Raw genomic sequence first — 115,343 nt, forward strand, 5'->3', positions numbered from 1 at the left:
GGTCGCACACTGGAAACGAGCCATTGCCGCCGCAAACGGCTTCCGAACCTACCGACTGTCCGCATGATCACGCAAACCGCAAGGTGCGCTCCCCGTAAGTGATGGTGGTCCGTTGGAGGACGTCCCCATCGATCACGATGCTTTCAGTCCACGTGTAGGTGAGCAGCATTGGCAAAAGAAACAATGCTAGTCTGAAACGACCCCAGATCCGGTGTTCGCTGGGCACCACGGCACCGCGTGAGAGTAGTTGGCGATAAAGGCTCCAGATCCGTCTCAGGCAGATGGCAGATATGATGCCGCCAATCAAGGCACCGGTTCCACGAAGGTCAATCGCAGAGAGCTGCAGACCAACATCGCGATCCCAGGTCGTTTCGTGTCTCCAGTTCGTGAAGCACAACACAATTGCGTAAAGCTGAGTGATCAACGCAACCTTTTGCTCTCTCGTGAGGTGCATTGCTCTTAATGGATCAGTGGAGGTGCGGGCGGCACGGAGCGGGGCACTCGCACTCGATTGAGATGCGAAGCATGACAGGTGGGGGCACGGTGGATCAGAAAAGCGGTGGCATACCGGCAGACCGCCTGCAACTGGATAGTTGAGACAGGTGGAAAGCAAAATGGTTCGTCAACAGCAATGCGATCGTGTCTGCCACCGTGACGATTGGCGTGTCCGTCAGCGAAGGCATCCCATGAGGTCGATCGAGGGCCGCTTGGTCGGTCGTCGAAGCAGCGAGGTTACAAAGTTCGCGGTAACCGTCTCGCAAAGCGTTCGTCACCAACGCCAGAGTTAGAGAATCATCGCGGGCGATGTCGTCCACTGAGCGAGGGCCGAAACGTTCAATCCAATCCGGATGCGAAATGGAGCCACCAAGTAGTTTCTGGCCGAGTTCACCGCAGATCGCAAGGTGTCCAAGGATCCAAACGGGAGTGTGACCATGTCCGGGAGCGGGACTGAACATCGATGACTCCGCGATATCGGGGATCACTTTGTCAAAGTATTCGAGCTGGAATTGGTTGATGGGAATTTCGCGCTCAAACATCGGGTTGGGTTGTCTCACATGGGTTGCGGTTGTTGGTCCATCGCTTTCAGTCGTCCACAGGCCATCGACATACTTTACACCGATAGTCGGCATCAATTTCGACATCGCTATTGCATACGGAACAGAATGCCAAGCTTGGTTGTTCAGATCTGCTCTGATGCGTTCCATCAACAAAGGTTTGCAACGAACCGGCCGGGTCCTGCAACCTTTCAACGCTCCAATGGTCGTTATCCGATATTAGAGATTCATGCCTTGGCGGTGCGTACGGATTCCCGTCATCTGAATGCATGGTCGAGGGAGGCGATTCGGCTGGTGAGCCGAGAATTCGATTCATGCACCGAGGACAGATTTTGGTGGTTGATGCCAGTGACCGATTGCAATTTGGACACAGACGGACCGATCCACCTGAAGATCGTGGATCGACAAGCAATTCTTGCGAGTTATCTGCGAATGGTAGCCAATTCGCAATTAAAATCGGGGCGAGTATTCGGACCAGAAATGTCAGGTAGATCAAACCCATGAGTTCGGGCACGAACGCTGCTGCAACGCCGACGAGGAATGTCGCTAATACGCCGCCAAATACTTGTCCGAAAAAGCCAAGGGCAATGCCCGCCCAAACCGGATAGTTCTTTCTGGTGCAAATCCTTGTCGTGCCAACAATGACCATGCAAAAGATTAGTGTCGATACGAATAGCGAAATCAAACTGGTGTTTCCGTGAAAACCTGCGGCGATTTAGATGCGGGTGAAGGGGAGTTGGAATCCATTTCGACTCAAGGGACGCCAGTTCCATCGGTCGAATGCGGCTGGAGCAAGTTTAACATCTGCGTCACTCAATATCGCATCGAATGTCTGTTGTGCGATCCTAGTGAGCAAGAACCCAGTTTGTCGATCGCCGTCGATGTACCAATTCGCCTGGTTGCACTCGAAACATATTACCACATCGTAGGTCTTTCCATCGTGTCTTGCTCGCAATCCATGCCTTGGATCGAAGCAGGCTCGGGCGGTGTGGTGGCGGGACTCTATTCTCTTGACCAGCGTGCCAGGATGGACCGGAGGAAACGGTAAAACCAAACTTCGCCCCAAATCACTGGCCCGGCTAGCAAGAGAATGAACAATGCATCACGCGATGATGCCTCAAATAGTTCAATGATCGCTGAAAGCACGAACATGCAACTGAAAAAAGCTGCACTGGGAACCAAAGTGGAAGCTGGCAGCCACATCGCGAAAACGCCGAGTGTCGCACCGAATCCGGCGATGCCTTGCCGTGCCACCAGTCGTCGTCCCAACCACCAATAGCAGATCGAGAATCCAACGAAAGACAGGTCAGTCCGAAGCCCGAGGGATCCGTAATAGCTGGGCAGATCGTGCAGATAACAGGCCACCGCTGCGAAAGAAAGATAGAGAACGAGGCCAACGCACTCAGCTGGCGACGGAGGCCAAGGGCATCGGCGGTGTGGGCGCAAAATTGACTTGGCGACAAACCAATGACCCCACAGCGGCGTGAAGAGCCATAGCGAGCCAGTGAATAGTGAAACAGCCGCGATGCTGAGGGCCTCAGCGACGACAAGTGCAGCTTCTTGGACTAAGTGCATCTTGGGAAAATATAATATGCCTGTGGTCTTCGACTAAAAGGGGACATCATTCTTCGACGCTAGCTGGTGACGTGGCCCATGGTCATTGCCGCATGGTCAGGGCAGTGTGGGACTGACCAGCGTCCGATTCAAAAGCGGACGCGATGTCGACTCGGTGTGGGTCGTGGTGTCATTCGCGGGGGACGTTCGATAAATAAGTGGCATAGGCTTCCAGCCTGTGAAGGATACAACACAGGCTGGAAGCCTATGCCACGGATAAGATCCGCAAGTAGTAAATCGATCATCCCGAGCGAAAGATCGGCGAGGTAGTTGCGGTCTCAATCGAAGTCGTTCGCTCGCAGTTATTCAGCATCGATCCAGAAACCGGACAGCTTGGACGCTTTGGAACTCGTTGGCTGTGAAAAGGTTAGAACCAACATTTCGTTGCTTTTGACAAGCGGAAGCCGATATTCGATCCGTTTGTGTCGCGAATCGCCAACAAGATGGATTGTTCCGAGCTTTTCGTTCCGTGGGAACGACGATTCAATTTCGCATCGAGTCAGAGTCAGCGAATCACGACCGTGCTCGAAGAGAAAGTCCTTCAAATCAGCCACCTCAACGAATTCGGTGATCGTGAGTTTTCGCGCGTCGCCCTCATTCGATGCGTTGGAGGCAGTCGAACCGCCAAGCAAAATTGCAACGAAGAGCGTAAGAAATGCAGTTGCTTTCATGTGTCGACTCATTGGTTTCTCCAAAGATGGACGGATGCGTAAGCGGTAGGCTAGCACAAGGGGTCCGAAATGCTGTGCACTCGGCTCCGGTTAAAACGCTCGCCCGCTCGCTGGCAAAATCATGGCACTCCAGCGCGATGTCGAAACAAAATCGTCAGAAGTGCTCGCTACCGTATGATTTCGCAATTTGGATTGGCGTCTTGAATTTGCTGGATCGCAGATTCAGAAACGTTTGTGTTGGTCAACTTCAACACTTTGATTCTCAATGGGAACGAGCCCTCCTCCTGCAACGCGATGAAGCGGAGGGCGTCGTCTGTGATGCGTGTATCGGATAGATCCAGTGTGTGGATATGCTGGTATCCGTCTGGGCCGTTTGAACGCAGGCCGCTGATGGAATAGATGTCACCGTCCTTCATTTTGGTGCCGGACATATCGACGTCGATCATCTTTTCGCCGCGCGGGATGACTTTACCGTGAAGTTGGGACACTCGGAGTGCTGGCGTGGGTAAGCATCCGGAAATGAATGCAGATAGAAGACCGATTATGGTTCCGAACCAAATGTGCTTGCAGCATCTCGAACGCGCATTCGCAATGAGCTCTGTCTTGTGCATGAAATGCTCTGTTTTGCAATTTGAGAAACGTTGTCCGTCAGCTGCGGGCAAGCAACGATCGTTCGATTCGTAGGCTGAGAAGTGGGGGGCGGTTGCGACCCTGCCTCAGTCACCGAACTGATTGGATGCGGCGTGGCAGATCAACCGATGACGGAGGCGGCGATGATGATGGAGACGCCGAGCACGATTGCGGCGACGACAATCGAAACTGCCAAGTTGTGTTCTTCACCGATCTCGTGCAGGATCGAGAAAGGGGTGAGCTTTTCCATCAGCACCAGACAGCCCATGAAGACAACGATTCCAACAACAGAGAACACGCAAGCAGCGATCAGATGCTGCAACAGCAAATCCAAGCTTGTACCCGTCGCGGGTGTCGGATCCACCACGACGGTGTCGGTTTGGGCTAGGCCGCGAATTTGATCGATCATGGTCTCTACCTTTTCGTTTGGTTTGGATTCGTTGGAGTGTTGTGTGTTGATTCGATGAGTGCCGCGTTTTGCCGCGATTCAGCTGGGGTCCGTTGGCTACTTTCCGCCGCCCCACGAACCGCCGTAGGCGCGACCGCCGCCTCCGCTGCTGCCCATGTTGTCGACGATGCCAAAGTTGATCGCTTGCCAGCCACGGAACGCGGCGACGGAGTACCAACAGCAGACGAGCACGCCGACGATCAAATAGATGCGTAGTAACTTCATCAATCATCACTGCTAGCGTAGGGGCTGAAGTCGCTGTCTTTCCAACGCGAGACTTCGAAATTGTGTTTGTAGACCAGGCAACCGATCGGAATCGCTGAGATGAGCAGCAGGGCGTAGAACAGCATCCAACCATCGGCGCTGGGTGTTGCCGAAGAGGCGGGGCGGTGGTTGCCCAAGTGGATGATGAAGGCGTAGAAGCAGAAGCCAGCCCAAGCGACCCAGACTCCAAAGGAAATGACCGGTGCAGGCTGGATCACACCCACGCCCCAAGGACGCGTCAAGTTTTCGACATCAAACGCGGCTTCGATTTCGGCGGGCTTCATGTAGGTGCCGAGCGACACGACGCGTTCATGCGTTTGGCCGGCGAAACTATCTTCGATTGAGAGCATGCGTGGCGGTGCGATGAAGTCCGCCGTCTCAACGCAATTTCCTTGCTGGACTTTCCAGTAGAACTCTCCGATCACATGACGCACGATCGCGGTCGCTCGATCGTAAATTCGGAAGGCACTGCCGTCGTGATAGATCCGGTTTGTCAAAGGGTCCATGGCGTGACCGGTGACGGGTTGGACAAAGGACCAATGCCGATCATTTTCAACCAGCCAACGGAAACCGACTTCTGGTGCGTAGAGCAAGTATTCCGTCCACGGGTAGGTCGTTCCCGCGTAGCGAACGAACCGTGCCATGATGCCGATGATGATGTACTCGGTGCCTTCGATCGTTCCGCGAATTCCCAGTGGCAGCGAGGTGTGCATCTCGCGTTGTTCGAGCATCGTCAGCAATTTCAGTCGTCCGTCGTCGTTGGACAACAACGCACCGCAGTGTTGGCAACCGACGCGCAGAGATTCTTTGGGAGCATGCAGGTCCAATGAGCCGCCACACTTGGGGCAGTTCAAATGCAGCGAGGGCACCGCGATGGTTCCGGACCCCGGGTCGGGCTGCCAATCCGGAGTCGACAGGTTCAGCTTTTCCTTCGTGACCGTTCGGCCGATGTACGTGTGTTGTTCGCCACGCGAGTAGTCGAACGTTGCGAACCACGCGCCTCCGTCGGGTTCGGGAGCCCCATGCAGATCGACGTAACGATGGTCGGCGTTGGGTCGAAACGCCCAGGGAATTTCGCCTTGAGCCGTTCTGGCTTTCGCGACGCCCAGTTCCGCGACGGTCAGGTCTTGCCCGCCGTAGTGAACCAATTGCCCCAGCGACAGCGAATCAAACGGAGGCAATGGTGACTTGGCTCGCACCGGTCTTTCAAACGTCAGATGCAGTTGGCCTTGAGCCTCGGCCAACCAAGCCATCTTGTCGCCGGGAAATCGCAGGTACCACTCGTCCCAGACTCCGCCGGCGGCGTGGTCGTATTGGACACGGCCGATGACTTCAAACGGTTTTCCGCGGAACGAACCGCTGGACCCCAGTTGAACGACGGAATCTGTTTCAACGAGGTCGCTGACTTTGCCGTAGTCCTCGATGTCTTTGTCGCCGCGAGCGACGGCGGTGTGGCAGAACTCGCACACGCTGACCATCGAATTGCCGAATCGGAATTCAACCGGTGCCCCACACCCGGGACAGGAAGCGCGACGAACCTTCATTCGGCGACCTCACGGTTTGCTTCTGCCCAGGCTCCTCGACGCAGACGTCGAATCCGAACGTCGCCAGCGTTCAATCGAGATCGCAATTGCGATTTCCAATCCCAGACCGCTGTTTCCCGGCAGCAAACCAAATTGAATGTGGCCACGCCGTGTTCCGGGTAGGTGTGCACCGCCAAATGCGATTCGGACAGCAGGTACAACGCGGTGACGCCGTGCGGCGGACCAAAAACGTGAGACTGAGGCACACCGACGACCTGCAATCCAAGCGATTCAACCACGTCTTGGCAGATGGCCAAGATCGTCGTCAACGACTGCAGCGACTCGGCATCGCATCCCGACGCATCGACGATCCATTGACCGCCGACGCTGATGGAAGGCGCAGCCACGGACGATTCGCTGCTTGCGTTCATCGTCTCATTGAGGGGCGTTGCGGGCACTCCGTTCACTCCGTTGTCGTTGTTCAACCGTGGTGGCCGCGTGAATCAGTTCGCTGGTGGCGGTGGCGGAGGGCTGCCCGCGGACAACATCGACGCCAAAGCAGGAACATCCTTGGCCATTAGCCAGCCAGCCATTCCGTTCGACCAAACCATCGATTCAGCCCCCATTTCTCCGCTTCCGAGACCGCTGCGGATTTGCTCGGGACTGAACGGACCGTGAGTCACACCTTCTTTGGCCACGTACCAAGCCGTTGCGGCGGGCGGTGGCGGAGGCCCTGCGGGACCGCCGGCTGGTGCGGCACCGGGGTTCATTGCGCCAGGATTCATGGCTCCGGGCATCATTCGTCCAGCCATCGCGACACCGAGGCCGAGTCCCAAACCTTCGGCTGCTCCTCCGCCGCCACCGTTTTCGGCGGCGGACGTCATCGCTTGGCCCATCTGGAATTGCTGGAACCGATTCATGTCGCCGATCACACCCATGCTTGTTCGGGTGTCGAGAGCCTTTTCAACCGACTCGGGCAGCGAAATGTTGACGATGAACAATTGAGGGCAATCCAGCCCATACTCATCGTCGATTTTTTCAACCACTCGGTCGCGAAGCTGGGCGGCAAGTTGTTCGTAGTTGCTTGCCAAATCCAAGGCTGCGATCTGGGACGACCCAATTAAATCGGCGAACGAGGATTGAATGATCGAACGCAGCAAAACGTTGACGTCATCGGCGCCGAACTCGCCATCGGTTCCGACGACTTCCAGCAGCAAAGCTTTCGGGTCGACGGCACGCAGAGCGTAGGTGCCGAACGCACGAATTCGGATGGGGCCGAACTCGGGATCTCGCAACATGATCGGGTTGGGCGTGCCCCATTTCAAATCGGTGAGCTGCCGAGTGCTGACGAAGTAAACTTCCGCCTTGAACGGGCTGTCGAAGCCGTACTTCCAACCTTGCAACGTCGTCATGACGGGCATGTTGTCCGTTGTCAGCTGGTAGTGACCGGGCGGGTAGATATCGGCGATTTCGCCTTTGTAAACGAAGACGGCCGTCTGGCCCGGACGCACAATCAATTGTGCTCCGTTCTTGATTTCGTTGTCGTGCCGAGGGAATCGCCACATCAATGTGTGTTGTGTGTCATCGATCCATTCGATGATGTCAATCAACTCGGAACGAATCAGGTCAAACAGTCCCACGTCGCATCTCCTGTGTGCGGTCTCGAAATCGTTGCAAAGCCTAGGGCGGTTGGGGGGCAGGGTCAAACGGTGACCAACCCAAAACTCCGAACTGAATCTCGGAAGCGGAATTCTAGCGTGTGGAGTCCGTCCGGTGGCGTTCCGGAACATCTACGATCCCAAACCAACCGCAGTCTCAACCAGGCCATTGTTGACAGGCCGAACAGACTCGGTTTCGGGGCGCAAGCGGTCGCGATTTCAAAGCTTCAGCGTGCCGCCATGCCGTTTTTGCGTTCGAAGATGGATCGACCGACGGTTTCGTCATCCGCCGTCTGAGATCGCGGTCCTCGGGCAACCTTTCGTAACAAATTCGGTCGCAATGAACCGACTTGGCATGTTGAAGCGATTGCGAAGGTGAAAAGACGCAAAAAGGACGTGTTTTTGTGGCCCAAACGGCTTTTTTCGCACAACTTCTTTTCTGGATCGAATTCGCGAAAGGTATTCGGTCAGTCTATGCAGTCTGCTACAATGGAATTCGCTGCGATGCGATTTGATCACCCCACGCTGGGCAATCTTGTACCATCCGTCGTAGTCCTGCCTCACACCATCCCACCTGCCGCAACGATTGAGTCAGACAGCTCCGCGATTGGATTGAATCCAAAACGGTTGTCGACTGCTCAGCCTGCCTATGAAATTCGATTGCATCCTGCCGGGAACTCGCTGGACTCGTACGCTGTGTTTGCTGACGAGCACGCTGACTTTGTTGGCTGTTCCGACGATCAACGCGGACGAGCCTGATACTGACGCTCCCGCTGTCGCCAAAAAAACGATCGAGCCCAGTCTGGATGATCTGACCGCTTGGGAGAACTCCGGTTTTCTGAAGCTGGAAGAGTTCTGCATTGATTGTCACAACGCGGACTATCAAGAAGCCGAAGTCGATCTGACATTGCTCAGCACTTCCGACAAGATTCGCGAAAACAGCGAGTTGGCGATGCATTCGATCAGCATGATTCGTTTCGGTGCCATGCCGCCGGAAGATTCGTCGCTGCCGACGGTCGAGGAACGTCGTGAATTGGCCGATCAACTGGACGATTTGGTCTACCACGCGACATGTGATTTGCGGCCCAAGCCCGGTCGGATCACAGCTCGCCGTTTGAACCGCGCCGAATACAACAACGCGATTCGCGATTTGTTCGGGATGGACCTGCGACCTGCCGATCAATTTCCCTCCGATGAAGTCGGCGGTGGCTTTGACAACAACGCCGACGTGTTGTCGCTGTCGACAATGCTGATGGAGAAGTACTTGAAGGCCGGCGAGACCGTTGCTTCGACGGTGATCGTTGATCCCGCCACACTGCCATCGATCAGCAAAACGTTTGCTGACCAAACTCTGCACACCATCGGCGACGCCAAGTTGGCTTCGTTCGGCGAGTGGTTCATCCGCAGCGACGGAATGGTTTGGGTCGAAGTCGAAGTTCCCATCGAAGGTGAGTACTACTTTGACATCCGCGGTGGCACGAACCTGCGTCGATCAGAACTTGAGCAGCTGAACGAAGAGCCCGAAGAAGAGACCTCCGAGCAGAAAGTTGCGGAAGACAAAGATTCAGAAAACAAGGCCAAAGATTCGGACGACAAAGAATCCAAAGACGAAGACAAGAAGCGAGACCGACGCAGGGACAGAGAAAAGTACGAACCGAAGGAGAGCGACAAGGTCAATCGTTGCGTCATGGTGCACGACGAAAACGGACGCTTGCTCGACATTCTGGATTTCAGCTACCAGGAAAAGAGTGGACCGACCGACGGTGAATCGTTCCGGGCCACGTTGAAGCCTGGCAAGCATCGGTTCTTCTTTTCGCCCACGGACACTTGGATCGACGAACTTCCAAAGTCCGAAGATCGCAAGGATCCGTGGCGGGTTGGCGAATCGATCTCGAAACGCGTGCAATCGCTGACTGACGAAGAGCTCGCCAAGACCGTTTTGCCTGCCGGCGAGAAAGTCGAAATCTCGCGTCGGATCTCGGATGACGAGTTCAGCTTCAAATTCAAAACCGTTTCAATCAAAGGCCCTTCGCCACAAAGTCGCAAGGATCTTCCGAAGACTCAATCGAAGTTGATCACACGTTTGGCTCGCGAGCGAGGCGATCGGTGGGAAGACGTTTACAAGTCGGCCAAGATCAACCTGGAACCGCTGATGCGTCGTGCGTTCCGTCGTGAAGTCAGCGAGGAAGAGGTCAAGCGATACGCGGACTTGGTGGAAGACGCCACTGAGCGACGGGAGTCGTTCTACGTTGGGATGCAGCAAGCCATCACCGCGATTCTGTGCTCGCCGAGTTTTCTGTTTCGCATCGAGTTGCCCGAATCAGACGAAGCCCGCGAATTGGCGGCGACGGGAGAAGCGATTCCGTTGTCATCCACCCAGTTGGCCAGTCGGATGTCGTTTTTCTTGTGGAGCAGCCTTCCTGACGATGCTCTGTTGAAAGCAGCGAAGCAGGATGAGTTGGTGGAGGGATCAAAGCGTCGCCAACAAATCCGCCGCATGCTGGACGATCCAAAATCAAATTCACTCGGGGAACAATTCGCAACGCAGTGGTTTGGATTGGGCAACTTGAACGCTCGCGACATGTCGGCGTTTGGCGGCAACGAAGAAGGCCCCGATGTCACGGTGGATGACTTGGCCGCAGAGACTCACGCGTTGTTCGATCACGTGCTGAAAAACAATTTGCCCGTCACCGAATTGCTGACCGCCGACTACACGTTCGTGAACCGTTCGTTGGCCAATTGGTACGGCGTGGAGCTTCCGAACCAAGACGACAAATCGAAGCTGCAAAAGGTGTCCCTCGCCGATGCCGGGCGTCGTGGGATTCTGGGGCACGCCGGTGTGCTGACGTTGACCAGTTATCCGACCCGAAATTCACCGGTCCAGCGTGGCAAGTGGATTCTCGAGAACATTCTTGGGACGCCGCCACCAGAAGCCCCACCGAACGTTCCTGAATTGGAAGAGACCCGTGCGGCGTCAGCCGACGCGACCCTTCGTGAACAATTGGAATTGCACCGCGCCGATCCCGGTTGTGCTTCGTGCCACCGTGTGATGGATGCTTTGGGATTTGGATTGGAAACGATGGATCACCTCGGTCGTCTTCGTCCGCCCAGTGATCCATCAGTTGCCGATGCCAATGGTGAACTGCCCGGCGGCCGTGCTTTCCGCGGTGCGATGGAGTTGAGCGAAATGTTGGCGAGCACCGAAACCCGCCGTTTTGCTGACACGACCGTCCGCCGACTGTTATCCTTTGCCATTGGCCGCGAATTGCGTCCTGCTGATCGATGTTTTGTCGAAGCCATTTTGAATGACACCGAAGCCGACGGTTTCCGTTTGCGAGACTTGGTGGAAGGTGTCATCAGCAGCCCTCCGTTTTTGACCACCAGCGTCCCTACCTCTTGATCGTTCTTCTTGCCCGCCCACGGCTCCCCGCCTGTACTAAGGAAAGTCACATGAAAGACTCGATGAACGTCCCCAACGCTCCCAATCAGCCCAACGCGATCGCACAAATCGGCTCGTCCCGATTGAGTCGCCGTACGATGCTGCGTGCATCGGGATTGGCTCTCGGATTGCCGTTGCTCGAGGCGATGACACCAGCGGGCCGGAGTGCTTACGCGGCCAAGGAAGCATTGCAGCTGACTGACGTTTCACGTCCGGTCCGAATGGCGTGCGTGTTCTTTCCCAACGGTGTGATCCAACCTTCTTGGCGTCCAAAGGTGGACGGCGACAACTGGGAAATGGGCGAGACGTTGAAGCCGTTGCAGGCTTACAAAGACAAGCTGAACGTGATCTCCAACCTGACCCTCGACAACGGGCGTGCGGGCAAGGACGGCGCCGGCGACCACGCTCGCGGTGGTTCAACGTTCTTGACGGCAGCACGTCCTGTCAAAACCAGCAGCAACATCCGGCTGGGCATCTCACTCGATCAAGTCGCCGCGACCGCGCTCGCCGGACAGACACGTTTGCCTTCGATCGAGCTCGGTTTGACCGGCAGTCGAAACGCGGGCAGTTGCGACTCTGGATACAGCTGTGCTTATTCGTCGAACATTTCATGGAAGAACGAAACGCAACCGATGCCAAAGGAAACGATTCCTCGGCTCGCGTTTGAACGCATGTTTGGTTCCGGCGATGCGGCTTTGGAACGCAAGCAACGTTTGGCTCGCAAAAGCATTCTCGACGTTGTTCGTGGCGATGCGGAGCGTTTAATGAAACAAGTTGGCAAGACCGACAAACGCAAGCTGGATGAATACTTCACCAGCGTTCGTGAAATCGAAACTCGAATTGAGCAAACCGAAGCAGAAGATCGCAAGTCACTGCCTGATTTGGATGTTCCGATGGGACGCGTCACCGCATTCCGCGAGCACGCTCGGCTGATGTATGATTTGATGGTCGTCGGTTTCCAAACGGACACGACCCGAGTTGCGACTTTCATGTTGGACAATGCAGGCGGCAACCGTTCGTATCCTGAAGTGGGAGTCAAAGAAGCTCACCACGGATTGAGTCACCACCGGGACAAGACCGAGACGGTCGAGAGGATCCAAAAGGTGGATCATTATCTCGTCGAGCAATTCGCGTACTTCCTGGAACGACTGGAGTCAGTCGAGGAGAGCGGCAGCACGTTGCTGGACAACTCGATGGTGCTGTACGGCAGCGGATTGGGCGACGGCAACCGGCACACTCACCACGATCTTCCGATCGTGTTGGCAGGTGGCGGCGGTGGTCAAATCAAGACCGGCCGATACGTTCAAGCCGAGGAAGAAACGCCGATGGCGAACTTGTTCCTCAGCATGCTCGACATCGTCGGCACACCCGCTGAGCAGATCGGCGACAGCACCGGTCGCTTGCAGCTCTCGTAAGCGACAAACGGTCTTGTCTGCCGACTGGTTATGAAGGCGTCAGTACGTCGGGCTTCCAAGCCCGACGAATCACCATTGCGTCAATCAACAAATCGCCGTCGAAGCAAATTTCCTCTCCAACCGCACCAATTGGCCGACGGCCGTTAGGCCCGGTTGCGTCGTCAAAACCGGGACGAACGTGCGTCGGTTGATGAGTCTGGCTTCATCGCAACCCGCCGACTCGCATGTCGAGCGTGTAAGCGGAATCCTGGGCCGTGATGAAAAGCTGGCGATGTCCTTCGCCTCCGAACGTCACGTTCGCGGTCCAGCCCTTTGGAACTGCGATTGTTTCGAGCTTGTTGCCGGCTGCATCGAACACCGTCACGCCGACACTGCCGGTCAAATACAGATTGCGTTCTTGGTCGAGCGTCATCCCGTCGCTGCCCATCTCGCAGAATAATTCGCGGTTGGTGAGCGAGCCGTCTTCGGCGATGTCGTAGCGGTAAGTCTTCTTGTCGCCAATGTCAGCGATCCACAACTGGCGGTTCGAGGCGTCTCCGATGATCCCGTTGGGTTGGACCAAGTCATCCACGAGTTGGGTCAGCTTTCCGTCCTTGGTCAGGCGGTAAACGCCGCGCGGATTGTCCGCGGGGATGGTGTGCTTCCAATACGGACGTTTGTACAACGGATCGGTGAAGTAAATCGTTCCATCCGCGTCGACCCAGCAATCATTGGGGCCACCAAAGCGGCGTCCGTCGACTGAGTCGATCAAGACCTCGTGCGATTGATCTTTCAAGTCAATCGACCACATCTCGTTGTTCGCGTCGGCACAAGCGATCAGCCGATCGGGAGCGACGAAGTACAGGCCGTTGCTACGACCGCAGGGCGACATCCAATCGGACAGCTTTCCCGACTTCGCGTCATAGCGGACGATCCGGTCATTCGGTTGGTCGGTGAAGTAGACGTTGCCGTCACCGTCGGCTGTGGGGCCTTCCGTGAACTTGTAACTGTCACCAACCAGTTGCAGCTTCGCACCGGATTGGACAACGGATGCGGGTTTGGTCTCGCTGCTTTTCGATCCCGCGTTATCCGCGAAAAGTTGAGAGCCGAGAAGTGATGAGGAGGTGATTGCGACCCATGCCAAGAGCCGCCGACGCATTGGATTCATCTGAGGATTCACTTTCGGGGACTGGAGGGACAATGTCCAATCGCGGCATCCAGTCCATTCCCGCGACGGTCAAAGAAACCAATGTAATCACAACCGCCGCAACCAAGTTGAGGAACAAACCGTTGCGGGCCATCTCGTCGGTCCGAATGCCTCCCGCGCCGAAGACGATCACGTTGGGAGCGGTCGCGACGGGCAACATGAACGCACAGGAACAGCTGATCGTTCCGGGCAACATCAGCAGCTCAGGAGGCAGGCCGACTTCCACGGACAACGCGGCCAAGATGGGAAGCAGCAACATCGCGGTGGCGGTGCTGCTGGTGATTTCAGTCAAGAACGTGACCAGCAAACAGATTGAAAGGACGATGACCCAAGGCGGTGCGTCTTTCAAGAACGCCAGCTGTTGTCCGATCGCGATACTCAATCCCGATTGGTCAAAACCTTTCGCGAGAGCCATCCCACCACCGAACATGATCAGGATGCCCCACGGATTCTTCTTGGCGGTGTCCCAATCCATCAGGCGCTCGTCATCGCCGAGTCCACTGGGGCAGATGAACAAAAACAACGAAGCGGCGAGAGCGATCGTGGCATCACCAATCATGCCTCCATCCCAAGGCAACAGACCGGTCCAGCCACCGAACGGGCTCATTCGAAACACCCACAGCAGCGCGGTCGTGGCGAACACGCCCAGCAAATAGATTTCGTTGCGAGCGATCGGAGCCATTTCTGGCATCGATACTGGACGAACGTCATCAATATTCCGAGTCAGCCACCACCAAATGATCGGCAGCATGATGATCGTGACGGGCAACCCGAACATCATCCAGGTGCCAAAGGGGACTTCGACGCCGAACTTGGTTTCCATTTCACCCATGAAGACGACGTTGGGCGGCGTTCCGATCGGTGTCGCCATCCCACCGACGCTGGCCGAGTACGCGATGCCCAGCAACAAGGGAACTCTTAGTTTGGGATCATCGGCTTGCGATATCACCGCCAAGGCGATCGGCAGCATCATCAGTGCGGTGGCCGAGTTGCTGATCCACATCGACAGCGAAGCGGTGGCCAACATGAACCCCAACACCAATCGCTTTCCCCCGCGACCGCCAACCAGACGCACCATGTTGATCGCGATTCGGCGGTGAGCCCCGCTGCGTTCCATCGCGGCGGAAAGAAGGAATCCGCCCAGCAACAGCAGGATCATCGTGTGCCCATAGGCTTCCGCCACCTCCTTGTGGCTGACCACTCCAAGGGTCGGCAAAGCTACGAATGGCAGCAGCCCCACGACGGCGATGTGCAGGCACTCGAAGATCCACCACAAAGCGCAGGTGATCGCGACTCCGGCGCACATGGCGGCGGGAACCGGCAGTCCATTTCGATTCGCAAAGTAGGCGATGCCAAACGCCACCAGGGGCGCTAGGGGCAGCATCCAACGCGAGATTTTATCGAAGCTCATCCATCCATCCGCACACCGAGGGTGAGCAGAAGGTTGGCGTAGCGTTGTTGGTCGCCCGTTTGAATCGTCAGCACATGATCGTCGGTGATGACGTGGTCATAGAACGACCACTTTTCAAGAGGCTGCAGTTCGACGCTGCTGCCAGCATCTTTGAAGGATTGGCGGTACTCTTCCCAAACCGGTGGATCGCCGTCGAGAGCGTAGGGCCCGTCGGTTTCGGTTTGCATGGTCATCGCGGCTTCCACGGGAATCGCTGACAGCAAAGCTTTCAGGACTTGATCGCAGGAAACCAAACCGGGGCTGAGGTTCAGACTGACCAGTTTTGCATTGGGCCCGCGTTTGTTCAGTGCCGGGTAGTTCCCGTCGGCGATCAAAATCGTGCTGTGGTGGCCGGCGGCGGCACAGATGGCCGAGATTTCCGGATGGATCAGATTGGACAAAAGCATGGGGAAAGCCTCGGTCAGGTTGGTTAAAAAAAGGTGGAATGATGTGTTTGCGGTCGGCAGGGCGTTGGTTCACTCAGCAGCCGGAACGATCGAGTTAGGCGATGCTGCTTTTCAGATTGGCGATGCTGTCGCGAACCAAAGTTTCGACACCCGGTGAGTAATCGAACACTTCGACGCTGACCCATCCATCGTATTTAACGTCGGTCAACGCTTTCATGATGGGCTCGAAAGGCACTTCGCCCATGCCGGGGCCGAGCAGGTTGGGATCGTTGGCGTGAAAGTGAATCATTGAATCAGCGTGTTCGCGAATCACGGTCTCGATCGGTTTGGATTCGCTGCTCATTGCTTTGACATCCAGGTGCAACCCGATGTGATCGTCGTCGAGCATTCGAGCCAACTGAACGCCTTCGTCGGCCGTGTTGAGGAAGTCGCCTTCGCCCGGTCCGAGCGGTTCCAAGGCGATTCGAACGCCGTGGGAATGCAACGCGGGGATCACTCCGTGCAGCACTTCGGCGGCGTTTTCCATCGCTTCGTCGATCGTTTGGCCTTCGGTGCGATTTCGTTGCTGGGGCGATCCCAGCACCATGACCTTGCCGCCCAAGTCCGCACACAGTTCGGCCAAATCGCAAAGATAGGCCGTCGTGCTGGCTCGAGTGATCGCGTCGCGTGTCGTCAGGTGGTAACCCTCGGTCTTGGCCAGCAACCAGTGCAGGCCAACGCACTGCATTTCGGCCTCGGCCATCAGGTCACGGTAGGTGCGACGATCCGATTTCGAGTAAGTCGAAATGTTATCGGACAACATGAAGGGGGCCACTTCCCATCCGGTGTATCCTGCGTCTTTCGTCAAACGCAGGGCGTCTTCCACGGGCATGTCACCAAACGTTTCGTTGCAGATTGCGTAACGGAAAGGCATGATTCAGGGCTGTCTTCGATTTGAGGGGTCTGGGTCGGGATCTGGTCCAGTCATGGTCTGACAATGTAGGCTGTCACGCCGCAAGATGGCAGACGTGCAAAGAAAATCGCTTGCCGAAGTAAGGTAAGGTTCCACACCGAGCTGCGTCCCATTTGCTGCTACCGATTTGTTGCTCTGTTCACTAACCAAAATCAAACGATGATTTCTCGAACCCCAATCGCCAAGACATCGCTAGCGTTCGTGTTGGCAATCATGATGCTGCCAATCGGATGCTCTCGCACGACGCGGTCCAGCTCTCCTGGTCCCGAAGATCCGGACGCACCGACTGAATTCACAACGACGGACACGGGCCTGAAGTACCGCATCCTGCGAGTCGGCTCGGGTGACAAACCGGGACGCGAAAGCTTTGTGACGGTGGATTATGTCGGATGGCTGGATAGCGGACGGGAATTTGACAGTTCCTACAACCGTCGAGAACCGGCCGATTTCAATCTGTCGAGTGTCATCCCAGCGTGGACCGAGGGCGTTCAATTGGTCGGCGAGGGTGGCATGATCGAACTAGAAGTTCCATCCGATCTCGGATACGGGCCAGCCGGCAATCCACCCGAGATCCCACCGAACGCGACGCTGCACTTCAAAGTCGAACTTCACGACGTCCGCTGAGTAGGACCGATTGATGTCATCCGAAAAGCAGTTTCGGCGTCAACCAACGTTGCAGGTGAATAGAGTGCTCACCCTATCGCCGACTTTGTCAGCCGCACAGCTTTAGCAGCTTGTTGGTTTTGTCGTAGGTTGGCCACTCTTGGCCGACACCCACAACTCTGACGGGCAAGAGTGCCCGTCCTACCTGCGTTGAAACGTCATTGACGACGAAATCAACAGTCCGTTGGCCGCGGTTCGCAACGCCACATACCGCTCCCGAACCAACAGTGAACGATTCCTAATTCGCGGTCGGCTTTTCGATGTCGACCCAGACCATTCGGTGATCGGTCGCACGAATTCGTTTTCCAAGCTCCGTTTGCAAGTCGGGCCAGACGACCCCGGAACGAACAGCGTGCAGGTTGCTTGATGGCAGCACGTAGTCGACTCGGATTTCGTTGCGGCCAAATTTGGCTGTGTTGATACCGTGCTGCGAACTCGTTGGTTGCGGGTCCTGCACACGAGGATTGCTGATCAAGTTTGCGATGCCGCTGCGCAAGCTATCGCCTTGTTTGGGATCAGAGTTCAAATCTCCCGCGATCACAAAGCTCGGTTGTTTGGTATCAGGATCGCTCAAGCCACCGACGGCTCCGGTGTCATCGACGATCCAGTCGGCTTCTGGCTGCGAAATGTACTCGTTCCAGAATCGGATCTCGTCGTGGTTGCGTTTGCCGTTGCGATCTTCGGCACCATCAAACACCGGCGGCGTCGGATGGCTGGCGAGCAGATGCAACACATGTGACCGATTCGATTCATTGCTCTCCGCCGATTCATCGCCTGGCGTCGGTGCACTACCTGACGTTGGAATCAAGATCGGAACGTCCGCGTGATTCTTGCTGGACAGTCGCAGTGAATTCCAAACGTTGTCGCTGTAGTAGGGCTCTCCCGTCGTCGGGTGAGCCGGCCGAAGTGCGCCCGGCATCGTTGACCAACGGAATGTTTGAAAGGTTCGGATGGCTTCGCGATCGATTGGAAATCGGCTGAGGACCGCCATCGCGTATTGACCGGGATACTGTCCAAACCCATGGGCATCGGTTGGCAATTCGACGTCGCCGTCGGCGTCCAGGTCGAGTAGTCCGAGCAAGCCTGTGTTGGTTGGAATTGACCAGCGGTGCGGGTAGTCCAGGGGATCGTTGCCTTTCGCGAGGTAGCCGTCCGCAAAGGCATCGAGCGTTCGTCCATCGAGTTCGTGATCGATCTCGCACAGCAACAGAATGTCTGGCCGCACGGATTGGATCACGCTCGCCAAGTCATTGGACTGCGAGTCATCGCCGGCGAGCAGGCGTTCGGCGACGTCATTAGATGCTTTGCCGTAGAGCGAAACATTGAAAGAAGCAACGCGAACGGAATTGGATGACTTCTCCACGGTCGATTCTGTCGTCAAATTGTTGGGGCCAGTTGTGATGTCTTGGCCAATCGCCGCGGTTTGAAACATGGCGATGTAGATGAAAGAAACCGTCAAAGCCAGACGCGAATTCATAAACCACCTACTCGGGGGAACGCTACAATGCGGGAGAATCAAGGGACGCTCCGTTTTCGCAGGCCAACGCATGGATGGCAATGAGTGCGTTGTTGAATCGCATGAACCTGCTGGTTGGATTGGCGAGTTGTTTGCACTATCCCAGACCGTGTTTGGCTAGAGTACCCAGGGACCCAGTGAATACAGAATCTCACATTCGTGCAGCGGGACGAACCGACGTCGGCCAACGTCGGAAGGACAATCAAGATCAGTTCCTGATCGCCGAGCTGCGGAAGTCCATGCAGATTCATTCGACCAGCTTGGCTTTGGATGAAGAATGCATGTTGTTCGGTGGAAGAAGCGGGCAGTTGCTGGTGGTCGCCGACGGAATGGGCGGTCACGCGGCCGGGCGTCGAGCCAGCAATTTGGCGGTCGATCATTTGATCTCGCAGTTGCTCAACAACATCCACTGGTTCCTACATCTCGATCAGGAAAACGATGACGGCTTCATCGAATCGTTGAAAGCATTGTTGCAACAAACCCACACGAAGTTGTTGGCGGAATCACAGGACGACAGCGAGCATCGAGGGATGGGGACCACTCTGACATTGGCCTACATCGTCTGGCCTCGAATGTATGTGGTGCACGCGGGCGACAGTCGCTGCTACTTGATCCGTGAGGGCAAGTGCGAACAACTCACGACCGATCACACGCTGGCAAAGCAGTTGGTGGACGCGGGCGGAATGAAACCGGAAGACGAAGCCGGCAGCCGATGGTCCAACGTGCTTTGGAATGTCTTGGGCGGCAACGGAAACAACGATTTGATCGCGGAGGTCCGTCGAGTCGAATTGCAAAAGAACGACACGGTGGTTCTTTGCAGCGATGGACTGACGCGATACATCGACGACGCGACGCTGGCGTCCACCGTTGAGCAATACGGTGACGTCGTGGAGGGAATGGCGGACCATCTGGTTGCGATGGCCAACGGTTCGGGCGGGATCGACAACATCACCGTCGTTGTGAGTCGTCCGGACGGAAACGGCACATCGGGGAACGATGGCGATCTGCCGCGGTCCGTGCCTTTGGTCCAGCTGGATGACGAGAGCGACTTGCAGCCCGATTCGGCTGAATCGATGAGTCTGGAAGAACTGCAGATCTTCGCAAACGAAGACACATTGCCCGATGAACGAACGAAACCGAAGAGCTGATTTGGCGAAAGCCAGGCTGATCGCGATTCCGATGCATTTGTCCACCGAGCGTGCCACAGATTGCCGGGCAAGTCGCTCTTTCAAACAGCACTCATTTGGCCGATGGCCGTTGGGCTCCGCTGCGTCGTGGAGTCCGTTGCGAACGCATTCCGGCTGATCTTTCCAAACTGTGCAAATGAGTCGTTCTCTGACTCGGATTGCTGAGTGGGCGTTTATCCGAGTGGGCAGATGTGCATCAGGGCATCCCCGCGCCAGCCAAATCGAGCTGCGTTCAGCCGTAGTTCGGATAGTTGTTGTGGATGGATTGTGCTGGTCCGGTTAAGGGATGCGTCGTTTGAAGCACTGAACATCGGTGGGGCATAATTGCCCGGTTGTATCGATTCGTCTGATTGCACCGCTCAGGCCAACTTCTTGTCTTCAATTTGATTAAAGACGGCCCCATTCCCCCCGGAAAAGGCTGCCATGTTTGTAGCGTGCCCCTAAATGCGATTCGACTCCCTCGGTGCTTCTGTGCCTTGCGGAGTCGGGTCGCATTTCCTTCTGCCCCGACTGACTCTCTTCATGTCTTCGCCCGATCGAATCGATGCCTCAACGGCGCCCCAGGACGCCATCGGTATCTACCGACTGAGTGAGACTGGAAGGTTGATCGATGCCAGCGATCGACTGCTGCAAATCTTCGTCGTCGAATCGATCAACGGTTTTCAGGCATCGCACCAGGATTCAAAATCAGCCGGGACTCAGATCGTCCCTTGGCATTCGCCCCAAAGCAAAACAGGGCAGATGCTCACCGATTACTTCTCGCGAAATTTGCCGGTCAGTCAGTGTCGCACCGACGTCGAGATTGATGGGCAAACCCGAACGCTGATCGAAACGTTGGTGCCGATCCGCAACGCGAATGGACATCTAGAGCAGTGGTTGGGAACGGTCCAAGATGTCACCGCGATCCAAGCACGAAACGCGGCCATGGTGCAAACGGCAACGACGCTCGCGAAAGCAAAGGAAACGCAGCTCGGTGAATTGTGTGACCAAGTTCGCTGGGCGCTCGATCGAGTTCGCGATTCCATCCGGTCCGGCGACTCCGCCTGCATGACGAACGCTTTGTGCGACACGATTGAGCACCTCGTGGATCTGGAATCCGAAACCAATGCGGAAATTGATGTTGTTTCCGAACCCGAATTGCAAGCGTTGAAAGACAGGCGTCAAGGTTTCCGGCTGTGCGAATTGGTGGAAGACCTTGCCGAGTCGGCCGCCTCTGAAATTCATCGTGCCGGGCGTCGGATCACAGTCCAAATCGATCATGCGTTGCCCGCCGTGGTTCGCGGCAACTTGCAAGCCATCCATTGCGTTCTGGCTAACCTGCTTCACCATGCCGCTTCGCATTCCGATTGGGGCGACGTCAAGCTGAACGTTTCCAAGAACGGGAGCCGAACCAAGTTTGCGATCCGCGTGACGGGGCATTCTCTTTCCGATCAGTCCGCCGAGGGAAAACGCTTCGAACCAGATCAGTATCCGTCGGAATGGAAGATCGCGTCTCGTTATGCCCAACGTTTGCACAGTTCACTGACACCTCGCATTTTATCATCGGGTTGTTTAGAAGTCGCGTTTAACACGGCGCTCGTCGAAGACACTGATTTGCAGTCCAGCCAGCATCCAGAATTGGTCTTGGGCGAACACACCCGTGTGTTGATCGTGACCGCTCACACCGCAACGCGAGACGCGCTGACCGAGATCCTGGCGGGTTGGAAAATCGCTTCTTCCAGCTGCGATGAATTGGATGTTGCTCTGCAGCGAATGCGAATCAACCAAAAGATGGGCCGGAGCTTCGATGCCATTCTGATCGACGAAGCCATCTTTGCAACACGGCAAACGTTGTCGAAAGAAACGCTGGAGTGCCTCGCGACGTCCGCGAACATTCGAATTCAGTCGAGGGGCACGACTTGCCAGTCCAACTTTCATCATCGTTTGCGTGCTCCCGATTGGGTTTGGACGGTTTCGGAGCCCATTCGCCAAGGCTGTCTTCGCAACGCTTTGATTGGAGCGACCCGGTCGGGCGACCCAGACGATTCGAGTTCGTGCCACCAGTGTCATGCGGGCGCGTTGCACGCTCAGCCCGAAGAAGCTCCAGTCATGGTGTCGCAAATCGAACCGCCCAGGGACGCGTCCTTCGGAGAGGTCAATGATCGCGGGAGCGTTGACAATTCGCAATTGATCGAATCCTCGAAGCTGCTGAGCAAAGAAGCGTTGCTGGAGGAATGCGGCGGCGACCAAGACCTATTCGCGGTCGTGATGGAAGTCATGTCGTCGTCCATGCCAGTGCGTTTGAATGAGATGCAAACCGCTGCCAAACGAGGCGACATGGAATCAGTCCGCAGGCTTGCGCACCAAATGTCGGGAGCCGCGAAAGATCATTCGTTGACGGCGGTCGCCGAATTGACAACGGAGTTGACTGCCCATGCGACATCGAAGGATTCGGATCGTGTGCAGACCTGTGTCTCGGCGTTGTCAGTGCGAGTCGAACAGACGATCGAAGTGATGCAGGCGATGTTGGAGGAGACGTCGTGAGTACGTTCAATTCCGACCCGATGAATGTTTTGCATCAATTGCAATCCACGGAGAATCTTGCTTTTGCCGCGATCACGGGTGCTGGCGATTCGGTGCATTCAACCGAAGCCGAATATGGCAGCGTTGAAACGCCAGCGAAGTCGCGTGTCAGTGATCGACAATCGATTTTGGTCGTGGAAGGTTGCGACGAGACTCGAGAAACCTTGACTCAGATGTTGCAGTACCGCGACTACAAAGTCTTGCCGGCCGCGAGTGGCCGAGAAGCCATTGTGATGGTCCGGCAACAACACGTGGATCTCGTGCTGTTGGACGTGGACTTGCCCGATCTGGACGGGTTCCGGACGGCTCGGTTGCTCCGCCAAATGATGGACTTGAGTCGATTGCCAATCGTGATGGCTACATCCGGCAGCGATCCAAACGAAATCGTCCGTGCGTTCGACGCTGGGGCAAACGATCATGTCTGCAAACCATTGGATCCGGCGGTCACGGTGGCTCGCATCGCCACGCAGTTGCAGCTGAAGTCCGCCTTGCAGCGTTTGCGACAAAGCGAAGAACGCTATGCACTGACGGCTCGCGGAACCAATGACGGGATGTGGGATTGGAATCTCGTGACCGGAGAGTTGTACCTGTCACCACGCTGGCGAAGCATGGTCGGGTTGGACGGAGTCGACTGGACGCCGCATGGGTCTGAGTGGATGGATTTGATTCATCACGAAGACCGTCGGCGAGTGCAGTTGGACCTGGAGGCTCACCTGTGCGGCGAAACAGATCACTTCGAAACCGAACTGCGAATGCAAGACGGCCATCAGACCTATCGATGGATGCTTTGTCGCGGCTTGGCGGTCAAAGATGCTCATGGAACGGCCTACCGAATCGCGGGTTCTCTGACTGACATCACCGAAGGCAAAGTGGCGGATGCTTTGACCGGGCTTCCCAACCGAATGCTGTTCAACGACCGAGTCCAGCGGTGCGTCGATCACCAGGCTCGCAACCCGCAGAACCGATTTGCCGTCATCTTCATGGACGTGGATGATTTCAAGTTGGTCAACGATCACTTCGGTCACGATGCGGGAGACGATTTCCTGGTCAGTATCGCATCGCGGTTGGACACGTCGCTGCGAAAGTCCGATGCCATCATTGCTCGGATGGGCGGCGACGAATTCGCGGTGTTGTTAGAAAACATCCGGCACGTCGACGAAGCCGTGGCCGTCGCGATGCGTTTGCACGACAAAATGAGGGCTCCGTTTCCGGTTGGCGACCGTGAAATTTTGACTCGGGCCAGCATGGGCATTGTGGTCTCCGAGTTTGATCCGGATTCCGACACACCCCAGGCCACCGGGGAAGAATTGCTGGTCCGGGCCGACACGGCGATGTACTTTGCGAAGAACCAGTCCGAACTGCCCTACGCAATCTTCAACGACGACATGTTGGCCGAAAACATGTTGCGTTTGGAACTGGGGTCGCAACTTCGTCATTCGCTCGAACGAGATGAGCTGACACTGCTGTACCAGCCCATGATTCAGATGTGCGATGGCACGACGGCCGGTTTTGAAGCTTTGCTGCGTTGGGAACATCCCGAGCACGGGACGGTTTCTCCCAACACCTTCATTCCGATCGCCGAATCCAATGGTTTGATCATCGAGATCGGGCGATGGGTGCTTCGCAAAGCGTGTCAACAAGCGATCCAGTGGCAGGCCGAGTATGGTCGTCCGATCATGATCAGCGTCAACGTGTCGGTGCGGCAACTTTCCTCGTCCGGATTTGTGGAAGCGGTGACGGAGACGCTGCGGGAGACCCAGTTGCAACCCGAATGCTTGAAACTGGAGGTGACCGAAAGCTTTCTGATGCAGGATCCTGAGAGCACGATCGAACTGCTGCATCAACTACGTCGCATCGGTCTGACCATCGGCATCGACGACTTTGGGACAGGATATTCCTCGCTGTCGTACCTGCACCGGATGCCGCTGGATATTTTGAAGGTCGACCGTTCGTTCGTGGAATCGATGTTCGATTCAGAAAAGAACGCGTCGCTCATTCGTTCCATTTTGGCTCTCGCGAAGAGCCTTGAACTGAACGTTGTCGCCGAAGGGGTGGAGACCCAGGCTCAGCTACAACGCTTGCAAGATCTCGGCTGCCACTTTGTGCAAGGCTTCTACTTCTCGCACCCTGTGAAGCCGGAAGCCGCAAGCGATTTGATCAATCACCGGTGGTTGTGATTGTCTTTAGAGCGGTGCCGGCAAATCGCGACGGGTGAACACGACCAACGCGATCAAATAACAAGCCAGCCCCATTCCAATCAGCAACATTGGATACCCGAGTGGTGGCAACCAACCGTCTTCAATGGGCAAGGTGATACTCCAAGGCGACCAGAGATCGCCGTCGCGGACCAATGATGTCATTCGCTGTGGTTTGTAGCAGTTGAAGAACGACATGCTCTGCAGGAACGACAACGACTCAGCTGCCTTGCCCAGTCCATACATGATCAACTGAATGACATAGACGGTCATCACCGCGCCGATGGTTCGCCAACGATACCGGTCCACGCTGCTGAAGAATGCACTCAGCCCTAGTAGGAAGAACCCGAACGCGAACAAGTGAAAGATGGACGAGGAATAGGTTCGCAGGTCCACCCGGTCGCTCATCGGGAAGGTTTGTTCGACCGGGGCATCGTTGGTCAGCGGCAATTCGAAACCCAGGAAGGGGACTCGCACCGAAGGAGGCGGAATAACTTCCGTCAACGTCGTCACGTGCACACCGATTCCCATTCCCGCCCACAAGGCCAAGCACAATGCGATCAGTCCGCCGATGCTGACGACGGCGTGAGAAAGCATGAACCGAGCGCGGCTGACTGGTTGGCTGAGCAACATCTCCAGGGTTCCGCGTCCAAGTTCACCACTGACGACGTCGCTGCCTCGAGCGATGCACCAAACCACGGTGCAAAGAATCACGATCGGTTCGTCAAACGTCATCCCCACGCGACCTGAATACGTGAACAAGGCATCGAACTCGATCGGTGCAAACTTTTCGTAGTCGCGAAACTGTTCCAGAATGGTTTGGAACTGTCCCATGTCCAGCAGCTTCACGACCCAAACACGCACCCACCCAAAACCGAACAAAGCCACCGCCAATGCCGAAAACAGCAAGCTGGATTGTCCGATGAATTTTCGGATCAGCATCCGATCCACTCCCATGTCACGCCAATGCATCATCGGGCTCCTTCGGAAATCGTTGCTTCGGAATCCTCGGAAGCTTGAGGCTGCAACGAAGGCATTTCCTCGCCCAGGTGAACCGATTGATAAATCGCGTGCAGCCCAAGTGGTTCGATTCGAACTTGTTCGATCGGTAGGTTGGCCAACCACGGAAGAACCGGGCCCAGATCGCCAGCGGTGCTGATCTGAATTCGATCGTCCGTTTGAGTGATCCCGCTGACCCAATCGGCCAGTTCGCTCGGGATCGGTAGTGGATCGGAGGACTGATCGGTGCGGCGGGCGGTCACCCGATGTCGTTGAAACAAATCCTCGAGTGCCAGCTCGTGAGCCAGTTGCCCCTTTCGAAGGAATGCCACTCGGTCGCAGGTTTGTTCGATCTCGCTGAGCACGTGCGATGAAAACATCACCGTGCGACCGGATGCTCTTTCAGAAGTGACCAAATCCAACACCGTCGCTCGGACGGTCGGATCCAAATTCGCGGTCGGTTCGTCGAGGATCAGCAACGGTGTGCGAGGTCCCAAGACGACCGCCAAAGCGAGCTTTTGACGCATGCCGGTGGACATGAACGCAACCCGGCGGGTGAGGTCCAGCTCAAGTTGGTCCGCGACCACGAATGATCGGTCTCGATCGCCGGACGGATGCATCTCAGCGAAGAATTCCAGCAAACCCTTCCCACGCATGTGTCTGGGCAATCGAGCGTCACCGGGCAAATACGAAACTTCACGACGAACCGCCACCGAATTTTCCGCCGGGTCCAATCCGGCGATGGAGCAACGTCCCGATGTCGGATACAGATAACCCAGCAATGTCCGAATCAGCGTGGTTTTTCCGGCACCGTTGGGACCCAGCAACCCGAAAACCTCGCCCCGCCGCACCTGCAACGTGCAATCCGACAGCGCCGTGAATTCGCCGTATCGCTTGGTCAGATTTTCACATCGAACCAAATCGCCTGACTCGCGGTCAGAGTTGAGTGCGTTGGACGGTTTCAAAACGGCGTTCACTGGCGACTTGTGGAAACGGTTTGGGACAACGAAACTTGGACGCTGAACGATCGAGGCATGGAATCTCAAAGGATTCTGGCAACGCATTGTCGATCACTGTCAAACAACGCTTTCCCACTCCCCGCTCGCCAACCCAACTGACTCGATAGCATGACGGATACCGCACCGCAGAACGACCCGACGACTCCGAACGCTCTTCCAAAAGGGATTCGCTTTGCCGGAGTGGCAGGCGGGATCAAAGCCAGCGGGAAACCGGACGTTTCGCTGATTGTCACGGATCGTCCAGCCGTCATGGCAGGAGTCTATACCACGAACCAAATTGTTGCGGCGCCGGTCATTTTGACTCGATCTAAAACGCCCACCGCGACCGGACGTGTCGTCGTGACCAACAGCGGCAATGCCAACGCTTGCACGGGAGACGAGGGCATGCAAAACGCGAAAGCGATGTGTGCCCTGGCGGCCGAATTGACCGGATGCGATGCCGCGGACGTGATGGTGATGAGCACGGGGGTGATCGGGCAACCGCTGCCCATGCAGAAAGTTCGAGCGGGCATTGAATCCGCCGCCGGAAAACTGGGTGATGCGGAGGCTGATTTTCTGGCCTCGGCGGATGCGATCTGTACGACGGATCAATTCCGAAAAACGGTCAGCCAAGCGGTTTCGATCCGAGGCCATGAATACTGCATCGCAGCGATGTGCAAAGGAGCGGGGATGATCGCTCCCAACATGGCGACCATGTTGGGCGTGGTGATGACAGACGCTCCAATCGGCCCGAAGGCTGCCCAGACATCGCTGAAGGAAATCGCAAATCAAACGTTCAACCGAGTCAGCGTGGACGGGCACATGAGCACCAACGACACGGTGATGTTGGTTTGCACCGGAATGTCGGAATCGGAGAACGTGCAAGAGCTGACCGTGGAGGAGTTGGCCGTTTGGCAAGAAGCCGCCACGCAGGTCGCACTGAAACTGGCGAAGATGCTGGTCGCTGATGGAGAAGGGGCGGCTCGCTTCTTCGAGGTTCGCGTATCGGGGGCGGCGAATGACGACGACGCGTTTGTGATCGCGAAAACTGTGGCGGCCAGTCCTCTGGTGAAAACCGCGATCACCGGAGGAGACCCGAACTGGGGCCGAATCGTTTCAGCCGCGGGATACGCTGGCCCCAAGATTGAACCCGAACGTACCTGCCTCGTGATCGACGGCGTGATGGTGTTCGAAAATGGAACGCCTCTTTCGATCGACGCCGCCAAGCTGAGCTCCGCGATGAAGTCGAACTCCGAAGTGCTGGCGGATTTGAAAGTGGGCGACGGTCCCGGCACGGCATCGTTCTGGGCCAGCGACTTGACCGAAGCCTACGTTCGTTTCAATTCGCTGTACACCACCTGAGTCAAACCATCAGAGTGTCGTCGGAAAGCACACTACTTTCCAAACGCCACCAATCAGCCGACGGCCGTTAGGCCCGGTTACCCCTGAAGCATTCACTACATAGCGGAATGGCGCAAGCCATCCGGTAACCCGCTCACCGGGCGGCTCGCGCCGCTCCGCTAAAAAACTACCAATCGCGAAATCCCATTCGCTTTGGGTTTCACCCGGTACCTCGCGGCATTCGTTGTTCCGAAAAGTGGCTTCAATGCGAGACCTTCGCGTTGTGTGGGCGGGGCAACTCGAAGACCTTCACGGCATGCGTTTGCAAACTTTTGTGCTGGAGCAACCCATGTCACGTTCTGTTGTCGCCGATTCCCCGCGTCTTTATAGCAATGGTCAACTTTGGCGAAACGCTCGTGGTCGCAACGCCCCGCGTCAGGCCCACCAATCAGCTGACGGCCGTTAGGCCCGGTTACCCCTGAAGCATTCACTACATAGCGGAATGGCGCAAGCCATCCGGTAACCCACTCACCGGGCGGCTCGCGCCGCTCCGCTAACAATTCACCAATCGCGAAATCCCATTTGCTCTGGGTTTCACCCGGTACCTCGCGGCATTCGTTGACCCGAAAATTGGAACCAATGCGAGACCTTCGCGTTTCTCGAACGGGGTGATTCGATAGGCGTCATCATCGGAAGTCAGCGTCACGTTGTCAGCTTTGCGAACCGGCCTGGACAAGTTCTGTTTGTTGCGTTGCACGGTAGGTCTGGTGTCGCCGCGAAAGTCGAAGCGATTGCCAGTCGTGCTGTCCAAGAAAGAGATTCAGCGAATGATGGAAGCTGCTCGCACGTTGCGTGACAAGCTGCTGCTCAGTGTGTTGTATGCAACCGGTTTGCGAGTCGCGGAGGTCGCCCGCTTGCAGTGGTCGGATTTTGATTTCGATCGCCAACAAATCCGAGTTCAACTTGGCAAAGGCAGAAAGGATCGCTACGTCATGTTGGCCGCCGATTTGTTGCCGCTGATGAGGCAGTTGTGGCGACACACCAAAGGAGTTGGCTACCTCTTTCCTTCCGAGGACGGGCGTGTCGGTCGGCATCTTTCTCCGCGGACGATCCAACGTGCAGTCAAGCAGGCTCGGATTCTGGCGGGAATTGACAAACATGCCACGCCGCACAGTTTTCGGCACAGTTTTGCAACGCACCTCATCGAATCTGGCACCGACATTCGCTTCATCCAAAAGCTGCTCGGGCACACCAATCTGGAGACCACGTCGCTGTACACGAAAGTCGCGCAAATGAAAGCGACCGCGGTCGCCAGCCCACTGGATCAATTGGCCAACGAACCGGGATCGTCGGGCGAATCTCCAGTTCGGCAACCGACGTCCCGGCCTTCGGTCGGACGAATGCGTCTCGAAGTGGATCCGCATCCCCATTCAAACGGCGGGTATGCGGTGAGGTTGGGCGTTTGGCGGGATGATCAATTGCTTCCACTGCCGGGAATGCGAGCGACGATGCCGCGCCGAGATTGGGTTTCCTTGCAAATCCCACTGCAAGACATCTGGGAGTCGACGCTGCGTTGCCTTCCCGCGGCGCAACGCGAGCGATTGGAGTCGCCCGAGTTCTTCTCGCAGGTGCAGCGAGAGGTTGCCAAGCGAATCCTGCGAATCAGAGACGCGGAACATTCTCAGACGATCAAAACCTAAGCCATTCGCGATTTTGAGTTAGGTTCTCCCCCGCAGGACGTTCGTCTTGTCTGCCACCGGGCACGTCGTGTTTGCCGCCAAATTTCAGGGGCAAAAACACGATCTTTGGCATCCGCGGACTAGGCCTGCAAGAATGAAGCCCCGCCTCCACCTCCCCGCTCGGTCGCTCGATGGTGCATACCGAGCCCCCTTCAGCTAAAATCCACACCCGTTCTCCCAATTTCCAAGCATGGACGACACCCTGTCGTCCAGAAACCCGTTGGGCGTCACAGGCTTAACAAATGGCGACCCCAATTGAGTCTCGAATCCGACTGTTTCTCGGTGACATCACGTCGCTCGACTGTGATGCGATCGTAACCGCTGCCAATGACGCGCTTTGCGGTGGTGGTGGCGTCGATGGTGCGGCACACGATGCTGCTGGGTCTGAACTCGTTCGTGCCTCGATGGCGCTCGCGCCTTGTCCCGCTGGCGAAGCCAGAATAACGGGTGGCTTCAATCTCGCTGCCAGATTTGTGATTCACGCTGTCGGGCCAATCTTTCGTGACATCGACACTGACCGCGAAACACTTGCAAACGCATACGCCTCGTCGCTTTCATTGGCTGCCGAGAACAACGCTGCCTCGATTGCGTTTCCCTGCATCTCGACTGGTGCTTTTGGATTCCCTCCTAATTCGGCCTGTGAAATTGCCATTGATACCGTAATCCAATGGCTGCGTTCCAATGATCAACCAAATTTGGTGACATTCTGCTGCTTCGAGCCGGATGACCATGGCAGATACAAGGAGCGTCTTACCGAATTGGGACTTCTCTCATAATTCATGTGACGCCCAACATGGTTTTTACGCTAGGCCTTCGGCACACCTTCGATGTTTGGCAACGATCGCTGGCCTTGGTATAATCTCTAGTAGTTCAAGCATCGTTCGCTTCGTTTTGGGCGGTGTCGTAAAAACCTTCCGTTGGGCGACACAGTGCAGACACCAGCCTACGTTTCGCTGATCCACTCAGACTTCGTGCAACTTGGCGGCGACATCGAATCCAAGCGAGAGGCGCTCGATGATCTTGGGTTGCTTCGCACTGGTTCGTGCTGGCGAATTCCATTTGCACAATCCAACTCCAATGCGTTTGAAGACCAAACTCTGATTGACTTGGTCTCGCACCTCCGCTTGCAGGGCATCGCGTTTGGTGAGGATTTCAAACAACTGTGCGCACCTGCCACCTACATGCAGGAACTACAATCGCGTGGCACATTCAACGGTGACTTCGATTCGATCGCATTCCGTGGCCCAAACGATTGGATCATCACCACTGTGTCGTAAGTGTCGCCCAACATGGTTTTTACGCTGAGGCCTTCGGCACGCCTTCCCCGTTTGGCGACACGGGCTGGCGTTGGTACAATTTCTCGTAGTTCAGGCATCGCTCGCTTCGTTTAGGGCGGTGTCGTAAAAACCTTCCGTTGTCCGCTCGATCAAAAATGAAATCGCACGCCGTATTCACACTGATATTGCTCGCAATTGTTGGTTGCTCGATCTCTGATCCACCGGCGACGTCATCTTCCGCCGCTACAGACGCGACGCCAACGTCTCCAACGGTCACTCGTGTTCTCGCCATCGCCGCGGAACAGATGGGCGTAGACCAATCCAAACTTGAGGCCAGCACGTCTTTGGCCGACTTGGGCGCCGACGAACTCGACCTCGTTGAGCTCGTAATGACGCTCGAAGAAGAGTTCGACCAGACTATCTCAGACGCGGAAATTGAACGAATGTCGGGCGGGACGGACTTAACCAAAGGGTTTGGCAAACTCACTATGGCCGACCTGGCGGCGCTTGTCGAGGATTGAGGCTCAACTGGCAGTTCATCGGCGGACAACATGGTTTTTACGCTACGCCTACGGCACACCGCTGTCGTTTGTTCAAGCTTCCCTCTGGTGGTAGAATCCTTCGTAGTTCAGGCAGCGTTCGCTTCGTTCAGGGCGGTGTCGTAAAAACCTTCCGTTATGTGCCACCGATCATGCCTGATGCTGACCCGTTCCCCAAAGTGAAGCGTGCGGTCATTCGCAGGCTCCTCGATGGTGTCGGGCCTCATGGCTTCACGCAATTGCGCACCACGACGTACTTCGTTCGTGATCGCGAAGCGATTCGCGACGTTTTCTTCTTCCAAAAAATGCGATCCAACACAATCACCATCTGCTACGGCGTGATGGCGGTTCCGGACGACGACTGGACGCCCTGTGTGCCCAATGCCCGTTGGCTGCGTGACCAAGAATCGTACCGGTGCAAATACGTGGATCACGTTGACGGGTCAATCGGTCGCGCGATTGCTGACCTCGAATCTGAGGCTTTACCGTGGTGGGACGGTTTCGTGACCGCCGACGATCTACCTCCAGCGCGTGGTGGCACATAACATGGGTTTTACGCTAGGCCTTCGGCGCACCTTGACTCGTTGGCAACGGGCCATGGCCTTGGTACAATTACTCGCAATTTAGACATCGTTCGCTTCGTTCAGGGCGGTGTCGTAAAAACCTTCCGTTGTACGACCTAGATGTTCCGCATGTCCCGGTTGCCATAAATGCCGCGGGACACCTCGATTCCGCCGTCGATCTTGCGGAAGAATATCACGTAGTTGCCTACGCTCAATGACCGACATCCTGAAACGCCAAATCCAGGCCTAGCTTCACCCGTTTCGGGTTGCGTCGCGATCGTTTCACATGTGTCACGAATCTTCCGCATCTAATTCCGAGCGGCCATTGGTTTGTCGCGAGCAATGTAATCGACGATGCCGGAAATGTCGTCGTCCGCCTCCGGTGCGTAAATGACGTTCGCCATTAAACGTTGCCGTTTTCAATTTCCTGAATTCGCTCTTCCGCTCGACGGTAAACGTCAGCAGCGGGTATGCCTTGACCAGCATCTAGTTGATCGAACCCTTTCTTGACTTCTGATCGCAACGTCTCCTTTGCTTGAAGCAAACGCAAACCCTCAGCCAGAACGTCAGATTCATTTAGAAACCGTTTCTCTGACACCATCCGCTGAACAAATGGCACTAAATCGCTCGGAATCTCTGTGGTCATATCAATCTCGACTTTCGACCGTTACGACGGGTTCGTCGGTCGTACGACATGGTTTTTACGCAAAGGCCTTCGGCACACCTTCGATGTGGTGCAGGCCACGCTCTCATTATACAATCAAATCCGATTCAAGCCACCTTCGCTTCGTTCAGGGCGGTGTCGTAAAAACCTTCCGTTGTCCGCCTCAGGTTCGATCTTTGACGCTCGCCGACGATAGTGCTCGACTGTTCCGCAACTTTCAACGCGGGTTGATGACCGAATCGGAGCTTCGCCACTCGCTCATCCAGAGCGTCATACACTACAACGATGTCGATGCTTCAATCGCTCTTGCCGACTCACTGCCCGACTGGTTTCGCGACGGTTTCCAACTTCGGCTGCGCGAACTCGCCGATGATAACTACCTCTACAATCTTCCGTGGTGCCTCGAAGACCGCAGAACCCAACCCGAACTTGACGATCGGGCTCAACTGCATCGGCCGATCCTTCGTTTGATTGTTCCGCGGATGCTGGCTCGGCTCTAGTTCGTTGCGTGGACGGCGTACAACAGGGTTTTTACGCTAGGCCTTCGGCACACCTTCGCTTGTTTGGCAACGGGCGCTCGCATTGGTACAATCTCTCGAAGTTCAGACATCGCTCGCTTCGTTTAGGGCGGTGTCGTAAAAACCTTCCGTTGTGCGACCTAGCGTATCGTGGACCCAACGCAGCTCACATTCTCTGATCGCTTCGCAATCGTAGATGCCAACTACGGACGGGAATTCGGTTGGCACGTACTATCTGACAGCGACGAGCCAATCGCCACATTAACGGACCCCCAGTTTGCAGATATGTTCTGGACTGCGTACACGTTGACTCCGGTGGACGGCCACGCGGTTACGCAATCGGAAGGTTTCTGGCATCCAGACTGTCATCGGATACGCAACCTCGGCTTCCCGAACTTTATTGTGGATACGTTTGGCCATTACGACCCCGAAACGAACCGTGTAACTATCCGCTTTGACTACATCAACGTGGATTTCACTTGGCCTGACCGTTTTCTCGCTCCCCTGTGGTTCTTGCGGCGTTGGTTCAAATAGAACACTGAACACAGCTCGACCGGTCGCAAAACATGGTTTTTACGTTAGGCCCTCGGCACACCGCTGTCGTTTGTTCATGCCTCCCGCTGGTGGTAGAATCAAGCGTAGCTCAGACATCGTTCGCTTCGTTCAGGGCGGTGTCGTAAGAACCTCCCGTTGTAGGGCACTAGCGTTTACAAATGGCGCACTACGCTGACCTCACGCCCTGTGACTATTTCACGCCCGACCACGATGGCAAGCTGATCGCGGTCGGTTGGCTCGCTCGTGGACACGACTACTCGAAGGGTGTCGTTTCCAACGATCTGTTCGCCCGCCTTCACCAGTTGCTCGTCAATCCATGGCAACCCTGTGTGGCAATGGGCGCTCACGCTTGCGACTTCCATCGTTTTACCGACGGACCCAGTCAACTCACACTCAACAACGTCACGGTGCAACTGGGCGTTTCCAATCTATTTATCCCGTCTGACAATCGACTGTTCGTCGCGCCGTCGTTAATTCTTCACTACATCGACGCCTACGAATACGCACCACCCGCAGAATTCTGCGATGCCGTGATGGCTTGCCCCGAAATGCGATCCATGGATTACCTCAAACTGATCCGCAAGACCGCTCCAACTGGACTTTTCTCTGCCAACGAGACCGTAATGTAGTGCCCCGTGCCCTCCAACATGGTTTCTACGCAAGTCCTTCGGCACACCGCTGTCGTTTGTTCAAGCCGCCAACCATTGGTACAATTTCTCTTAGTCCAGGCATCGTTCGCTTCGTTTAGGGCGGTGTCGCAAGTACCTTCCGTTGGCTGATGCAGCTCAACCGTGACCGAATCTGAGACGAAAGTAGTTCTCACTCGAAGGCGGTGGGACGCGTACATGCTTCCACTCTTTGTCGCCTCTGTGTGCATTGCAGCTTTTCTCTTTTGGCAGACGGGCAAGCTACGACTTTTTGTAGCCCCGTGCGGTGTCATCGCGCTCTGGCTGATGCTCCGTTTCAAGACGCCACCCGACGGTATGACCGTGACTACAATTCGGTCGACACCCGGGGCGGTTGTCCTACTCTGGTTCATGGCTGCAACTTTGGTCGTCGGTGCAATCGTGATCGGGATCGACGTCTACATCATTGGGCATCCGTTTCGCGCGCCGCTCGAGCCGTATCATGCTTTCTTTTACTCGCCGCCGTTTGTCATCATGTTTGCCGGGGTTTACTTTGCGGACCGACTGCAAAGATCATCGCGTTGACGTGGGAGATGGTGTTTGCCGGTGCGGGTTTCTCGTGGCGGAAAAGCTCAGGGTTCAGGCGTTGTTCACTGCGTTCAGGGGGCGTCGTAGAACGCGTTCGCTGTGCGTGTCAGGCTGTTCGTGTTCACGGAGGTGCGTGGTTGCCATTGATCTGTTGCCATTGGTGTGCCGTTGGACGCGTGCAATCTCTTGGCTCGATGATGGTTTGGTTCTTTTGGCTTGCATGCGATGAACGTGTTGAAGCGATTGAGGGGAGTCGGATGTTTGCGGCTTGCCAGTTCGGCCACGGATTCACACCGATGTTGCGCGGTGGGCGTCTGATCGTTTACAAGATCTGTGTTCATCCGTGTCTATCTGTGGCTGCAAACTAACTGCGATAGCTCAGGACTGGCGGACGCCTGATTGCCAGGCATGTCGATCTTTGAAAAGCGCGGGCTGCGAGATGGTCTCGTTTCTTCTCGCTCCTCATGCGATGGGGGACTAGATCGGCTCGAGTCCTGCTTTGCCGTCAAATGGGCTTTTGTTGGTTTTTACGGTGCAACCGGGCCTAACGGCCGTCGGCTAATTGGTGAGCACGGAGGTGCGCGGTTTCCAGCCATCCGTTGCCAATGGAGTGCCTTTAGATGCGTGAAATCTTTTGGCTTGACAATGGTTTAGTTCCTTTGGCTTGCACGCGATGAACGTGTTGGAGCGATTGAGGGCAGTCGGATGCTTGTGGCTTGACAGTTCGGCCACGGATTCACACTGATGAACAAGGATGTTGCGCGGTCGTCATCTAATCATTCACGATATCCGTGTTCATCAGTGTCTATCTGTGGCTGCAAACTGCGATCGCCCAGAACTGGCGGACATCTGATTGCAAGTGATATCGATCTCCGGAAAACGCGTCAGTGAGATGGACTCGCGTCCCCGCGGTTAGGGATGAGAGCGGCTCGAGTCCTGCTTTGACGTCAATTGGGCTTTTGTTTGTTTTGACGATGTAACCGGGCCTAACGGCCGTCGGCTAATTGGGGCGGGGTTGCAGATGGGGCGATGGCGGCTGAGTCGTGGCTGGCCATGTGAGTTTGTTTGCTGGGCTTGGATGCCGTGCTATTTCTGTTTGGGGCTTTTCAGCATCAGCTGTTGGTCCTTGATTGGCAAGTCGGATTGTCTGTTGACGGTCGTGTCTGCTGTTCGAGATCGCATGGCGAATCTATTCTCTCCGAGATGAAATCTCCAACGATTCGAACAATGCGATTGGCTGACTGTGCCGCGGTGGTTGAGCTGAATGAAGCCGTGGTGAGTGTGACGAGTTCGATGGACTCGGTTCGCTTTGCCGAGCTCTTCGAACTCAGTGAGATCGAGCTGATTGTGGAGCTGGAAGGAAGCGTCGTTGGTTTTTTGCTGGCGATGGTGGAAGGCTGTGGGTACGACAACGGAAACTACGCATGGTTTGAAGAACGCTTGCGGAATTTTCTGTACATCGATCGAGTGGTGGTTTCGGGCGAATGCCGTGGGTTGGGCGTCGGACGTTCACTCTATTCGCATCTTTTTGAGGAGGCTGATCGGCTCGGCTCGCTGCATGTGTGCGCGGAAATGGATCTCGAACCACCAAACGAAGCCTCACTTCGATTCCACTTGGGCATGGGTTTCGTGCCCATCGGGACACGAGTTTTAGAGAGCGGAAAAACGGTCTCGATGCAGCTTCGTTCAGTTGCCCAATGACGGCCAGAACATCCCACCGCTTAGCGATCAATGAGAGGAAGGGTTCGCTGTTCGGCGGCACTTTGGATGGCGGTCTCGATGATCTGCTGGCCGATTCGTGCGATGGCGGGCGAAAGCGGACCTTCGATTGGGAGTTCTTGGTTCAGCCGCGAAAGCGTGTACTCAATTCCGTTGCTCTCGCCCTCCGGTAGGTCGCTGACCGGGTGGTCGTAACCTTCCGGGCGATCGTCCGTTTGGACTCGAAGTGTTTCCGCGTAGTCGTAGCTGGCGATTGTCCCGCGAGTGCCTCGGACGACGTAGCCACATTTAGGCTGTGGTTGATGAACCCACGGATCGGTGAAGGTTCCCCATCGCGTTTCGAACTTCGACATTCCTTCGGCGTAGCGAGCAATCGTGATGCTGTGCTCGTCAACTTCCAGGCCGTTGGTTCCGGTGGTCACGCAGGTCACATCGATTGGTTTCTTGCCCCCATTGAACCAAGTCCCCATTGTGACGCCGTAGCCGAGGTAATCCCGCAGCGATCCGCCGCCGGAGTCCAGTTTGTACCACCAGCTATTTCGTTTTTCTTCGGCTGTGGGTTCGAATTCGACTTTGCCAGCCCCGTGATAGAGAGGCCCGCGGTTGCCACCGTAGTGATGCACTTCGATGACGTCACCGATCGTCCCTTCGTTGATCAAACACCATGTTGAATAGTGAGCGCGGTCCCAGCGTGCGGGCCAGTTGATGATCAACTGTTTTCCGGTCGGCCGCATGGCCTGGATCATTCGGTCGGCGTCAACCAGAGACGCAGCGAAAGGTTTTTCGACCAGCAGGTGAACACCATGGGGTGCGAGCCGTTCGACCCATTCCGCGTGCTCGCCCGTTGGAGGGCACAGCACCACCAAATCCGGCCGAGAGGTTTGGACGCATTCGACTGAGTCGGTGAAGACATTTTCGGAAGGGATGTTCAACGCTTCGATTGTCGGCTGCATCGACTGGCGATCGGAATCACAAATGCCGACCACTTCCGCGTCGGTGTGTTCCGCGACTTGCCGCAGCAAGTCGCCCATGTGCATGTGAGAGAAATTGATCCCTGCGATTCGCCAAGGTTTCATCATCGTTCGCTGCGTCCACGAGCTCCGGCGACGAACTTTTCCATCGCACTGGGTAAGGGGGTGTCGAAGTTGATGGGTTCGCCAGAAACCGGATGGAAGAACCCGAGGGTACTGGCGTGCAAAGCCATGCGTTTGCGATGCCAGCGTGCGTGCGTGGCTTCTTTGGTTTTGTAGCGTGGGTCACCGAGAACCGGATGTCCGGCGTTGGCGAATTGCACCCGGACCTGGTTGCGTTTGCTGGTTTCCAGTTGGGCTTCGATCAGCGTTGTGTCCTCGCCGTGGCTGGATTCGCGTTCCGCCAATCGGCGGACGACTTTGTAGTGTGTGATGGCTTGATCGGTGTCTTTGCCCGGACGGGTTTCGTAGCGGTCCAGGTTGCTGCCGGTGGCCATGTGCGATTCGAAGGTGCCTTCATCCTCGACAACGTTTCCCGCCACAATCGCATGGAACAAACGTGTCGGACGCCGGTCTTTGAATTGTTCGGTCAGCAGATCCGCGATGGGTTCATGTTTGCCAAACACCAGCAAGCCGGACGTTTCCCGATCGAGCCGATGAACGACAAACGCCTCTTTGTTCGCTTTCGAGTAGCTCAAGTAAATCGAGACTCGATCGACCAAGCTATTGGGTGCACCGCGGTCGGTCGGAACGGTCAAGGTTCCGGCGGATTTATTGACGACGATGATGTGGTCGTCTTCAAACACGATTTCGAACGTGCGGTCATCCCACTGACGCTTTTTTTCACGATAGCGTTGATGTTTGTCGAAACGAATCGCGACCAGGTCACCGGGTTTGACCGTCGTGCCGACGCTTTTGCAAGGCGAACCATTGATCATGACGCAGCCTTGATCAATCATCCCACGAGCTTGGCTGCGGGAGGTTTCGGAGAGTTCTCGGACGATGATGTCCACACGTCCTTCGTTGGTTTCATCAACGGTGGTCGAAACGCTGGTCAGCGGCATGAAAGGATTTCAAAGAAAGGTCGATCGGTGAACGAGCAGGCGGTTCGGTGCGAGTGATTCGCGTCCGCCGCAGTCTGCTCGCCGCACAGTCTATTTCAGATCCGCGAAAAATTGGATGGCCTGATTGGGCAAGATTGCATTGCTTTCAATTTTGATGTCGTTCTCAGTGACCGCGCCAGCGACGTTTTCGATCCGGAATGACCTTGTTTCGCCGGGCAAAAGTCCTCGCAGGGATTGTTGAGACCGGGTGCCTCGGACGGCAAAAAAGGCATCGCGATAGAGGGGGGCGACGCCTTCGTTGGTGACTTCCAGCTCGATCGTCGATCCGAGATCGGTTTTTGCGGTCGTCGCTCGGGTCACTCGGAATCGGTAGCCCATCGCCATTCCGACCTCCCGAATGCGGGGCGTCGGCTGATATTTGGGTTGGTCATTGCCGATCATGAACGAGATGTGAAAGTCACGACTGGATTCTTCGACCGAGACCCCGTTGGGTCCCGACTTCGACAATGCCAGCTTCTGATCGCGGCGGTTGTAGTAACTGAATTCGCCTCCGCCGGCGGTTCGTTGCCAACGGTCATCTCCCATCGCGGCCCAATTTTTCGCGTTCCATTTGGAGTGCGATTTGGAGAGGAAAGAATCGTCGAACAATCCGAAGTCGAGAGCCAGCAGGGAAGCGTCACCGGCGATGGGAGTGAACTCGTCGTCCGCCGCATCGATGCTGATCATCCAAGGCAGTGAATCAAACTGCTGATCGAGGTGTCGAAGGAACCTGGCTTGATACTTCGCCGACGGGAACGTTTTGCCGAGTTCCATCGGGCCGTCGTAGATGTGGTATTCCGACCAGAGTCCAAAACCCGTTTGCAGGAAGGCGATCCGCGGATCGGAATCGTATCGTTTGGCGAATTCGGTGTAAAAGTCCAGCGTGAATTGCTGCAGGTCCGAATTGGACCAATCGCAAAAATGAGTTCGCTTGCCTTCGCTCTTGGCGACCGTTTCGTTGTAGTCCGCTGCATCGCGAATGAAGGCAGGGACGGTGGTGGTTTTACCCGGGTAGACGAACCGGAAACGCAAGATTGCCTGGTGAGAACGTGAGGCGGTTTCGTTGAGGATCTGCTCGACCTTGGAAAAGTCCCATTGCCCGGGACCGACGGCGACTTCGTCGTAACCGCAGTACCGGAACTCCATCGAGATCGCCTCGGTGGCGACGGATTCGTGATCGTGCCAAAGGACGACCCCGGTCATCGGCTGGACATGATCCACTGTGGATTGGATCGTCAAACGAACCTTTGATGTTTGTGCTCGTGCGGATTGGTCAAAGCTGAAGAGGCAATGGATCAGGCAGGTGAAGACAAGGCAGTGGATCAATTGTCGTTGGAGCATTGAGGCCGTTGGGTTGGTGTTCGGAAGCATCTTGGTGGAAGGAGCTGGGGCATTCGTGTTGCGGGTTGTGGGAACCGTGGCTAACGCCAGGCGGCTAATGGGGTGAACCGTGGGTGACGCAGACGCTTGATGAGAGTGGCCGTGGCTGACGCCGGGCGGCTGATGGGTGCTGGGTGCTGGGTGTCTGTAGTTGCTCAGGATCCATGGCAAAATAGAAATCCCTGGCAGCTTAGAAGTCGAGTGGTTCAGCTTTGATCTGGGCGATGATCTCACGTGCTTTGTCGGCGTCACGCTCGAACGTTTTGACTTGCACCCATCCGGGCGCTTCCGCAGCAAAGCCGGCGGTGAATCCACCGACTGCAACGGCTCGGATCCCAGCGTCGGAGAGGATGCTGACCAGAACCGTCGCAGCGGGCTCGGTCGGACGTTCCGCGACCGTGACCAATGTCGCATCGTCGTCAGGGGAAGGCATTGTTCCGCTCGGTTGATCGGGACCTTCCGGAGGGATGGACTGGGTCATGGGCTTGGTTCAAAAGCGAGGATGAGCGGAGAAAGGAACGGCGTGAGCATCGTCAAATGACATCGACAATTGTTGATTGAGGATACTCGATCTGAATTGCCCAGGTTCGCATTGTTGCACGTTGAATCTTGAGCCACTCGATTGGTTCAGCCGATGCCTGTTCGGCCCTGTAGCGTATTGATTACCGGTGCCAATGAACTTCGGCAAATATTCGCAATCACGGCGAACGATTTGCATCTTGACGACTCGATGTCTGGTGGTCGGCGCTGGCATGGGCACGATACAATTCAAGAATGAACAACGAATCGACCATCATTCTGGCTGGTACAGACAACGACATCCCGTCTCCTCCGCCTTTGGGGCTGAAGCGATACACGGGACTTCGTGAAATGGCGCGGGGTGCCACCGCGGTTTTGCAGGCTGGAGTCGATTCGGTGATCGGCCGAACGGTGGCGATCAAAAAGTTGCTGCCAGAGATTCGGACAGACCGTTACGAGCGTCGGCGTTTGCTGCGTGAGGCTCGCGTGACAGCCCAGTTGCAGCACCCCAACACGGTTCCGGTTTACGAGATTGGCGACGATGATTTGGAAGGCGTTTACTTCACGATGAAACGGATCTCGGGAGAGAACCTGTTTGAATCGTTGAAGCGAATCGCCCGCAAGGACGAACACGCGATTGCCGCGTTCCCGTTGCAACGCCGTTTGGAAATCGTCGCGGATTCTTGCCAGGCTCTCGCCTACGCGCACGCTCGCGGGGTGATTCACCGAGACGTCAAACCAGAGAACATTTGGGTGGGGAACTTCGGCGAAGTCATTTTGCTGGATTGGGGCGTCGCGAAAGTTTGGGGGCACGCCGATGATGCCCAGACACTGCATCGCCAGCAGATGCAGCCGGATCACGAGACGAAAACACAGACTCAATTGCAGACGTTAACCGGTGGCGGCCAGCGTCCGGGCACGCCGCTGTACATGTCGCCGGAACAAGTCAACGGGAACCGGGGCATCGACGAGCGAACCGATATCTTCAGTGCTGGCGTGGTGCTTTATGAGTCGCTGGCAATTCGAGAGCCCTTCCGAGGTCGAACGATTGATGAAACGTTTGACAACATCAAGCACGCGGATGTCCCGCCACCGAGCGAGAAGTCACCGCAGTATGAAATTCCAAAGGAAGTCGACGCGGTGGTGATGAAGGCGATCGCGAAACGGCCGGCAGATCGATATCAATCGATGCGTGAGTTGATCGCGGACATCCGAGCATTGACCGTCACGGTGTCGTGAGCGGACGGCATTTTGCCCCCTACGGCAAAGCTCCGGTGCACTACCCGATCGACGATCCCGCGCGGACGGGTGTCGCACCGGATCAAACGGAGTTGATCATTGTCGAAGGCGACAGTGCGGCGAAGTCGGTGAACCAGGTTCGAGACCCGACGCGGCAGTCAGTTCTGGCTTTGCAGGGCAAGCCAATGAACGTTGCCAAGTCCACGACTTCGGTCGCTCTTCGCAACGAGGTTCTGACACGGTTCGCTGCCACATTGTTGGATCGCCGGGTCGCCGCGGGCGAAGACTGGATCGCCGCGTTGCGAACGGCCGAGCAGTGTCGGTACGCGAAATTGGTCGTGCTGATGGATCCCGACGCCGACGGCATTCACTGCGGCGTTTTGGTATTGGGGTTCTTGCTTCGATACGCTCCGAAGCTGTTCGATCAGCATCGAGTGTGCGTGGTTCGGCCGCCGATGTTCCTGTTTAGAATTCGCGGAACGACACCGGATGAATCGGAGGTGCAGGTTCGCACGTTGGTGGCATCCAACCCGGACCATGCTCGACGGATGGAAGCCAAACTGGCTGAAGCGGGCGTGTCCGACTACGAACGATTCCGCCATCGAGGTTTGGGCAGCATTCCGCCTGAGGTTCTGCGGACTTGTTGTGTGCAGCCCGGAACCCGAGCGGCCGATGAGATGAGCCGTAAGGAAGCTTCGGCCGCGGTTCGTCTATTCAGCGGCGGCTGACGACTCGATTGCCGCGACGTCGGTTTGTAGGAACGCCAACGTGCGGAGGGCTTTGAGTTTTCGTCCGGCATCGTTCAGTGTTTTGGTTGGCAAGCGGTCGTTGTGGAACATGCTCGGTTCCTCGATCCATTCCTTGTGTTCCAACGCCAGCGAATCATGCAGGGCGCGTCCGTTCTTTTGAGGCACGATGCGGTCGGGCGTGCCGTGGATTTGGACCAACACGCCACGATAGTTCTCGAGAGCTTGTACGCTGTCGTATTGGTTCTTCATCAGCCAGCGAACCGGCAGGAAGAAGAAGCGATCCGCACCGACACTGGCGGCACTGTCGAAGGTTCGGTCCAGGAGCAATGCCTCGGTTGAGTCGCCTCGTTCGTGCAGTGCGGCGACCAGTCCACAGGCAACTCCGCCGCCCAGAGAACGACCGTAGATCATGATTCGTGAGACCGGCGTTCCAGTGACCTCAGAGAGCGCATCGATGGCGCTGACCGCATCTTCGATCGTGCTGGTTTCGGTAGGTGTGAACCCGTCGCTTTGGAAGCCTCGGTATTCGGCGGTCAGAACGGTCGCGTTCCAGCCGTCGGACAAACGGCGAGTCCATCCGTCCATCTCGTCGGCGTGGATCCCATTGCCGTGCAAGAACAGGATCACATCGTCGGCGCCTTCGCGGATAAGCAGTCGGCTTTCGAGGTCCGATCCATCGACGGCCGGGTAGGTCATTGTCTCCACGACGCCGGGGGTGGGGTGGTCTAGGGAAAACCGATTTGGGTCCATCAGGATGCTGGTGTCAGAGTAGGCGCCAGGGAAAAGCAAACGTGTTTCCATGACGACCATGCCAACGCACATGACAACATAAAGGACGCCCAGCAAGGCCGACGTTCGCAGGACGCGGCGGCGGATTGAGGCCTTGGGCTTTCGGGTTTTGTGACTGCCGGGCGAGTTGGCTTCGTCCGTTTTGGGATCCGCCGGGTTGGCTTGTTCGGGATGTGCGGCTGATTCGTTTGGCATCGTGGGCTCAGCGTCGTGGCAGAGAAGGCATTCAGGCGGTGAGACTCGATCCGCATGCTAGGTTTGGTTGGACCTCCGTCCAACCAAGTGGGATAGGCTTCCAGCCTGTCAATTGCATGAGGCCGATCCAGCGCGACCGACAGGCTGGAAGCCTATCCCACTTTTGGATTGTCGCTTGTTGGACACGCGTGTGTCCAGGACTTCCTTCCGAGACGCTTGTCATCCAGCATCGCTCGCCATGTGGACTCGCCGAACCTTTTCGCAGCTCGACACCAACGAGGATTCGATTGCTCGGATTCGTTGTGGTCGGATTGTGATGCGCGATGGTGAGCTCGAACGGATCGAGCAGCATTGGATGCGAAGCCCGGTCTCAGTGGCTCAGGTTTGGTGGCAAGCCAAGTTCGCGGCACTGCAGGGCGATGTGTGCTGCTTGGATTTCCACGTGCCGCGTGGGATGAATGCGTTCATGACGCTCGACTACGTTCGCAGTGGCGATGCGACTCGGTACGCGACCGCGATCGGAGCATTTCAGATGCTCGACGAAATCGCTCGGCTACGGAAGGCGTACGCCATCGTCGCTCACGTTAGCAATTCCCGGATCACCGATCGTCATCTCAAACGAGCGGGCTGGGAGAGGCATCTGTTGGACTGGCCGGGCCGCCACTTCATCCGGCGAATGCAGCCAAACGTATCTGTTGCGACTTAGGCGACTCATTTGGTCGCCAAGGCCGTGATTGTTCATGAGTGCAATGATTGACGGCGAAACCCAGGTCGGATTCCGCTGCCATTGCTGTCAGAGTGCCCTAGAGCACGCCACCGTGAGTACGGATGGGGGTCATGTGCGAAGGCGAATCGAGGAACCAGAAACGCTCCCATTCGTCGACCAATGAACGCAAGTCTTCCGAGGTGTACAGCAATTGCTGGACGCGGCGTTCAGGGCGGCTGGAGTAGATCGGCACAAAGCAGCCGACGGAGGTGGCCAGGCCAGCCAAAAGGACGCATCCGAGAACCAAACGGCTCATGACGGATCGTTGGCCGAGACGGGCTGCAGAATTCGTTTTCGCGGTCGTTTGCGAGCTTTTCATCGTCAGTTCCTCCGTGAACTTGTCGGTCGTTCTATTGCCAACTGCCCGAAGGGCTGTTGGGGGGGCTGTTTGGCGGACGGTTCGGGTCGTCTGTTTCGCTCGGTCGCTCGGCAGAATCCGGCGGAGGCACGTGATCCAGTGGCATGACCCAAGTGTCAGGCAGGTTGTCGCTGGACAGCTGCCGGACGCGTTGTTCCATCACCTTGCCGGGTTTGAACGTGACGACGTACTTTTCGGGCACGTCGACTTGTTGTCCCGTCTTTGGATTGCGTGCTTTTCGAGCAGCTCGCGGTTTGACTTCAAACACGCCGAAGTTCCTCAGTTCAATGCGGCCTTCCCGCACCAAGGTTTCGACGATCGAGTCAAACGTCCGCTGCACGACCTCTTTGGTTTCCTGCTGAGTCAACCCGAGTTCTTCGGAAATGACGCGCACGATTTCTTTTTTTGTCACCCCGGATGGCTCCGCAAACCATTGTGATTGATGGACTTACAGAGACAGCTTAGGTTTCAAAGCAGGGCCGGTCAAGCCGCCGAAGCGAGCGTAGAACGGTCCATGTAAAACGTATCGACCGTCATAACCGTTACACTTCAATCAAACCGACTTTTCTTTCCGCCGAATCTCGATTTCGTCAAAGCTGTACAGTTTGCCTTTCCCCGCCCCCGGGCAGACTTCGCAGGTTTCCTGCCAATCGGTGGGCCCGGCGAGTGTGCTGTCCCAGAACGGCCACGTTCGGCACTGAATCGGGCGAGCGTTGTAAACCATACAGCGTCGCGTCTTCGGGTCCAGAAAAAAGCAGTCGCCGTCGGGGTATTCCAACAAGCTGAATTGTTTGCCAACCCGGCGCAGAAACTTGTCCTCGAACGCGTCTCGGTCGAGCTTCATCTCCTTGGCCAGATCCGCGATTTCGCTCTCGTCGACGAAGACATAGCCGGGGTCGCCACTGCAGCACTCGCCGCACTGCGTGCATTCAAAACGCAGGCCATCGGAGTACCAGGGTTCGGACTTTTGGGGGGATCGAGGTTGAGTGGGACGTTTGGCCACGGCGATTGAATGCGGGTGAGATGAAAGCGAAGGAAAAAGGAAGCTTACCCGGTGGGAGGCGACTTCGCCAAGTTCGGCGTCCATCGTCCGGTGTTGGCAACTGTTGGACGCGTTAAACTTGGAACGCTCGCGGTTTTGGCGATCGCTCGTTTTTCCATCGCGGGCTGACAAAAGTCCCGGCCGTGACCAGTTCTCACTCGCATCGAAGTCTTCCTCTTGGTGGTTTGTTTTGTCTGACGCTTTGACCCTGGATCATTTGTGTGTGTCGGCGGGCAAGCGAACTTTGCTGCAAGACGCGCATCTGGCGTTTCCGGATGGCAAGATCACCGTGTTGGTCGGTGGCAGTGGCGCTGGCAAAAGCGTGCTGCTGCGAGTTCTGGCGGGCATCCTGCCTCGTCACGGCGATGCGATTCAGTGGAGTGGCGACATTCAGTGGCGGGGCGAGTCGGTGGATTCCGAATCGATGCCGCGAACCGGGATCGTCTTTCAGCAATTCGCGTTGTTCGATGAACTGTCGCCCACCGCTAACGTGCAATTCGCGATCGACCATCGAGTGAACCTTGGCGAGGCTCCTCAGCACAATGCGTCGGACTGGTTGGAGTTTTTGGGCGTTCCCGCTTCGACACCTGTGGCGGCACTCAGCGGTGGTCAGAAACAACGGTTGGCGATCGCTCGAACTTTGGCATCGGCTCCCGAGATCATCCTGTATGACGAACCGACGTCGGGTTTGGACGCTGCCACTGGAAAACGCGTCGCCGGACTGATTCGCGAAACCCAGACTCGGTTTGGTCGTACCAGCATCGTGGTCACGCACGACTATGAAACGCTGCTACCGATCGCCGACGAAGTTTTGCTGTTTGATTCGGCGTCGCAAACGATCCGCCGAATCGATCCATCGAATTGGCCGAACGTGGCCGAGCAGATGGAAGCGGTTGCTCTATCGCCATCGCAACTCAATGATGCGGGTTCGGAACAGAATTCCGGTCCGCTCGCGATTGTGCGGCGAGGTGCGGAGCGGTTTCTTGACTCGACCGGACGAAGCTTGGTCGCCGCAGCGAGTCTGCCCTGGGATGCTCGGCCGGTCGTTCCCAGTTTAAAGTGGGCGGGCCGGTTTCTGGCTCATTACCTGCGTTTGGTCGGAGGGCCTTCGGCTTGGGTGTATCTGATCATTGCCGGTTTGATCGCTGGGTTCACGACAACGTACTTCACGCTGCGTTTTTTGCCGTTTCGTTTGTACACGCAACCGTTGTTGATCGATGAGTTGCTTTCGTCGATCGGTTTTGCTCTCTATCGGATCTTGGTTCCGGTGCTGGCAACCGTCTTGATTGCGGCCCGTTGTGGTGCTGCGGTGGCGGCGGACGTTGGAGTGAAGCAATACGGCGGCCAGGTTGATGCGCTGCGAACGCTCGGAATTCGAGCTCCGGCGTACTTGTTGATTCCAATTTTGGCCGCATTTTTGATTGCCACTCCGATCCTGGAATGGATCGCTTTCACCGCGTCGCACTGGATCAGCCGAGTGACGTTCAACTTCTCTCACCCTGAAATCGGCGTGCATTTCTGGCAACAACACTTCTTTCGAGCCATCACGCCCGATACGACCGGAGGATCCGCGTTCATCTGGTGGAAAGGTTGGGATTGGGTGCTGGCGAAGAACCTACTTTGTGGTTTCGGCACCGCCGCGATTGGTTACCATCAAGGGATTACCCCCAAGCATTCAGCCGGTGATGTCAGTCATTGCATCACCGCGACGGTACTTTGGACGACCTTGTATGTGTTGGTCGTTCACTTCATCGTGGCATTGCTTGAATTTTGAATGCCCCCGCAGGAGACACCATGGACAAGAAGGCGAAGAAGCGTTTGGACGTGATCAACAAGAAGCTGGCAACACTCCGGCCGCGGTTGGCGGGTTCGAAGGAGCAGGCTGATGACTTGGACGAGTTGAAAGAGCTCGAGGACGAAATCAAATCGCTCGAGGAAGAAGCCACCAAGCTGCGAGCTTCTTGAGATCGCGAAGGTAGATCGTGGATCGCACCACGCCACGAATTGTATCGAGAATCAATGATGACCAGCGTGTGGCGGCCCTACTGCCAGATGAAGACGGCTCCTCCGCCGATGAAAGTTGTCGCGACGGAAGGCTGCCACCTGATTGGGTCGGATGGTGAGCGGTGGATCGATGGGATGGCGTCCTGGTGGTCGGCTTGCCACGGTTACAACCATCCGCATGTTCGCCAAATGGTGAACGAGCAGTTGCAGCGGATGCCGCACGTCATGTTCGGCGGAATCACGCATGAACCCGCCGAGCGATTGGCGACTCGATTGGCTGAGTTGGCACCCGGTGATCTGAACCATGTGTTCTTTTCCGACAGCGGGTCCGTCGCGGTGGAAGTCGCGATGAAGATGGCGATTGGTCATTGGCGTCGCCGCAATCGTCCCGGTCGGACTCGGTTTCTTGCGTTCCACAATGCCTATCACGGTGACACCACGGGTGCGATGTCATTGTGCGATCCCAAACGCAGCATGCACGCTCGTTACAGCGATGCGATCACGGAGCAGTTTCATGTTGCTCTGCCGCGAGATGAAAGCACGACATTGGAACTGGACCGCGTGTTGTCTCGGCATTCTGATTCCATCGCGGGGGTTTTCGTCGAACCGCTGGTGCAGGGTGCCGGTGGAATGCGTTTTCATGACGTGGAAACGCTGGTTCGAATTCGCGAGGCTTGCCGGCGTCACAACGTGTTGCTGATCGCCGACGAAATTGCGACGGGATTCCATCGAACCGGCAAGATGTTCGCAGTCGATCACACTTCCGATTTCGAATCGCCGGTTGTGCCGGACATTCTGTGTCTCGGCAAAGCTTTGACGGCGGGGACCATGTCGATGGCGGTGACAATCGCTCGATCGCACGTGTTTGATTCGTTTTACGACGACGATCCGGGAGCCGCATTGATGCACGGGCCAACGTTCATGGCCAACCCTCTAGCGTGCTCCGCCGCGAATGCTTCGTTGGATCTGTTTGAGAGCACGCCCTATAACGTTGCCAACATCGAATCTATCCTTCGCAAGCGGCTATCGGTGCTGACGGACGTCGATTGCGTCGCGGAAGTTCGGTGTTTTGGCGCGGTCGGGGTCGTACAGTTCCGTGATCCGCCCAACATGCAATTGGTGCAAGACGAATTGGTGCGTCGAGGCGTTTGGCTTCGTCCATTCGGCGATTGTTTGTACACAACGCCGCCACTGTGTGTTGATGACGATTCGCTTCACCAAATCTGCGACGCGATGATTGAGGCAACTCACGCGACCGTGCTTCAGTGCACTTAGCTTCAGAGCGTGATCAGTTGCGATAGCGTTCGTGACATTGATTGCACGCTTTCTTCAACCGAGCCATGGATTCGCTAAGTTCTTGGTAGTCTTCGCGTTCGACTTGCGATTCCATCGAGTGCACCAATTCGACGGAATCTTTCATCCAGGGACGCATCTCTTCGTTGCAAACGCGATGGGACTCTCGCAGTGCTTCTTGAAGCAAGCGGACTTCGCCGACTTTCCAGTCATTGGAACGCATCGACTTCAAAAGCACTTCGTAGTGCAAGGAGGTATCCACCATGTGGGACGCCAGTGTGCTGATCTGGGCGACTTCTACCAGTTCAGGGATCTCGACCGAATCAGGCTGAGGACGAAACCCGTCCACGTCTCGCCACAGCCCCGCGTACTGCGATCCTGTGCCTGCATTCTTCAGCAATTCGATGGCTTGTTTGCGATCCAGCCAACCCGCCGTCTGAGCAATGACGGCCGCCATCGCCGGACCACGGTGTTTCCCATGGTGACAGTGCACGTACATGGGTTCTTGAATCTGGTCCGTCAGTGCGACGGCGGCTTTGCACGCTTGCTCGTGAACGCCGTCGTAACCGATCGGAATGTGGATGTATCGCAGGCCGTGCTTGCGAGCCAACTCGATATCAGGACGTTGGCCGTCGACGCTGACGACAACCTTCACACCAAGGCTCGCCAGTTCGGCAAAAGCGGCTTCGCCATGCGGGGCTGCGCCTGACATCAGACTTGGATGAACTTCGATCCGGTTTTCGAGCGCAGATGGGGCATGTGCTGCGGTCTGCTTGTCGGCTTTGCGAGATTCGTCCGCATTCGCGTAACTGAAACAAAGCAGCGAAGCCGAAAGGATGCCAATCGCACCGAGGAGAGATCTGATCAGAGGTTTGGATTGTTTCATGTCACCCAAGATAACGCATTTTGAAGCGCCGGTGACAACGTGGTGGGCAGAACCAAACAACAGGACGTCGAGAGCACTTGGCTCTCAACAGTCCCAGGCTTGAGGCTTTGTTGCGTGTCCGCGAAAGGACGTCGGATCTTACGATTTCATCAGTTCGATCGTGACGCTGTTTTCGCCTTCATTGACAACCGCTTGGACATCGGTGGTCGCTTCATTCCAATACTTTTCTGGCACCGCTTCGTCAATCTTGACGGCTTCCGGTGAACCCTCAGTCATTGGTACTGTTTTCGGCGCGAGGTAAACACTGTAGGTGCCCGTTGGAATCGGATCTTTCAGCGAAAACTCGCCTCCCGCTTGGATGTCCGTTCCTGCGGCCTGGCCCGTCGTTGAATCCAGGAACATCACAGCCGCGTCGTCGTAAGGTTTGCCGTTCAGACTGACGGTTCCCGCGACTGTGCCCACGGAAGGTGATTCGCTGCACCCGAGCGAAAGTGTTGTGAAGAGTGCAATTGCGGAAAGGAGCGAAGCCGATTGAATGGACATTGGTTTTCGTCGTGACATAGGAAGAATTGCTTTGATTGAGAAGAAAGTGGTTTGGTCGCGAAAGTTGCTGGATGAATTTGGTTTGCGGCGATTCGTTTGCTCGCGTGTTGGGTGGGGAAGACAAAACTGATTTCCAGCGCGTAGCCCTCCCCTCGCTTCGCTCGACCCTCCCTGAGGGAGGGTGATATCTTGCGAGTTCCGTCTTGTGTTGGTCAGGTCTTCTGTGACGCAACCAGGACGGAAGCTCGATTCGCTGAATGGGTCGAGCAGATACGCAGGTGTCTTGGGCTATATGAGCCGTATCGCGTTAGCGACGGTTTGCACGCATAACCGTAGCTAACGCCTAAACTGCTCACGGGAATCAAACCCATTCATTCCTGCCCACCTACTTGAAAACTATTGTGGGAACGTGGTGACTTCGCCGTCGTAGCGGCAGCAAAGTTGTTTCAGTAACAAGAAGTCGATGGAATCGGTGATGAACTGAACGCTCGCATCGCCCATGACCACGTTGATCCCACCGGTGTGCATGGAGTTGATTACGGTGTTGTTGCGGTACATGCGGTCGGTGGCACCGGTTTGCACAATCTGTGAGTTGGGTGCGAAGCGAACGCAGGTCGTTCCGGTTTGCCACAAATCCCAACTGCTAGGACCGTCGACGGGACGTGGGTGCCGCGAACCCATCCAACCGCCGTAGTAGTTGGAGGTTCGGTTGACTCCATCGACCCAGCCGGATTGTTCCGCGATCATGATGGCGTTGGTGGTTCCATCGACGACGTCACGCATCTTGATCTTTCCGTTGGCGAACAACATGCCGTTGTTGGAAGACCATCCGTGACCAAGGTCAGCGGTTCCTTTGTTGGGATCGCCGCCGGGTACTGGGCGGGCGGCACCTTGGATACCGACATAGTGGACATTCATGGCTCCTTCGGAGTTGTTCGAAACCGGAGCGTTTTCAAAGAGCTCGATCGCAGAGGATGGGCAAGCGTAAGTTGGCACGGCGAGGAACTTGAGAACTTCATTTCCCAAGAGTGCGTCGGCGCCGGCTGCTCCGCCCGCCATGAAGTGGGACGAATAGCTGAACTCGAGCTGATCGTAGATGTTGCCCTGTTCGATGAATGGCAAAATCAATGCACGCCAGTTCGATCCGCTGGCGGGCCAAGCTTCGCGAAGGTTATAGGAACCCAAGGGAAACGATGACATGGTGTCGTGATAGTTGTGCATCGCAAGACCGAGTTGTTTCATGTTGTTGGAACAACTCATCCGACGGGCAGCTTCCCGTGCTGATTGGACCGCCGGCAACAGCAGACCTACTAAGACGCCGATGATTGCTATGACAACCAAGAGCTCGACCAAAGTGAATCCATATCGCTTCAAGTTCTTCTGATGCATCGACAAATCCTTAGGTGAGAGTTCCGAAAACTTGAGTGGACACAAGCCTTCGAAACTTAAGGTGAAGATGGGAAGAATCCTTCCCAAAAGATCTCATCGTTGCATGAGCTTTAGACCCAGCTGGGCAGCGTCCGTCACCCACACGAAGGAACGCTGAAGGCAAAGGAAATGCCAATGGGTGGGGGGTGAAGTCTATTTGGATGGGATGCGACAGCGCCGGGGACGCCGGGTACTTTGCCGAGGTTTAAAGCGGTTTGGATTCACCTTGGAGAATTGCTGGTGAACCGAGAGGCTGCCTTGAAACGTAGCGGTGTACGCTCGTGCGATGCGCAATTCCGTAGCGTGGGTGTGCGATATATGAGCAACCCCCGGACCGGAAGGATTCATCCGAACAGCGGTCAATTCGCGAATGATTGTGAGTCTGTGTTCGCTAGGCAATCTGGGCGAAGATGATTGCGTCTAAACCTGGCCGGATGAGGCTGACTCAATCGCGTCGAATAGGCCCAGTTGGACGGTCTTTAATTGCAAGCGTTTGCGAAGTCCGACGCTGTCCAGGCTGAGTGGTTCGGGGTGACGGTCGGATGTGATCAAGAACGGTCGTGCCTTTTTGTAGACCACGCCGATTCGAATCAGGTCTTCGTCGCGGATCGCATGATGCCGACGCGTGTTGAGGATTCGCTGGACGCCGCGTTCGCCGATGCCTGGCACGCGAAGCAGCATTTCGCGCGGGGCTCGATTGACGTCAATCGGGAACCGTTCGCGGTTGCGAAGAGCCCAAGCCAATTTTGGATCGATGTCCAAGTCGAGGTTCTTCGATTCAGGAGTGGTCAGTTCGGAAGCGTCGAATCCGTAGAATCGCAGCAACCAATCGGCCTGATACAGCCGATGCTCGCGAACCAGGGGTGGTGACTTCCCTGGCAGTCTCGCGTCCGCATGAGGAATCGGGCTGTAGGCGGAGTAATAGACGCGCCGCAGTCGATGGGTGCCGTAGAGAACCGACGATGTGTCCAAGATGTCTTGGTCGGTCGAGTCCGTCGCGCCGACGATCATTTGAGTGCTTTGCCCGGCCGGCACAAATTGTGGGACGCGTAAGCCTCGTTTTCGATCCGTCGTGATTTCGTCGCGTTTGACTTTGATGCGATCCATCGAGCGTTCGATCGCGGGTCGCTTCTTTTCCGGAGCAAGCGTTTTCAGATCGCCGATGGTTGGCAGTTCGATGTTGATGCTCAGTCGGTCGGCGTATTGCCCCGCTGTTTCGATCAAGTCATCCGCCGCGTTCGGAATCGTTTTCAAGTGAATGTAGCCGCGAAAGTTCTCACGTTCGCGAAGCGTTTTCGCGACCTCGATCATCTGGCCCATCGTGTAGTCGGAATCTTGAATGATGCCGCTGCTGAGGAACAACCCTTCGATGTAGTTGCGACGGTAGAAATCCATCGTCAGCTTGACGACTTGCTCGGGCGTGAAGCGTGCTCTCGGCGTGTCGCTGCTGATCCGGTTCACGCAGTACTGGCAATCGTAAATGCAGAAATTTGTCAGCAAAATTTTGAGCAGCGATACGCAGCGTCCGTCGGGTGTGTAGGAGTGGCAAATTCCCATGCCCTCAGTGCTGCCCAACCCGCCCTTTGACTCGCGTTTCGACCCGCTGCTGGCGCACGAGGCGTCGTACTTCGCCGCGTCTGCGAGGATCGCCAGTTTTCCATTGATGTCCGAAGGTGATGGCATGAAGTCTCGTTCTGCGTGGATGCCGCAAGAAGTTTCCCGCGGATGTTGGCTTTGATTCGTGTGTCATACGCAAAAGATCGCAAACGCTGCGCCCGTCGCTCGAATCACAATTGACGCCATGCCGGAACCGGAAGCCGTCAATTCGTTAGAACCGTCAAAACTGGCCCGAGTTGACAGGCTGGAGCCGTCGAAGTGGTCATTTTTTCGAGAATCCTTTGACGCCGCGAAAAAGATTGGGTTTGCTGATGTCTGGTGGCGAAACAAGCCGCCGCATGTGCTCATCGTCTAGGAAATCATTTTGTCTTTCTACGTCTTTCTGTTGGTTTTGGTGTCGCTTTGCTGCGGTTCGGCACCGGGGTGGTCGGAGCCTTCGTTTCGATCCGTGATCGCCAGCGTCTGTTTGGTTGCCGGATGGACAATTCTGTGTCACACGGCTGCTCGGATGATGGTTTTGCAGGTGAAACGAGGGCACATGCGACTGAGAGATGCGACTCGGATGCTCGAGGTTCAGCTGGACATCTTTCGGTGGCTCGGATTGCCAGTCGTGCTGATTTGTCTCGGTGTGTTTTCGCTGGCAGCTTGGTCTCGCGAACAACCGGTTTTGGAATCCAGCATGATGCTGCAGTCGATCATTTTGCTGCTGCCCGGAATCACGATCTTGCTGGCGACTTGGTCGGCGGAGCATGTCTTTGGAGCCCGCTTGGGGCTGACTGATGCATCGCTTCGGAACTACTTCGTCTCGCTATGGTCCGGGCTGCGAGCCGGTCCGGTTTGGTTGATCATCCCGACGATGATGTTTTTGTTGCTCGGTGATTTGGCGGAATGGAGCCAGCCGATTGCGACGGGCAATGCGATCGCCATCGGAATTGGAGTGGGCATTGCGGTGATCGCGTTTGCGTTGCCGTGGGTGGTTGCTCGAGTGATTCGGCAAGAGCCGATGTGCGAGAACGATCGCGAATCCATCACACTTTGGCTGGATCGAGTTGGGGTGAAAACAGAGGGATGGTCGAAGATGAGGCTTGTGCGTTGGAACACCAACGGCCGCGTCTTCAATGCCTTGGTCGCGGGGCTTTTTCGTCCTGGGCGTATGTTGTTGTTGTCGGATCGAGTTTTGGATGATTTGCCGAAGGGACAATTGTTGATGGTCGTGATGCACGAAGTCGCTCACGTTCGTCGTTGGCACGTTCCGATTCGCATGGCTGCCGTTGCACCGGCTTGGTTTGTTTCGATCTGGGTTGGGTCACTGTTCACAAATGAATCGTGGGGAGCAACCGTTGGCGGATTGACCGGATTGCTGCTGACGGTCGGAACACTTAGTGCGGTTGCGTATCTGACGGAGTGGGACGCGGACGCGGTGGCTTGCAAGTTGGCGGTCAAGGCTGGTGGGCATGCCGAAGGAATGCCAGCCACAGAAGCCGAAGCGGCGGGGATGATGGCCGCGGCACTTGGTCGAGTCACAGCGGGACACCCGGCAGCACGTCGAGCGAGTTGGTTGCATCCAAGCTTGGCTATGCGAGTCAAACGACTCGCGAAACCGCCACGCATGCATTTGATCTAGCTAAGCCGAAGCGTGTTCGAACCAGTTTCGAAAACGCAACCGGGAATCTCGCCTCATCGGCCAATTGGAGTAGCGCGAAAAAGTGATTTGCATAGCGACAAAGTGAGATGAGGAAGGACTGTGGGAAGGCTTTGAGTTAGAATCGGCGTCCCCCCACACGTTTCCCACCTGACGAAGAGCCGATCGCATGCATTCCCGCCATCTATTCTGTTTGCTCGTTGGACTGATGGTTTGGTCCAATTCGCTCGCACCCGCGCAAGTGAACGCGGACACCCAGTCCAGCCAACCAAACATTCTGTTCGTTCTTTACGACGACCTTGGTTGGGGCGATTTGGGTTGTTACTACCAGAATGAATCCAAGCACGACCGGACGCACCAAACACCGCATTGGGATGCGATGGCGGCTGAAGGGCTGCAGATGCGGAATCATTATTGCCCGGCGCCCGTTTGTGCTCCCAGTCGTGCGTCCTTGCTGACGGGCGTGCATCAAGGCCACGCGTCGATTCGCGACAATCAATTTGACAAAGCCTTGCCGGATGTCCCGACGGTGGCTTCTGTCTTGAAAGAGGCTGGTTACACGACCGCGTTGATCGGCAAGTATGGGCTGCAGGGGGACGGCGACAGTGCCGAGACTTGGCCTGCATATCCGACCAAGCGTGGCTTTGACGAATTCTTTGGCTACGTCCGTCACCGAGATGGGCACGTTCACTATCCTGCCGACAAATGGCCCATCGCGAACAGCGAAGGACACGCCAACCCGGTGGAGCTGTGGCACAACGATGATGAAATTTCGTCTCAGTTGAAAGGCTGCTACACCGCCGACTTGTTCACTGCGAAAACGAAGCAGTTCCTGGTCGATCACCAGTCGCAATCAGCCGACGAACCGTTCTTCTTGTTCCTCTCCTACGACACGCCTCACGCAGCGATCCAGTATCCGGCCGCACCGTATCCCGAAGGAATGGGAGTCAAAGGTGGTGTTCAGTGGCTCGGCGAAAAAGACCGCATGATCAACACGGTCGGTCCGATCGACTCGTACAAGCACCCGGATTACGCCAACCAAGGGTGGACGGACGCCGAAGTTCGTTTTGCGACCAGCGTCCGCCGGCTCGACGATTTGATGGGCGACCTGTTGCAAACGCTTCGCGATCTGAAGATGGATGAGAACACGCTGGTGGTCTTCTCCAGCGACAACGGACCTCACAGTGAATCGTACATCCGCAACGTCAACTACAACCCGACTTCATTCCAGTCCTACGGGCCATTCGATGGGATGAAGCGAGATTGTTACGAAGGTGGAATTCGCGTTCCGACAATCGCATGGTGGCCAGGGAAGATCGCACCCGGAATCAATCAGAACCACAGTCAGTTCCATGATTGGTTGACCACGTTTGCCGACTTGGCCGGAGCAACCGTTCCGGCACGAGCCGATGGTGTGTCGTTGGTTCCGACTTTGTTGAAGAACGGCGAGCAAGCCTCACCGACGACTTACGTTGAGTATTTCAATGGGGGCAAAACGCCGAACTACGAAGACTACGAGCCATCGCGCCGCGGTGCTCGTCGTGGTCAGATGCAGGCCATCTTTGTGGACGGGTACAAGGGCGTGCGGCACAACATCCAGTCTCATGCTGATCCGTTCGAGATCTATGATCTGGCAAAGGATCCGGGGGAAGCGAACAACTTGGCGGGCACGTCACCCGAGATGAAATCGTTGCAGCAACGGATGCACGATCGTGTTTTGCAACTGCGATCGGCGAATGCAACGGCCGAACGTCCGTACGACGACGAACCGATTCCGGCTGACGATTCATTGGACTCGGATGCACCGATGTTGGTCACTTACTGCCCTACAAAGACCTCGCTCGTTTCGCGTTTGGATCCCGCACAATCGACCAAGGTCGACATCGAAGAAATTGATCTCGCCGAAGCCGTGCGATCTGCCGGAAAAGGCAACGCTCGCGTGCAAACGGTGCTGAATGTCGCGAAGACCGGCCGCTATGAAATGCGTTTGACGGCGACCGGCGACGCTGTGTTGCGACTGCACGACGCGGCACTGATCGATACGACCGGCGAATCGAACACCGATGCGTCCGTCGAAGTCACCCTCGAAGCTGGAACGCACCCGGTTGACATGATCGTCCGTTTGGCGGGCAATGATTCGGTTCCTGCATTGGAACTGAATGAGCTGCCCGACGCTCCGAAGAAGTCACGCAAACCCGCCAACAAGAAACGGAAATCCAAATGAACGCTCCCGCCGAACCACTTCGCTATGCAATTCTCGGAAGTGGTGCGGTGGGCGGACTGTATGGAGCGATGCTGGCCCGATCCGGATGCGACGTCCACTTTCTGTTGCACTCGGATTACGAGCACGTGCGCGAAAACGGCTTGCGCATCGACAGTGTGTTGGGTGACTTCGTTCTGGAGTCGCCGCAGGTGTATCGCTCGGTCGAGTCGATGCCCAAGTGCGATGTCGTGATCATCGCGTTGAAGTCGACTCGCAACGCGTTGTTGGATGATTGGCTGCCGAAAGTCGTGGCCGATGACGGTGTCGTGCTGACGCTGCAAAACGGTTTGAATGTCGAAGCCGATGTGCGACGAACGGTCTCCGCCGGTCGCGTGTTGGGTGGATGCTGTTTCCTATGCAGCAACAAAGTTGGACCCGGCCACATCCATCATTTGGACTACGGGCGAATCGCATTCGGCGCCTATCAAGAAGCCGGAGTTGACCAGTCGAAGGCGGAATCTGTCGGTCACCAAATTGAAGCGGACATGCAGTCGGCCGGTATCGACGCGAATTGGAGCGACGATTTGGCGAAGACGCGTTGGCGAAAGCTGATGTGGAACATCCCGTTCAACGGACTGTCGGTGGTCCTGGATGCCTCGACCGATCAAATCATCGGATCAAAACCTGGACGGGAGCTGGCGATGCAATTGATCGCGGAAGTTCACGCGGGTGCGAAGGCTTGCGGAGTCGAGATCGATGAAAAGGCGATCCGTGCGACGATGGAACACACGGAGACGATGGTTCCCTACGACAGCAGCATGCGACTGGACTTTTTGGCCAAACGACCGATGGAAGTCGAAGCCATTTTGGGCAATCCGCTGCGAGCGATCGGCGAGCAAGCGTCAACGATCACGCCAGCGATTTCGATGTTGTATCAGCAGCTTTCGTTCTTCAATGAAGCGATTTGCCGCGACGCGTGATCATCAACCGAGAGCTTTTTTCGACACCGCGATTCGTTTTCGATCGAGGTCGATTTCGAGCACTTTGACTTTGACCACGTCGCCGACCGAAACCACTTCGGATGGGTCGCTGACGAATTGGTTGGCCAGTTGCGACACGTGAATCAAACCGTCTTGGTGGACACCGAGATCAATGAACGCGCCAAAGTGGGTGACGTTGGTGATCACGCCTTCCAGCACCATGCCCTCGCGAAGGTCTTCCATCGATTGGACTGAGTCGTCGAACTGCGCGACCTTGAATTCGCTTCGCGGATCGCGACCGGGTTTGCCAAGTTCCGCGATGATGTCGCGGATCGTTGGGATTCCGAATCGGTCGTCGACAAAGGAATCGGGTTGCAGCTTTTGGCTGAGTGTTGAGTTGCCGACCAGAGTCTTCACGTCAGCATGCAGTTGCTTGGCCATCCGGCTAACCAGCGTGTAGCTTTCGGGGTGAACCGCGGAGTTGTCCAGCGGCTCGTCTCCGCCGCGGATGCGTAAGAAACCCGCGGCTTGTTCGAACGCCTTCTTGCCAAGCTTCGGAACTTTGGTCAGTTCTTTTCGGCTGCCAAATCGCCCGTTGGTGTCGCGATATTGGACGATGTTCTCGGCCAATTTAGGACCGATGCCGGCCACTCGAGAAAGCAACGGAACGCTGGCCATGTTCAGGTCCACGCCAACGTGGTTGACACAGCTTTCCACGGTTCGGTCCAAGCACTTGCGAAGCTGGGTCTGGTTCACGTCGTGCTGATACTGTCCGACTCCGATCGACTTTGGATCCGTCTTCACCAGTTCGGCAAGTGGGTCCTGCAGTCGCCTCGCGATGCTGATGGCGCCACGAACGGTAACGTCCAAGTCAGGGAATTCCTTGCCCGCCAGTTCGCTGGCCGAATAAATCGATGCGCCGGACTCGCTGACCATGACCTTGGTCACATCCAGCTTGTTTTCCCGAATCAATTCTCCTACGAAAGTGTCGGTTTCTCGCGAGGCGGTGCCGTTGCCGATCGCGATGAGTTCGACATTGTGCTTCTGAATCAGCGACAGCAGTTGTTTCGATGCGCCGGCGGTGTCGGACTTGGGCGGCGTCGGATAGATCGTCGTGTTGGCCAGGAATTTTCCCGTTCCATCGACCACCGCGACTTTGCAACCGGTGCGAAACCCGGGATCGATTCCAATCGTCACGCGGGGACCCGCGGGAGCTGACATCAGCAACTCGTGCAGGTTCTTGCCGAACACGTCGATGGCTTCCTCGTCCGCTTTTTCCTTTAGCATTTGCAGCACCGTCGACTGCGTAGCGGGTTGAAGCAAACGTTGGAAGCAATCTTCGGCCGCGGACTCGAGTTCTCGCGCGAATTCGAACGAGCGGTTGCGAATGAACGTGGACTGCACGTGCGATATCGCTCGGTCCTCTTCCATTTTCAGACCGACTCGCAGGATGCCTTCCGCTTCGCCACGCAGCATCGCCAACAAGCGGTGACCGGGAATGCGAGACGCCGATTCCGCACGGTCCAGGTAGGCTTCGTACTTGTCGGCTTCGTCCTTTTTGCCGCGTTTGACGGCGGAGGTGATTTGACCGAACTTGGTTCCCTTTTCAACCATCCACTCGCGAACCGAAGCGTCTTCGCTCCATTTTTCCGCGATGATGTCGAGGGCGCCGGCCAGAGCCGCGTCCGAATCCGCGACGTCCAATTCCTGGTTGACGAAGCCCTCCAGCGTCTGCTTTTTCGACTGAGGCAGTTTGGTTTGTTTCAGCAGCAGATCAGCGAGCGGTTGCAGTCCTTTTTCCCGAGCGATGGTGGCTCGTGTGCGGCGTTTGGGTTTGTAAGGCAGGTACAAAGCCTCGAGAGTTCGCAGGTCCGTGCAAGCTTCGATTTGCTTGCGAAGATCCGCGGTCAAAGCACCTTGTTCTTCGATGGTTTTTAGCACGGTGGCTTTGCGAGCCAGCAGCGCGTTGTGCTTTTCAAGTGCGTCTTCGATCGCACGCAGAGCGATTTCGTCCAAGCCGCCGGTGACCTCTTTGCGATACCGAGCGATGAAAGGAATCGTGTTGCCGCCTTCGAGTAACTCGATGACCGCAGCGACTTGTTTCTCAGGAAGATTCAGTTCACGAGCGATGGATTGCATGGGACGGATCGTCAGTGCTGCGTAAGGGGCGAATACGTTATTGGACCGGGATATGGTTCCGGTCAAAGAGATCGATCGGCAGTGATACTCAAGCGTGCCGGCGTTGTGCCATCTCAAAATGGTGTTTCACGGCGCGGCCGCTGATGGTCGTCTTGTCTAGCAATTCTTTCGTGATCGCTCGGATGGCGTCGAGGTTGGCTTCGTCGTTGAGTAGGTGTTCCGTTTTCGAAAGCATGCGTTTGAGCAAGGTTTCATGCTGTCGCTGGGATGCGGCTCGTGTGCAAAGCCGAGCGGAAACCTCCCGAAGATCTTGCGATGCACCGGCGGGGCAGTAGACGCCAGTGAAGCGAGACTCGGAAACCATCCCGGCCAGCAACACCAGCACATCGTCCTCAAGCTGATCCTTGCTGCCTTTGGATCGTCCTTTTTTGATCTCGCACGTGCCCAGCCGCGAGCCACCAAATTGCAATTTTCCCGGAGCGATGGTGACCTTTTGGATGCTGCGTCCCACCGCCAACGCCATCACCGCGTGGCCGGCCTCGTGATAGGCCGTCGCAATGGTCTCCTTGGTCGCATCCGGAATTGGGTCGGGCCCCTCGGATTCGGTGTTGGCTTCGCTCGGTTTCATCGCGGCAGTATAGGTCAGAACTGCAAACGCGGCGATTGTGGTCACGCAGAGTCGAAACGACCGCTCCACTCGCATCCCGAGCACCTGTTAAAATGTGCGACACAGGGAATTTGGCACGGGTATCTCCTCGAGCCGGTTCGCTTGCGTCTGTTTGGTCGCTCCTGTCCCCATCCCCACTCAGAAAATTGCCATGGAACGCCGTTCTTTTCTTGCGGCCAGCGCCGCTGCTGCCACTGTTGTCGCCACCCAATCCCAATCGGCTCGAGCCGACGAAAGTCGCCGACCTCGACGCGTCGCCTTGATTGGATGTGGCTGGTACGGCAAGTGTGACTTGTTGCAGCTCATCAACATCGAGCCCGTTGAAGTGGTCTCGCTTTGCGACGTCGATCAAAAGCTGTTGGATGAGTGCGCCGACCTGATCGCCACTCGGCAAAAGTCCGGCAATCGTCCCGAAACGTTCTCTTCCTACGAAGAGCTACTTGCCAAGAAAAACTTCGACATCGTCTTGGTCGACACGCCCGATCACTGGCACGCTTTGCCGATGATCGCTGCGGTCGAAGCCGGTGCGGACGTCTATGTTCAGAAACCGACCGGTGTCGACACGCTCGAAAGCAAAGCGATGTTGGATGCGGCACGCCGGACCGGACGCGTCGTGCAAGTCGGCACACAGCGTCGCAGTACCCCGCACTTGATCGACGCAAAGAAGAACGTCGTCGACGCTGGGTTGCTCGGCAACGTCGCGTTCGCGGAAGTCTGCTGCTACTATCACATGCGAGCGAACAAGAATCCACCGGCCATCGATCCACCACCGCACTTCGATTACGAAGCCTGGACCGGACCGGCGCCCATGCGTCCCTACACCGAATTGACTCATCCGCGAAAGTGGCGAGCTTTCATGGAGTACGGAAATGGTATCGTCGGCGACATGTGTGTTCACATGCTCGACTTGGTTCGTTGGCAGTTGGACCTTGGCTGGCCCAAGCGAATCAGCAGTGTCGGCGGCATCATGGTGCAAAAGGATTCGCTCGCGAATATCACTGACACGCAAACCGCTACGTTTGATTTCGACGGTCTGGATGTGGTTTGGACGCACCGGAGTTGGGGCAGTGCACCTGATCCAGAGTATCCGTGGGCTGCGAAAATCTACGGCGACAAGGGCACACTGAAGCTGAGTGTGAACAAATTCGAATTTGAACCACGCGGCGGTGGGAAAAAGCTTTCCGGTGAAGCAGTGATTGAAACAGACAAGTACCCAACGGACGTCACGGACAAAGAGAAGTGGGCGTTGGAGTTGCACGTTGCCTCCGCGATCCGTGGTCACATGCGTGATTTCCTCGATGCGATCGACAATCGATCCAAACCAGTTGCCAGCATCGAGCAAGGCCACATCAGCAGTGCGTCCTGCTTCATGGCGAACGTGGCGATGGACCTTGGCCGAACGCTTGAGTTTGATCCGGAAACGCACACGATCGTGGATGACGAAGAAGCCACGCAAGCGATTAAACGAAGCTACCGTGCTCCGTACCAGCACCCCGCTGACAAAGCCTGATCGGCGACAGCCATCCAATAATTGTCGCCCATCGACTTCGCTCGATGGATCAGGATAAACAACCTGTAGCTCGGTGGTCCCCACCGAGACGAAGCTCAATTCACGGTGGAGACCACCGTGCTAGAGTTCCGACCACACGGCGAATTCGTTGCCCGACGGTTCGGTGAATTGGAAGCGTCGACCACCTGGGAACGTAAATATCTCCTTGATGACGTTTCCGCCTGACGATTGGACCTTGGCCATCGTCGCTTCCAGGTCGTCGCTGTAGAAAACAACCAACGCGGATCCGTTGGAGGTCAGCGAGGAATGATCGGACTGGTAGAACCCACCATCCAGACCCGTAGATTTGTCGAAGGCGGTGTACTCGGGGCCGTAGTCGGTGAACGTCCAACCAAAGCACGTTTCGAAAAACGCTTTGGTTTTAGCCATGTTCTTGGCGGGGATCTCGATGTAGTTGATCAGTTCGTGCTGGTTGGACATTCAAGATCCTGGATCGCGGAGGAGAGATGGAACCACGAATTTAACATGTTGCGGATTCACCAGGCACGAAGGGCTCATTTGACTTGCATTAGATAGGCAATTAAGTCAGCCATGGCTTGCGGTGTGAACTGCTCTTCAAAGCCTTCCGGCATGATCGACATGCCAGTGCTTTGCAATCTTTCCATGTCAACTCGCAGCAATTCGTCCTTGGCGGACTCGGCTCGCTGAAGCGTGATCGAAGTCGCGGACTCGTCCGTGATCATGCCCGTCAGCGTTCGCCCGTCGACGTCCAACGCGATGTAGTTCAAGTACTGCGGATTCACTTCGCGGTTGGGATCCAAAACGTTCGCCAGGATAAAGTCGGCTCCGCGAGTTTTTACGGTCGCTAGATTTGGGCCGATCTCATGCCCGCGGTTCTCGAGGCGATGGCAGTTCGCACAGTGCGTGGTGAACAGTTGGCTGCCTCGGGCGGCGTCACCTTGAGTCTGCAACGAACTTTGAAATGCCTGGACGATCTCTTCGCGATTTTTGGAACCGCTGGCATCGAGCAATTTGGTTGCTAGTTCTTGAACGCTCGTGTCTGACGACTTGGCGGCGACTTGCAATCGTGAACGGGAGATTTCGCTGAGGGGGATGTTGCCGGACGCGACTTTGTTCAACAAAACGGTCAAACGATCAGGACGCGAAAAAAGGATCTCGCTGGCAGTTTCGCGTAGGCTGGGGCTCAGGCTGCTCCACTGATTCAAGAGGGTTTCGGTGATGGCGTTTGATTCAAAACGGCCCCAGGTCGTCATCGCAGCGCGTTGAACTTCGATTGGTTGCCGATTGTCGATCAGCGACGGCATGATGTTTGAAACCTGAGTCCCGCTGGCATATCGCAGGTTCGCGATGGCTGTGACTCTGGCATCGACCGAGGCTGAATCATCGAGAGCCAATCGCTCGAGAGCATTCAGCATTTGGTTCATCGTTTGATCGATGTCCTCAAGCTCGCCTTTCGCGGCGAGTTGATGCAAAACGGAGTCGCGACGCGAACGCGTTTGCAAGAGTTTCCCAAGGATCGGCAGGGCGAAGGTGCCATCGTCCGGTGATAACTCCGACACGGCGGCAATTGCCACTCGAATGTCGGCTGGATTGTCTTGTTGGCTGATCTGCGACGTGAGACGGCCAACAAACTCAGCGAGTTGCTGATCGAATGGTGATGACAACAACGCCGCGAGCAAATCGCCCGCACCGTTGGCAACCGAACTCTGCGCGGCTGTTTGCATCCAACGATCGGTGGGATCGCGACGGATGATGGTGGCCAGTGGTTTCGTCTTGTCAAACTCGGAAATCGATCCGGCTGTGAAGGCCAGTTGATAGCGAACTTCGATCGATGGGTCGTCCGCGAGTTCAATCAGCTTGCTTCGGATCGTTGCGTCGGGTTCGATCTTCTCGGTCAGACGAACGGCAAACGTTCGGACCGACGGATGCGGATCACTCAGTCGTGGAAAAAGGGTTTCTGCATCGAGCTTCTGAAGGCCGTCCAGCACCGCCAAGGCATGCAGTCGTCCGTGTGGGAATTGCGACTCTTTCGCCATTTGACGCAGAGGCTCGACGGCGTCGGATTGTCGTTTGAACAGCAGGCGGCTCGCCGTTTCTCGTTGCCAAGCGTTGGGGTGAGCGAGATTTTGAACCAACTCTGCGTCCGTTGCTGCTCGCAGGTTCGGCGTCGCCCGGTGTCGGTAATTGTCCGGTATCAATCGGTACAAACGACCTCGGTCACGCCCGGATGTCAGGTCCAGGTGTTGTTTGATTTCAGCCGGCAGGCTTTTGGGATGCTCGATCACCTCGCGGCAAACATCGATGATGTGCAGCGAACCGTCTGGGGCATTGGCGAATTGTGCGGGACGGAACCAGATGTCGGTGGAGGTGACAAGTTCGTGGTTCGAATCGACCCGTTTTCCGGTCCACTTCAAACCGTCGGATTGCATCCGTTTGCGGTGAATCAGGTTGCTGCCCACGTCACCGATGATGGCCATGCCGCGGAACGAATCTGGCCAGGCATCTCCGCGGATGATGGTGACACCGGTGGCACCTGTGAAGTAGCCTGCGGCGCGGCCGCCACCTTCAATTGGGCCACGAGCTTTGCCGCTGACACGCAATCGTGTTCTTACAATTCGCCAAGGTTCCACGGGGCTAGTTCGGAACACTTCGGCTTGCGGTCCGTCCTCAGCGATCGACACTCTCGCGGGGGCAGGTTGCAGCAATGGATTGCGGCCGATGTACCGGTCTTCGTACATGACTTGCTGAAGATGATCGCTGTTCGACGACACAAATTTGCGTCCCCAATCGTCGAAACACATTCCATGTTGGGCGGCGCCGCTGGTCAGTTGGAACTCGCCGGTTCGAGGGTCCAAAGCGATGTCGCGGCCACGCACATTGATCGCGTCTGACTCAGGCTGGTCGGGACGCCGGAGCATTCCACCCGTGCTGCTGCAAGCGATGTGAATTCGGTTGTCGAGTCCCCATCGAAACGAGTTCAGCAGGCCCTGGACGTTGGACGTGCCGAACCCAGTCAGAACAAGGTCCCGTTGTTCCGCTTTTCCGTCGCCATCGTTGTCGCGAAAGTAGTAGAGATTAGGAGCGTCACCGACGAACAGCCCGCCGTCCCAAGGGAACAAGCCGGTTGGCCAGAGCAGTCCATCCGCGAAAACGGTGCTGCTGTCGTAGACACCGTCTTGGTTGGAATCCACAAGGTGAGATATTCGCGAAATGCCTTCGTCGCGATCTTCGCTGTAGCCTCGCATTTCGCAAACGAACAGCGACCCATCCGCGGCCCATTCCATCGCCACGGGGCTGGTCACCAACGGTTCGCTGGCGATCAACTGAATTTGAAAACCATCCGCGATTTGGAAGTCTTGCAGTGTTTCCGATGCCGGGGTGGCTGGCACTCGAGGAAGTTCGGCGGAGTAGTCTTCTTCGGCCGCTCCCGATCGAAAAGCAAACGCAATTGAGATGATCAGGCAGGCCGAAATCGAGCGAAGCGGCGAGAGTCGGGTTGTCAGCTTCATCGTGTTTCTGTCTCCAACGTTGTGGATTCGATAGCTTGTTCGGATTGGTCGGTCGAATCGACACCCAAGAGTTTTTGCACGCCTTTCATCAAGACTGTTTCGACGGTGGGAGCCACCTTGGATGCACGCTGGCTGGTTTCGTAGCCGCCTTGGCCATAGGCTTCCTCGGTTCCGATGTAGCCCGGTCCGTAGTCGCCGTACGCTGCCATGGCAACTTTGAGGTCCGGTCGCATTGCCTTTGCCGCCAACTGATACTCCACAAACAATTCACCGGGCATGTGCAGCAACCGAATATCTCCGACTGACAGGCAACTCAACTCAATCTGATGTCCGTCCTGGCAACGCAGCAACCAAGCCAAATCATCGGGGCTTCCCCAGTAGTCCGTGGTGGTCCAATCACGCAGCTTTTCACGAAGTGCGTTGGCATCCAAATGAGGTGCGGGAGGCAAGGAAACGGGTGTGAATGACCAACTGATATCATCCGCGGTGATCGCGAATTTTTCGGTTGTGTCGGCGGCTGACTTCATCGCGTCAGCGACCCGGTGTGCAAGTCTCATGCGGTTGTCGGGTGAACCGTCGTTGTACTTTCCGGCCCCGATGTTTCCGCCGGCTCCGTTGAAATGAACATGCAAAACGTTCGGGCGGGCCTGTCCACGAATGAATCTGGCCAAACCCGGAAAGTCTGGGCTGGGGACACCAGTTCGATAATAGCTTTGTGGGTGGCAAGCGTAGTGCGTGATCACGGCGATCGCTTTGTCACCGCTATAGAACGTGAGCGATGTGAGCTCGGGATCGATTGTGCCGTCGGGCGCAGCGATCATTTTGGGGTCCCGACAAGCGGTGTAACGCGTTGCGACAACCTTGCCCGTATCGTCTTGAAGCCGACGGTTGGAGGCCACGTCTTTCACCATGGCTGATCCCCAACCCACGTGCGTGACTTCGGTGGCACCTGCAATCCCTTCCTCGACCGCATCCGTCAGGCGTTGCAAGACTTCGCGTGCGAACGAACTGTCATACGGGCCCAAGTCGGACTTGCCGGCATCATTGACCAGTTGTTCTGCGGAGAAGTCACAGCGTGGTGCGTCGTGTTGATGCAACGTGTGGACCGCGACTCGTTCAGGAACCGTTCCCGCAGCCTTGGCCAATCGACTGCGGAATTGATCGTGGCCTTCGTTGCCAATTCCGATCCAATCGACTGCACACAGCACAATAGGCTGGCCGGCTCCGAGGAGCACGATGCCACGGGCACGAAGTGTCATCTCTTCGACCCGTTTGACTCGGTCGTATGCCATCATTGAGCCAACTGGCGGCGTCGCATCCACGTCAAACTTTGCCAGGCGGATCGTCGGTGCCACCTGCTCCGGTTCGGGCGATCCGGTTTGAGCGGACAGCTTTGTTGAGCCAGCAAAGGTGGCAAGCATGCAAGCTGTCAGCAGTATTGCAGCGTGGAGGCTGCTAAAAAAACGAGACGTCATGGTGGGTCTCCGGGCAAGTTGCCATGCACGCGAATTTGAATCAATCAATCATGGTCGGAAAGCCAACGTCGCATCCGATCCTTGTTCAGAATCTCGCATGCGATGAAAAAGCAAAACCGTCCACGATGGTCGTTCCATTCGAGTTGGATGGCGATCAGGGTGGGACTTGAGGCGGGAGCATCCGTTTGAACAGTTGACGTTCGGTTGCACAAACGGGCTGGTCTTATGGTAGCAGAATGAATCCAACATGATGTCGCCCACAACGCCCCGCATTCACCATTGCAGGGGAAGACCGAGGATTTGAAGGCATTGTTTCCCGATCACGAACCAACGAACCCCGGCAATGGTGTCGACTATCGAGACTACGGAAAACGCCAGAACTATGTGGCGATGATGTATGCGGTCGATCGTGGCGTTTCGCGACTGCAAGATGCTTTGAAGGATCCCAACCAAGACGGCGATTCAAGTGATTCCGTCGCGGAGGATACGCTGATTGTTTTCCTAAGCGACAACAGCGGCAAAATCTTGCAGGCGGGCAACAACGCTCCGTTGAAAGATGACAATGGGTCCACGCACGAAGGAGGGATTCGAGTGCCGATGCTGATGGTTTGGCCGGGCGTCTTGGAAGCGGGGACAGTGTTTCCGCATCCCGTCACAGCCTTGGATTTCTATCCAAAGTTCGCGGCGTTGTCGGACGCTTCGGTTCCAAACGGAAAGAAGTTGGATGGCAAGGACGTTTGGGCGGATTTGAGAACCGGCAACAATCCGCATGCCAGCGACACGCTGTTTTGGCTACGTCACTATGGTGGCGGCAATGAAGTCGCGATCCGAAACGGTGATTTGAAAGCGTACCGAAAGCAGTTTGGGAAATGGCAGGTTTTTGACGTCAAGGAAGACGTGGCCGAGAACAATGACTTGGCAAAGGAAAACCGTGAGTTTTTGATGCAGCGGGTCGGCGAGGGAGCCGACTGGAGCAAGTCGCTTGTGCCGCCGGAGTGGCATGATACCGCAGCGGGACGAGCGAGCTGGGTTGAAAACGAAATGCCACGCTACGAGCGGACGTTCGAGCTGCGCCGATGACGCAGAACAGTCGAGCTCAACTGTTCTGCGTGTTGGTTCGAACTCAGGTGGACGTTCGTGGAACGTGATCAGATGAGTTTGGTTTTGCCTGGGATGGCAAAGCTTGGCTCGGGGCGACTGCCGTCCCATTGCAAGTCTTTCGGGAACAGATCCAGTTCTGATTCGTTGGCGACGAAATCCCAGGTCACTTTCTTGCCGGTGTAAGCGGCCATGCGGCCCATGACGGCGGTCAGCGAACTGTTCGCGGTTTCGAGCAATTCGACGATGGGTTCGCCGGTGCGAATCGAGTCGATCAAGTCCTTGTGCTCTTGGCGATAAGCGTCCGCGATGCTGCCTTCTAGCTTCAGTGTTTCTTTGCCGCTGCGATCCAGGAACGTCGATCCGCTGCTGCCGGCGCCGATGACGGCGAAGCCCTTGGTTCCGCGAACGGTGCTGCCGTTTTCTGCGGTGGAGCCGGGGATTTGTCGGCACATGAATGAAACGGGACGTTCGTCGGCGTACATGTAATCGATCGACATGCTGTCCCACATTTCGCTGTCATCGGGACGGGTGAATCGCCCGCCCGAGCCATATGCACTGACAGGCGGTCCTTGCATTACCCAGTTCATCAAGTCGATGTTGTGAACGGCTTGCTCAGCGATTTGATCGCCTGACAACCAGATGAAGTGCATCCAGTTGTTGAGTTGGTACTGGGTGTCGCTGACGCCTTCGGCTCGGTTCTTGTACCAGATGCCTTGGCTGCAATAACGCGAGGTCATGCCGATGACGTCACCGATCTCACCGTCATGGATTCGTTGAACAGCTTCCATGTAGTTCGATTGGCGACGGTACTGGGTACCGGTCACGATGGCGGTGCCATTCTTCTTGGCTTCTTCGTGAGCGGCGACGCAGATTCGGTAGCCTGCGGGATCGACGCAGGAAGGTTTTTCAGCAAAGACGTGCTTACCAGCCGCAACCGCTTCGGCGATGTGAAAGGGACGGAAGGCGGGTGAAGTCGTCAAGAAAACGACTTCCACTTCAGGATCTTCCAAGACCGCTTTGTAGCCGTCCAGGCCAGAGTGAATGCGATCGTCAGCGACATTGATCTTGTCGCCGTGACGACGAGTCATGCCTTTGCGAAGACGTTCTGCATTGCCTTGATCCAAGTCGGCGATCGTGACCAATTCGATGTTGTCGTTGATCGAGAACGAATCGTTGACCGCACCGGTACCTCGTCCGCCCGCGCCGACGATTCCGATTTTGATCTTGCGATTGGGATCGGACGAAGCCGCATGGGTGTGAACCATTTGGTTGGCACCGACCGTTGCTGCAATCGCTGCGGTGGCGGATGCACCACGACGCAAAACTTCGCGACGGCTGGTGGTCGGTTGATCAGAAGTGGGGCGGTCTAGCTTGGCATTCATATCAGGCTCACTCGGAAACGATCAAAGGAAAATCGCGGGATCGCAATTTGGAAGGACGAAGAAAGAGTTGGGGAAGTCAGACCGCGGTCTGACTGGCGGGAATAAAACGATTGGGAATAGGACGAGGCCACAGATCTTCTTCGGGAGCAAATCAAGCGGTTCTCGTGACCTCGTCCATCCCATCCGATCGGCCCAACGAGTGGGCTTCACGAAGTTCGGGCTGCAAAAGCAGTGGTTTGTCAAAAACGTCAGGTGCCGACAGTTTCGTTGGTTTGGAGTTCGACGGTCTTGCCAGTCCGAAAGGACTCATCCGCCGCCGCAACGATCTTCATTGAGTTGACAGCATCCTGGAGGTGCGCGGTTAGATCGTTGTCTTCTTGGATCGCGTCGAGGAAGAACTGTTGCTCGCGATGGCAAAGGCCGTCGTGGTCTGGTTCGTCTTCGAGGTGAATCCATTCGTCATCGCGTGCGAATGTGCCTTCGGCGTCGAGCTTGCCGTGGTGCAGACGAATCGATTCGGTTTTTGTGTGGGCGTCCACATTGTCGCTCTGCCCTTTGGATGACGCTTCTTCCGCAACGATGGAGGCTGCACCATTTGGGCCCACGACATCTTTCACGAAGAATGCCGTTTCGCTCATCATCGGGCCCCAGCCGGCTTCGTACCAACCGACCGAGCCATCTTCAAACGTGACCTGCAATTGCCCGTAGTTGACCATGCCTTCGGGCAGTTCATCCGTCAGACGAGCACCAATACCTGAGACTCGTACGGGACGCGAACCGGTCATTTGGCACATCACGTCCACGTAGTGAACGCCACAATCGACGATTGGAGATACGGTCGACATCAATCGTTTGTGTGTTTCCCAGGTTGCACCGGAGGACGATTGATTGAGGTTCATTCGCATCACCAATGGTTTGCCCAACGTCTGAGCGATCTCGATGAAACGGTTCCAACTCGGATGGTGCCGGAGGATGTAACCGACCACCACTTTTCGATTGGTCGCGAGCGCTGACGCAACGATCTCTTCAGCAGCTTCCACGGAATCAGCGAGCGGTTTTTCGACGAAGACGTGGCAACCGGCTTTCAATGCCGTCGTCACGAATCGTGCATGGGTGTCTGGCCAAGTGGAAACACAAACCGCGTCGGGCTGGGTCGCTTCCAGTGCCTCGTCGAAGTCTTGGTAAGTCGGGTAGTCGCTACCGAGTTCTTGGTTCAGCTTGGCACCGGACTCTTTCGACCGGGTGCAAATCCCAACGATTTCAAAGCCGTCGATGGCTTGGTACGCCAACGCGTGGGAGCGTCCCATGTTGCCGGCGCCGACGCAGAGAATGCGGACGCGGTTGGTGGTGTTCGTTCCGGATGCGGTCATTAAACGGTTTCTCCGTAGGTGGACTGCGAAAGACACTCGGCAGCCGCGTCATCGAGCAAGTACTGCACGTCGCGATGGGTTTGCAAGAAGGAAGCCGGAATGGTGGAGGTCATCCGACCCTCAATGGCTCGTTGGACGATATCGGCTTTGTGTTCGCCAAAAGCTAGCAGGCGAATGCGGCGCGATTGCAAAATCGAATCGACGCCCATCGTGATCGCGAGCAAAGGCACATGTTCCATGCCACCGAAATCTTTGACGGCGTCCAAACGGGTCAGGTTGTCGAGTTTGACCAAACGAGTTCGCGTGTCCTTCGTGGCTCCGGGTTCGTTGAATCCGATGTGACCGGTACGTCCGATTCCTAACAGTTGCAGATCGATGCCGCCTGTCGACGCGATCAATTCATCGTAGTCACGGCAGTATCCGGGAACCGCTTCCAGTTCAATGGTTCCCTTTGGGATATGAACGTTGGCACGAACGATGTCGATGTGATCGAACAAATGCTCGTTCATGAACCGAACGTAGCTTTGTGCCGCGTCGGGTTTGATTGGGAAGTATTCGTCGAGGTTGAAGGTGACGACGTTGTGGAACGACAGCCCTTCTTCGCGGTGCATTCGCACCAATTCGCGATAGACGCGGATGGGAGTGGACCCGGTGGCCAATCCCAAGACACAGTTTCGATGTTCGGCGGCACGATGACGAATCAGCGAACCGATTTCTCTCGCGACGCGTTTGCTGGCTTCACCCGCATCAGCCAAACGCAGGACTGATAATCCCGACGTGTGTTTGCTGGGATGATTGAACGGTGCGGGGCTTTCCAATGTACTACTCATGAGTGGGTCGCTTGCAAGGCAGAGTCGATAGAAAGGGATGATTTGTCATTGGGAAACAGCGTGGCAAGTAGGTCATCGCTTGGGTGCCCATGCCCGCGATGTTGCACGAACGCTTCCGCGGCTTGTGTTCCGATATCGGTGCCCCGTGACCGGCTGTGCTCTCGCATCGCCGTCAGGTATTCGTCGATGCCGTTGTGGGATCGCAACCATTCCAGTTGGCTTTTGTGGTGGGCCAACATTTGTGTCTTTGTTTCGAGCTGGTCGCTGATGTCGATGAACGTGGTCGGTGTGATCGCATTGCCCATGCGGTCTTCGCCATCGTGCCCATCGGTGTAATACAAATACGGCACCTGGGATCCTTCGATGACAGGTTCTTCCGATGCGTTTGGGGCTGCGTAGACGAAACTGGCTGCTCTTCCCAGTTGACCTGTGATTTCGTGATCCGCGTGGTAGTCCGACATCGGCATCGTGATCACCAATGTGGGCGCGATGCGTCGAAAGAGATCAATCGACTTTTGAAGCGACACGCGGTCGTAGACAAGCCGACCATCGGGTTCACCAAGCGTGTGAAATGTTGCTCCGATGGATTCGGCGGCGTTGACGCCTTCAGCGAATCGAATGCGAGCGGTTTCTTCTGGTCCCTCGCTCATCGACCCGCAGTCGCCCGCGGTGACCGAGGTGATGTGCACTTCCCAGCCGGACTCTTGCAAGCGAACCAAAGTGCCACCGCAAGAGATCTCCGCATCATCGGGGTGGGCCATGAACGCGAGCGCCACTTTTCGATTGAGGACGGAGGAGCGGTGTGGCATGGCGGAGTGACTCTCGGTTGGGGGATGCGATTTGTCGTGGATCATTCTGCAGAGTTACGGATAGCGTTTCTCCACGAGAATTGCCCTTTTGTGGTACTTTGTTTGCGCGTCGAACGGGATGATTATGAAACTATGCGCATTTTTCAGGGAAGTAATACTGTTTGTGCGCATCCAGCTACGATGCTAGTGATGAGTCGATTGACGTCGCGAAGCCATGTGGCGCGACGGTGATCACCTGGTCCAAGCTGCGTCCCACACACACACGAAGCGATTTTTGATTGCATGAAAGCCTCTTACGAAAAGCTGGTTCCCGATGATGGGCAATCGTTCCGTTGCTTCAACCGAGCGTCGTTGCAATCTCCGGTGAAATGGCATCGCCATCCGGAGGTTGAACTGACCTACATACCGTCGGGAGTCGGTTCGCGAATGGTGGGTGATCACCTTGGCAGCTACACGGACCATGACTTGGTACTGCTCGGTTCAGAGTTGCCTCATACGTGGGCGTCCGATGAGTACCGTGGCCAGGTCTACGACCTGCATTCCGCGATGGTGTTGCAATTTCATCCTGACTTCTTAGGGCCAGACTTCTTTCGACTCAATGAGATGGTTGATGTCCATCACCTGCTTCATCGCGCCAGTCGTGGGTTGTGGTTTCCGGCGAGCATGGCTCAAACGGTCGGCAACCAATTGATCGAGTTGGAACAGCTGCGTGGTGCGAGTCGTCTCGTCGCCTTGCTATCGATTCTCGATCAACTTGCCAGTTGTTCTGAAGCGGAACCGTTGGCGTCGCATCTTTATCGAGCCAGTTACAACGAAGAGGTTGAGACTCGCATTCAAGTGATATGCGACCACATCACGCACCATCTCACCGATCCGGATCTCACGCACAGCGAACTGGCGGAGCTAGCGGACATGAACGCGTCCGCCTTCAGTCGTTTCTTCAAGCAGTCGACCGGCAGAACCGTGTCCGCTTACATCAACGAACTAAGAATCGGATTCGCTTGCCGGTTGCTGACCGACACCGACGATTCAATCTTGTCGATCAGTCAGCAATCGGGCTACCAGAACTTGTCGAACTTCAATCGGCGTTTTCAACAACATCGAAAGATGACGCCTCGCGAGTACCGCAACCGAGTCCGGATCGCCGTTTGAACCGTCTGCGTCAATCGCTGGAATTGTTCTCTGAGATCGATTTCGTCAGCTTGACCTTCATCTTCAGTGCCTTGCGACGCCATTTGGCGGCCTCCTGTTGATCGCCCGCTTTGACGAAGGCATCGGAGACGACCATGAATGCCTCGGACAAAATCTTTGGATCTTGCGGGTCCTCGGCGGCTTGAATCTGTCGCACGAATTCATCGATTTTCTCGCGGACTTCCGGCAATGCACAAATTCGTTCTCCTTCTCGCGTTGAGCAACCGAAGACAACTCCGGCGAGTTTGTCATAGTCGCCAAGTAGGTCGGTGCCTTTGGGAACCAATCGAACCTCGAAGGATTGTTCCACTTCTCCGGAAACTTCCAATCGAAAACCTCGGCGCCCGAGCACAATTGGGATCTCAAAGCGATCATCATGGACATGGACGTTCCACTTCCCCGTTGGCAAACGTAGTGTTGAAATTCCGTCGTCGCCGGTGATATCGACGAACGTTGAAGGGAAGAGAGGGTGCGATCGCTGCTCTTGGAAGTAAGCGAGCAAGTCTGGTGTGTCAAAATAGTCTTCGCTGCGAGTCAAAGGACGCCCGTATACTTGCGACCCCCAGTTCTTCCATTTGACATTTGGGTAGGTGCTCACCTTGATAGCATCGATCGGAGTGTCGTCTAGATCGACCATGCTAATGCGACACGAGTGCAACGGTTCCATCTCCAAGGTGATCGAGTTCGTAAAAGGCGGTTCGGTGACAACCGGATGTCCAAAGTTGCTGTTCAACCGATCCGCTGATTGTGGAGATCGAACGCGGTGTGATTCCGTGAGCCCAATGATCTGAATGGGTTCGTTTTTTGGCCACGCTTCGATATGAAAGTTGCCTTCCGCATCGATTGGGGCCCAGGTCGACCACGTCAATCGATCGCGAGCGGACTTTGGAGGAACCGTCTTGGCCAGAATTCGTCCCTCGTTGACGGGGCGAGGAACGCTTGCTTCAAGCTCACCGGAGATTGACACTGCTGGTTGAAGAGGAACGTCCATTGAATCGTTCAGACCAGGAGCCAGCGTGACTTGAAAAACTTCGCTGAAGTGTGTCGCTTTCCCATTGAGTATGCGAACAAGCAGGAAGTCACATTCAGCTGGGTACAACTGGTCGACACATACTTGGCCGTCACGAACATCACTGTGGAAGCTGTTGCTCCATGATCCAACGTCGGAGCGAACGACCCGGATTTGATCGAGACGGAAGTCGTCTGAATCTTCGATTGTTGGCCGGAAGCCTATGCTCGCTGCCGGTTTCATCTCGACGGGGAACACGTCGTCTGGTGGGACGTCGATATGGACGGAATCTTCCAAGCAAAATGAGTCGTGACGCACACGCACCGAGACTTGCAAAGTCCGCGTGTTTTCGCTGGCGTCTCGGTAGAACGGATATGCAACGATTGCGATTCCATCCCGGTTGGTAGCAACCGTTGTTGGCTTCATTTTGGATTGATCTTCACCGTCGGCTCGCCAGACGCCATGACCTTGAGAAGATCGAAGTGCCCACGGCGTTACCTCCGCACCATCAATGGGATCGCCTTTGTCATTTGTCACCTTCAGTTCAAACGTTAGCGTCGCTTGCTCGCCGACGATTTGGAACAGATCGTCGTCGGCCGAAAGTGAGTGACGACCGGTCGCCGCGAACAACACGATGACGAGGGGCAGCAAAAGTCTCATGGCAAGTTGTCCTTGAGGTTCACGAGTGCACGCGTCAATCGACGCCAGACGCGTCCCTGTATTGTATGGGAGCTTCCGGCGCGATGGCGATTTCTCCACGCTCAAACGAAATCTTTCTGCAGCCACTTCCAAGCCAGGTGTTGCATTCGTGGCAAGTGAAAAGGGCCCTTCCAGAGGTTGCCCTTGAGTTCACTGCTGATGCTGCCATCGCGGTGCAAGTACCCGAACCATTCGCCGTGGTGAGCGTCGGGGAAGTGGGAGTAAGCCCACTCGTGAGCCAAGCGGTGCCAGCTGGCATACTTCTCGTCCCCTGTTAGCAGGTGAGCAAGCAAGGTCGCGAGAATGGTTTCGTTCTGCGGCCACCAAAATTTCATGTCGTGCCAGTATTCTTGGACCGGCAATCCATGCACGTCAACAAAGTAGAGGATGCCTCCGTGCTTCTGATCCCAGCCTCGATGCCACATCCAATCGAGCATTTGGCATCCGGTTTGGATCAGAGACTGGTCTTTGCGAAGGTGCCCCTCCCACAGGATGAACCAGGCTCCTTCGATGGCGTGTCCAGGGTTGAGTGTGCGGCCGTCAAAGTGGTCCAGGATCTCACCGTTGAGGCCAACCGTTTCCATCACACATTCAATGTTCGGCTTCAAATGAAATTCGCGAATATTGGTGATGCATCGATCGATCCAGTCATTGGCGGTTTCGAGATCGATTGACTGACGCAGTTCTTGAGCGGTGGCGATCGTCATCATCGGGAAACCGATGCCGCGGGTTGGACGAGTGCCGGTGTATTTCGAGCTGGCTTCTTCGCTGTTCAGATTGTGATCGACGAACCGCTGGAACGTTTCGTTGGCACGCTCGCGGTAATTAGCTTCGCCGGTTGCCATGGCGAGCTCGCCGTACGCAATCGCCGCGAAACACTCGGAGTAGGCGTAACGTCGTTTTCGGATCGGTCGACCATCTTGGGTGACGTGGAACCACATGCGGCCATCGGTTGGATCAAAGCAATGCTGATCCAGAAACGCCGCACCTTGGATGGCGATCCGCAGCCAATCTTCACGTGGTTCGACGTTGTTGTAGAGTTCGCCAAGCAGCCACGTGCCACGGCCTTGTTGCCAAACACCTTTGTCGGTGTCGATCACGGTTCCGTCGCGATTCAGCGAAGTGAGGAACCCACCGTGCTCATGGTCAACGGCGTGCGTCAGCCAAAACGGAAGTGTGTCGTTGAGAAGTCCGTCTCGATACACATCGACTAGTTCTCGCCGCCTCGTGGGATTCACCGCTCAGGACTCCGCTTTGTTCAGTGTGTGGATCGTCAATCCTTCCAACGAATCGCTGGGGCGAGAGCTGATCAAACTGGCCAAATATCCCGAGCAAACGCAACTCACAATGCCACACGTCGTGTAGAGGTACCCGTTGACGGCGGTGTATCGCCAAAGACCAAACATCGTCGCAGCGCCGAACGCGGCCCCGACCATGGCCCCACTCGAGTTGGCTCGCGTGGTCAGTCCACCGAGTAGAAACAGCCCGCCGAGGACTCCCATGAACAGACCGATCACGACAATGAACGTGTCAAACAGCGACTTGATGCCGGGATCGACAAAGACCAACCCGAACAGTGTTCCTAGCACTCCAATCAGAAACGTTAGTGTCCGAGCGGCGAACAGGTAGCCTCGTTCGTTCCGGCACAAACTCAGCGGTCGAAAGAAGTCGGTGACCAGCGCCGTCGCCGTTGAATTCATGCTGGTCGAGACAGTTGATTGGGCTGCCGCGAAAACTCCGGCGACGATCAGGCCAGCCAATCCAATTGGCATCTCACGCGCAATGAACAGCGGGAAGACTTGATCGGTCGTGATCGAGGGCGATAGTCGCTCGGGATGGGAATGGTAGAAACCGTGCAGTGCCGTTCCAATCCCAAAGAACAGCAACGTCGCTGGGATCGTTAAGAAGGCGTTCGTCCAAATCGAACGAGCCGCCAGTGACTGCGACGCCGTGGTCATGTAACGCTGAACAACGGCTTGGTCGGCGGTGTAAGAAGACAGGTTTTGACCAATTGCACCAACGACGATCACCCACAACGCGATCTGGGCATGCGTGGGGCTGAGGTGAAGGTTGGCGATCCGCAATTTGTCAGCATCAATCGCGTGCGACCAACTTCCTCCAAAGCCACCGTCGGTTCCGGTGATCAACAAGAGAATTGCGAGGAAGGCTCCGCCAAGCAGCACGACGGTTTGGATTGTGTCGGTCCAAATGACCGCTTCGATCCCACCGAGCGTGCTGTACGCAATGCTGAGTCCACCCATCAACAACACCGACTGCTGCGGTGTCAGCGGCGTCGCAACCGACAACGCCAATCCGGTCAGCGACATCACCACCGCCATGCGGAAGACATGGAACAGTGAAAAACTGAGGCTGCCGAACCAACGCACCGACCGGTTGAAACGCTTTTCGAGGTATTCGTAAGCACTGGTGGCGTCGATGCGACGGAAGAATGGCATCGCGACATAAACGGCAACGATCGCGACCAGAGGAATCGTGAAGTTGCCAATCGAGTACGTCCAGTCTTGCGCGTAGGCCTTCGACGGAATGCCAGTGAACGTCACCGAACTGAGCATCGTTGCGAAGATGCTGCATCCGGCGGCCCACCACGGAATTTGGCTGCCGCCGCGAAAGTAGTCATCGGTCGTTCGGTTTCGACGAGCGAAGTAGACGCCGATGCCGACCATCGATAGCAAATAGCCAAAAAGAACGAGGTAGTTCAGCGTTCCAAAGCTGCGATCAGGTTCGGCGAGGGTGATTTGGTACACAGACGGCGTTCGCACCCGCGGGCGTATCTCGCCCGAAGCGACAACGATCGAATCGTTCCAGTGAACCGCGGTGGTCGTCACCTGATTCGCGGGGCTGGTGCCGGTCTCGGTCCAAGTGTCCGTGATTGTGTGATAAGCGAACGTCTTCTTTGGAAAGCCAGGGTGATCATCCTTCAATTCATCGGCTTGGCCGAACAGGCTTCCGTCGTCGCCGCCCAACACGACGATGTGACTCTGGCCGATGTGCGTCGCCGTCCCCGCCATCACGCTTTGTGGAGCATCAGCCTTCTGCTGCCAAGTGTTGGTGCTGGGCCGATAAGCCCAATTGTCGGTCAGGAACTCGACTTCTTCGTCTGTTTGCCTTCGACCACTGATGACGTACAGACACGTTTCGTATCCGTCGTGCTGAGCCGCCGTCACGTGCAGTGCTCGCGGTGGGCCAGGGCAATTGGCCAACGCAGTCCATTTCAACTGAGTCGGATCATCGGACTGGCCGAGATTCAGTGCCCAGAGCTTCGAGGTCGCGGTGGACAACTCAGTGGCGCTCTGACCGCCGATGATGTAAACAACATTCCCGATGATTTGAGCGGACGCGTGCGCACATGATTCGGTCAAAGGAGGGAACGAAACTCGCCCAATCTTTTGCGTCGAAGCGTCCCACTGCAATAAATAGACGTCGCGGAACGTCTCATCGGAATCATTGCCACCCAGGCACAACAGTCCGTGATGAATGGACTGAGTCGGCGAAATCGAAACGGAAGCACCATATGCGACAGGACGCGGAAGCTTCTCTGCGTTGATCCACTGGAAACTGTCTTCATCGGAGTCACCTTCGGTCGGTTCACCGGTGCGTGCCAACACATAGATCGAGTCATGCCAGGCTTTTTCCGATTCCCAAACTGGTTTCGGGAAATTCGCTCCGCCAGCAACGATCAAAGCGTCATTGTCGACTCCTACGAAAGGCCCAGCCACTCCGAGCGAGTCGGGAATCGACGGAAGGTCGTTCCATCTAAACCATTGGTTCGCGTTGGTTTGAGCTTCGGCAGTCTTGCTGGCAAGGGCAGCCAAGACTATCGCGATGCACACGCCCAATCCGATGCGATGTGTGGTGCCGATCCAACGACGTTGGCAACTCGATGGCAGTGAGTTAAAGGCGATCATGCGTCGCTTGGCGCTGGCAAGTCACCACTCCATTCGAAGAAACCAATCGCCTTCAAGGATTCACGCAGCGAGTCCGTTTGCGATTGGGTGAGCGACTCCAGTGGCAATCGGCACGGGCCAACGTCCAGACCCTGCATCGTCAAGATCGCCTTCATCGCAGGATGGAACGGGTAACGGCCGATGGTGCAGATCATCTCAATGGATTTGGATTGCCACTGGCGAGCCGTTTCCAATTGTCCGCTTGCGAGTGCCAACGTCATCTGCCGATAGATGCTTGCAGCGAGGTTGTACGTGCTTCCAATTGCCGCTCGAGCTCCAGTAGCGGTCGCTCCCAACAGCATCTCATCGCAGCCCCAGACGACATCGAACTTGCGATTGGATAGTTCCAAACATCGTTGAAATTCGAACAGCTTTGTGTCCGTGTATTTCAGTCCAACCAATGTTGGAACGGCCTTGTCCGCGCGAGTGAGAAAGTCGACCATGTCGATGTTGGATCCGGTCAACATCGGAATGTGGTAGTAGTAAAATGGCGTCTCCGGCGCAGCGGATGCCAAGTCTCGCATGCAGTGTGTCAGTGATTCCGAACTGGAGACTTTGAAATAGGACGGACAAGTCGCGGAGATCGCATCGGCGCCGATCTGTTGGGCGTGACTGGCCAGGTCCTGTGCTTCACGCAAACTGTTGTGTCCCACTTGCACGATCACCGGAGCTCGTCCTGCGGTCGCGCTGACGTAGGCGGCGGCCACCGACTTCCGTTCCTGGGTGGTGAGTGACATTCCCTCGCCGGTGCTGCCGCAGACGTACAGCCCGGAGACACCGTCACTAAGCAGCTTCTCTACCATGCCGGGGACAACGTCGAGATTCAGGTCGCCGTTTTGCTTCATCGGAGTGTAAGTCGCGGCGATCAAGCCTGACAACTTTCTGCCTGACATCCGCTGCATCAACAAAGATTCATCGACCATCAGTTTGTCTCCTTGTCGTCGGATGATGATGGGCTGACTGAGGCGAATGATTCCAATTCGTCCAGCCCGATCGCGGTGAAGCTGATCGCCTTGTACCCATCGCGTTCAAACAGCACTCCGATGCGATCGTTTTGCAAGCGAGTCAGGCACGAATAGGCGAAACCCTCGCGGTAGATGGTGACTTCGTTTGGCCACGACACGCCTTCGTCATAACTGAGCCGAAGCACGCCGTTTTCGCGTTTGGTTTCAGATGCGGGGTTGGAGAAAACGATTCGGCTCTTTCCTTCCGATGGCCAGGAGTAGCGAAGAATCGCGGCTTGGCAGGTGGGGTCAATCAGCGCTTCATCGATCCTAAGCGGCGACCATGATTGTCCGCCGTCGTTGCTGATCGCGATCTTTCGATTCTTGGTCGATCCTTTGCCTTGGGTTCGTGCGTTCAGCATCACACGGCCATCGGACAGTTCAACCATTTGGACCTCGTTGCCGTGTCCTTTGCCATCGCCCGGCGCCACGTCGCCGATATGCCAAGTCGTACCGTGGTCGTCGCTGTAGGCCGCGTAGACTCTCCAGTTGTTGAACGGGCCTTGGTTCATCGGCATGAGTATCCGGCCCTTCTTCGGCCCATGATTCAAAACGATTCCAATGCCTGGACCGGCAGCCACACTCGTCACGATTAATTCGCGTTTGACTTGCTCCGAGACGTCGCGTGGGTCGGACCAACTCTGCCCATCGTCGTCGCTGGTTTGAATGAAGGTGAAGTACGAATCTGGTCCGTAGCCGTCGGAAGCTTTGTGCTCACCAAGTTTGCTCCGTTGGTACATCAACAACACTCGACCTGATTCTAGCACCACTGCTTGCGGGTTGTTGAGCGAAAGTTGGCCTTGTTCGTTGAGAATGACGACGTCGCTCCAGGTCGATCCATTGTCGGTTGATCGCTTCATGATCAGGTCATTCTCGGAGTGATCTCCGCCCTGACGTCCTTCCGCGAAAGCGAGCAGCGTGCCTTGGTGAGTGGTGACGATTGATGGGATTCGAATCGCCGGATAGCCATCCTGGTTGGGGACAAAGACATCAACGATTTCGCGGCCGTCGATGGTTTTCGATTCAGCATGGCCGACATTGGCTGCCATCGCGACGGTCATTCCAAACGTGAACGCTGATCGCCAAATTCGCGATGAGAATTTGGGGCGTGATACCGGTTGCAATTGGATGGATGGAGAGTGACCAAGGCGATGGTGGCACACAACGAGCTCCGTTGAAGCGAAAGGAGGGAGAGGCAGGCGGGACAGTGATTGGTCCGCGGGGCGGGACCGGCTTTATAGCATGCGGGCGACCTCCAAGGTGGCTTTGCCTCCCCGGTGACCTGCGTCTCTGATGATCGGGCTGGAATGTTTGCGGACAGGTCAGCGTGACAGAGCGAATCGAACGAGTCATACTGTGGCGATGATCCAGAACAGAATCTTCGTCCGTCGAATCGTCGCTTGCTCCCTTCTGTCCATGGGTGCGCACTCGGCGATGGGTGATGACGCGAGCCGAGCGGTATTTGCCAAGCAACCCATCGAGCAGACAGCGGCTGTTGATGTCGCGCAGCAATGGAGCGGCAAAGAGCTTTCGTTTGTCGAACCGGCGACGAAACTTCATCGACGTCCCATCGCCGTGGTCGCGATTGACGATGACCGAGCGGTTGTCGCGAATCGCCGGAGCGGAACGCTCAGCATTGTGAATGCAGAGTCTCTGGCAGTCGAGTCGGAGTATCAGCTCGGCGGGCATCCGACGGATGTGGTTCGAGTCGGAACGACTTTGCTCATTACGGAAAAGGAAGGTCGACTGTCGTCGGTTCAAATGCACAGCGGACAACCAAGCGTTCAGTGGCGAGTTGCAATTCCGAACGAACCCGCAACCGTTCGGGTTTCGCCTCAGCAAGATTGGTGTTCCGTCAGTTCGACTTGGGCGCGGAAGGTGACCTTTGTCAGCTTGCCTGAATCCATCGATGAATCGCCTGAGATTGTGGCGTCGATTGACTTGCCATTTTCGCCTCGCGAGCAATTGATTCTTCCCGATCAATCTCGGTTGATCGTCGCCGATGCGTTTGGACCGCGGATTGCCGTCATTCGTCTGGACACGTTTGAATTGGAATCCATTCGCGAGATCCCCGGCAACAACATCCGAGGGTTGGCTCTTGGTCGCGACGGTGAGAAGGTCTACATGGCACACGAGTTGATCAATGAGATTGCTCCGCCGCGGAGCAGCGAGATCATTTGGGGATCGATGGTGTCGGATGCGACGCGTGAAATTTCCGTGGCTTCCATTGTTGATCCTGAAGCGAGCCTGATGAGCGGGAGTCGCTTCATCGCAGTGGGCAACAACACGCGTGGAGCCGGTGATCCGAATGCGATCTTGATGCGCGATGACAATCGATTGTTGGTGGCGATCGGTGGACTGGGGCAAGTCGGTGTGGTCGAACCCAGCGGGATTGGAGTCACCCGAATTCCAACGGGATCAAGACCGGTCGCGATCGCTGAGATTGCAAACGATCGTTTTCTTGTCGCGAATGAGTTTTCAGACACGCTGACCCGAATCGATTTTCATTCTGATGCGAGTGCGGTGTCAAACAGCACGAAGGTCGTCAGCGGAATGTCTCAAGAGACGGAACAAGTCGAGTACGAATACGATTCACCGGAGGGTGAACCGGGTGAGTCAGAAGATTACGACTACGAATCGGAAACCTATCGGGCGTCCGACGATCCTGAGGCGGTGCCTGTTCAGCCAGTGGCAAGAGTCGCCAGCTATCAAATTGGTCAAGATGCAACGTCGAACGATGGGGCGTTGTTGGCAACTGCGACGACGTTGAGTCTAGGATTGTCTCCGGATCTTTCGCCGAGTGATCGTGGAGAGGTGTTGTTCTTCGACGCCAGTCTGTCTCGTGGTGGTTGGTACAGTTGTCACAGTTGTCACACCGACGGCCACACCAGCGGATCATTGGCAGACACCTTGAGTGACGGTGGTGAAGGTGCTCCCAAGCGAGTCTTGTCACTTCGCGGTGTTGGGCAAACTGGGCCGTGGGCTTGGATCGGTGACAAACCTGAGATTGAAAAGCAAGTCAGGCAAACGCTCCAGCTGACAATGCAGGGAAGAAGAATGAAGGACCGCGATGTTTCCGACTTGGTCGCGTATCTGAACTCACTTTCGCCCACGCCCGCTTTTTCGAAACCCATTTCAGATGCTGACCGGGAAGTTGTTTCCGAGGGCCGCGAATTGTTTCAGTCGCTTGATTGCGTGTCCTGTCATACCGGAGACGTGTTCACGTCTGATGCGACGTACGATGTCGGACTAAGTGATGAACGTGGTGCGACGGAGTTCAATCCACCTTCGTTGCGAGGCGTCGGGCATTTACATGGGCTATTTCATGATCTTCGCGCCGCGGATATCGACGCGGTCGTCAATGAGTTTCGGCATCAGTTGCCTCGAGAGTTGTCGGCGGACGAACGAAATCAATTGATTCGTTATCTCGAAAGTCTGTAGACGCTCGATCACATTTCAGCGGTGCAAGCCAAGCTATGGGACTTGCGGTTTCCAGTAGAATTGCACTTTTGATGTTCCATCGCGTCTTGTGTCGCGTAAAAAGGAATAGCAGCTCGTGCCAAGAAGGATTTGGCATGCAGTGCGCCGGAACTCGATGCAGTGTGGTTGACTGAGGTGATCTAAATAGAGTTTGAACAACAGTCGCTGTACGTCGGTCCACGGTTGGACGTGTCATGCGTTGTGTTTTGCTGAGAGTTTTCGGCAAACTGAGCGAATGAAGAATTCGTAAGCTCACTAAGCGACTGGCGGCGCTGTAGAATGAGCACAGGGTTTGCGATTAGCCGCAGTGCATGCGTCTGTCGCTTTTTGATTCACCGTCAGTTCTTGAGTTCGGCGGAAGCTTTGCTTCCCGCCAACTTTTAGTTGCAGCCGAGTTAGTTCTTCGTTGCGTCAGCGATTTAGGAGCCGGGCACAGTGCGCAGCACTTCGGTGGTCGAACCATGTCGGAGGACTAAGCCCACGGAAGGGGCAAAGATGGAATTGTATTCTTACTGAGTTTCTCTTTTGCTTTTGAAGGAGTGATTCATAACCTGGCGGTTGCACCTATGACCTCGAATTCAAGAGACTCCACCCGCGGAAGTAAAAGCCAGAGAATCGACCTTGCTCATCAATCGTTCGTGACTCTCGGGGAGGCATTGGATGAGTTCGATATTGGTTTTATACAGCTTTCACCCGAGACGACTGCTCTGCAAACCGTGAACGGGACCTTCGCAAGAATGCTCGGGCGTGAGCCTAAAGATCTCCAAGAGTTGCAGTTGTCAGGTTTGGCGGAGGACGAGCATCAATCCGACGTTGTTGACGTTGTCCGTAGCCTGAGGCAAGAGACTACGGGGCGAGTTGTTCGCGAATACTCGATGTCTCGAAGCGACGAATCGCCTGTTTGGTTGCGATACACGTTCGTAGCCAACCAAGCCGCGGACGAAAACGCCCTCGTCATTTGTGCGACTGCGATTGATGTGACGCCCGCTAAGAGTGTCGAAGACGAGCTTCGATTGGCAAACGATCACTTCGATGCGGCACAGGCCAACTCAAAGGTGGGAAGCTGGGAATGGCCCGAAGATCAAGCAGTTGGTTGGTGGTCCAAGCAGCTTTATGAGCTGCACAACATGGACCCAACGTTGGGGCCACCAACCTTTGAGGAGTTCATCGAGTTGGTCGACCCAAAGGATCGGCCGACAATTATGGAAATCAACCAGCCACCATTTTATGTCGGTGATGTTCGACGCTTCGAGTTTTCGAGTAACCCAGCATTTGGGCCGCGTCGATACTTTGCAGCCACCGTTTGGATGGCGGAGCTCGACGGTCGGATTGTACGGCGAGGGACCACCCAGGACGTCACTCGGCAAGTGGAACTTCTGAGTGCGCTTCAACAGAGCGAAAAACAGTATCGAGAAGTGGTTGTTAGCAACGCCGAAGGAACGGCCATTCTGAATCTGGACGGGAAGATTCTGCAAGCTGATGAGAAGTTCGCGTCAATGCTTGGCCAGTCGCTCGGCGGATTGGACGGAATGGACATCTGCCAACTTGCTGATGCGGCGAGTGCAAAGTTGATTGACGAGAGAATGTTGAATCGCAACCAGTCCGAAGCTCATGAAGTCAGAATCAAGCACTCGGACGGCCATTTGGTTTGGTTGTTGTTGACATGCTCACCGCTAATCAATGACTCCGATCAGTTCGCTGGAATTCAAGCCCGGGCACTCGACATCACACACCGCAAACACGTTGAGTTGTTGACTCAATTGGCAGCGGAGGCCAAAGCCAAATTGGAACGATTGACCAATCGGGAACGGGAAGTTCTCGAACAAATCGTCGAAGGCCGAATGAACAAAGTCATCGCGAATCGGTTGGAAATCAGCGAGAAGACGGTGGAACGTCATCGTTCCAATCTGATGAAGAAGTTGGAGGCTCAAAGCGTGGCCGAACTGGTCAAGCTCGCGATGACCGCCGAGATCATGACGGCGGACTGAGCTTCATAGCGACTTGCGCGAAGTGATTCCGACAAACGATCAAGGAAGCAGCTTGGTTTGCGCTTGTCCGCAGGCAAGAAGAATGAAACGTTCTCGCGTTTCGGCCTGCGACAGAAAGAAGGCAAGCTCGGCCAGCATCCGAGGTGACTCACCTTTGCCCCAAGGCGAGTCGAGTGGATGCTGACCGAGCTTTGCTCTTTGCCCCACAACAGTATCGTTTAGAAAGTGGCGTAGTGTAGTTGCGAACTTGCAAATTGAGGGTCATCCCCATGCGAGTGTTCAACATGAGCGGTCCTTTGCGTCCATCGTTTGCAATTCGTTCTTGTCAGAACGCAAAAGTAGACATCTGAGGCACTGGCTGCCTACCGAGAGCCCCTCGCATGGTGGACTTTGAGGTTTCGAAGTCCGGTGCCTTCTCCGGATGTTGGCTCTTGTTTGCGTGGCTACGCAATTCCTTCCAAGTAACCAAACTTGCGCACCGGAGGGATGTCTATGGACTTCTTGGTTGGCGGCTTGTCTTCGAAGCATCGAAGACCAGAGACTGGTTGAGCATTGCCAAAGCAATCAACCCTTCAGTCACGCTTCTTAGTTTGAATTCCGACCAAGGTCCAGGGACGGAACTCCGTTTCGCCTGGGGCACGAGGCGATGTCTGGACTCCATCTTGTCATCCTGATCGTCAGTGTTTCATCACGATACCGAAGCTGAGAAAGTCAGCTGAGAGCCGGTTGGTGATCGATGAACCCGGAACCGTTCCCGTTGGCAAGATGATCGCCCCCGTTCTCGTATTTTCGAAGTAGTGCGACCAAGCAACGTTGACAGCAACTTTGTCGTTGAGTTTGTACGATCCGCCCATGCTGAGCACGTGTTCGTAAATCAGAGGCGACGCCATGTTGAAGAACGATTCACTTTCGCGAATCGGGTTTTGGTTGTAGGTGTACCCGGCTCGCAAGGCCAATCGTTCGCCAACGGAACGCTGTGCACCAAGGGCGAGAGCAAAGACACTGCTCCAATCCAGTCCGGAAAGCTTGCCGGTCCCGTCGTATGACGCCCCGTCACCGAATCCGTCAGCGTTTGCATAGTCGAAGTAGCGGATGTCCGCAGCAAACAGCCATTGATCAAAGCCGGTGTAACCAGTCCCGATCGATGTTACCGACGGTAGGTCTATGTCGCAGGTGAGCGTTCTTGGCAATCCGTTTTCATCCGCACCGATGAATTCGAATGTCTCCATCCAGGCTTTGCTTTTGTAGGAAGCGCCGACCTGCCAATCCGGAGTCATCAGGAAGTACGATCCCAATTGGAAACCGCCGCCCCAGTGGTAGCGAGTCGCACGACCGGTGGAATAGGTGTTGTCTCCATTCACAGAATCGAAAACAAATGGTTCCAAACCGACTTGACCAGTCGTGATCAACGGCCCGGCGGCAACCGACATCCGCTCCGTGACGGCCATCGACAGAACGGGAGCGATTTGAAGGAACGATGCTTCCGACGTGATCTGCCCAAGTCCTGTTGGTTGTGGTGCCAAAACGGGATTGGTTGTGTCGGCCGGCAGGCTGGTTTTGAAACCGGCGACGGAATTGACGCCGAGGCCGAACGTGTAGCGTGGATCTTCCAGGCGATGCGTCCAGGCGAAGTTTGGAACTGGAAAGACACCCGGATCCGCGTCGGTGGAACCAGTCGTGGCGCCAGCGGTTGAGGTCACGTTGTGATCTGTGAAAAGCAGGTCAACACCGACTTCTAATTCACTGTGCTCCATTCCACTGATGGAGGCTGGATTCCAGTACATTGCACTGAGAGCGCTGATGGGAGCAGCCGTCGAGGCGCCTCCCATGCTGCGATTGACTGGCCCTGAGGCCGATATGTAGGCGCCCTGCGAATACGCAGTAGTCGCAGACGTGGACGCGAGCAACAATGCTGCCAGCGAAATGAGTTTCTTGTACATCCGATTTGCCCCAACGATGGATCCGTCCTTTGTCGACCGACGAAAAGTGTCGGTAACTTCGTTCAAATCGGCTCAATCGTTGCAACTGCGCTAAAAATTCCTCCGAACCGTCACAGTTTCACAGCATGCTCAGAAAACGCCCTTCTGCAGTGGCGTTGCAATCGCTGAGTGCGGTGACTCATCGCCGGGAAACAGCAGCGATTGATCGCGAGGAGTTCCTCGAATTTCACTTCGATCCAACTGCAAACTGATAAGTTGCCAGGACGGGGTCGTCTGAACCCAGAAACTCGCCCACGGTCGTGGAGGTGGTTTGCGGTAGATCGCAGGTCATGAAGAAGTCGGTGGGTGAGTTGCTTCCGAAGATGAATCGTTCGCCCAATTCTTCCATTCCGTCGGTGAATTTCTTGATGTCCGGTGAAGGCACCGTTCCCTCGACCACGTTTTCCCGAACCAAGTCACACCAGACCAGGCTGTTGGGGTGCTGAAGGAGCGACGCGATATCACTTAAAATTTGTTGGTTCTCCTCGCGAGTGAAATACATCGAGCAACCTTCGAAAACAACTGCGGTGGGTCGCTTTGGATCGAAGTCCGGATTCTGCAGCAAGAGTTGCGATATCTTGTCGACTTTGAAATCCGCGGACATCGAATGTCGATTCACATCTTCAGTCGACTCCATTTCCGAGATGACTCGGTCCCGCTCTTCCAACATCTCGGGCAAATCCAACTCAAAGAACGTCGGCGTTCCCAGTTCCTCGTTCATTCGAAACGGTCGCATGTCCAAACCGACGCCAAGGATGACAACCTGCTCAAGTGCTTCGACACTGCGGAGTGTTTCGTCGATGTGTCGGGTCCGTGCGAGCACCATGTCCTTCAATTGTGGCAAGACGCCGTTGAGTCGATTGGCAAGCAATTCACCGTGAGGTCCCGCCGCCTGGCGTTCATGGCTCTGATCAACACGAATGTTCTTGCTCTCCGAAGATGCTCTCAATCCCGCGATCATGCGAGCCGAGGCTTTGAGCTTTTGTTTAAAGATTGGAGAGATGCGCGGGTTGGATTTGGTCGGTTTCAGCTGAATTGACGGTTGTGCGAAATATCGCATCTCCGCCTCGGCAACCAGTTCCCCGTTCGAGGTAAAGATCACAGGCAATGTCACCAAGACGCGTTTGCCGTTGAAGTATCGCTGCTGGACCGTTCTAGCGATATTCGCGGGAATGTCACAGGTTGCGGTCAGGTGACCGGTGCTGGGGTTGCGGTACTTCACGTCCATCGCGGCCAACCACAAAGAAGCCGAGTCTTCGTCGTTGCAGCGATGAATTCCGGCAAGTGGGACGCCACGCAAGAGCGTCGTCAGTGCAAGGCCGCCGGTATAATCGGCAGACAATGAAATCAAAGCCGCCTGATGAGTTCCATGTTGATTGGTGGATGCCTTTGTCAGTGGCAGAACGGATTCACAGGATCCTTCCGTCACCGAGGTCACTTTCCATTGAACGGCTTTGAGAACAGGGATGGCATTGTGCAAGAGCTCCGTCATCAGCTCTGGGTTCACTCGTTGCTCGTAGTCTTCTTCCCAGCTAACTGCTGGCTTTCCATCCACTGATGTAAGCATGTTCTCTCCAAGTGAGCCTACTGGAAAAGCAAGAACGCGTGTTCACCTAAGAACACTGGATCCATTTCAGTTCGAATGAATCGGGAACTCTACCAAACGTTCTTTTTGGTTGGCTCGCATCCAAATATCGTAGCGACGAGATGGTTATACCAATGGTATGGACACTATTGAGAGAATTGCAAAAGTCAACTGAAATTATCTGCTCATTTCGGTTGTTCAATGAGAGTGACACTGATCGGCGCGGTACTGTTGCGAGGGCAAAGTTTAGCCATTGCGCAAGAACGATCGACTGCCCACAGAGGCTGCAGTGACCAAGGCCCCGAGGTCGTGTTCGCTTCTTTGTAGTGACGCTTTCACGAATCCAATCGAGGCGAATGTGAGTTCCCTTCCCACCAACGTTTCTGACGCAGCAAACACTCAGCGGTACAACGTTCAAAAGAAGTTGTCCAATGCGTCCGTTGTGGCCTGTTTCTCCGCGATTGACACAACAACAGGCGGAAGGGTCATCATCCGAGAGGTGCCGAAGGTCTTCTTTCAGGAACGCGGATTTCATCGCTTCAGGACTGAGTCGCGACTGACGTCCGGCATCCACTGCGAGACCTATTCGCGGCCAATTGACTTCATGGTCGGTGAGACACACTTGCGAGTGGTCTATCCGTATGTCGAAGGGACCAGTCTCGCGCGGCGTTTTCGCAATCGCCCTTTGACTGCAACCGAAGCGATGTTTCTCGCAAAAGATTTGTTCGAGGCGCTCGAGCAGATCCATCAGATTGGTTGTATTCACCGAGATATACGCCCGTCCAATATTATAGTCCGAGAGGATGGGCGCTCGGTCCTATGTGGCTATGTACCTTTGTGGTGTCCCGAGCTCTTTGGCAAGGATGATTTGCTGGCTCGCGAATGCGCCACCTATACGTCTCCTGAGTTGTCCGGCATTATCGATCATGATATCAGCGAGACATCGGATCTGTATTCCGTCGGACATGTTTTGTATGCGGCATTGACGGGGAACCCGGCATTTGCGGGTGATGTAAGCGAGATTCTGTATCGGCATATGACGGCCGATCCTGACAGCGGTTGCTACCCGGACGAAACGCCTTCCGTTGTGATCGCGTTGGTGGAGAAGCTCATCCACAAAGAGCCTCGAGATCGCTATCAAAGTGCTTCGGCTGTTCTGGATGATGTTAAAACCGTCCTTCATCAATTGAACTCGGGGGGATCAACCGAAGACTTCGTGATCGGAAATACTGACAAGCGTACCGTCTTAATTGACCCAGCGTTTGTCGGGCGGGACGAGCATGTCCGTACTCTCGACGAGTCACTGGATTGCGTTCTGGATGGTCGTTCGGAGCGAGTTTTGCTGCGAAGCGAATCGGGGATGGGCAAGACCCGTTTGCTGAATGAAGTGTCTCGATTGGCATCAAGAAAGCGATTCTTGGTTCTTCGAGGACGTTCGCTACCGGATGCAAATCAGCAGCCATCGGCGATCTGGCTGCAAGCAATGGAGCAATTGGTCAAACATCTGACCAATGACGCTGACATGCTTCAGCGAACCCGCGAGAGGATGGAGCCCTATCGGCAGGAAGTCACGACGGCATTGCCCGTGCTTGCAAAGGCGTTTGGCTGGAGCAATTCGAAACTTTCGGGTCCGGACGAATTCGGTCAGGGCCGGATTGTTTCGGCGTTCCGGACGTTGTTCGCTGACTTGGGGACACCTGATCTGAGTGTGATGATCACTCTTGATGATTGTCAGTGGATGGACGACCAATCCTTTCGAATTCTTCAGGCCATCTGCGAGTACCCGGCCCGGCATCTCTTCCTGTTTGCAGTGACTCGTCCCGATGAAGGGTTGTGCACGAGGCTCAATGACGAGCTTAGTTTTCCAGTCAAACTGACACTTGGTCCGCTGACGGATCAAGCGGTCCAGCAACTGGCCGAGTCGATGGCAGGGCAACTACCGTTGGAAGCGATTGAGGTGGTGCAGCGTTTCGCGGGCGGCAGTCCATTCATGGCTTCCGCCATTGTGCGTGGTCTGGTTGAATCCAGCGCGTTGCGACCTGCCGATAAGTCTTGGGTGGTCGATGAAGTGAAGCTGTCGAGCTTTCAAGCAGCCGATGATGCCAGTGAAATTCTGGTCGATCGCCTAACTCGGCTGCCAACTGAAACTCGTGAATTGCTCACGGCGGCAGCTGTCATCGGGCGCGATTTCAATCTCGAAGTTGCTGCTGAGTTGGTTGGGATCCGTCTCGCTGACGCACACCGTGCCATTCATCCTGCGCGGGTTCAGCGTTTGGTATGGAGCCGTCCCGATCGAGTGTTGGCATTCGTGCACGACAAAATTCGCGAATCAATTCTCGAGGAATTGACGGCGGAAAAGATTCGTTCGATGCATGGGCAAATCGGCCAGTACTATGTCGAACACGAACCCCTTGAATTTTTCAAACTGGCATACCACTTCGATGCTGCGGAAATGCATGAACAGGCGCTGCCGTTCGCATTGAGAGCCGCCGAAATTGCTCGGAATAGTTTTTCGCTCGTCAGCGCAGAAGAACAATTGCGAATTGCGACACGGGCGATTTGTCACGCCGATCGTTCGAAGCAACACCTCATTCAGATGATGATGAGTGACGTGTTGATGTTGCAAGGCGAGTATGACAAGTCAGAAACGTGGCTCGACGAGGCCTTGGAGAGCACACAAACAGAAACTCAGAACGCTCGCGTGTTGCTAAAACGGGGCGAGCTGCACTTCAAACGAGGTAGCAAGAATCTGGCGGTGGAGTGCTTTGAGGCATCCCTTCGTCAACTGCGGCAGCCTGTTTGCAACAATCGACTTTCGTTGATGGCACGCATTGTTTTGGAGGGTGCACGCCAGGTCAGGAACTCACTGCTCCCGTGCTTTGTTGGACGCCGAGGCGGACAGCCATCGGACGAGGAGCAAATGTCGCTGTCTTTGTACAGCCAAATTGCACACGCGTATTGGTACACTCGCGACAAGTACTACACCCTCTGGGCTCACTTGCGATCGATGAACGCCGCGGAACGGTTCCAACCGACACGCTATCTGGCGCAATCGTATTCCGAGCACGCTCCGGTGATGACGTTGCTACGTTGGGAAGGCCGAGGGATTGAATATGCTCGACGATCGTTGGAGATTCGCAAGGCATTCAGTGATGTTTGGGGCCAAGGCCAGACGCGAAACTTCCTTAGCATCCTGTTGCTGTCCTTTTCCCGATACGAGCAATGCGTCGATCAAGCCAGCCAGGCAGTGAAGATGCTCGAGCGGACCGGTGATTACTGGGAAGTGCATATTGCGCGATATCAGTTGGCCGCTTCTCTCTACCGGTTGGGACGGCACAAAGAAGCGCTCGAGCAATCGAAGATCAATTTCGAGTCCGCGGTGAAGCGCGGCGACTATCAAGCAACCGGCAACATCATTGATGTGTGGGCTCGTTCCACCAATGGCGACATCCCGGAAGAAGTCATCGAAAGCGAGTTGTCTCGCGATTTGGCTGATTCTCAGAGAATGAGTCAGGTATTGTTGGCAAAGGGTGTTCGTGAGTTCTACCACGATCAGTTCTCTGAAGCGGCGCAGTCCTTCCTCCGAGCCATCACGGTTGCAGAACAAACTCGCGTCTCAAATACTTACGTCAGTCCCGCGTATCCTTGGTACTGCACAGCGCTTCGGCGCCAACTGGAAACATCGATTCCTCGGAACACGCAGCGTCGCAGACTTCGAGTGCGTGAATTGGGACGAGCAACGAAGGCGGCTGTCAAAGTCAGCAAACAATTCACTAACGAAATTCCCCACGCGTACCGCGAACGCGGAGCCTATCTCGCGTTGGCTGGCAAGTTGCGAGCCTCACAAGCTGCATTTCAAAAGAGTTTGCAGGTAGCAGAAGCTCAGGGTGCGATCGTTGCCCACGCGAAAACGATGATCCTGTTCGCAGAGTTTGCCGCCGAATTCGGCTGGCCTTTGGACGGGGAAGCGATCGACATCGCTCGTGGTACACTGTCGGAATTGGAGTGCAGCGACTACGACGTCAACGAGGGCGGATCGCTTTCGTTGGTCAACCGATTCGATTCGCTGTTGGCCTCCGGACGACGAATTGCAACCAGCGTTCTGCCGGAACAGATCTATCAAGAGGTTCGCCGAGCAGCAACGAAAATCCTTCGCGGTGAACAAGTTTTCTTGATATTGAAAGAAGACGATGAGACACTCAGCACCGTGCCAGCCGGGATGCCATTTGACGCTTCTATCGTCCAGGAAGTGAATCGGACTCGGCAGACTGTTGTGACGGAGGTGGAAAACGCGGTCGCCAACGGGATTGCAACGACGAAGCAGGGAACATTCTTATGCAGCCCCGTGGACGTCAACGATCAAACACTCTCGTATCTCTACGTCAGCAACGAAAGATTCGCGAATCTGTATGACGAAGATGAAATCCGAATCGCTGATTACCTGACATCCGCTGCTGGTGCTGCTTTGGAAAAGGCCAATAGCTTTCAGCAGTTGCAAGACCTGAATCTCAATCTTGAAAAGAAGGTTTTGGAGAGAACGGAATCGGTTGTACGCCACTCGAAAGAACTTGAGTTGACCGCCCAGCAGCTCACGGCGACGAAAGAGAAACTGCAGATTGCGAAGACGGCAGCCGAAGCGGCAAACCATGCGAAAAGCGAGTTTCTTGCACGGATGAGCCATGAAATCCGAACTCCGATCACCGGGATTCTGGGCTTCACCGAATTGCTTCTCCGTGGTGTGGTCACTGATGACGTAGAACGTGAATCGCATTTGCAAACCATTCATTCGAACGGCTTCCATCTTCTGCATTTGCTGAACGACATCCTGGATATTTCCAAGATCGAGGCCGACAAGATCGAGACGGAACGAGTTTCGTGCAACCCGAGCTGGATGGTCCAAGACGTTATCGCCTCCTTACGTTCCAAGGCGATCGAGAAGGACATCTCACTCGAAATTCGCGTCGATAGCGATGTGCCGGAAGAAATTGTCAGTGACCCAACGCGTCTTCGTCAGATTCTGACGAACCTGACAAGCAATGCGATCAAGTTTACCAACCAAGGTGGCGTGACAATCTCGATTGCTTCGACAGGTTCAGGTGGTGTTGCCAAGAAGCTGAATATCGTGGTGGAAGATACCGGGATTGGAATGACAGAGGAACAGTCGGCGTTCATCTTCGAACCTTTCAAGCAAGCTGATGTCTCAACAACGCGAGAGTATGGAGGAACCGGTTTGGGGCTTTCGATCAGCAAGCGATTGACGGAAGCTTTGGACGGAACGTTGGAGGTCTCCAGTGCGAAGAATGTCGGGACGCAGATGATTCTTGACTTCGACATCGAGTGCCCAACTGGCGTTCGGATGTTGAGTCCAGAGGAAGTGGTTTCAACGAGTAATGGTGTCAAGGAAAATCAATTCGATGAGATTGATTTGACCGGCGTGCGTGTGCTGGTCGTTGATGATTGCGAGACCAACCGCCGGCTGTTGTCACTTCTGCTGCAAGACGCCGGTGCCGAAGTGGAAATTCGTTGCAACGGTTGTGAAGCCGTGGACGCACTGACCAGCGAACCGTCGATGGTGGACATCGTGTTGATGGACATGCAGATGCCAGTGATGGATGGCTACACCGCGACGGCTGCACTGCGTGAAGCCAATTACGAACCGCCGATCGTTGCACTCACCGCGAATGCGATGACAGGCGACGAGATTCGTTGTCGTGAGGCCGGGTGCACTGACTACCAGACCAAACCATTGGATCTTAACGCACTGCTTCAGTGTGTGGCCACGAACACCGTCGGTTCAGAAGATGGTGCGGAGCTGCTCGAGGCGATTGAATCGAAGGCAGGTGAGGGATCCAGTGCAATTGTCGTTCAGCACGAAGTCAACGATGAAGCAGTTTCGACCGAGTTGATTTCGCACAACGATCAACCGGTGACCGAAGCATTGGTCGAGGCACAGGAGCCTGTGGAGGATGAACCTACGGTGGAAGCGGAAAAGATCTTTAACTACGACTGGCTACACGAGTTCGCTTGTGACTTGATCGATCAACTCGATGAGACGATGCCCAGCATCATCAACGCCTACGACCGCGGCGATTTGGAGCAAGTTGGCAAACATTTGCATCAAATTCGTGGTTCCGGCGGGACCGTCGGTTTGCTGCAACTGTCTGAAATTGCTGCACAAGGGGAATCGGCGATCGAAGTATCCGAATGGGAAACACTGCGAGACACGCTGAATGAGCTGCAGACCTACGTCAGTGAAGCGCTCCAGGAAAAGAGCTCGTCTTCAGACAATGCTTCAACCGATTCGCTCGACGCGTCCGTCGACATCAGTGGCTAGGCCTGTATCGATACGTAGCGACAATCACTGTTCAAAGCCTCGACGATTGAGGTAGATTGTCTTCCTGATTTTGATATCGCATCCAATCAGGCATCGATCCCATCTGCGTCTTCTGGACGGACTTGCGTCATCTGCCAAAGTTGTTCGCGAGTTCGTTGCAAGGTACACCATCTGCGTGTACTCCTTGCCCATTGCCCGAGCCGAAGGCGGAATGAAACGTGAGTGTGCTGAACGACCGATCATCGTCTGCGGTCGTGTGCGAGTCGACACAACGAACCTCGCAACGCTCGAGCGGCGGCAAGCTCAACCTATGGTTCGCGATGGTGGCACTTGCGGTAGTGCTGGGATGCAACCGTTCGAAGACCAACGTTGTCGAAACGGATGATTCACCGGTCGTTCAAGCAGACTCCACCGCTGATACCACACGTCCAGGTGGCGACAACAGCGATACGCGAGTGACTCTGACGGCTTCACAATTGAGGCCGGTGATCGAACTGGAAGAAGGTTTTGTTGCTTCGGGAACCTGCCTGCAGTGCCACGCCGACGAACACCAATCCTGGCACGCGTCGTTTCACCGAACGATGACACAGGTTGTCAGCATCGAGACCGCTCCGAGTGCCATCGCGGACGGAGAAGTTGTCGTTCAAGGAAAACGATACCTGTTCGAGCAAAGTGGCGATTCGTTTTTCGTGACCTACTCGGATCCGTTTCGAGGTGGCATGACGATGCGTCGTGAGCTGTTGATGATGACAGGCTCGCATCACATGCATGTGTTTTGGCATGAATCAGACCGACACGGTACGCCAGCTCAACTCGATATCGTCTATCTGATCGAAGAAGACCGTTGGATTCCCCGTGACTCGAGTTTTCTTCAGCCTCCGGATCATCACGCTGGGTTGGAGCTTGGGACCTGGAATCGGACATGCAGCCGGTGTCATTCAACTCACCCGCGAGAGCGTTTCAACGCTGATGCCCAGGATTGGAGCACTCGTGTTGCGGAATTTGGGATCGCCTGCGAAGCCTGTCACGGTGAAGGTCGCGGGCACGTGCTTCGACATGCCAATCCAGAGAACGATGCAGCGTTGAGTCAAGTTTTGGCGGAGTCGGGGAATGACGCCGAGACGAAGTCGGACGACTTAATCGTGAATCCCGCAAAGCTTTCCAAGCAAGCGTCAGCGGATGTTTGCGGCCAATGCCACAGCGTTTTCACGCCTGACTACGAAGTCGTCGCGTTGAGGGACTACGAGCAGAACGGCAACCCGTTCCGACCGGGAGATCTGTTGGACGATCTCGGGTTTTCGAAGGTCGTCCGAGCGTCAGCGGAGCATCGAGAATCGGAGGCGTTTCAGCAGTGGTCCAAAATGGAAGACGTCGGCGGTGCGTTCTGGGCAGATGGAATGCCTCGGATTGCTGGGCGAGAGTACAACGGGTTGATCGAGTCGGCTTGTTTCCAGCACGGCGAGATGACTTGTTTGTCCTGCCACGAAATGCATCCGGCGACAGGGGACGACAAGGATGCAACGCCTCAATTGACTGAGTGGCGAAACGATCAGTTGGGCTCGGGCATGGCGGGTGATGACGCGTGCCTGCAGTGTCACTCGGAGATGGGCGATCAGATTGAGATGCACACGCATCACGCGGCAGGATCTCATGGCAGTCGTTGCATGAATTGCCACATGCCTCACACCACCTATGGATTGCTCAAGACGATTCGCAGCCACCAGATTTCCAGTCCATCGATCGCAGAGAGCCGACTCACGGACCGCGCGAATGCGTGTTCCTTGTGTCACCTCGATCGCGGCTTTGATTGGGTGTCCGGACACTTGCATGATTGGTATGGGCAGGAGATTCCAGAACGCACGAAGTCCGAGTCCGATGTTGATTTGTCGACATCCGCTTTGCACTTGCTCAGTGGCGATGCGGCTCAGCGTGCGGTGCAGGTTGCTGCGATGGGATGGAAGCCGGCCCAGGAAGCATCAGGAACTGAGTGGATGGAGCCCTATCTGCTTCTTGCGCTGAACGATCCTTACGACGCGATTCGCATTGTCGCGGAGAAGTCGCTGCGTACGCTTCCCAATCGCATTTCAGAACCAATGGATGCGATGGCACCTGTTGGGGAACGCATGGAGGCTTTCAATGACGCGATTGAAGCGATCGACGAGAGTTTGAAGATGGAGCCTAGGCCTTCGGTTCTAATCAACGAAGAAGGGCGATTCGATTTTCTGCGAGCCAGAGAGTTCCTCGAACGTAGGAACCATCGTCCGATTCATTTGCGAGAATGATTTTGGCGTGACCATGGGACGGCCGATTCTTGTTCGATTACCAAGTAGCGATCGTTGAGTGGAACGTTCTCAATGATTTGCTCAGTCCCCGAGGGCCACTGGATGGTGACCGTGCACGGGCCAACTGAATTGCCCAGTCCAAAATCGAGTTCCGCTTCGTTGCTGGTCAAGAAACCTCCGTTGATCACCCAGTTGGTCCAGCGATTCGCACCGGATTGAACCAGGACAGTGGCTCCAACTGCGTCGCGTTCGCTGGTCGTTCCAATCAATTCCAATTGTAGCCAGGATTGCTGGTCGGATTCGTTTCGCAACAGTTCCATCGGTTGATCCAGATGATTGCCCACGACATCCGGCATTCCATCTTGGTCCCAGTCCAACACCGCGAGAGCGCGGCCGAGAGTCGGTTGCGACCAGAATCCATCTGCTTGTCTCAAGTCGGCGTTGGATGGACTGGAGACCAGTTCGAAGTGATCGTCGTGTCCTTGATAGAGTTGCGGCAACATTCGAAAGGGGACGCCTCGGTGCGTGTGATTCACAATGTGTCCGTTGAGAACCATTAGGTCAGGACGTCCGTCGCGATCAAAGTCGGCAGCTTGCGTTCCCCAACCCACCGTAGGCTTGCTGGAGTCGCGAATTTTCCAGGGGCGACTGGAGTGTCGAAAGATCGCATCGTTACCCTGAAGGTACAGGTCGGCTTCTTGGTCCCAGTAGTTGGTGACGTGCAGGTCGGGCAGACCGTTTCGGTCAAAGTCAGCAAGCGTGAGTCCCATCGATCCATGTCGACCACCTTGCTGGCTCGTCGCGATGCCTGAGAGGTAAGCCGTCTCTTCCGCTTCCCAGTAAAAGGATTTTGTTTTGCCGTTGTTTTCGGCGGTTAGCTGCGAACTGTTGGCTGCGTTTGATCGTCGATTCTGCCAGAAGAAATTCGCATCCCCGTCATTGGCGATGTAGACATCGTTTCCGGATTGGGCATTGAGATTGCCGATGATCACCGCGAAACCGTGGCCGGCAATTGAATCAGACACGACCGCACGATCGGCTTCTGTTGACGAAAGCACCGGTTGAAACTCGCCCGTGGGATTGAGCGATAACCACCGATCCGCGGCGGGTTTTAATCGACTGGGGCCGCAGGCATCGTTGTCCGGCACGCAGGGAATATCGAATGCGGACGGATCATCGATGTAATTCACCTCAATCAACTCAGGTAAATGATCGCCGTCCAGGTCTCCGCAGGCAATCGATGTTGTCCACCGATCGTTGCCGGCGCTGTGTAGCTCGCCACGCGAGAACGTTCCGTCACCGTTGTTGAGAAGAATGACGTTCTGACCAATGTTTGCGATCAACAAATCCGGGAAACCATCCTGGTTGGTATCTGCGACCGTGATACCTTGACCGTATCCGTTGTCAGCAGAATGCGACTCTGCCGTGACATCCGCGACTGAGGCGGATAAAAGATTTCGGAACAGTTGGTTCGATTTGCCTGACTGCCGAGTGAGTGCATCTTCGCCGGCTTGAGCACAGTAAATATCCGGCCATCCATCGCGATCAAAGTCGATGACTCCGATGCCGCCGCCCGTTTGTTGATGCAAGTAAAATTCGTTGTCGGCTTGATCGTCGCCGTTGTCGTATTGAAAGTGAAGCTTCAGGTCCGAAGTGATGCCTCGGAAGCGGATGGGTGCGGGAACGGATGAAAGCTTGTTCTGTTCGGACGAAATTGGTTGATCGGTTTCGGGCGACTGCGAGTCGCGAAAGTCTGGCATTGGCCAATTTGAAAGCTTTGCTTTCGACCAGGGGACGGTTGAGTCGGCGTGTGACTCATTGGCTGCGGATTGCTCTTTCAATCGATTTCGTTTGAGGTCCAGAGCAGCTTTGTCGCTTGGTTGATTGCCGGTCTTGGCAACTGCGATTTGCTGCCACGCAATCGATTGCCATGGGCGTCCCAGTTTGTCCAGCAAACTCGCCATTTCGCGATATTGGGCTGGCGTGCCGGAGGCCAATCCAAAGATTTTTGCCAGTTCCGAAGTTCGTTCCAGCATCTCAAAATGCCGCATGGTTTCGTCAGCCGCGTCGGTTTCTCCGATCTGACGAAACGATCGAGCCATCGAGACCAGCGAATTACGATCGGTAGGATCAAGCTGAAGAGCCTCGCCAAAACAACGAATCGCGGCGCGATGTTCTTCTCGTTTCTGTGCGAGTTGCCCAATCGCGTACCAATATTCGGGTTCAGGCGTGATGCCTGGGGGCAAGTCCTGCCGCCACTTTGCGACGGCGTCGAAATTCCCTAGGTCGGCGAGTATTCGGCCTTGGAAAGTGGCGATCGCTGTGGAATTTGGATATTGCTGTCGAAGCTTCTCAAGTGATTCGCTGGCTTCCGACAGTTCGCCTTGATCTCGCTGCCTTCTCGCGAGCGATAACTGTGCGAGTGTTGGTTTTGAGAAGTCTGGGGCGGGCAGGGTTTCGTCAACGAACGCATCGCCCAGCGTGATCATTGAGAAGAGTTCCCGTTCACTGGCTTGACCTTCGCGGATCATTGGTTGCAGAACTCGACTGGCGGCAACTCGATGACCTGACTGATTCAAAATTTCGACCAGACGATGGCGGACTCGAGCGTCATCCGGTCGATCCTGCAAGCGACTTTGCAATAGCTCGATGGCGGCTTCGTACGCATCGGCTTCGAGGTAAAAGCCAGCTGCCACCAAGGATGCCGTGGTCGCGCGGTCTTGGCTTTCAAATGGGATCGAAGCGAGCAGCTCCGCCGCGGCGACGTTATTGCCCATCCGGTGCTGAATCTCAGCCTTCAGCCGCAACACCTCTTGATCGTCCGGATTGCTGATCAGCAGTGGCCCAACGATCTCGTTTGCACGCTCAACTGATCCGCGTTCGAGCTCTTCTTTTGCCAAAGCGATTTGCTCATCCGTGTCCAAGTCGGTCGTCTGCTTGGCTGCTTCTTTGAGTTGCTGTCGCTTTCGAAGCTTGTCAAAGTCGGATGGCTCGGAGCTGCAACCGGCAATTTGCAGGCACAACGCAATCAGAAGGATCGCTTTCGTTGGTCTGCCTTGAAACCTCGGTTCATTGCACATGCGTGTTCATCGGAATCGGCTGAGCAATTCCCTCCGTCAACAGGTAGTCGCGGCCGGCTTCGAGTCCCTTGAATGATTGGCTGTGCCCTGAATGCCAATTCACAACGATGTCGGCGTTGTTTGATGCATCCGGCAACGCGAATGAGAGCCTTCGTTCGTTGCTGCCCATGTAGCCATCTCCGGCGGTGAGTTGGAGCGTGCGTTTGTCGCCAGCTGATTGAACCTCAACAGTGGTCCCAATGGCGTCTCGATGGCCCGATGTCGCTTGGAACCGCAGCCCTATCGATTCTGAGGCAATTTCGGATTCATTGATTAGCAAGGCGACGGGTTCGTAAAGATGCGTGATCAGCACGTCCGTTCGTCCATCCTGGTTTGCATCGAGAGTCACCAACGCTCGGCCGAGGTGCTCGCGTTCGAAATAGTCGCCGAGGGAGTTGTTTAGTTGTTCCTGCCAGCGTCCGGATTCCAATCTGGTGAACAGCTGCGGGGGCATCTCGTAGCCGATGTCCGTGCGGCCGGTGTCACTGACGTGGCCGTTGGTAACCAATAGTTCCATGGCTCCATCCGAATTGAAATCAGTCCACGTCGTTCCAAACCCGAGCTGGTCCAAGGAAGGTTCGTACAGTCCAACCGCGTGCGTTCGGTCTTCCCAAAGGCCGGGGGCAACTTGCTCGTAGTAAGTGTTGTGTTCTTCGGCGAAATGGGTGAGGAAGAAGTCGAGGTCGCCGTCGCCATCGGGATCACCGGCGGCCATTCCCATCGACGCTTGCGAATTGGACTGCCCGCTCATTGCCAAACCGCGAACGGTGCCGAGGTCCGTCAGTCGTGTTGTGGCGGCTGCAGTGGCTTTGTCGCTTGCGATGTTAGATGACGACCATAGATGATTGACGGACATGTCGTTGGCAATGAATAGGTCGAGTCCCGGTGCTTCATCGAGTTGTCCCGCGATGATGCCGAGTCCTCTGCCGATGTTGGTCGGCTGCATCCAATCACGGCTGACGTTTTTGAATTGGCCAGTTCCATTGTTCTTCCAAGTTCGGTCGGCACTGGCTTCGAATTTCAGAGGCGGGCAGCTAGCCAACTTGCCCGTCGCGTCGCTTCGGCAAGGTGTTTCGTAGGGGGCTTTGCCGCCGCAATAGTTGACCTCGAACAAGTCCGCATTGCCATCGCCATCCATGTCAGCGATGACGGCGGAGGTGGTCCATTCGGTTCCAATCAAATTCGTTTCGTCCGTTACGTCGCTGAAGGTGCCGTCGCCGTTGTTTCGGTAAAGACGATTGCGGCCGATGTTCGCATCAAACAGATCTGGAAAGCCGTCGTTGTTGTAGTCACCTGACGTGATCCCTTGCGCAAAACCAGTGTCGGCGTAACCGCTAGCCGATGTCGCATCAGAGAATTGACCGTCTATATTTCGAAACACATAATTAGGGCTTGAGTTGCTTTGCATCGGTGCACCGTCAAGGTTGGCGATCGCAACGTCGGGCCATCCGTTCAAGTCAAAGTCGAGTACCGCGGCGCCACCACCGGTACTTTGATAGATCCAGTGCCCTTCCTTTTCCGCCTCGGGTGCCAGAGAAACTGTGTGCAACAAACCTCTCTGCTTTGCCTGTTCGGCAAATCGAACCGGCGATTCTTCCATTCGGTTCGCGATTGTGCGAGCGTTTCGAACATCGGCGTCCCACGTGACGAAGGGCATGTCGCTGATGTCGATTGAACTCGCCACGAGACTGGCTTCGGTTTGCCATGGAGAATCCGGACGCAAACGAGCTCGTATCACGAGGTGGGCTTGATCGATGGTGGCGACTGGATCCTCCGGTAGCGATTTCGCGAGGCTGGTCCACGCTTCCGCTTCCCACATCCTGCCCAAGTCAACCATTTGATAGGCGACCCGGAGAGCGGCGATTTGCGACTTTGAGTTGCGTTCAAGAAACGTCTTGACCGCGTCATTCAATCCGGCGATTTGATCGAATCGTTTCGCCACTCGGTTGGATTCGTCTTCATGGCCGATTTGCCGCAGGCTGGCCTGTAACTGCGAGAGCGTCGGTCCGTGATTTGATTGATGCAACCGCGACGCTTCGGCAAAGGCGCGAACTGCGGCGGTATGATTCCCCGTGTGGTTCGACCAAATGCCCGCGGCGGTCCAGTACTCCGGCAGAGTCTCTAGAGCCGCGGGTTTGTTCGTTGCCCACTCAACCAGATCCTTTCGCCGGCTGGAGTCGCTTGGATCAGCGATGGCCAACGCAACCAATGCGCGACCTTGCAGTGCCCACGCCGGGAGGAAATCAGGATGCCTTTTCAATACGGCTGGCAGACGCTTCGAAACTGCTGACCAATCTTGCTTTTCGGCATCCAGTTTCGCGAGGGCGTAGTGGGGGCGAAGGTCTTCTGTAGCACGATCCAGGAGCTTGCGGCAGAATTCCGGATCGGGTTGAACGCGATCAGGGTTAGCCAAAACGATCAGGCTTTCTTCGTCTCGAAGGTTGTTCTGGATCAGCCATTGCAATGGTTTGACAGCGTCATGGTTGAGACCGAGTACCGTGACGAGCCCCGCCAAGTCATACCGCGGACGTTCCAGGTCGGGGTGAGCTGAGATGGTCTGCTTCAGAATTTCGACCGATTCATAGGCGTTTGCGGTCGCCATCAAATTCTTCGCCAGTTTGTCTAGCAATGCGTAGCCGGGTTGCGGCGTTTGCTCGACCGCGTCGCGATACCACTGGATGGCTTGCGGGGTATCGCCCAGGCGAGAGGCGATGTCACCCGCCAGTTCCATCGCTTTGGTGTCGGAAGGATTCGTTAGCAGGTGTTCGCGAAGGGAACGTTGTGCGTTCGGGAAGTCGCCGATGCGAACCGATTTCACCGCCTCACGGTAATGAATCCCGGGTGCCGCAACGTTGTTCACGGGAGGCTTGGCCGGTTCAGAGTGAGCTTCCGATGGGGCGGAAACGGATTCCCCCCCCGACCCATTGCATCCCAAAAGAAGGCAACACGCGAGGCAGTTGCCAAAAACGTTGAGGACAAGATAGGTTCGACTCACTTTGGACTCAGAGATACCGAGTTGATTGGGGCATGCGGAAGCGGGACGTCAGATCGCCAATTGACGCGGCCAAGTTTCGCGACATGTCACGACGCTGGAACGCCTCGATGAGGCCGTTTTGAAGGACGCGTTTTGCAATCGGCACTGCGTTCGAACAGCGTTACTTCTAAGATAGCGGATTGGCCGCCGCCGATACTCCACCTCGACATCCCTTTTGCACGACACAAATTGATGAAGTTTTCTTCGGTTCGATTCGATCGCACGCTCTCGCGTCAATCACCTATCGTTGTCTTGGGAATCGCATTTTCCTTCGTGGGCGGATGTGGTGGTTCGGGGACGGGAAAAGATTCGCCAAACAGTCAGCCGCCGATTGCTGCTTCGACGGACGAACCGGCTCCCCAAGCATCACCCGAGCCAGTCGCGGAGCCTCCTCGAGTCGACACGGCCAAAGAGTTTGACGAGTTGCTCCGGACTGCGAAATTTGCCGAAGCCGAATCACTGTTGAAAAGTGCAATCGAGCAAGATCCGGATGACATCACGGCGCGTCGTCTGATGGCGCAAATGCTGAGTGCTCAAGGGCGACGCATCGAGGCCGGTTATCACGTCCGACACCTGATTCGCTTGCGAGTGATCCAGCAATACGAATTGCTCAGTCTTATCGATCTGAGCGGACCCTTTGGGCTGGTGAACTACGGTCAGATGCCGGGCATGGAACCAGATACTTTGTTCGGTTTGGGGGAAGCTCGCCGGGTCTATTTTTCGCCCCGTGCTGACGTGGACGAGGTTCTATCCATGCTGATGAAAGTTCGTCGCAAACACCCCGATCACTCAACAGTGGTGGCACTTACCGGTCGAGTTTTGGCCGAAAACGCGAGGTGGAGCGGATTGCAAGAATGGATTGCGGAACTGCCTGAGGACGTGAAAAAGGTTGGACCGGTCACTGCGAGTGATGACGGCATCGCTGGAGTGAATCGACCGATGACGTTGCGAGACGAGCCCGAGTTTTGGATCGCGATTGGGTTGTGGCTGGATCACGGCGGATTGCACGAAGAAGCCGTCAATGCGTGGACTGAGACGCTTCGGCGAGATCCAACCAATCGGGCGGCACTTCGTTTGATCGTCTCGACGACGGAGAAGCATCTGCCGGAGGACTCGCGTTGGAGCAAAGAGCTGCCCCGACTGCGTCAATGGATTGGCGATCTCGACAAAGTCTTTCGTTTGGCGCGAGATGCTGACGCCGAGCAGGCGGCGTGGATTGCCGAACGCATGCAGAGTTGGTTTCGGCCTTGGGAGTCGGCGGCTTGGCTGATGAGAGTGGCCCAACTCACCGACCGGGTGGCGGCTGTGGTGCCGGAACTCGATCAACGTCGTGAATCGTTGTTGGCGTGGGAATCTCAAGCGACCGAGTTTCAGGCTCAACAAGCTCGCCTGCAGCGTTCAATGGGATTCACGCCAAGCCCGTTTGAGATGCCATCGTTGAACGAATCGATCGCGATTGATGGTGCAGCGGACGAGTCCACGCGGTCTCCTCTCGTGTTTCAGGACGTTGCTTCAGAGTTAGGGATCGACACTGAGTTCACGACGGGATATCCGGCGGATGGCAAAGAGTTCTATCTGCATCAAGCCAACGGCGTCGGGCTCGCCGCCTTGGATTACGACTTGGATGGTCGCTGCGATACCTATTTCGCTCGTGCGGGAGGTGATCCGAACGAGCTGAACTCTTTGCCAAACCAGCTTTATCGGCAGCTACCCAGCGGCCGATTCCAGGAGGTGACTGAGACCTGCCGTGCCGACGATCGTGGGTTCGGGCAAGGAATATGTGTTGGTGACGTGAATCAGGATGGATTCCCGGACATTTTGGTCGCGAACATTGGTCGGAACAGTGTTTATATCAATCAAGGCGATGGCACCTTCCAAATCGATCCCAAGCTGATCAACGGAAACGAAGAACGCTGGACATCCAGTTTGGGACTCGCCGACCTGAACGGCGATGCACTGCCCGAGTTGGTGGAAATCAACTACATCGACGATCCACTGGCTTTCGAAGTGATGTGCTCGACCCCGTTCGATAATTGCCAGCCACAAAGCTATCGCGTTGCCCAAGACTACGTCTATGAGATGAAGCCTGATGGGACTTTGAGCCCATGGCAATCCGTTTGTGAGGCAATGGCCGAACGGCCGAAGCTTGGTTTTGGTGTCATCATTGGCAATTTTGACGATCGCTGTGGGAACGATTTCTTTGTTTCCAATGACGGCGACCTGAACCATTTTTGGGTCTCAAAATGTTCCGAGGCTCCCACCGGCGGTGAATCGTTAGGGGGCAGTGCCCATACAGAGTCCGACACCATCACCACGATGATTGAGAATGCTGGTCTCGCGGGTTGCGCAGTAGGGCGAAGCGGGATCGGAGAGGCATGCATGGGCATCGCCGCCGGCGACTTCAACCGAGACGGGCGTTTGGACCTACACGTGACGAATTTTCACCAAGAGTCGGTCAATCTATTTATGCAGACGGCCGGTGGTTTCTTTGCTGATGAGGCGCTGGCTTTTGGTTTGGACACGCCCTCGAGATCCACGACTGGCTTTGGAACTCAAGCCGCTGACTTCGACAACGACGGCTGGTTGGACCTGGCCATCCTAAATGGCCATTTGTTCAACAATATGTCTCAGAGTGTCCCGTTCGAAATGTTGCCGCAATTATTTCGAGGCGGACAACGGGGGTTTGTATCAGAGCACCCCAAAGAGAGCGGGGTGTATTTTGAAACTCAGCAAATAGGCAGAACGCTCACCCTATTGGATTACAACAGCGATGGGAGACTCGACCTCTTAGCAAGTCATCTTGATAGACCAGTTGCACTGCTGAGGAATGACAGTTCTTCGGAGGACTCGGTGCAGCTCGAATTTATTGGAAAAACCAGTGAAAAGGCTGCTGTCGGTGCCGTGGTGACGGTGTCGTACGAGGCAGCGGGCGAGTCTCGAGAGATCACCGATTTTGTGCTGGCAGGCGGGGGGTATATGAGTACTGGTCAGCGGTTGTTGCACATCGGATTGGGTGAAATCGATGGGGCTATCACGATAGATATTTCCTGGCCTTCGGGCCTGAAAGAAACCATCGAATCCTTAGAAGTCAACAAACGGTATCAAATCTTAGAAAGCTCTGGCGTGATCAACGCTACTCGCTATAGTCAATAGTGTTGGTGAGGTCGCCTTACCATTCGATTAACGACCGCTCCCAGTCCCGTTTCTCTTTTGTGGGATTGTGAACCTTTGAATTTCCTGGGTGGTCGGCTGTCCCCACTATTAGGTCTAGCAATATGTACCGAAGCTTTGTGTTCTGTCTGTTTTCGTCTCTCGGATGCATCGCGATGCTCGGATGTGGATCGAGCGGGGAGGCCCAATACGACCCATCTGAGGTTCCTGCCATGACGGAAGAAGAGAAGCAGGCCCAGGCAGACTACGACGCGCAGATGGAAAAAGAGTTTCAAGAACAGTACGGCAACTAGTTCTGGTATTGGATTGCGACTTTCGTCGGGGTCTAGGGCGAAAGAGTTGTATTGGAATGGCCGGTTTTGGATGGCGTCTTTGTTGTCCGCTCGGTTGTTCTTTCTTTTGTGAAGGTGACCTTTTGTCGCTTTTCTTTTGTGTTTTGTGAGGCGTTCCAAAGATTTCGTTCTGGAATGTCCTTGGGATTTTTCTTTCTTTTCTAGGATTTTCGATTTATGAAAAGCAATCAAACTCGACAGGGTTTTACCCTTGTCGAACTCCTGGTCGTTATCGCGATCATCGGAGTACTCGTTGGGCTCTTGCTGCCGGCTGTTCAAGCCGCACGTGAGGCCGCGCGACGAATGAGCTGCAGCAACAACTTCAAGCAAATGGGCTTGGGGCTGCACAACTACCACTCGGCATACAACAAGCTTCCTAAGCACAAAGGTGGCACGCACATCGATGGGGGTAATAACTACACCCACAACCGCGGTTACCTCTCGTTCTTGGTCGGCATCTTGCCTTTCGTTGAGCAACAGGGCATGTGGGAAACCATTTCCAACCCGTTCAACTTTGATCGAAATGGCAATGCGTTGACTCCGCCGAATACCTACGCGGCAATGGGTGGCACGCCTTGGAATGAGGATTACCAACCGTGGTTGACTCAGGTGCCGATGTATCGATGCCCGAGCGATCCGGTTATTCCAGCCGGCACGCAGGTTGCATTTTCGAACTATGCTGCTTGCACAGGCGACGCGTTCTTCGAACAGCATCACAATGGTATCCAAGACGGGAACGGTCAGCCCAGTGGCGATGGTACTTGGGGTGCAACCGCCGGTAACCGTTGGGCTCGCGGAGCGTTTCACGGTCGTAACTTCACCGGATTCCGCGATATCTTGGATGGTCTTTCCAATACCATTCTGTGTGGCGAGATCGTTGTCGGGAACGGCAACCGAGAGATCTTCAGCTCCATCCACCGCGATGGAAACGTGGCCAATCAACCGCCAAGTTATTGGGCAACTTCTGGTGTCATCGATCCAGCCCGTCCGCAGTTCTGGTCCGACAGCGCGAACTGGGATGGCAATGCCAACCACCAACGCGGTCGACGTTGGGCAGACGGTCGCCCGACCTACACTTCGTTCATGACGATTGGGCCTCCCAACAGTTACAACGTCTGTCGAGGCGAAGGTAACTTTGGGATCTATTCAGCCGCGAGTCGCCACCAAGGTGGTGTTCACATCTTGATGGGTGACGGGGCAGTCAGATTTGTCACTTCGTCCATCGACGCCGGGAACCAGGACCACGTTGCCTATGGCCGCGACAATGGAGACGGTCGTGGAGCGAACGGTGGTGCGGGGCGCGAAAGCCCGTACGGGCTGTGGGGTGCCTTGGGCACCAAGGGCATGAAGGAAGTCATCGACTCTGAGTTCTAATCAACTCAGTGATCTGATCCACTCAGCCTGCTTCCAAACCTTGACCGCATGTTGCTTTAGCAGCATGCGGTTTTTCATGCGCTCGCGAAGCAGGTGCGAGCCTTCTGAGCGTGGCGCAATTGTTTTCGCGAGGATAAGCTTCTGCGGCATCTGCGGAGAAGCTTCAGCGGATTGTTGGGAAATCGAAAGGGTATTGACGGTCAGTGAAGGCGGCCCGAACAGAGAAGAATCCCCTGTTTTCCAGATGATTGGGAGGGACTTTGTGTTTAAGGGGGAGCTGAGATCCGTTGTCGCTTGACACTGGCTGCCGGATAGCCGAAATTCAACGACAGGCATGTTCGAAATGAGCCAAGCGAGCGAAGTTGTGAGCGTGGCGATCTTCGAACTGCATGGCGTTATTTTTCTCTAAGACCGGAAGGATTGATCAATGATCAAATCGGAATCGAAGATCGATCGACAAGCGTTTACGCTGGTCGAATTGTTGGTGGTGATTGCCATTATCGGAGTATTGGTGGGGTTGCTACTGCCCGCCGTTCAAGCGGCCCGTGAGGCTGCCCGCCGAATGAGTTGCAGCAACAACATGAAGCAGATGGGACTCGCGATTCACAACTACCACAGTGCGTTCAACTCCCTGCCAGTCAATGGTGGTGGAACTGACAACTCGGCCGGTAGTTCTGCGACTCAGAACGGGAACGCTGGCAATGGGCGTCGAATCAGTTGGTTGATTCCGATGTTGCCGTATGTGGAACAGCAGGCTTTGTGGGAGCAAATCAGCAACCCAATGGACACGGATGGCGACGGGACCTTCAACTATCCCGCGATGGGACCGCGCGCTTGGGACCGAAACTACACACCTTGGATGACTGACATCGGTACTTTCCGTTGCCCAAGTGATCCAGGTGTCGGGTCGCCAGCGATGGGGCGTGCGAACTACGCATGCTGTTACGGCGATGGTCTCCACTACGCTGATGCTGGACCGTTGAACGCTTCCAACGGTTACTTCTATGAGGATGCTGGACGAGCAGATCAGGTCAACCAGTCTCTGCGTGGATTCTTCGTGTTCCGCCAAACCGTCAACGGAATCAAAGGTCTGGGGCAAGGTCGTTCACGTCCCGCAATGCGTTTTCGCGACGTGACGGATGGACTGAGCAACACAATCATGTTGGGTGAAATGGCGACGCATGTGAACCCACGTGCGATCAAGACCGATGCTGCTACTGGGCCTGGCTTCCGTCCTCTTGGGGAAGATCCAGGTTGGGCTGACACGACCGGTGCCAAAGATCCAGCGAGACCACAATTCTGGTTGGATTCCACTGACTCGATTGTGAGAAACTTGAACTCTGGTTATGGACGTGGCTTCCGTTGGGCAGATGCGGCAACGGTTTACGCTGCGTTCAACACGATCCTTCCTCCCAACCGCGAAATGGTTATGCCCAACCGCTCCGACTCCGCATGGGCAGTCGCACCTCCGAGCAGTCAGCATCAAGGCGGCGTCCACGTTGTGTTGGGTGACGGTGCAGTCAAGTTCATCACCGACAGCATCGACGCTGGAAACTCGCACGCGGAAGTGATTTGGAAAGAGAACAGTCCAGGTTCAGAATCGCCTTATGGAGTCTGGGGTGCCATGGGAACTCGGAACGGGAAAGAAACTTACGAGTTTGATTTCTAAGAATTAGCAACGTCGATTTTGGCTGTCTCGAAGTGTTTCCACCGTCTTTCGTGTAGCTCTTCGAGATGGTCTTTCAATTCCGTCTCAAACTTCAAACCTTCCTAAACCACAACAAGAAGAATGAAAAAAAATCAGAAAGCAGTTTGGATTCATAGCTTGATCTTTCTTTTGGTCGCGGGCATGTCGCCAGCGCTGTTCACCGGATGCGGACCCGGTGGCAACACCGTGATCGAAAACGAAGATGGCCCGATGACGGATGAAGAACTGCAAGCGTACGAAGAACAGGCCAATCAGCAAACGACGGACTATGAAGACAACTATCGTTGAGTGCTTTGGCGAAATAGAATAACGGAACAGCCGCTTTCGCATGTCGAAGGCGGCTGTTTTTGTTTCAACGATCGGCTGGTACCGCCGAAGAATTGCTTATTTGTTTGAGCCTTATCCCTCTTGCGCGTGCGGTTTCTTCAGTCGAACCGTCGAGGGATTGAGATCCGCCTGACGGCGAATCTCAGTTTTTCGCTGGCTTCCTAGCCTTCTTCTTAGGTTTTTCGCGATAGGTGGCGCCGTTGTCTTTTGGCATGGCTAGGTGCCAGGCGACAAGATCTTTGGTCATTTCCGCAACGGTGCCGGGGTGCTCGGACGCGAGGTTTTGGGTTTCTCCGCGGTCGGAATCGAGGTCGTACAACTCTGGGGAGGAACCGTCATATTCGCAGAGCAGTTTCCAATTGCCCTTTCGCATTGCGAGGTCTGGAAGGTCGTCCATGCCGTAGTAGGCATCGCGATCGGGTGGGCGTCGGAAGAAGAGTGGCGAAGTTCGTGAAGTGCCGTCGCCGGTGATCGCGGGAACAATCGATTCGCCGTCGAAGGATGCGTCCTCCGGTTTTTCGGTGTCGGTCAGCTCAAGCAACGTTGGCACCAAATCGATTGCTGAGAATACGGAAGCTCGATCCACTTCGCCGGCACGGCTGACGATGCCTGGACCCCAAGCGATCAACGACGATCGAATTCCACCTTCGTAGAGATGGGTTTTGAATCCGCGAAATGGGCCGGCGGAACCGGCGCCTTGTTCGGGGCCGTTGTCCGAGCAAATCAAGACCAGCGTGTTTTCGCGAAGATTCGCATCGTTGCCAATCAGCTCAAAGAGCTTGCCGAGTTGGCGGTCCATCTCTTCGAGAACGGACAGGTACAGGCCTCGTTTGCCGTCCGCCCATTGGTCCACGGGCGGCCAGAAGGGAGCGTGGACATCGTCCGGCCAAAGATTGATGTAGAACGGCTTGTTCGCCTCTCGTGCTTTTTGGATGAAGGGAATGGCCGCATCGACAAAGCCGCCTGTGATCTTAGAACGCTGCATCCATCGATAACCTTCGCCAAGCCGCTCGGCGTCCGCCCAAATTCGGCCGGGTTCCTCGTCGCCGGGTTTCATCGTCAACGGAAGGAGCTTTGGCCCCATGCCCTCGAAGTTCGTCAGCGATTCATCAAAGCCATATTCGGTGATGTAGGGAGCCTCATCAACGTTTCGCTGGCCGCCCATGTGCCATTTTCCGAAGTGCCCGGTGGCGTAGCCGGATTGTTGCAGCGATCTCGCCAGCATTGGAGCTTTGGGATCCAGCCATTGAGCCATCCCGCGTCGTTCGTTGTGATCTCGGTTGCTGAGAAACGATCCGATACGCCATCGTTGCGGGTATTGCCCGGTCGAGATCGCGGTTCGCGATGGAGAGCAAATCGGCGAATTGACGTAGAACTGTTCAAACCTGACTCCCTCACGAGCCATGCCATCGATGTGAGGTGTCTGGGCGTCGTGATTGCCGAAGCATGAGAAGTCTTCCCATCCCATGTCATCGATGAACACGAGCACAATGTTCGGGCGCTGCTGATCCGCGGCGAAAGCCGAGGCTGGTGGGCCAAACACGGTTGAGATCAACGACAATAAGCAGCAATGCCATAGCAGTTGGGATATAGAGCGTTGCTGGAATCTAAGACGGAACCGTTTCATGGGCAGAGGGCTCGGTGGGGAGGGTGGGAATTGGATGGGGACTTTGGCGGGAATCAATGTCTCTCATTCCGGGATTCGAGATGATGTGACATCAACATCGCAATTCTCGCCTCGCGGAAGGCGACGTGCAACATTCTTCCGTGACATGAAAAACGCTCGGATCGAAAGAGATCCGAGCGTTTGCGAATGAAGACATTGTGCAACGATTGCTGCGATCAATCGTTTGCGTTCAACAAAGGTTCGTGAATCTCGACGAGCTCTTCCGCTGGGATTTTGATGACTTTCCGGTCGTAGGTCATCAGTCCGTTGATCTCGCCTTCAACGTCTGTCGTTTGCGTGTAGACTCCGGCCGCGATCCCCTTTTGCTGAAGTTCTTTTAGTTTGTTGATGGAGGTCACGTAGCGGTCTTTGTATTCCGCTTTTGTCTCCGGCAATCCGCCGTAGCCCCAGTTTCGTCGGTTGACGTTCCAAAGGTGCCCTTCAACGGGATACCCATGGCCGCCGAACTCGCCGACGACTTTGATGAAGTCAACAAAACGCCCGTTTTGGTTGAGTTCGAACGGGAAACCGGGGTGCGGGTACCGATGCTCGTCAACGATGTCACCGGCGGGCCAGAAGTTGCCTCCGCTGGCGATGTTGACCAGCCGTGAAGGGTCGCGATCCTCGGTCCATTTTCCGACTTCCATTGTCAGGTGTTGTCCCCAGGCCTCGTTGAAAGGAACCCAGCAAACGATTGACGGATGGTTCTCCAAAGAATCGATCATCCACTCGAGTTCTCGCATGAACTGAGCATGTGGCTCGGCCGGCCAAGTGGCATCGGATGGGTTGGGATCCAAACGCGTCCATTTAGGCCAAGCTCCTTCGCCAGAGCCACCGCTGACTTGGTCTTGCCAAACCATCATGCCCAAACGATCGCAGTGGTAGTAGTACCGACGCGGTTCGACCTTGATGTGTTTGCGAATCATGTTGAACCCAGATGACTTCAGCCATTCGATATCGAACAGCATCGCTTCGTCTGACGGCGGCGTGAGCAGTCCATCTGGCCACCAGCCTTGATCCAACGGGCCCCAGTGAAAGATGATCTCGCCATTGAGCGTGAATCGCCAATTGCCGTCCGCATCTTTTGCTTTTCCGACATCGCGAATCCCGGCGTAGGATTTGATTTGGTCCAGGACCTCACCTTCGTTGCCGATCAAAGATGCTGTGATTGTGTAAAGGTGAGGCGAATCGGGTGACCACAGCTTTGCGTCGGGAATCTTCAGCGTCAGCGAGTTGGAATCCGTTTTGCCGGAAGCAACGACATCGCCGTTGTCTTTGATTTGAATGTTGATCGGTCCTTCGTCGGTTTGATCAACGGCTATCGTGATCGATCCCGTCTTGGCATCCGTCTGAATTTTCACATCGTTAATGTGCTGAGTCGCGACTTCTTCGAGCCAAACGGTTTGCCAGATTCCTGAGACCTGGGTGTACCAGATTCCGCGGGCATTCAGAGTTTGCTTGCCTCGTAGTTGCCATTCTTCGGTGGCATCTTCGACTCGGACGAGCAACTCGTTCTGTCCAGACTCAACCGCGTCCGTGATATCAAATGAGAATGGCGTGTTGCCTCCCGTGTGAGAACCGACTGATTTACCGTTCACGAACGCTTCGCAGCGAT

Annotated in this window: 88 protein-coding genes (1 of these 88 running past the window's edge); 38 read left to right on the forward strand and 50 right to left on the reverse strand. The window is 55.6% G+C overall.

Annotated features, from left to right (window positions below):
* Nucleotides 1–548 precede the first annotated feature (548 nt).
* Nucleotides 549–1,205, reverse strand: a complete 657-nt coding sequence (locus CEE69_RS16975) for a DinB family protein (RefSeq protein ID WP_199169892.1) — start codon at nt 1,203–1,205, stop codon at nt 549–551.
* Nucleotides 1,206–2,205: 1,000 nt separating this feature from the next.
* On the opposite strand from CEE69_RS16975, the gene CEE69_RS33520 reads away from it, so the two are divergent.
* Nucleotides 2,206–2,334, forward strand: a complete 129-nt coding sequence (locus tag CEE69_RS33520; RefSeq protein WP_261341353.1) for a hypothetical protein — start codon at nt 2,206–2,208, stop codon at nt 2,332–2,334.
* A 637-nt stretch (nt 2,335–2,971) separates the two neighbouring features.
* Here CEE69_RS33520 and CEE69_RS16990 read toward each other — a convergent pair.
* From CEE69_RS16990 to CEE69_RS17015, 7 genes are all read right to left on the reverse strand, one after another.
* Complete coding sequence (locus CEE69_RS16990; RefSeq protein ID WP_233215315.1) at nt 2,972–3,340, reverse strand: hypothetical protein; 369 nt, start codon at nt 3,338–3,340, stop codon at nt 2,972–2,974.
* Between the two features lie 167 nt (nt 3,341–3,507).
* Complete coding sequence (locus tag CEE69_RS16995; protein WP_233215316.1) at nt 3,508–3,828, reverse strand: hypothetical protein; 321 nt, start codon at nt 3,826–3,828, stop codon at nt 3,508–3,510.
* Between the two features lie 263 nt (nt 3,829–4,091).
* The gene (locus CEE69_RS17000) at nt 4,092–4,379 is read right to left on the reverse strand and encodes a DUF350 domain-containing protein (protein WP_099261823.1); all 288 of its coding nucleotides are present in this window, start codon (nt 4,377–4,379) and stop codon (nt 4,092–4,094) included.
* A gap of 96 nt (nt 4,380–4,475) precedes the next feature.
* On the reverse strand, nt 4,476–4,643 hold the full coding sequence (locus CEE69_RS32870) for a hypothetical protein (RefSeq protein ID WP_199169893.1): 168 nt from the start codon (nt 4,641–4,643) through the stop codon (nt 4,476–4,478).
* Entirely contained in the window at nt 4,643–6,226 is a 1,584-nt protein-coding gene (locus tag CEE69_RS17005) for a DUF4178 domain-containing protein (protein ID WP_199169894.1), read from the reverse strand. The genes CEE69_RS32870 and CEE69_RS17005 overlap by 1 nt, the downstream gene beginning before the upstream one ends.
* Entirely contained in the window at nt 6,223–6,663 is a 441-nt protein-coding gene (locus tag CEE69_RS17010) for an S-adenosylmethionine decarboxylase family protein (protein ID WP_315852530.1), read from the reverse strand. Before CEE69_RS17010 ends, CEE69_RS17005 begins: the two co-directional genes overlap by 4 nt.
* A 45-nt stretch (nt 6,664–6,708) precedes the next feature.
* The gene (locus CEE69_RS17015; protein ID WP_099261824.1) at nt 6,709–7,845 is read right to left on the reverse strand and encodes an SPFH domain-containing protein; all 1,137 of its coding nucleotides are present in this window, start codon (nt 7,843–7,845) and stop codon (nt 6,709–6,711) included.
* A gap of 667 nt (nt 7,846–8,512) precedes the next feature.
* On the opposite strand from CEE69_RS17015, the gene CEE69_RS17025 reads away from it, so the two are divergent.
* Nucleotides 8,513–11,263 (forward strand): DUF1592 domain-containing protein, encoded by a 2,751-nt coding sequence (locus CEE69_RS17025; RefSeq protein WP_099261826.1) that lies wholly within the window; start codon nt 8,513–8,515, stop codon nt 11,261–11,263.
* A gap of 50 nt (nt 11,264–11,313) precedes the next feature.
* Nucleotides 11,314–12,717 carry a DUF1552 domain-containing protein gene (locus CEE69_RS17030; RefSeq protein ID WP_099261827.1) on the forward strand — a complete coding sequence of 468 codons (1,404 nt, stop codon included), beginning with the start codon at nt 11,314–11,316 and terminating at the stop codon, nt 12,715–12,717.
* A 202-nt stretch (nt 12,718–12,919) separates the two neighbouring features.
* On the opposite strand, the gene CEE69_RS17035 is transcribed toward CEE69_RS17030, so the two are convergent.
* The 4 genes from CEE69_RS17035 to CEE69_RS17050 all read right to left on the reverse strand — a co-directional run bounded on the left by CEE69_RS17035 (nt 12,920) and on the right by CEE69_RS17050 (nt 16,673).
* On the reverse strand, nt 12,920–13,864 hold the full coding sequence (locus tag CEE69_RS17035) for an SMP-30/gluconolactonase/LRE family protein (protein ID WP_233215318.1): 945 nt from the start codon (nt 13,862–13,864) through the stop codon (nt 12,920–12,922).
* Nucleotides 13,782–15,314 carry an SLC13 family permease gene (locus CEE69_RS17040; protein WP_233215319.1) on the reverse strand — a complete coding sequence of 511 codons (1,533 nt, stop codon included), beginning with the start codon at nt 15,312–15,314 and terminating at the stop codon, nt 13,782–13,784. Before CEE69_RS17040 ends, CEE69_RS17035 begins: the two co-directional genes overlap by 83 nt.
* Nucleotides 15,311–15,760: an RbsD/FucU family protein gene (locus CEE69_RS17045; RefSeq protein ID WP_099261828.1), complete on the reverse strand. Its 450-nt coding sequence runs from the start codon at nt 15,758–15,760 to the stop codon at nt 15,311–15,313. Before CEE69_RS17045 ends, CEE69_RS17040 begins: the two co-directional genes overlap by 4 nt.
* A gap of 94 nt (nt 15,761–15,854) precedes the next feature.
* A complete protein-coding gene (locus CEE69_RS17050) occupies nt 15,855–16,673 on the reverse strand; it encodes a sugar phosphate isomerase/epimerase family protein (RefSeq protein ID WP_099261829.1) in 819 nt (272 codons plus the stop codon).
* Nucleotides 16,674–16,871: 198 nt separating this feature from the next.
* Here CEE69_RS17050 and CEE69_RS17055 point away from each other — a divergent pair, with 198 nt between their 5' ends.
* Nucleotides 16,872–17,336: an FKBP-type peptidyl-prolyl cis-trans isomerase gene (locus tag CEE69_RS17055; protein WP_233215320.1), complete on the forward strand. Its 465-nt coding sequence runs from the start codon at nt 16,872–16,874 to the stop codon at nt 17,334–17,336.
* Nucleotides 17,337–17,613: 277 nt separating this feature from the next.
* Here CEE69_RS17055 and CEE69_RS17060 read toward each other — a convergent pair whose 3' ends face one another.
* Nucleotides 17,614–18,852, reverse strand: coding sequence for an endonuclease/exonuclease/phosphatase family protein (locus tag CEE69_RS17060; RefSeq protein WP_099261830.1), 1,239 nt, complete (start codon nt 18,850–18,852; stop codon nt 17,614–17,616).
* A 176-nt stretch (nt 18,853–19,028) separates the two neighbouring features.
* On the opposite strand from CEE69_RS17060, the gene CEE69_RS17065 reads away from it, so the two are divergent.
* From CEE69_RS17065 to CEE69_RS17075, 3 genes are all read left to right on the forward strand, one after another.
* Nucleotides 19,029–20,039, forward strand: coding sequence for a PP2C family protein-serine/threonine phosphatase (locus CEE69_RS17065; RefSeq protein WP_099261831.1), 1,011 nt, complete (start codon nt 19,029–19,031; stop codon nt 20,037–20,039).
* 561 nt (nt 20,040–20,600) lie between these two features.
* Nucleotides 20,601–22,601, forward strand: coding sequence for an Hpt domain-containing protein (locus tag CEE69_RS17070; RefSeq protein ID WP_099261832.1), 2,001 nt, complete (start codon nt 20,601–20,603; stop codon nt 22,599–22,601).
* Nucleotides 22,598–24,817 (forward strand): putative bifunctional diguanylate cyclase/phosphodiesterase, encoded by a 2,220-nt coding sequence (locus CEE69_RS17075; protein WP_099261833.1) that lies wholly within the window; start codon nt 22,598–22,600, stop codon nt 24,815–24,817. Before CEE69_RS17070 ends, CEE69_RS17075 begins: the two co-directional genes overlap by 4 nt.
* Before the next feature lie 6 nt (nt 24,818–24,823).
* Here CEE69_RS17075 and CEE69_RS17080 read toward each other — a convergent pair whose 3' ends face one another.
* Together CEE69_RS17080 and CEE69_RS17085 are read right to left on the reverse strand one after the other, a co-directional pair.
* Nucleotides 24,824–25,807: an ABC transporter permease subunit gene (locus tag CEE69_RS17080; protein ID WP_099261971.1), complete on the reverse strand. Its 984-nt coding sequence runs from the start codon at nt 25,805–25,807 to the stop codon at nt 24,824–24,826.
* Nucleotides 25,807–26,811, reverse strand: coding sequence for an ABC transporter ATP-binding protein (locus tag CEE69_RS17085; protein ID WP_099261834.1), 1,005 nt, complete (start codon nt 26,809–26,811; stop codon nt 25,807–25,809). The genes CEE69_RS17080 and CEE69_RS17085 overlap by 1 nt, the downstream gene beginning before the upstream one ends.
* Nucleotides 26,812–26,961: 150 nt before the next feature.
* Between CEE69_RS17085 and argJ the strand changes: the two genes are divergently transcribed.
* The 6 genes from argJ to CEE69_RS17120 all read left to right on the forward strand — a co-directional run bounded on the left by argJ (nt 26,962) and on the right by CEE69_RS17120 (nt 32,273).
* On the forward strand, nt 26,962–28,194 hold the full coding sequence (gene argJ / locus CEE69_RS17090) for a bifunctional glutamate N-acetyltransferase/amino-acid acetyltransferase ArgJ (protein ID WP_099261835.1): 1,233 nt from the start codon (nt 26,962–26,964) through the stop codon (nt 28,192–28,194).
* A gap of 686 nt (nt 28,195–28,880) precedes the next feature.
* A complete protein-coding gene (locus CEE69_RS17100) occupies nt 28,881–29,873 on the forward strand; it encodes a tyrosine-type recombinase/integrase (protein ID WP_099261837.1) in 993 nt (330 codons plus the stop codon).
* Nucleotides 29,874–30,154: 281 nt separating this feature from the next.
* Nucleotides 30,155–30,688: a macro domain-containing protein gene (locus tag CEE69_RS17105; protein ID WP_099261838.1), complete on the forward strand. Its 534-nt coding sequence runs from the start codon at nt 30,155–30,157 to the stop codon at nt 30,686–30,688.
* A 141-nt stretch (nt 30,689–30,829) separates the two neighbouring features.
* Nucleotides 30,830–31,189 (forward strand): hypothetical protein, encoded by a 360-nt coding sequence (locus CEE69_RS17110; protein ID WP_099261839.1) that lies wholly within the window; start codon nt 30,830–30,832, stop codon nt 31,187–31,189.
* A gap of 290 nt (nt 31,190–31,479) precedes the next feature.
* Complete coding sequence (locus CEE69_RS33240; protein ID WP_261341354.1) at nt 31,480–31,710, forward strand: phosphopantetheine-binding protein; 231 nt, start codon at nt 31,480–31,482, stop codon at nt 31,708–31,710.
* Between the two features lie 170 nt (nt 31,711–31,880).
* On the forward strand, nt 31,881–32,273 hold the full coding sequence (locus tag CEE69_RS17120; RefSeq protein ID WP_199169895.1) for a hypothetical protein: 393 nt from the start codon (nt 31,881–31,883) through the stop codon (nt 32,271–32,273).
* A gap of 134 nt (nt 32,274–32,407) precedes the next feature.
* Here CEE69_RS17120 and CEE69_RS17125 read toward each other — a convergent pair whose 3' ends face one another.
* Both CEE69_RS17125 and CEE69_RS17130 read right to left on the reverse strand, forming a co-directional pair.
* The gene (locus tag CEE69_RS17125; protein WP_099261842.1) at nt 32,408–32,599 is read right to left on the reverse strand and encodes a type II toxin-antitoxin system RelE/ParE family toxin; all 192 of its coding nucleotides are present in this window, start codon (nt 32,597–32,599) and stop codon (nt 32,408–32,410) included.
* Between the two features lie 95 nt (nt 32,600–32,694).
* Nucleotides 32,695–32,937, reverse strand: a complete 243-nt coding sequence (locus tag CEE69_RS17130) for a ribbon-helix-helix domain-containing protein (RefSeq protein WP_099261843.1) — start codon at nt 32,935–32,937, stop codon at nt 32,695–32,697.
* A gap of 194 nt (nt 32,938–33,131) precedes the next feature.
* On the opposite strand from CEE69_RS17130, the gene CEE69_RS17135 reads away from it, so the two are divergent.
* From CEE69_RS17135 to CEE69_RS17160, 4 genes are all read left to right on the forward strand, one after another.
* Nucleotides 33,132–33,455: a hypothetical protein gene (locus tag CEE69_RS17135; RefSeq protein WP_099261844.1), complete on the forward strand. Its 324-nt coding sequence runs from the start codon at nt 33,132–33,134 to the stop codon at nt 33,453–33,455.
* A 731-nt stretch (nt 33,456–34,186) separates the two neighbouring features.
* The gene (locus CEE69_RS17145; protein ID WP_099261846.1) at nt 34,187–34,657 is read left to right on the forward strand and encodes a DUF7919 family protein; all 471 of its coding nucleotides are present in this window, start codon (nt 34,187–34,189) and stop codon (nt 34,655–34,657) included.
* Nucleotides 34,658–34,873: 216 nt separating this feature from the next.
* The gene (locus CEE69_RS32535) at nt 34,874–35,239 is read left to right on the forward strand and encodes a hypothetical protein (protein ID WP_099261847.1); all 366 of its coding nucleotides are present in this window, start codon (nt 34,874–34,876) and stop codon (nt 35,237–35,239) included.
* Between the two features lie 1,230 nt (nt 35,240–36,469).
* On the forward strand, nt 36,470–36,943 hold the full coding sequence (locus CEE69_RS17160) for a GNAT family N-acetyltransferase (protein WP_233215322.1): 474 nt from the start codon (nt 36,470–36,472) through the stop codon (nt 36,941–36,943).
* A gap of 20 nt (nt 36,944–36,963) precedes the next feature.
* Here the strand turns inward: CEE69_RS17160 and CEE69_RS17165 are convergent, their stop codons facing one another.
* The 4 genes from CEE69_RS17165 to CEE69_RS17180 all read right to left on the reverse strand — a co-directional run bounded on the left by CEE69_RS17165 (nt 36,964) and on the right by CEE69_RS17180 (nt 40,896).
* Entirely contained in the window at nt 36,964–38,040 is a 1,077-nt protein-coding gene (locus CEE69_RS17165) for a Gfo/Idh/MocA family protein (RefSeq protein WP_099261850.1), read from the reverse strand.
* Nucleotides 38,037–38,996, reverse strand: a complete 960-nt coding sequence (locus CEE69_RS17170) for an RluA family pseudouridine synthase (RefSeq protein WP_099261851.1) — start codon at nt 38,994–38,996, stop codon at nt 38,037–38,039. Before CEE69_RS17170 ends, CEE69_RS17165 begins: the two co-directional genes overlap by 4 nt.
* Before the next feature lie 90 nt (nt 38,997–39,086).
* Nucleotides 39,087–40,376: a DUF4832 domain-containing protein gene (locus CEE69_RS17175; RefSeq protein WP_233215323.1), complete on the reverse strand. Its 1,290-nt coding sequence runs from the start codon at nt 40,374–40,376 to the stop codon at nt 39,087–39,089.
* Between the two features lie 229 nt (nt 40,377–40,605).
* Nucleotides 40,606–40,896, reverse strand: coding sequence for a putative signal transducing protein (locus CEE69_RS17180; RefSeq protein ID WP_099261853.1), 291 nt, complete (start codon nt 40,894–40,896; stop codon nt 40,606–40,608).
* A 293-nt stretch (nt 40,897–41,189) separates the two neighbouring features.
* On the opposite strand from CEE69_RS17180, the gene CEE69_RS17190 reads away from it, so the two are divergent.
* Together CEE69_RS17190 and CEE69_RS17195 are read left to right on the forward strand one after the other, a co-directional pair.
* The gene (locus CEE69_RS17190; RefSeq protein WP_099261855.1) at nt 41,190–42,173 is read left to right on the forward strand and encodes a serine/threonine-protein kinase; all 984 of its coding nucleotides are present in this window, start codon (nt 41,190–41,192) and stop codon (nt 42,171–42,173) included.
* Nucleotides 42,170–42,901 (forward strand): toprim domain-containing protein, encoded by a 732-nt coding sequence (locus CEE69_RS17195; RefSeq protein ID WP_099261856.1) that lies wholly within the window; start codon nt 42,170–42,172, stop codon nt 42,899–42,901. The genes CEE69_RS17190 and CEE69_RS17195 overlap by 4 nt, the downstream gene beginning before the upstream one ends.
* Here the strand turns inward: CEE69_RS17195 and CEE69_RS17200 are convergent.
* On the reverse strand, nt 42,884–43,906 hold the full coding sequence (locus CEE69_RS17200; protein WP_099261857.1) for an alpha/beta hydrolase: 1,023 nt from the start codon (nt 43,904–43,906) through the stop codon (nt 42,884–42,886). The two genes, CEE69_RS17195 and CEE69_RS17200, sit on opposite strands and share 18 nt — an antisense overlap.
* 238 nt (nt 43,907–44,144) lie before the next feature.
* Here CEE69_RS17200 and CEE69_RS17205 point away from each other — a divergent pair, with 238 nt between their 5' ends.
* Nucleotides 44,145–44,612: a hypothetical protein gene (locus CEE69_RS17205; RefSeq protein WP_099261858.1), complete on the forward strand. Its 468-nt coding sequence runs from the start codon at nt 44,145–44,147 to the stop codon at nt 44,610–44,612.
* A 97-nt stretch (nt 44,613–44,709) separates the two neighbouring features.
* On the opposite strand, the gene CEE69_RS17210 is transcribed toward CEE69_RS17205, so the two are convergent.
* The 3 genes from CEE69_RS17210 to CEE69_RS17220 all read right to left on the reverse strand — a co-directional run bounded on the left by CEE69_RS17210 (nt 44,710) and on the right by CEE69_RS17220 (nt 46,033).
* A complete protein-coding gene (locus tag CEE69_RS17210) occupies nt 44,710–44,928 on the reverse strand; it encodes a hypothetical protein (RefSeq protein WP_233215325.1) in 219 nt (72 codons plus the stop codon).
* 94 nt (nt 44,929–45,022) lie between these two features.
* Nucleotides 45,023–45,424 carry an HU family DNA-binding protein gene (locus tag CEE69_RS17215; protein WP_233215326.1) on the reverse strand — a complete coding sequence of 134 codons (402 nt, stop codon included), beginning with the start codon at nt 45,422–45,424 and terminating at the stop codon, nt 45,023–45,025.
* Between the two features lie 159 nt (nt 45,425–45,583).
* The gene (locus CEE69_RS17220) at nt 45,584–46,033 is read right to left on the reverse strand and encodes a YkgJ family cysteine cluster protein (RefSeq protein WP_099261861.1); all 450 of its coding nucleotides are present in this window, start codon (nt 46,031–46,033) and stop codon (nt 45,584–45,586) included.
* A 229-nt stretch (nt 46,034–46,262) separates the two neighbouring features.
* On the opposite strand from CEE69_RS17220, the gene CEE69_RS17225 reads away from it, so the two are divergent.
* Genes CEE69_RS17225 through CEE69_RS17230 form a run of 3 tightly spaced genes read left to right on the forward strand, consistent with a single transcriptional unit; the run spans nt 46,263 to nt 49,351 of the window.
* The gene (locus tag CEE69_RS17225; protein ID WP_099261862.1) at nt 46,263–47,846 is read left to right on the forward strand and encodes an ABC transporter permease; all 1,584 of its coding nucleotides are present in this window, start codon (nt 46,263–46,265) and stop codon (nt 47,844–47,846) included.
* 20 nt (nt 47,847–47,866) lie between these two features.
* Nucleotides 47,867–48,037 (forward strand): hypothetical protein, encoded by a 171-nt coding sequence (locus CEE69_RS32875; RefSeq protein WP_199169896.1) that lies wholly within the window; start codon nt 47,867–47,869, stop codon nt 48,035–48,037.
* A 54-nt stretch (nt 48,038–48,091) separates the two neighbouring features.
* The gene (locus CEE69_RS17230; RefSeq protein ID WP_099261863.1) at nt 48,092–49,351 is read left to right on the forward strand and encodes an adenosylmethionine--8-amino-7-oxononanoate transaminase; all 1,260 of its coding nucleotides are present in this window, start codon (nt 48,092–48,094) and stop codon (nt 49,349–49,351) included.
* 13 nt (nt 49,352–49,364) lie between these two features.
* Here the strand turns inward: CEE69_RS17230 and CEE69_RS17235 are convergent, their stop codons facing one another.
* The 4 genes from CEE69_RS17235 to CEE69_RS17250 form a co-directional block, all read right to left on the reverse strand.
* The gene (locus tag CEE69_RS17235) at nt 49,365–50,255 is read right to left on the reverse strand and encodes a phosphatase domain-containing putative toxin (RefSeq protein ID WP_233215327.1); all 891 of its coding nucleotides are present in this window, start codon (nt 50,253–50,255) and stop codon (nt 49,365–49,367) included.
* A 138-nt stretch (nt 50,256–50,393) separates the two neighbouring features.
* Complete coding sequence (locus tag CEE69_RS17240) at nt 50,394–50,798, reverse strand: carboxypeptidase regulatory-like domain-containing protein (RefSeq protein ID WP_233215328.1); 405 nt, start codon at nt 50,796–50,798, stop codon at nt 50,394–50,396.
* A gap of 396 nt (nt 50,799–51,194) precedes the next feature.
* The gene (locus tag CEE69_RS17245) at nt 51,195–52,187 is read right to left on the reverse strand and encodes a DUF1559 family PulG-like putative transporter (RefSeq protein WP_099261865.1); all 993 of its coding nucleotides are present in this window, start codon (nt 52,185–52,187) and stop codon (nt 51,195–51,197) included.
* Between the two features lie 459 nt (nt 52,188–52,646).
* Nucleotides 52,647–53,909 (reverse strand): putative DNA modification/repair radical SAM protein, encoded by a 1,263-nt coding sequence (locus CEE69_RS17250; protein WP_099261866.1) that lies wholly within the window; start codon nt 53,907–53,909, stop codon nt 52,647–52,649.
* A gap of 298 nt (nt 53,910–54,207) precedes the next feature.
* On the opposite strand from CEE69_RS17250, the gene CEE69_RS17260 reads away from it, so the two are divergent.
* From CEE69_RS17260 to CEE69_RS17270, 3 genes are all read left to right on the forward strand, one after another.
* Nucleotides 54,208–55,467 (forward strand): M48 family metalloprotease, encoded by a 1,260-nt coding sequence (locus CEE69_RS17260; protein WP_199169897.1) that lies wholly within the window; start codon nt 54,208–54,210, stop codon nt 55,465–55,467.
* A gap of 187 nt (nt 55,468–55,654) precedes the next feature.
* Nucleotides 55,655–57,709 carry an arylsulfatase gene (locus CEE69_RS17265; RefSeq protein ID WP_099261869.1) on the forward strand — a complete coding sequence of 685 codons (2,055 nt, stop codon included), beginning with the start codon at nt 55,655–55,657 and terminating at the stop codon, nt 57,707–57,709.
* A complete protein-coding gene (locus tag CEE69_RS17270; RefSeq protein WP_099261870.1) occupies nt 57,706–58,668 on the forward strand; it encodes a putative 2-dehydropantoate 2-reductase in 963 nt (320 codons plus the stop codon). Before CEE69_RS17265 ends, CEE69_RS17270 begins: the two co-directional genes overlap by 4 nt.
* Nucleotides 58,669–58,671: 3 nt before the next feature.
* Here the strand turns inward: CEE69_RS17270 and CEE69_RS17275 are convergent, their stop codons facing one another.
* Together CEE69_RS17275 and CEE69_RS17280 are read right to left on the reverse strand one after the other, a co-directional pair.
* Complete coding sequence (locus tag CEE69_RS17275; RefSeq protein WP_099261871.1) at nt 58,672–60,807, reverse strand: Tex family protein; 2,136 nt, start codon at nt 60,805–60,807, stop codon at nt 58,672–58,674.
* Between the two features lie 88 nt (nt 60,808–60,895).
* Nucleotides 60,896–61,435 carry a cell division protein FtsH gene (locus CEE69_RS17280; protein WP_199169902.1) on the reverse strand — a complete coding sequence of 180 codons (540 nt, stop codon included), beginning with the start codon at nt 61,433–61,435 and terminating at the stop codon, nt 60,896–60,898.
* A 190-nt stretch (nt 61,436–61,625) separates the two neighbouring features.
* Between CEE69_RS17280 and CEE69_RS17285 the strand changes: the two genes are divergently transcribed.
* Complete coding sequence (locus CEE69_RS17285) at nt 61,626–62,984, forward strand: Gfo/Idh/MocA family protein (RefSeq protein WP_099261873.1); 1,359 nt, start codon at nt 61,626–61,628, stop codon at nt 62,982–62,984.
* A gap of 120 nt (nt 62,985–63,104) precedes the next feature.
* On the opposite strand, the gene CEE69_RS17290 is transcribed toward CEE69_RS17285, so the two are convergent.
* The 3 genes from CEE69_RS17290 to CEE69_RS17300 form a co-directional block, all read right to left on the reverse strand.
* A complete protein-coding gene (locus CEE69_RS17290) occupies nt 63,105–63,464 on the reverse strand; it encodes a VOC family protein (protein ID WP_099261874.1) in 360 nt (119 codons plus the stop codon).
* Between the two features lie 74 nt (nt 63,465–63,538).
* On the reverse strand, nt 63,539–66,514 hold the full coding sequence (locus CEE69_RS17295; protein ID WP_099261875.1) for a PVC-type heme-binding CxxCH protein: 2,976 nt from the start codon (nt 66,512–66,514) through the stop codon (nt 63,539–63,541).
* Nucleotides 66,511–67,989 (reverse strand): hypothetical protein, encoded by a 1,479-nt coding sequence (locus CEE69_RS17300; RefSeq protein WP_099261876.1) that lies wholly within the window; start codon nt 67,987–67,989, stop codon nt 66,511–66,513. Before CEE69_RS17300 ends, CEE69_RS17295 begins: the two co-directional genes overlap by 4 nt.
* A gap of 240 nt (nt 67,990–68,229) precedes the next feature.
* On the opposite strand from CEE69_RS17300, the gene CEE69_RS17305 reads away from it, so the two are divergent.
* Nucleotides 68,230–69,069 carry a sulfatase-like hydrolase/transferase gene (locus tag CEE69_RS17305; RefSeq protein WP_099261877.1) on the forward strand — a complete coding sequence of 280 codons (840 nt, stop codon included), beginning with the start codon at nt 68,230–68,232 and terminating at the stop codon, nt 69,067–69,069.
* Nucleotides 69,070–69,137: 68 nt separating this feature from the next.
* Here CEE69_RS17305 and CEE69_RS17310 read toward each other — a convergent pair whose 3' ends face one another.
* The 4 genes from CEE69_RS17310 to CEE69_RS17325 form a co-directional block, all read right to left on the reverse strand.
* A complete protein-coding gene (locus CEE69_RS17310) occupies nt 69,138–70,472 on the reverse strand; it encodes a Gfo/Idh/MocA family protein (RefSeq protein WP_099261878.1) in 1,335 nt (444 codons plus the stop codon).
* Between the two features lie 248 nt (nt 70,473–70,720).
* Nucleotides 70,721–71,842, reverse strand: a complete 1,122-nt coding sequence (locus CEE69_RS17315; RefSeq protein ID WP_099261879.1) for a Gfo/Idh/MocA family protein — start codon at nt 71,840–71,842, stop codon at nt 70,721–70,723.
* Nucleotides 71,842–72,672 (reverse strand): glucosamine-6-phosphate deaminase, encoded by an 831-nt coding sequence (gene nagB, locus CEE69_RS17320; protein ID WP_233215330.1) that lies wholly within the window; start codon nt 72,670–72,672, stop codon nt 71,842–71,844. The genes CEE69_RS17315 and nagB overlap by 1 nt, the downstream gene beginning before the upstream one ends.
* Nucleotides 72,669–73,481 (reverse strand): PIG-L deacetylase family protein, encoded by an 813-nt coding sequence (locus tag CEE69_RS17325; protein WP_099261973.1) that lies wholly within the window; start codon nt 73,479–73,481, stop codon nt 72,669–72,671. Before CEE69_RS17325 ends, nagB begins: the two co-directional genes overlap by 4 nt.
* 282 nt (nt 73,482–73,763) lie before the next feature.
* Between CEE69_RS17325 and CEE69_RS17330 the strand changes: the two genes are divergently transcribed.
* A complete protein-coding gene (locus CEE69_RS17330) occupies nt 73,764–74,633 on the forward strand; it encodes an AraC family transcriptional regulator (protein ID WP_099261881.1) in 870 nt (289 codons plus the stop codon).
* A 10-nt stretch (nt 74,634–74,643) separates the two neighbouring features.
* On the opposite strand, the gene CEE69_RS17335 is transcribed toward CEE69_RS17330, so the two are convergent.
* From CEE69_RS17335 to CEE69_RS17355, 5 genes are all read right to left on the reverse strand, one after another.
* Nucleotides 74,644–76,341 carry a hypothetical protein gene (locus tag CEE69_RS17335; RefSeq protein WP_099261882.1) on the reverse strand — a complete coding sequence of 566 codons (1,698 nt, stop codon included), beginning with the start codon at nt 76,339–76,341 and terminating at the stop codon, nt 74,644–74,646.
* A gap of 101 nt (nt 76,342–76,442) precedes the next feature.
* Nucleotides 76,443–77,618: an AGE family epimerase/isomerase gene (locus CEE69_RS17340; protein ID WP_099261883.1), complete on the reverse strand. Its 1,176-nt coding sequence runs from the start codon at nt 77,616–77,618 to the stop codon at nt 76,443–76,445.
* A gap of 3 nt (nt 77,619–77,621) precedes the next feature.
* Nucleotides 77,622–80,306: a sodium:solute symporter family transporter gene (locus CEE69_RS17345; RefSeq protein WP_099261884.1), complete on the reverse strand. Its 2,685-nt coding sequence runs from the start codon at nt 80,304–80,306 to the stop codon at nt 77,622–77,624.
* Complete coding sequence (locus CEE69_RS17350; RefSeq protein ID WP_099261885.1) at nt 80,303–81,268, reverse strand: dihydrodipicolinate synthase family protein; 966 nt, start codon at nt 81,266–81,268, stop codon at nt 80,303–80,305. Before CEE69_RS17350 ends, CEE69_RS17345 begins: the two co-directional genes overlap by 4 nt.
* Nucleotides 81,268–82,398: a sialidase family protein gene (locus tag CEE69_RS17355; protein WP_199169898.1), complete on the reverse strand. Its 1,131-nt coding sequence runs from the start codon at nt 82,396–82,398 to the stop codon at nt 81,268–81,270. Before CEE69_RS17355 ends, CEE69_RS17350 begins: the two co-directional genes overlap by 1 nt.
* Before the next feature lie 313 nt (nt 82,399–82,711).
* Between CEE69_RS17355 and CEE69_RS17360 the strand changes: the two genes are divergently transcribed.
* Both CEE69_RS17360 and CEE69_RS17365 read left to right on the forward strand, forming a co-directional pair.
* On the forward strand, nt 82,712–84,790 hold the full coding sequence (locus CEE69_RS17360) for a cytochrome c peroxidase (RefSeq protein ID WP_099261887.1): 2,079 nt from the start codon (nt 82,712–82,714) through the stop codon (nt 84,788–84,790).
* 677 nt (nt 84,791–85,467) lie between these two features.
* Nucleotides 85,468–86,817: a PAS domain S-box protein gene (locus CEE69_RS17365; RefSeq protein WP_315852531.1), complete on the forward strand. Its 1,350-nt coding sequence runs from the start codon at nt 85,468–85,470 to the stop codon at nt 86,815–86,817.
* Nucleotides 86,818–87,494: 677 nt separating this feature from the next.
* Here CEE69_RS17365 and CEE69_RS17370 read toward each other — a convergent pair.
* Nucleotides 87,495–88,757 (reverse strand): OmpP1/FadL family transporter, encoded by a 1,263-nt coding sequence (locus tag CEE69_RS17370; RefSeq protein ID WP_099261889.1) that lies wholly within the window; start codon nt 88,755–88,757, stop codon nt 87,495–87,497.
* 226 nt (nt 88,758–88,983) lie between these two features.
* On the reverse strand, nt 88,984–90,351 hold the full coding sequence (locus CEE69_RS17375) for a YiiD C-terminal domain-containing protein (protein WP_099261974.1): 1,368 nt from the start codon (nt 90,349–90,351) through the stop codon (nt 88,984–88,986).
* A gap of 388 nt (nt 90,352–90,739) precedes the next feature.
* Between CEE69_RS17375 and CEE69_RS17380 the strand changes: the two genes are divergently transcribed.
* The gene (locus CEE69_RS17380) at nt 90,740–96,715 is read left to right on the forward strand and encodes a hybrid sensor histidine kinase/response regulator (RefSeq protein WP_099261890.1); all 5,976 of its coding nucleotides are present in this window, start codon (nt 90,740–90,742) and stop codon (nt 96,713–96,715) included.
* A gap of 218 nt (nt 96,716–96,933) precedes the next feature.
* Entirely contained in the window at nt 96,934–98,997 is a 2,064-nt protein-coding gene (locus tag CEE69_RS17390; RefSeq protein WP_233215332.1) for a hypothetical protein, read from the forward strand.
* Here CEE69_RS17390 and CEE69_RS17395 read toward each other — a convergent pair.
* Together CEE69_RS17395 and CEE69_RS17400 are read right to left on the reverse strand one after the other, a co-directional pair.
* Nucleotides 98,982–102,077, reverse strand: coding sequence for an FG-GAP-like repeat-containing protein (locus CEE69_RS17395; protein WP_099261892.1), 3,096 nt, complete (start codon nt 102,075–102,077; stop codon nt 98,982–98,984). The two genes, CEE69_RS17390 and CEE69_RS17395, sit on opposite strands and share 16 nt — an antisense overlap.
* Nucleotides 102,067–104,976 (reverse strand): FG-GAP-like repeat-containing protein, encoded by a 2,910-nt coding sequence (locus CEE69_RS17400; RefSeq protein ID WP_233215333.1) that lies wholly within the window; start codon nt 104,974–104,976, stop codon nt 102,067–102,069. Before CEE69_RS17400 ends, CEE69_RS17395 begins: the two co-directional genes overlap by 11 nt.
* Before the next feature lie 366 nt (nt 104,977–105,342).
* Between CEE69_RS17400 and CEE69_RS17405 the strand changes: the two genes are divergently transcribed.
* From CEE69_RS17405 to CEE69_RS17415, 3 genes are all read left to right on the forward strand, one after another.
* Nucleotides 105,343–108,303 carry an FG-GAP-like repeat-containing protein gene (locus tag CEE69_RS17405; protein WP_099261894.1) on the forward strand — a complete coding sequence of 987 codons (2,961 nt, stop codon included), beginning with the start codon at nt 105,343–105,345 and terminating at the stop codon, nt 108,301–108,303.
* 137 nt (nt 108,304–108,440) lie between these two features.
* Nucleotides 108,441–108,614 (forward strand): hypothetical protein, encoded by a 174-nt coding sequence (locus CEE69_RS17410; protein WP_233215334.1) that lies wholly within the window; start codon nt 108,441–108,443, stop codon nt 108,612–108,614.
* A 216-nt stretch (nt 108,615–108,830) separates the two neighbouring features.
* A complete protein-coding gene (locus tag CEE69_RS17415; protein WP_099261895.1) occupies nt 108,831–110,027 on the forward strand; it encodes a DUF1559 domain-containing protein in 1,197 nt (398 codons plus the stop codon).
* On the opposite strand, the gene CEE69_RS32065 is transcribed toward CEE69_RS17415, so the two are convergent.
* Nucleotides 110,028–110,363 carry a hypothetical protein gene (locus CEE69_RS32065; RefSeq protein WP_143549278.1) on the reverse strand — a complete coding sequence of 112 codons (336 nt, stop codon included), beginning with the start codon at nt 110,361–110,363 and terminating at the stop codon, nt 110,028–110,030.
* Between the two features lie 91 nt (nt 110,364–110,454).
* Here CEE69_RS32065 and CEE69_RS17420 point away from each other — a divergent pair, with 91 nt between their 5' ends.
* Nucleotides 110,455–111,696: a DUF1559 domain-containing protein gene (locus CEE69_RS17420; RefSeq protein WP_099261896.1), complete on the forward strand. Its 1,242-nt coding sequence runs from the start codon at nt 110,455–110,457 to the stop codon at nt 111,694–111,696.
* A 156-nt stretch (nt 111,697–111,852) separates the two neighbouring features.
* Entirely contained in the window at nt 111,853–112,023 is a 171-nt protein-coding gene (locus CEE69_RS17425) for a hypothetical protein (RefSeq protein WP_233215335.1), read from the forward strand.
* Between the two features lie 181 nt (nt 112,024–112,204).
* On the opposite strand, the gene CEE69_RS17430 is transcribed toward CEE69_RS17425, so the two are convergent.
* Together CEE69_RS17430 and CEE69_RS17435 are read right to left on the reverse strand one after the other, a co-directional pair.
* On the reverse strand, nt 112,205–113,689 hold the full coding sequence (locus tag CEE69_RS17430) for a sulfatase-like hydrolase/transferase (RefSeq protein WP_099261898.1): 1,485 nt from the start codon (nt 113,687–113,689) through the stop codon (nt 112,205–112,207).
* A 215-nt stretch (nt 113,690–113,904) separates the two neighbouring features.
* Nucleotides 113,905–115,343 carry the 3' portion of a glycoside hydrolase family 2 protein gene (locus tag CEE69_RS17435; RefSeq protein ID WP_099261899.1) on the reverse strand. 865 nt of this gene lie beyond the right edge of the window, so 1,439 of the gene's 2,304 nt are visible here — the last part of the coding sequence; its start codon lies beyond the right edge, outside the window; the stop codon is at nt 113,905–113,907.

It is taken from the genome of Rhodopirellula bahusiensis (assembly GCF_002727185.1).
GTDB classification, from domain to species: domain Bacteria; phylum Planctomycetota; class Planctomycetia; order Pirellulales; family Pirellulaceae; genus Rhodopirellula; species Rhodopirellula bahusiensis.

Excerpts from the sequence above, each read along its gene's own strand:
- CEE69_RS17245 (WP_099261865.1), bottom strand. The coding sequence starts at position 52,187 with ATGCATCAGAAGAACTTGAAGCGATATGGATTCACTTTGGTCGAGCTC.
- CEE69_RS17180 (WP_099261853.1), bottom strand. The coding sequence starts at position 40,896 with ATGACCCAGTCCATCCCTCCGGAAGGTCCCGATCAACCGAGCGGAACA.
- CEE69_RS17295 (WP_099261875.1), bottom strand. The coding sequence starts at position 66,514 with ATGAAGCTGACAACCCGACTCTCGCCGCTTCGCTCGATTTCGGCCTGC.
- CEE69_RS33520 (WP_261341353.1), top strand. The coding sequence starts at position 2,206 with ATGCAACTGAAAAAAGCTGCACTGGGAACCAAAGTGGAAGCTGGCAGC.
- CEE69_RS17000 (WP_099261823.1), bottom strand. The coding sequence starts at position 4,379 with ATGATCGATCAAATTCGCGGCCTAGCCCAAACCGACACCGTCGTGGTG.
- CEE69_RS17430 (WP_099261898.1), bottom strand. The coding sequence starts at position 113,689 with ATGAAACGGTTCCGTCTTAGATTCCAGCAACGCTCTATATCCCAACTG.
- CEE69_RS17205 (WP_099261858.1), top strand. The coding sequence starts at position 44,145 with ATGTGGACTCGCCGAACCTTTTCGCAGCTCGACACCAACGAGGATTCG.
- CEE69_RS17280 (WP_199169902.1), bottom strand. The coding sequence starts at position 61,435 with ATGAAACCGAGCGAAGCCAACACCGAATCCGAGGGGCCCGACCCAATT.
- CEE69_RS17290 (WP_099261874.1), bottom strand. The coding sequence starts at position 63,464 with ATGTCCAACCAGCACGAACTGATCAACTACATCGAGATCCCCGCCAAG.
- CEE69_RS17330 (WP_099261881.1), top strand. The coding sequence starts at position 73,764 with ATGAAAGCCTCTTACGAAAAGCTGGTTCCCGATGATGGGCAATCGTTC.
- CEE69_RS17145 (WP_099261846.1), top strand. The coding sequence starts at position 34,187 with ATGGCGCACTACGCTGACCTCACGCCCTGTGACTATTTCACGCCCGAC.
- CEE69_RS17030 (WP_099261827.1), top strand. The coding sequence starts at position 11,314 with ATGAAAGACTCGATGAACGTCCCCAACGCTCCCAATCAGCCCAACGCG.
- CEE69_RS17285 (WP_099261873.1), top strand. The coding sequence starts at position 61,626 with ATGGAACGCCGTTCTTTTCTTGCGGCCAGCGCCGCTGCTGCCACTGTT.
- nagB (WP_233215330.1), bottom strand. The coding sequence starts at position 72,672 with ATGAGTAGTACATTGGAAAGCCCCGCACCGTTCAATCATCCCAGCAAA.
- CEE69_RS17105 (WP_099261838.1), top strand. The coding sequence starts at position 30,155 with ATGGCGACCCCAATTGAGTCTCGAATCCGACTGTTTCTCGGTGACATC.
- CEE69_RS17355 (WP_199169898.1), bottom strand. The coding sequence starts at position 82,398 with ATGGCAGCCAATGTCGGCCATGCTGAATCGAAAACCATCGACGGCCGC.
- CEE69_RS17170 (WP_099261851.1), bottom strand. The coding sequence starts at position 38,996 with ATGCCGCTGACCAGCGTTTCGACCACCGTTGATGAAACCAACGAAGGA.
- CEE69_RS17335 (WP_099261882.1), bottom strand. The coding sequence starts at position 76,341 with ATGAGACTTTTGCTGCCCCTCGTCATCGTGTTGTTCGCGGCGACCGGT.
- CEE69_RS16990 (WP_233215315.1), bottom strand. The coding sequence starts at position 3,340 with ATGAAAGCAACTGCATTTCTTACGCTCTTCGTTGCAATTTTGCTTGGC.
- CEE69_RS17345 (WP_099261884.1), bottom strand. The coding sequence starts at position 80,306 with ATGATCGCCTTTAACTCACTGCCATCGAGTTGCCAACGTCGTTGGATC.
- CEE69_RS17080 (WP_099261971.1), bottom strand. The coding sequence starts at position 25,807 with ATGCATTGGCGTGACATGGGAGTGGATCGGATGCTGATCCGAAAATTC.
- CEE69_RS17175 (WP_233215323.1), bottom strand. The coding sequence starts at position 40,376 with ATGCTCCAACGACAATTGATCCACTGCCTTGTCTTCACCTGCCTGATC.
- CEE69_RS17315 (WP_099261879.1), bottom strand. The coding sequence starts at position 71,842 with ATGACCGCATCCGGAACGAACACCACCAACCGCGTCCGCATTCTCTGC.
- CEE69_RS32870 (WP_199169893.1), bottom strand. The coding sequence starts at position 4,643 with ATGAAGTTACTACGCATCTATTTGATCGTCGGCGTGCTCGTCTGCTGT.
- CEE69_RS17200 (WP_099261857.1), bottom strand. The coding sequence starts at position 43,906 with ATGCCAAACGAATCAGCCGCACATCCCGAACAAGCCAACCCGGCGGAT.
- CEE69_RS17130 (WP_099261843.1), bottom strand. The coding sequence starts at position 32,937 with ATGACCACAGAGATTCCGAGCGATTTAGTGCCATTTGTTCAGCGGATG.
- CEE69_RS17160 (WP_233215322.1), top strand. The coding sequence starts at position 36,470 with ATGCGATTGGCTGACTGTGCCGCGGTGGTTGAGCTGAATGAAGCCGTG.
- CEE69_RS17005 (WP_199169894.1), bottom strand. The coding sequence starts at position 6,226 with ATGAAGGTTCGTCGCGCTTCCTGTCCCGGGTGTGGGGCACCGGTTGAA.
- CEE69_RS17190 (WP_099261855.1), top strand. The coding sequence starts at position 41,190 with ATGAACAACGAATCGACCATCATTCTGGCTGGTACAGACAACGACATC.
- CEE69_RS17230 (WP_099261863.1), top strand. The coding sequence starts at position 48,092 with ATGATGACCAGCGTGTGGCGGCCCTACTGCCAGATGAAGACGGCTCCT.
- CEE69_RS17420 (WP_099261896.1), top strand. The coding sequence starts at position 110,455 with ATGATCAAATCGGAATCGAAGATCGATCGACAAGCGTTTACGCTGGTC.
- CEE69_RS17045 (WP_099261828.1), bottom strand. The coding sequence starts at position 15,760 with ATGCTTTTGTCCAATCTGATCCATCCGGAAATCTCGGCCATCTGTGCC.
- CEE69_RS17070 (WP_099261832.1), top strand. The coding sequence starts at position 20,601 with ATGTCTTCGCCCGATCGAATCGATGCCTCAACGGCGCCCCAGGACGCC.
- CEE69_RS17120 (WP_199169895.1), top strand. The coding sequence starts at position 31,881 with ATGCCTGATGCTGACCCGTTCCCCAAAGTGAAGCGTGCGGTCATTCGC.
- CEE69_RS17025 (WP_099261826.1), top strand. The coding sequence starts at position 8,513 with ATGAAATTCGATTGCATCCTGCCGGGAACTCGCTGGACTCGTACGCTG.
- CEE69_RS17300 (WP_099261876.1), bottom strand. The coding sequence starts at position 67,989 with ATGACGTCTCGTTTTTTTAGCAGCCTCCACGCTGCAATACTGCTGACA.
- CEE69_RS17235 (WP_233215327.1), bottom strand. The coding sequence starts at position 50,255 with ATGAAACAATCCAAACCTCTGATCAGATCTCTCCTCGGTGCGATTGGC.
- CEE69_RS32875 (WP_199169896.1), top strand. The coding sequence starts at position 47,867 with ATGGACAAGAAGGCGAAGAAGCGTTTGGACGTGATCAACAAGAAGCTG.
- CEE69_RS32535 (WP_099261847.1), top strand. The coding sequence starts at position 34,874 with ATGCTTCCACTCTTTGTCGCCTCTGTGTGCATTGCAGCTTTTCTCTTT.
- CEE69_RS17050 (WP_099261829.1), bottom strand. The coding sequence starts at position 16,673 with ATGCCTTTCCGTTACGCAATCTGCAACGAAACGTTTGGTGACATGCCC.
- CEE69_RS17310 (WP_099261878.1), bottom strand. The coding sequence starts at position 70,472 with ATGAATGCCAAGCTAGACCGCCCCACTTCTGATCAACCGACCACCAGC.
- CEE69_RS17060 (WP_099261830.1), bottom strand. The coding sequence starts at position 18,852 with ATGAATTCGCGTCTGGCTTTGACGGTTTCTTTCATCTACATCGCCATG.
- CEE69_RS17415 (WP_099261895.1), top strand. The coding sequence starts at position 108,831 with ATGAAAAGCAATCAAACTCGACAGGGTTTTACCCTTGTCGAACTCCTG.
- CEE69_RS17405 (WP_099261894.1), top strand. The coding sequence starts at position 105,343 with ATGAAGTTTTCTTCGGTTCGATTCGATCGCACGCTCTCGCGTCAATCA.
- CEE69_RS17240 (WP_233215328.1), bottom strand. The coding sequence starts at position 50,798 with ATGTCCATTCAATCGGCTTCGCTCCTTTCCGCAATTGCACTCTTCACA.
- CEE69_RS17125 (WP_099261842.1), bottom strand. The coding sequence starts at position 32,599 with ATGCGGAAGATTCGTGACACATGTGAAACGATCGCGACGCAACCCGAA.
- CEE69_RS17250 (WP_099261866.1), bottom strand. The coding sequence starts at position 53,909 with ATGCCATCACCTTCGGACATCAATGGAAAACTGGCGATCCTCGCAGAC.
- CEE69_RS17265 (WP_099261869.1), top strand. The coding sequence starts at position 55,655 with ATGCATTCCCGCCATCTATTCTGTTTGCTCGTTGGACTGATGGTTTGG.
- CEE69_RS17270 (WP_099261870.1), top strand. The coding sequence starts at position 57,706 with ATGAACGCTCCCGCCGAACCACTTCGCTATGCAATTCTCGGAAGTGGT.
- CEE69_RS17360 (WP_099261887.1), top strand. The coding sequence starts at position 82,712 with ATGATCCAGAACAGAATCTTCGTCCGTCGAATCGTCGCTTGCTCCCTT.
- CEE69_RS17395 (WP_099261892.1), bottom strand. The coding sequence starts at position 102,077 with ATGTGCAATGAACCGAGGTTTCAAGGCAGACCAACGAAAGCGATCCTT.
- CEE69_RS17325 (WP_099261973.1), bottom strand. The coding sequence starts at position 73,481 with ATGCCACACCGCTCCTCCGTCCTCAATCGAAAAGTGGCGCTCGCGTTC.
- CEE69_RS17165 (WP_099261850.1), bottom strand. The coding sequence starts at position 38,040 with ATGATGAAACCTTGGCGAATCGCAGGGATCAATTTCTCTCACATGCAC.
- argJ (WP_099261835.1), top strand. The coding sequence starts at position 26,962 with ATGACGGATACCGCACCGCAGAACGACCCGACGACTCCGAACGCTCTT.
- CEE69_RS16975 (WP_199169892.1), bottom strand. The coding sequence starts at position 1,205 with ATGGAACGCATCAGAGCAGATCTGAACAACCAAGCTTGGCATTCTGTT.
- CEE69_RS17055 (WP_233215320.1), top strand. The coding sequence starts at position 16,872 with ATGATTTCTCGAACCCCAATCGCCAAGACATCGCTAGCGTTCGTGTTG.
- CEE69_RS17035 (WP_233215318.1), bottom strand. The coding sequence starts at position 13,864 with ATGAATCCAATGCGTCGGCGGCTCTTGGCATGGGTCGCAATCACCTCC.
- CEE69_RS17350 (WP_099261885.1), bottom strand. The coding sequence starts at position 81,268 with ATGGTCGATGAATCTTTGTTGATGCAGCGGATGTCAGGCAGAAAGTTG.
- CEE69_RS32065 (WP_143549278.1), bottom strand. The coding sequence starts at position 110,363 with ATGCCTGTCGTTGAATTTCGGCTATCCGGCAGCCAGTGTCAAGCGACA.
- CEE69_RS17370 (WP_099261889.1), bottom strand. The coding sequence starts at position 88,757 with ATGTACAAGAAACTCATTTCGCTGGCAGCATTGTTGCTCGCGTCCACG.
- CEE69_RS17040 (WP_233215319.1), bottom strand. The coding sequence starts at position 15,314 with ATGAGCTTCGATAAAATCTCGCGTTGGATGCTGCCCCTAGCGCCCCTG.
- CEE69_RS17275 (WP_099261871.1), bottom strand. The coding sequence starts at position 60,807 with ATGCAATCCATCGCTCGTGAACTGAATCTTCCTGAGAAACAAGTCGCT.
- CEE69_RS17210 (WP_233215325.1), bottom strand. The coding sequence starts at position 44,928 with ATGAGCCGTTTGGTTCTCGGATGCGTCCTTTTGGCTGGCCTGGCCACC.